Raw genomic sequence first — 115,343 nt, 5'->3', positions numbered from 1 at the left:
GACCCCCACCTCCCCCACCCCCTCCACGACATCATCTTCGGCACCAACAACACCGACCCCGAACTCATCAACCAAACCCAATACGCCCAACCCGCCCTCTTCGCCCTCCACACCGCCCTCTACCGACTCTGGGAATCCTGGGGCATCCACCCCACCACCCTCACCGGCCACTCCATCGGCGAAATCAGCGCCGCACACATCGCCGGCATCCTCACCCTCAACGACGCCGCCACCCTCATCACCACCCGCGCACGCCTCATGCAAACCCTCCCCCCCAACGGCACCATGGCATCCATCAACCTCCCCGAAACCGACGTCCTACCCCTCCTCGAGGACTACACCGGCCAGATCGCCATCGCCGCCATCAACAGCCCCACCAGCCTCGTCATCTCCGGCGACAAAACAGCCGTCAACACCATCACCGAACAAGCCCGCCAAACAGGCCACCACACCAAACAACTCCACGTCTCCCACGCCTTCCACTCCCCCCTCATGGAACCCATCCTCAACGAATTCCGCACCACCCTCGAACAACTCACCTACCACCCACCCACCATCCCCCTCATCTCCACCCTCACCGGCCAACCCATCACCCCCACCACCATGGCCACCCCCGACTACTGGATCCAACACGCCCGCAACACCGTCCGCTTCGCCGACGCCATCACCACCCTCACCAACCAAAACCACACCACCTACCTCGAAATCGGCCCCAACACCACACTCACCCCCCACCTCCCCACCAACACCCACCCCACCCTCCACCACAAACACCCCGAAACCCACACCATCACCACCACCCTCGCCCACCTCACCACCCAAGGCACCAACCCCAACTGGACCACCTACTACAACCACACCCACCCCCACACCACACCCCTCCCCACCTACCCCTTCCAACACCACCACTACTGGCTCGAGCAGACCTCGTCCGAAGCCGTAGACACCGCCACGACCGGGTCCGATTCCCAGTTCTGGGAGGCCGTCGAGCGCGAGGACTTCGCGGTACTGGCCGAGGCGCTGCGGATACCGGACCAAGCGCTCACGGCGACCCTCCCCGCACTCGCCCAGTGGCGTCGCCGCCAGCGTGAACAGTCCGTCGTGGACTCGTGGCAGTACCGTGTCTCCTGGACTCCGCTTGCCTCCAACACGCCCCGGCCGCCTGCGGGATCGTGGCTCGCAGTGGTGCCGGCCAGCCATCGTGACGATCCTGTCGTGGAGGCAGTGCTCGCCGCCCTGCGCGACGGGGGTGCCGAACTCCGGGTCGTCCACGGCACCGAGGTGGGCGACTGCGCCGACCTCACCGGTGTGCTCTCGTTCCTCGCCTTCGACGACGAACCCGATGAGGTGCACCCGGTCCTGTCGCGCGGACTCGCCGCCACGGTCGCCCTGGTCAAGACGCTTCAGGCTGTCGGGTTCTCCGCTCCGCTGTGGTGCCTGACCCGCGGCGCGGTGGCGACCGGACGCTCTGAGAGGCTGGGCTCCGCGGCACAGGCCCAGGTATGGGGTCTCGGCCGCGCGGTCGCCCTCGAGTGGCCCCAGGGCTGGGGCGGCCTCATCGACCTGCCCGCGTCGCTCGACCGGCGCGCGCTCATGCGCCTGCTCACCCTGCTCGCCGATCGGTCCGCCGAGGACCAACTCGCCCTGCGTGCCTCTGGAGTGTTCGCCCGTCGGCTGACCCCGGCTCCGCATGGCGGCGATGGCGCCGAGTGGACCCCACGCGGCACCGTCCTGATCACGGGCGGGACCGGAGCACTTGGCACCCACGTGGCCCGTTGGTTGGCGGGAAAGGGAGCCGAGCACCTGCTGCTGGTGAGCCGCCGTGGCGCGGACGCTCCGGGCGTCGCGGAACTGGAGGCGGAACTGACCGCCCTGGGCGCGGCCGTGACCATAGCCGCGTGTGACGTCACCGACCGCGTTGCGCTCGCGAACCTGCTTGCGACGATTCCCGAGGACCGGCCGCTGACCGGCGTCGTCCACACGGCCGGTGTCGGCCAGCTGACCTCCCTGGAGGAAACCGGAATCGGCGAGTTCGCCCGGATTGTGGGAGCGAAGGCCGCCGGTGCCGCGCACCTCGACGAGCTCACCACCGACCGGAAGCTCGACGCCTTCATCCTGTTCTCGTCCGTCTCGGGTGTCTGGGGCACCGGCGGGCAGGCAGCTTACGGAGCCGCCAACGCCTACCTCGATTCGCTCGCGCAGCGGCGCCGGGACCGGGGCCTGGTCGCGACCTCCGTCTCCTGGGGGCCATGGGCCGAAGGCGGGATGGCCGTGGGGGAGGCCGGGGAGTTCGCGCGTCGACGCGGACTGCCGGCAATGTCACCGGAGCTGGCGGTCTCGGCGCTGGAACACGTCCTCCACAAGGGGGAGACGTGTGTCACCGTCGCCGACGTACGGTGGGATGTCTTCCTTCCCACGTTCACCTCCACCCGCCCCAGCCCCTTACTGTCCGATTTCGCGCCCGTTGAGGACGAGCAAGCGGAAATCGGGCCGCGTCATCGGTTGTCCGCGCTCGCCCCGGACGAGCGGCGAGCTTGGCTGCTGACCACGGTCGTCACCGAAGCGGCGGCGGTACTCGGGCACGCCACCTCCGGCGATGTCGAGACCGACCGCGCGTTCCGCGACATGGGCTTCGACTCGCTCACCGCCGTGGAACTGCGCGGCAGGCTCAGCAGCATGCTCGGGGTCACGTTGCCCGCAACCCTCGTCTTCGACCACCCGACACCACAGCAACTCGTGTCCCACCTGGCGTCCCACTTCGGCGACGAGCAGCACGTTGTGGCACCCGCGCACACACCTGCTGCCGAAACCGACGAGCTCCTGGCGATCGTCGGCATGAGCTGCCGCTACCCGGGAGGCGTGCGCACTCCCGAGGACCTGTGGAACCTCGTACGCGAGGGCAGCGACGCCATATCACCGTTCCCCACCGACCGCGGCTGGGACCTGAGCGCTCTGTTCGACACGGCGCCGGACACGTCGGGCAGCAGCGTCACCACCTCTGGCGGCTTCCTCTACGACGCGGCGGAGTTCGACGCCGAGTTCTTCGGCATCTCCCCCCGCGAAGCCCTGGCAATGGACCCGCAGCAGCGGCTGTTGCTGGAATCCGCCTGGGAGCTGTTCGAACGATCCGGGATCAACCCGCGCACGCTGAGTGGGAGCCGGACCGGTGTGTTCATCGGCGGCAACGGCCAGGACTACGTCTCGCTGTTGGGTGATGGTGTCCAGGGCACCCAGGGATATCTCCTCACCGGCAACACGACGAGCGTCATCTCCGGTCGAGTGGCGTACGCCCTTGGGCTGGAGGGGCCGGCGGTCACCGTGGACACCGCCTGCTCCTCGTCCCTCGTCGCCCTCCACCTCGCAGCCCAAGCACTACGCAACGGCGAATGCACCATGGCCCTCGCCGGCGGCGTCACCATCATGTCCACCCCCACCACCTTCATCGAATTCAGCCGCCAACGCGGACTTTCGGCGGACGGACGGTGCAAGGCCTTCTCCGACTCCGCCGACGGCACCGGCTGGGGCGAAGGCATAGGACTCCTCCTCCTCGAGCGGCTGTCCGACGCCCGCCGAAACGGCCACCCCGTCCTCGCCGTAATGCGGGGATCCGCCGTGAACCAGGACGGCGCCTCCAACGGACTCACCGCACCCAACGGCCCCTCCCAGCAACGCGTCATCCAGCAGGCACTCGCCAACGCCGGCCTCACCCCGGCGGACATCGACGCCGTCGAAGCCCACGGAACCGGCACCCGCCTCGGCGACCCCATCGAAGCCCAAGCACTCCTCGCCACCTACGGCCAAAACCGCGAAACACCCCTCTGGCTCGGATCGGTGAAATCGAACATCGGCCACACCCAAGCCGCCGCCGGCGCCGCCGGCATCATCAAAATGGTCCAGGCCATGCACCACGGCGTCCTCCCCCGCACCCTCCACGTCGACCAGCCCACCACCGAAGTCGACTGGACCACCGGCGCCGTCGAACTCCTCACCGAAAACCAGCCCTGGCCCGACACCAACCACCCCCGCCGGGCAGGCATCTCCTCCTTCGGCGTCAGCGGCACCAACGCCCACATCATCATCGAACAACCCCCCACCGACGACACCGAAGAAGCTGACACCAGCACCCCCACCACACCGACCACCCTGCCCGTGGTGCCCTGGGTGCTGTCCGCGAAGACCCCTCAAGCACTCACCGAACAAGCCCAACGCCTCACCAACCACCTCACCGACGACAGCAACCCCCTCGACATCGCCTACGCCCTGGCCACCACCCGCACCACCTTCGAACACCGCGCCGTCATCACCGGCAGCACCCTCAACACCCTGCGCACCGGACTCACCGCACTCGCCAACAACGAGCCCGCCCCCACCGTCATCACCGGCCGCGCCACCGACAACAACCGCCTCGCCATGATCTTCTCCGGCCAAGGCACCCAACGCCACGCCATGGGCCAACAGCTCTACAACACCTACCCCGCCTACGCCGACGCCTTCGACACCGCCTGCGCCGCCATCGACCCCCACCTCCCCCACCCCCTCCACGACATCATCTTCGGCACCAACAACACCGACCCCGAACTCATCAACCAAACCCAATACGCCCAACCCGCCCTCTTCGCCCTCCACACCGCCCTCTACCGACTCTGGGAATCCTGGGGCATCCACCCCACCACCCTCACCGGCCACTCCATCGGCGAAATCAGCGCCGCACACATCGCCGGCATCCTCACCCTCAACGACGCCGCCACCCTCATCACCACCCGCGCACGCCTCATGCAAACCCTCCCCCCCAACGGCACCATGGCATCCATCAACCTCCCCGAAACCGACGTCCTACCCCTCCTCGAGGACTACACCGGCCAGATCGCCATCGCCGCCATCAACAGCCCCACCAGCCTCGTCATCTCCGGCACCACCACCGCCGTCAACACCATCACCGAACAAGCCCGCCAAACAGGCCACCACACCAAACAACTCCACGTCTCCCACGCCTTCCACTCCCCCCTCATGGAACCCATCCTCAACGAATTCCGCACCACCCTCGAACAACTCACCTACCACCCACCCACCATCCCCCTCATCTCCACCCTCACCGGCCAACCCATCACCCCCACCACCATGGCCACCCCCGACTACTGGATCCAACACGCCCGCAACACCGTCCGCTTCGCCGACGCCATCACCACCCTCACCAACCAAAACCACACCACCTACCTCGAAATCGGCCCCAACACCACACTCACCCCCCACCTCCCCACCAACACCCACCCCACCCTCCACCACAAACACCCCGAAACCCACACCATCACCACCACCCTCGCCCACCTCACCACCCAAGGCACCAACCCCAACTGGACCACCTACTACAACCACACCCACCCCCACACCACACCCCTCCCCACCTACCCCTTCCAACACCACCACTACTGGCCACGCGATACGGCAGCACGGAGCCGCGGCGATTTCTCCGGGCACCCTCTGCTGACCTCGGTAGTGCAACTCGCGGACAGGGACGGGTTCGTCCTGGGGAGCAGGCTCTCGCTGGCGTCGCAGCCGTGGCTCGGAGACCACACGGTCATGGGCAAGGTCCTGTTCCCGGCCACGGGTTTCGTCGAACTTCTTCTGCATGCCGCTCAGCTGACCGGGCTGCAAGGCTTCGACGAGCTCACGCTGGAGCGCCCGCTGGTGCTGCCGGAGACCGGTGCGGTGCAGATTCAGCTCGCCGTGGCGCCACCGGATGACGCAGGCCGCCGAGTGGTGACCGTCCACTCGCGGCTCGACGGGAACGACTCCGAGTGGCACCAGAACGCGACGGCCGTACTCGGTACAGGTCACGTCACCGGGCGGGGTTTGACGGTTTGGCCGCCGTCGGATGCCGTAGAGATCGCGTTGGACGACATCTACGCGGAGTTCGCAGCGGCGGGGCTCGACTACGGCCCGTTCTTCCAGGGGCTGCGGTCGGCGTGGAAGACGGGCGAGGACGTCTTCGTAGAGGTGGGGCTACCGGACGGTGCGCTCATGCACGCCGATGGTTTCAGCATGCACCCCGGTCTGCTGGACTCCGTGCTGCACGGCGTCGGTGTGGGCCGGCTGTTCGGTGAAGACGGTCGTGCGCGGCTCCCGTTCTCCTGGCACGGCGTCACACTCCACGCGACCGGTTCCCCGGTGCTGCGTGCCCAGCTTTCACCCGCCGGTACGGATGCGGTCAGCTTGCACATCGCCGATGCGGCGGGGAGCCCGGTCGCAACGATCGAGCGTCTGGTGATGCGCGAGGTCCCGCGTGACCAGATCGCCGGTGCTGCGCCGCGTTCGCTGTACGAGCTGGCCTGGCTTCCGCTCGGGACCACTGCGAAGCCGGACGGTCCGGTCCTGGCGGACCACGGTGCCGCCGACCAGGGGAGCGCCACGCACGTCGTCCTCCGGGCCGAGCAGGGTCAGGACCCGGACGCCGCCGCCGCGCTCACCGCTTCCGCGGCGGTGCTAGAACACATACGGGCCTGGTCTTCGGAGCAGACCCTGGTGGTCGTCACGACGAACGCGGTCGCGTGCGGTGGCAGCGTCCCGGCACCCTCGGGTGCGGCGATCTGGGGTCTGGTCCGTGCGGCGCAGGCCGAACTTCCCGGGCGCCTGGTGATAGTGGACGTCGACGGCGACGACAGGTCCTGGAGCGCCTTGCCCGACGCACTGGCCAGTGGTGAAGCACAGATGGCACTGCGCCGCGGAGAAGCCCACGTCCCGCGCCTCGTACCGGTGACCGGCACCCACGAGAGCCCCAGCTGGGCGAACGCCACGGTTCTCCTCACCGGAGCCTCCGGCGCACTTGGAACGATCATCGCCCGCCACCTCGCACACGAGCACGGTGTACGTGATCTGCGTCTGCTCAGCCGGAACGGCGACGCCGTGGATCCGACAGGCGGGGACGGGCTCGTCACCCAGGTGGCGTGCGACCTGACCGACCCTGACCAGATCGCCGAGGCCGTCGCCACGATTCCGACCGATGTTCCGCTCGTCGTCGTCCACTGCGCGGGCACCCTCGACGACGCGACGCTCAGTGGCCAGACCCGTGAGCGACTGGAACGGACGTTCACTCCCAAGGCCACCGCCGCCTGGCTCTTGCACTCCCTCACCGCACACCACAACGTCACGGCCTTCGTCATGTTCTCCTCCGCAGCCGCCACCCTCGGCTCGCCCGGCCAGGCCAACTACGCCGCCGCCAACGCCTATCTCGACGCGCTGACGCACCACCGTACGGCCTCGGGGCGTCCCGGTATCAGCCTCGCTTGGGGCATGTGGGACACCGGCATGGCCGGCGCGCGCGGCAAGACGGACAGGGACAGGCTGGCCGGCACTGGCATCGAGTTGATCGACGAGGCCGACGGCACCGCCCTGTTCGACGCTGCGCTGACGGCGGGCGGCCCGTTCGTCGCGCCCCTGCCGCTGAACAAGGCGGCTCTGCAGCGCCGTGCGGCCGAGCAGATGCTCCCGCCGGTCATGCGGAACCTGGTCCGTTCACGGGCACGGGCGAGTGCCACCGCGAGCGTGTCACTCGCCGACGTGCTGCGGGGACTCCCCCCGCAGGAGCGGCGCGACCGGCTCACGGACGTCATCCGCAGCCGCATGGCCGCGGTGATGGGGCACGGCTCCGCTGAGGCGATCTCCATGGACAAGCCTTTCACCGATCTCGGCTTCGACTCGCTGATGGCCGTCGAGTTCCGAGGAGCGCTCGACACCGCCACAGGACTTCGGCTACCCGCGACGCTGGTCTTCGACCACCCCACGCCCGCCGCACTGTACGACCACCTGAGCTCCCGGCTGCTGCCTGGAGACGAGCCATCCACTCCTGATGCCGTCTTCACCGAGCTCGATCGGCTGGAGTCCGCGCTCGGGGCCATCGAGCCGACAGACGCTCAGGGCACTCAGATCAAGAACCGCCTACGCACGCTGCTCAGCAGGTGGGAGAGCGCCGGAACCACCGATCGCACCGGCGACGAACTCGCCGAGGCGAATCTCGAAGACATGTTCGGAATCATCGACGAAGAGTTCGGCTTCTCGGACGGGGACGACGCACGGTGAACGACGAAAAGACGCTCCAATACCTCAAGCGGTTGACCAACGAGCTGCGTGAGGCGCGGCAACAGCTGCGGTCAGCCGAGGAGCGGAGCCACGAGCCGATCGCGATCGTCGGCATGGCCTGCCGCTATCCCGGAGGCGTCGGCACCCCGGAGGAGCTGTGGCGGGTGGCCTCGGAGGGCGTGGACGCCATCGGCGGATTCCCGCTCAACCGCGGCTGGGACCTGGACGCACTGAGCACGGGCAAGGCTGGCAGCAGCGACACCCACCAGGGCGGATTCCTTTACGAAGCAGCGGAGTTCGACGCAGGCTTCTTCGGCATCTCGCCCCGCGAAGCCCTGGCGATGGACCCCCAGCAGCGCCTGCTCCTGGAAACGACCTGGGAGGCCGTCGAACGCTCCGGCATCTCTTCGGACGCGTTGCGGGGCAGCCGAACCGGTGTGTTCGTCGGCGTGATGTACCACGACTACGCCTCCCGCCTGCCCAAGATCCCCGATGTCGTCGAGGGCTACCTCGGCACCGGCAACTCGGGCAGCATCGCGTCCGGACGGCTCGCCTACACGCTGGGACTCGAAGGTCCGGCGGTCACCATCGACACCGCCTGTTCCTCCTCCCTCGTCGCGCTCCACCTCGCGGTACAGACGCTACGCCGCTCCGAGTGTTCGCTGGCGCTGGTCGGCGGTGTGACCGTCATGGCGAGTCCTGCGCCGTTCATCGACTTCAGTCGGCAGCAGGGACTCTCCTCCGACGGACGGTGCAAGGCCTTCTCCGACTCCGCCGACGGCACCGGCTGGGCCGAAGGCGCCGGCATCCTGCTGGTCGAGCGGTTGTCGGATGCGCGCCGTAACGGCCACCCCGTCCTCGCCGTCATACGCGGTACGGCCGTGAACCAGGACGGCGCCTCCAACGGACTGACGGCACCCAACGGCCCCTCACAGCAACGGGTCATCCGTGATGCGCTCATCGACGCCGGCCTTCGCTCCAACCAGATCGACGTCGTCGAGGCCCACGGAACCGGCACCCGCCTCGGCGACCCCATCGAAGCCCAGGCCCTCCTCGCCACCTACGGCCAAAACCGCGAAACACCCCTCTGGCTCGGATCGCTGAAGTCGAACATCGGCCACACCCAGGCCGCCGCCGGCGTCGCCGGCATCATCAAAATGGTCCAGGCCATGCACCACGGCGTCCTCCCCCGCACCCTCCACGTCGACCAGCCCACCACCGAAGTCGACTGGACCACCGGCGCCATTGAACTGCTCACCGAAAACCAGCCTTGGCAACCACAGGACGAGCGCCGTCGTGCGGGCGTCTCCTCGTTCGGGTTCAGCGGCACCAACGCCCACGTCATCCTCGAAGAACCCCCCGTAGACGACAGCAACGACAACGAGGCCGAGCAGCCCGCCGCTCCGACCACCCTGCCGGTCATCCCCTGGCTACTCTCCGCGAAGACCCCTCAAGCACTCACCGAACAAGCCCAACGCCTCACCAACCACCTCACCGACGACAGCAACCCCCTCGACATCGCCTACGCCCTGGCCACCACCCGCACCACCTTCGAACACCGCGCCGTCATCACCGGCAGCACCCTCAACACCCTGCGCACCGGACTCACCGCACTCGCCAACAACGAGCCCGCCCCCACCGTCATCACCGGCCGCGCCACCGACAACAACCGCCTCGCCATGATCTTCTCCGGCCAAGGCACCCAACGCCACGCCATGGGCCAACAGCTCTACAACACCTACCCCGCCTACGCCGACGCCTTCGACACCGCCTGCGCCGCCATCGACCCCCACCTCCCCCACCCCCTCCACGACATCATCTTCGGCACCAACAACACCGACCCCGAACTCATCAACCAAACCCAATACGCCCAACCCGCCCTCTTCGCCCTCCACACCGCCCTCTACCGACTCTGGGAATCCTGGGGCATCCACCCCACCACCCTCACCGGCCACTCCATCGGCGAAATCAGCGCCGCACACATCGCCGGCATCCTCACCCTCAACGACGCCGCCACCCTCATCACCACCCGCGCACGCCTCATGCAAACCCTCCCCCCCAACGGCACCATGGCATCCATCAACCTCCCCGAAGACCAAATACAACCCCTACTCGAAAACCACACCCACAACGTCGCCATCGCCGCCATCAACAGCCCCACCAGCCTCGTCATCTCCGGCGACAAAACAGCCGTCAACACCATCACCGAACAAACCCGCCAAACAGGCCACCACACCAAACAACTCCACGTCTCCCACGCCTTCCACTCCCCCCTCATGGAACCCATCCTCAACGAATTCCGCACCACCCTCGAACAACTCACCTACCACCCACCCACCATCCCCCTCATCTCCACCCTCACCGGCCAACCCATCACCCCCACCACCATGGCCACCCCCGACTACTGGATCCAACACGCCCGCAACACCGTCCGCTTCGCCGACGCCATCACCACCCTCACCAACCAAAACCACACCACCTACCTCGAAATCGGCCCCAACACCACACTCACCCCCCACCTCCCCACCAACACCCACCCCACCCTCCACCACAAACACCCCGAAACCCACACCATCACCACCACCCTCGCCCACCTCACCACCCAAGGCACCAACCCCAACTGGACCACCTACTACAACCACACCCACCCCCACACCACACCCCTCCCCACCTACCCCTTCCAACACCACCACTACTGGCTCAACTCCACCGAAACACCCAGCCCGTCCGGGGCGGATCACCCGCTGTTGGCGGAAGTGATCACTCTCGCGGACGACGACCGGATGGTGCTGACCGGTACGATCTCGGTGGCGTCGCACCCCTGGCTCGCCGACCACTCCGTGCACGGCGCGGTCCTGTTCCCCGGTGCCGGTTTCGTCGAGCTCGCGCTGCACGCCGGACAGCAGACCGGACACCCTCACATCGCCGAACTCACCCTCAACGCCCTGCTGTTGCTGCCTGACGACGGCACGGTGCACCTGCAGATGCTGCTCAGTGAGCCCGATGCCGACGGTCGACAGCTGACCGTGTACTCCCGTAGGACGCCCGACGACGTCTGGACGAAGCACGCCGAGGGACGGCTGACATCCGCCGCTGTCTCGCCGGCCGACGACCTCGTCGCGTGGCCGCCTGCCCATGCCGTCCCGCTGGACATCGGCGGCTTCTACGAACAGCTCGGAGCGCTGCGGTACGGGCCCTTCTTCCAAGGACTCCGATCAGCCTGGGAACGTGACGGAGTGATGTTCGCCGAGGTCGCACTCGACGACAGCCAGCAGGCGGACACCGACCGGTTCGGCGTCCACCCGGCGCTCCTCGACTCCGCGCTGCACGCCATCGGACTCGGGGCGTTCCTGGAGGATCCGGCCTCCTCCGTGCCGTTCGCGTGGACCGGCGTGTCCCTCCACGCGGTCAGTGCACGGCACTTGCGGGTCCGGCTGTCCCCGGCCGGTTCGGATGCAGTGTCGCTGCTACTCGCAGACTCAGCCGGGCATCCCGTCCTCACCGTCGATCGCCTGCGCCTGCGTCCGCTGCTGCAAGAGGGTGCAGCCCCGTCCCGTGACGACTCGCTCTTCCGTACTCACTGGACCCCTGTGCCGCAGCGCCGCTCTCCCCACCAGTGTGTATTGGTCTCCGCGCTGGACGAACTCGACGGCCTGGAGGGACCGGCCCCTGATGCCGTACTGATGCCGTTCCGCTCATCGTCTCCCGAGGGCGCGGCCGTCGAAGCGCTCGCTTTGACCCAACGGTGGTTGAGGGACGAGCGGTTCACCTCCACCAGTCTGGTCCTGGTCACCAGCGGCTCCCTCCTGCTCGACACGGACATGTCGGACGACTCGGCCCGAGCACTCGCCAACGCTGCGGTATGGGGTCTACTGCGGTCCGCGCAGTCCGAGCACCCGGACCGTTTCGCGCTCGTCGACGCGGAGGAGTTCGGACCGTCGTTGGTGGACGCGTGGCGTTCCGACGAACCCCAGATCGCGCTGCGGAACGGACAGGCCTACGTACCGCGCCTGGTGCGAGCCTCTTCGGAGAAATGCGCCGCCCCCCGCTGGGCCGACGGCACCGTCTTGATCACGGGGGCGACCGGCGCATTGGGTACCATCATCGCCCGCCACCTCGTGCACACCCACGGCGCCCGCGATCTGCTCCTGCTGAGCCGCGGTGCCCTCCCCGACGACCTACGTGCCGAACTCAGCAGTGCAGGCGCCCACGTCGAGCACATCGCCTGTGACGTCAGCGACCCGGTCCAGCTCGCCCAAGCTCTGGAAGGCCGACCGCTCAACGCGGTCGTGCACTGCGCGGGCGTCCTCCACGATGCCGTCCTCACGAGCCAGACCCCTGAGCACATTCACGAGGTGTTCGCTCCGAAGGCCACGGCCGCCCGGCATCTGGACGATCTCACTCGGCACCTCAACCTGTCGGCCTTCGTCCTCTTCTCCTCGGCAGCGGCTACCCTCGGCTCGCCCGGCCAGGCCAACTACGCCGCCGCCAACGCCTGCCTGGACGCATTGGCACAGCATCGCTCGAGCCTTGGGCACCGCACCGTCAGCCTCGCCTGGGGTATGTGGGACACCGGCATGGCCGCGTCACACGTGCGGAGGGCGGGGATGCCGCCCCTGCGTGAGGAGGAGGGGCTGCGCCTGTTCGACGCCGCCGTTATGTCCGATAGCAGCGTCCTGGTTCCCGTGCACCTCGACGCCCGCGCCTTCGCCGGCTCTGGCGGAACCGTTCCGGCGCTGCTGCACAGCCTCGTTCCGGCACCCCGTCGCCGCGCGGCGCACGGATCGGCCGAGGCGACGCTCACCGACCGGTTGCAGCGATTGTCGCGCGAGGAACAGGACTCGACGCTGCTCACGCTGGTACGCGCCCAGGCAGCCTCGGTGCTCGGGCACGTCAGTCCGGAGGCGATCGAGGCGGACTTGGCGTTCCGCGACATCGGCTTCGACTCGCTCACGGCCGTCGAGTTCCGCAATCGTCTCAACACCACGACCGGTCTCAGCCTCCCCGCGACGCTCGTCTTCGACCACCCGACACCTCTCGCCCTCGTCAACCATCTAAGGGCCAGCCTCTTCGTCAGCGACGCCAAGGACCTTGTGTCGGCCACCGTCCGCGCCACCGAAGACGACCCGATCGTCATCGTGGGCATGGCGTGCCGCTACCCCGGCGGGGTGACGGCACCGGAGGAGTTGTGGAGGCTCGTCCACTCCGGCAAAGACGCCATCTCGGCATTTCCGGTCAACCGTGGCTGGGACACGGCAGCGATCTACAGCCCTGACGTGGACTCGTCCGGTACCACCTATTGTCGTGAGGGCGGGTTCCTGCACGACGCAGCGGAGTTCGACGCCGGCCTTTTCGGCATCTCCCCCCGCGAGGCACTGGCGATGGACCCCCAGCAGCGGCTGTTGCTGGAAACCTCCTGGGAAACCTTCGAACGTGCCGGCATCAACCCACGCTCACTACGCGGCAGCCGCACCGGCGTCTTCACCGGCATCATGTACAACGACTACGCCGCCCGCTTCACCCACGCCCCCGAAGAAGCAGCCGGACACCTCGGCAACGGCAGCGCAGCCAGCATCGCCTCCGGCCGAATCTCCTACACCTTCGGCCTCGAAGGCCCCGCCGTCAGCATCGACACCGCCTGCTCCTCGTCCCTCGTCGCCCTCCACCTCGCAGCCCAAGCACTACGCAACGGCGAATGCACCATGGCCCTCGCCGGCGGCGTCACCATCATGTCCACCCCCACCACCTTCATCGAATTCAGCCGCCAACGCGGACTTTCGGCGGACGGACGGTGCAAGGCCTTCTCCGACTCCGCCGACGGCACCGGCTGGGGCGAAGGCATAGGACTCCTCCTCCTCGAGCGGCTGTCCGACGCCCGCCGAAACGGCCACCCCGTCCTCGCCGTAATGCGGGGATCCGCCGTGAACCAGGACGGCGCCTCCAACGGACTCACCGCACCCAACGGCCCCTCCCAGCAACGCGTCATCCAGCAGGCACTCGCCAACGCCGGCCTCACCCCGGCGGACATCGACGCCGTCGAAGCCCACGGAACCGGCACCCGCCTCGGCGACCCCATCGAAGCCCAAGCACTCCTCGCCACCTACGGCCAAAACCGCGAAACACCCCTCTGGCTCGGATCGGTGAAATCGAACATCGGCCACACCCAAGCCGCCGCCGGCGCCGCCGGCATCATCAAAATGGTCCAGGCCATGCACCACGGCGTCCTCCCCCGCACCCTCCACGTCGACCAGCCCACCACCGAAGTCGACTGGACCACCGGCGCCGTCGAACTCCTCACCGAAAACCAGCCCTGGCCCGACACCAACCACCCCCGCCGGGCAGGCATCTCCTCCTTCGGCGTCAGCGGCACCAACGCCCACATCATCATCGAACAACCCCCCACCGACGACACCGAAGAAGCTGACACCAGCACCCCCACCACACCGACCACCCTGCCCGTGGTGCCCTGGGTGCTGTCCGCGAAGACCCCTCAAGCACTCACCGAACAAGCCCAACGCCTCACCAACCACCTCACCGACGACAGCAACCCCCTCGACATCGCCTACGCCCTGGCCACCACCCGCACCACCTTCGAACACCGCGCCGTCATCACCGGCAGCACCCTCAACACCCTGCGCACCGGACTCACCGCACTCGCCAACAACGAGCCCGCCCCCACCGTCATCACCGGCCGCGCCACCGACAACAACCGCCTCGCCATGATCTTCTCCGGCCAAGGCACCCAACGCCACGCCATGGGCCAACAGCTCTACAACACCTACCCCGCCTACGCCGACGCCTTCGACACCGCCTGCGCCGCCATCGACCCCCACCTCCCCCACCCCCTCCACGACATCATCTTCGGCACCAACAACACCGACCCCGAACTCATCAACCAAACCCAATACGCCCAACCCGCCCTCTTCGCCCTCCACACCGCCCTCTACCGACTCTGGGAATCCTGGGGCATCCACCCCACCACCCTCACCGGCCACTCCATCGGCGAAATCAGCGCCGCACACATCGCCGGCATCCTCACCCTCAACGACGCCGCCACCCTCATCACCACCCGCGCACGCCTCATGCAAACCCTCCCCCCCAACGGCACCATGGCATCCATCAACCTCCCCGAAACCGACGTCCTACCCCTCCTCGAGGACTACACCGGCCAGATCGCCATCGCCGCCATCAACAGCCCCACCAGCCTCGTCATCTCCGGCACCACCACCGCCGTCAACACCATCACCGAACAAGCCCGCCAAACAGGCCACCACACCAAACAACTCCACGTCTCCCACGCCTTCCACTCCCCCCTCATGGAACCCATCCTCAACGAATTCCGCACCACCCTCGAACAACTCACCTACCACCCACCCACCATCCCCCTCATCTCCACCCTCACCGGCCAACCCATCACCCCCACCACCATGGCCACCCCCGACTACTGGATCCAACACGCCCGCAACACCGTCCGCTTCGCCGACGCCATCACCACCCTCACCAACCAAAACCACACCACCTACCTCGAAATCGGCCCCAACACCACACTCACCCCCCACCTCCCCACCAACACCCACCCCACCCTCCACCACAAACACCCCGAAACCCACACCATCACCACCACCCTCGCCCACCTCACCACCCAAGGCACCAACCCCAACTGGACCACCTACTACAACCACACCCACCCCCACACCACACCCCTCCCCACCTACCCCTTCCAACACCACCACTACTGGCTCAACTCCACCGAAACACCCAGCCACCCCACCACCGGACTCGACACCACACACCACCCACTGCTCTCCGCTGTGATCTCCGACGCGGACGTGCTCGTGTTCTCGGGCCAGCTCTCGCTCGCCACCCATGCGTGGTTGGCCGACCACGCGGTCGGCGACAACGTCCTGCTGCCCGGCACTGCGTTCGTCGATCTCGCACTGCACGCCGGTGAGGAGTCTGGCTGCCAGATACTCGACGAGCTCACGCTGGAGACGCCGCTGGTGATTCCCGAGCATGCCGCCGTCGACCTGCGGCTCGCCGTCGGGGTGTCGGACACCGACGGCCGGCGCCCCGTGCGGATCCACTCTCGCCCGTCGGGATCGGTGGAGCCGTGGACCCGTCACGCGACTGGTGTCCTGACGGTCTCTGCCGAGGCAACCGAGGAGCAGGAGCACACCGAGCCGTGGCCGCCGCGGAACGCCGTGCCGGTAGACCTGGATTCCGTGTACGAGCGGTTGGAGGAGAAGGGACTGCGTTACGGCACCGCCTTCCGCGGACTGCGCGCCGCGTGGCGGTCCGGAGAAGAGGTGTACGCCGAGGTGTCGCTCCCCGAGCAGGCACGGGCCGGGGCGGAACAGTACGTCGTGCATCCCGCTCTGCTCGACTCCGCGCTGCACGCGGTGGGTCTCGGAGACTTCGTCGACTCCACGGCGGCCCGGGCGAGCCTGCCGTTCGCCTGGAGCGGGGTGCGGATGACGGCTCCGGGTGCGGAGACGCTGCGAGTGCGGATATCGGCTGCGGGCAAAGATGCCGTGGCCCTCCACATGAGCGAGGTGGACGGACGGCGGGCCGGCACGATCGGGCGGCTGACCCTTCGGCCACTGCCCGACCTGGCGGAGACCGGGTCGAGCCGATCGCTGTACGAAGTGAGCTGGGGTCGGCTCCCCGCATCGCAGGGCGCCACCGGCATCGTGCGTTGGGCGGTGCTCGGCGAGGAAGCGTCCTGGCTGACCGGTGCTGGTGGCCACGTGACGTCGGTGGAGTCGTACGCCGACCTCGCTGCGCTGCGTACGGCCGCGGACGGGTCGGGAGAGGTACCGGACGTGGTCTTCCTCCCGGTCGTGCCCGACACCGACGGCGCCGTGCCGGCCGCTGCCGCCGACCTGACGAAGCGCATCCTGGGATTCCTTCAGTCCTGGCTGGCGGACGAACGGTTCGCGGCCAGCCACCTCGTGCTGACGACGTGGGGCGCAACCGGCGCGGCAGTCACGACCATCACCGCGGCGCCGGTCTGGGGCCTCGTGCGCGCAGCACAGGCCGAGTACCCCGGACGACTCACGCTGGTCGACTCGGACGCTCCGACAGTGGACGCACGCGCCCTGGCCGCGGTGCTGGCCTCGGGCGAACCGCAGGCGGCGATCCGCGGGGGTCTCGTGGAGGTGCCCCGTCTGACACCGGTCACGGGACCGGCGGCCGCGACGGCGGCGCCGTTCTCCAACGGGACGGTGCTCGTCACCGGGGCGTCCGGCGCGCTCGGCCGGGCCGTCGCCCGGCATCTCGTCGCGGTGCACGGCGCTCGGGACCTGCTCTTGCTCAGCCGCCGCGGGAAAGCCGCTCCGGGTATGCCGGAGCTTCTCGAAGAGCTGGCAGAGGCAGGGGCCGAGGTGGTCGCACATGCCTGCGACGTGGCCGATCGGACGGCACTCGCAGCCGTGTTGGCCGGCCGCCGGCTCGGTGCGGTCGTGCATGTCGCAGGTGTCCTCGATGACGGTGTGCTGGCGTCGCTCACTCCGGAACGACTCACCGGCGTGCTTCGGTCCAAGGTCGACGCCGCCTGGAACTTGCATGAGTTGGCGCAGGACCACGACCTTGACGCCTTCGTGCTGTTCTCCTCGGCTGCGGGCGTCCTCGGCTCTGCCGGGCAGGCCAACTACGCCGCGGGCAACACCTTCCTCGACGCACTCGCCGCCCACCGCGCCGCGGCAGGTCTTCCCGGCACATCGCTGGCCTGGGGCCCGTGGGACGACGGCATGGTCGCCGACCGCCGTCGGCTGGAACGGGGAGGGGTGGTCCCGTTCTCGATGCAGGAGGGGCTGGCGATGTTCGACGCCGCGCTGCATCGGCCGGACCCACTGCTCGTACCGATGCGCCTCGACACCGCGGCACTGCGCGCCGCAGGCGACCTGCCACCCATCTGGCACGGGCTGGTGCGGCCGAAGCGGGACCGACGCGTATCGCAGACCGACGGCGGGGATCTGCCCACGCGGCTGGCCGGCCTTTCCGTCGAGGAACGGGAGAAGGTCCTGGCCGAGCTGCTCCGTGGCGAGGTGGCCACGGTGCTCGGGTACGTCTCGGTCGAGGAGGACCGGTCGTTCACGGAGTTGGGCTTCGACTCGCTCACCGCAGTGGATCTACGGAACCGGCTGGAGCGGTTGACAGGGCTGCGGTTGTCGACAACAGTCGTGTTCGACCACCCGACGCCTCCCGCGCTCACGAGCTTCCTGCTCAACGAGCTGTCCGACACGGGAACCGGTAGCAACGACGCTCCCGCTCCCAGTACGACGGACACCCTCGGCGCCCTCTTCCGGCAGGCCTGCGCGGCGGACCGGATCGACGAGGGCATGGAGCTGGTCCGCCTGGCGGCGCACTTCCGTACCGTCTTCGAAACCAGCGAAGACCTCACACAACGGCCTCACCCAGTACCACTGACGCGCGGCCCGCGCACCACCTTGATCTGCTTCCCCGCCGTGGTCGCCATGTCCGGAGCCCACCAGTACGCGCGCTTCGCGGGCGCGCTGCGTGGAGTCCGGGACACTGTCGTCCTGCCGGAGCCGGGATTCGTCGCTGGGGAGCTCCTTCCGGCCGATGTGGACGTCCTGGTCGAGATGCAGGCTCAAGCGGTCCTTGAGCAGGCGGGCGGGGAGCCGTTCGCGCTACTCGGATACTCATCCGGCGGCTGGATCGCCCATGCCGTCGGCGAGCGTCTGGAAAAGGCGGGCCACCCGGCGGCGGCGGTAGTACTCGTCGATACGTACCTGCCGCGCGAGATGAACCCGCGGCTCCAACAGGCCTTCACCGGGGGCCTGTTCTCGCGGCGTGAGCAGTTCGTGTCGATGGACCACGTGTCGTTGACCGCGATGGGCGGATATTTCGAGGCGTTCGGCGATTGGGAGCCGCTCCCGGTCGCAACCCCCACGCTCTTCGTCCGCGCGGCGGACGCCCTGCCGGACGTGACGGGCGTTCCGTTGGCCGACGACGAATGGGGGCCGGGCTGGTCGCTCCACGATGCGGCCGTCCCCGCCCCCGGTGACCATTTCACGATCATGGAGGAGCACGCGGACTCCACCGCTGGCGTGGTCAACGAATGGCTCACCACTCTTGAAGAAACCACAGACGACCGGGATACCCGGCGCAACGAACAGGAGAACTGAGATGGTTGAGATCACCCCCGAACTGGTCGCCGCCGCGTACCAGGCGGTGAGCTCCGGTGACCGTGAGAAGACCGCGCTGTACTGGTCGGAGAACCTGCGCTTCCTGGCTCCGGGTAACCACGCACACGCCGGCTGGCGTCTCGGCATCGACGACTTCATGGCGTACGTGCAGGCGATGCTGGAGGCGTCCGGCGGGTCGTGGGCCATGCAGCCCATCACGCTGCTGATCAACAACGAGGACGGCTACTCGATCGACGCCAATAAGATCCACGCGGTGCGTGCCGGGGCTCCGGAGGGCGCCACGTCGCCGTTCGACGTGCTCGACATCTCCGGGGTGCAGATGCTCAAGTGGGAGAACGGCAAGGTCGTCGAGGGGTACGGCGGCATCTTCGGCGACGGCGGGACGAACTACAGCCAGTGGTGGTCGCCGATCAGCGGTGATGGCGAGCGCCGTTACTGATCACGGAGGTAGACTGCGATCGCCACGCCCATCTCCGGTGCGGCGATCGCGGTCGAGTGGTCGCCCGGCACCACGGTGTGGCTGCCGGCGGGCAGCGCGGCGGCGAGCGCCTCGGTGGACCGGACACGGTCGTCGTCGGCACCCGCCACCACGAGCGTCGGTATCTGAATTCGTGTCACCGTCTCGGTGGGAGTGGCGATGACCGTGTCCAGGACCCGCAGGAGTGCGACCGGGTCACCCCCGATGGATCTGAGCCACTGCTCCACCTTCCATTCGGCGGTGCCGGGTTCGAAGGTGCCCAGGCCCGTGCACACGCGCCGGACCAGCACGCTGACGCTGCCGCCGCCCTCAGCAGTGATCTGTTCCATGCCCTGGCCGGCGACGACGGCACGCCCGGGTGTGGCGCCGCGGGCCAGCATGCGGACCACGGTCCGCCCGCCCAGCGAGTATCCCGCGAGGTCGTAATCGGCGAGTCCGAGGTGCTCGACGAGCGCGAAGGCGTCGTCGGCCAGCACGTCACGCGGGTAGCTCCCGGGATCGTGCGGTCTGGCACTGTCGCCGTGTCCCCGCAGGTCCGGCATGATCACCCGGTGGCCGAGTGCGGCGAGCGCCGCGGCGTGGCCGGGGCGGACCCACTGGTGGGTCGCGAGCGAGAAGAATCCGTGCAACAGCACCAGAGGTCGCCCCTCACCCACCTCCCGGAAAGCCAGTCGCGCGTCGTCATGACCGGGGAAATAACGCACAGGGAGAAGCACATGCCACACGCTACTGCCTCAAGAGGTACGCGGTGATCGAACTTGCGCGCTCATGGCTGTACGTTCCCGCGCACCGGATCGAGTTGCTCGCCAAGGCCATGGCGGGAAGCGCCGACGCGGTCGTCCTCGACCTGGAGGACGCCGTGCCCGGCCGCGCCAAGGACGAGGCGCGGCGCAACGCCGTGGCCGCGGTGTCGGCGGAACAGCCGAAGCCGCTCTGGGTACGTGTCAACTCGCTTGACACCCCGTGGGGTGGGGCCGATCTCAGCGCCCTCGCGGGTTCGGCGGCCGCCGGGCTGCGGCTGCCGAAGGCGGAGGAGCCGGACGCCGTCCGCGCCGTCATGGAGCGGGTGGGACTGCCGGTGCAGCCCATCGTCGAGTCCGCGCTCGGTGTGGAGAATGCGTTCCGCCTCGCCACGGCGCACCCGCTGGTCGCCGCGCTCTCCCTCGGCGAGGCCGACCTGATGGCCGATCTACGGCTGCGCGACCGCTCGGCCCTGACCTGGGCGCGACAGCGCCTGGTCAATGCGAGCAGGGCCGCGGGGCTGCCCAGCCCGCCCCTCGCCGTGTGGACGAACGTCGCAGACCTCGACGGCCTGGCCGAGGACACCGTGACGGGCAAGGGAGCCGGCTTCTTCGGCCGGTCGGTGGTGCATCCCCGTCAGGTGGACGTGGTGAACCGCCTGTTCACTCCGGATCCGGAGGAGGTCTCCGACGCCCGCACGTGGCTGGAGGGGCAGCGGGCTCACGATGAGGCGGCCTGGCTGGACGAGCTGGGGCGGTTCGTCGACCCCGCTCTGATCGCAAATGCGCGCTGGCTGGTCACGCTGGCCGACTCACTTGAGAAGAGGGGGACGACCCGATGACCCGAACGCCTGCCCAGCAGCTCGCGGCCTTGGCCGCGAGGGTGGCCCGCACGGGCCTGCCCGACGAGTTGCGGGTCGACATGGCCGGCCGGGTGGTCGACCTGATCGGCAACAGCCTCGCCGCGGTGAGTGAGGAACCGGCACGCATAGTCTCCACGGTTGCCGGAACCTGGGCAGGCGCTCCGGTCGCCACCGCCATCGGCATGCGGACTCGGGTACCCGCGCCGTCGGCCGCGCTGGTGAACGGCACGCTGGCGCACAGCCTCGACTTCGACGACACCCACCTGCCGTCGGTGCTCCACCCGTCGGCGGCGGTGATTCCCGCCGCACTCGCCGTAGCCGAGGAGGTAGGAGCCTCCGGCTCCGCGCTGCTCGACGCCGCCACTGTGGGCGTGGAGGTGACCTGCCGACTGGGCATGGCCGGCTACGACCCGGTGGCCAGGAACTCGGTCTTCTTCGACCGGGGCCAGCATGCCACCTCGATTTGCGGTGCCGTTGGTGCGGCCGTGGCAGCGGGCATGCTGCGCGGGCTCGACGAGGCGGAGCTGACGTCCGCGATCGGCATCGCCTGCAGCATGGGTTCCGGTGTGATCGAGGCCAACCGCACGGGTGGCACCGTCAAGCGTGTCCACTGCGGTTGGGCGGCTCACTCGGGTGTCATTGCGGCCGAGCTCGCGCGACACGGACTGACCGGACCGCCGACCGTGCTGGAGGGCCGGTTCGGCTTCCTGCAGGCGTTCTGCGGCGACCGGGTGGATGTGGGCCGGATCACCGACGACCTGGGCAAGCGCTGGGAGACACCGGGGGTCTTCTTCAAGCCCTATCCCTGCAACCACTTCACCCATGCGGGCATCGATGCGGCCCGTCGCCTCCGGGCGGCAGGGGTGGAACCGCAGTCGATCGTGGCGCTGACGCTCGGTGTGCCGGCTCCGGTGGTGCACACGATCGGCGAGCCGCACGCGGAGAAGGCTCAGCCGGAGTCCGGATATCACAGTGCGTTCAGCGGCCCGTTCACGGTCGCCTCGGCACTGCTCGGCGGTGGTGGACTCGGTGTGTTCCACGAGGACTTCACCGACAAGGCAGCGCTGGAGCCCGAGCGTCTCACACTGGCCGCGAAGGTTCGGGTGGTGTCTGATCCACGGTGCACCGCACTCTTCCCGCTGCGCTTCCCCGCGATACTGACGGCCGAGCTGACCGACGGAACTTGCCGCACCGTGGAGGTTCTGACCAACCGCGGTGGCCCCGACAACCCGCTCTCGCCCGATGAGCTGACGACCAAGTTCATGCTCAACTCGACGATCAACACCACCCGCGAGAAGGCAGAGAGGATAGTCGAGTCGGCATGGGCACTGCGCACCGCTCCTCGAGTCGACACGCTCGTCGATTCACTGGTCGACGCTCTCCGCTGAACCTTCATTTCACCAGTCTGATTCCTGAGTGACCTGGACCATTTCGGCCAGCAACCGTGCGATACCGAGAAAGGCTCACTGTGTTCGCGATCCAGACCGCCTCCGGGCCCGTCCGCGGATTCCTCCATCGCGGCTTGCCGAATTGGCGTGGAATAGCATACGGACGTGTCCCGGGCCGATTTCGCCCTGCCTCGGACACCACGGACCCGGGACCGCCGCCCCTGGTGGCGAGCTCGGAGGTTCCGCGATGAGTTCCGGCATGCACAGGGTCAAGTTGGCGGGCGCGTTGAACGTCCGCGATCTGGGCGGACTGACCACCACGGGCGACGCCGTCACCCAGTTCGGACGGCTCATCCGGTCGGGCGGCCTTCAGGACCTCACCCCGGCGGACGTCGAACATCTCACGCGGACGCTCGGCGTACGCGAGGTCATCGATCTGCGCAGCAGCACCGAGGTACGCCGCGAAGGTCCTGGGCCGCTGGCCCGGGTTCCCGGTGTCACGATCCACAACCTGTCGCTGCTCGCCGACTCTCCGCCGGGCGCGGACCGGGTGGACACCGACCGGGCGATGCCTTGGCACCGGACGGCCGCGGACGGGCGGCCCCGGCCCGCAGGATCAACCGGGCACTATCTCCGGTACTGCACCGAACGGCCCGACTCCGTGGTCGCGGCGCTGCGCATCATCGCGCACGGAACGGGACCGACGCTGGTGCATTGCGCGATGGGCAAGGACCGAACCGGGGTGGTGTGCGCGCTGACTCTCGACGCGATCGGGGTGAGCAGGGAAGCCATCGTCGTGGACTATGTGCGGTCCGGCGAGCAGATGGCCGAGATCGCGGAGCGGCTGCGCGGCAACCCCCTGTACGCCGCCGACATCAACGCCCGGCCGTTCGCGAGCCTGTTGCCGCGTCCGGCTTACATGCGCGATCTGCTCGACACCCTCGATGACCGGTTCGGCGGAATCCGCCGCTGGCTCGCCGACCACGGCTGGACAGCGGACGACCAGCGGGCGTTGTCCAGCCGTCTGATCGACTGAGTGGGCCTGACGGCCCCACCGCAGTGGCGGTCAGGCGGTCTCGTACCCGGTGTCAGCGGACGGCCATCACAGAATGAAGAGCTGACGCCGCAGTACCGGAACCCTCTTTCGGTTCTATCGGATTCATGTCCGCCGGATTCCCGCGGGGGCTCGCGTGTACGAAGGTCCACTTTTGGCCGATCCGCGGGATTGATTGAATTCTACCCGGTCCGCAGCGGTATCCAATTCTCGTAAGGAAGTGACGCCATGACGGTCGGCTCATCCGACATGAACAACGACGTCGCGAATTTCTACAACGGCAGCGGAAAAGTTCGCGTGGCAGGGAAGATACGGGACCGCTGGGGCGGCAACCTGCACAACGGGTACTGGCACGACGACGCCGACGACGCGCTTCCGCAAGTGGCGACGGAGCGGCTCACGGACCTGATGATCGATCTCCTGAAGCCACAGCCGGGACAGAACGTGCTCGACATCGGCTGCGGGATCGGCATGCCTGCCCTCCGGCTGCTCCGAGCCCATCCGGTGCGATTGGTCGGCATCACGATCAGCGAGTCCCAAGTGGAGCAGGCTCGGGTCGGTGCCACCGAAGCGGGCCTCTCGGACCGTGCGACCTTCGAGTACGCAGACGCGATGCGGATGCCGTTCCCGGACGACTCGTTCGACGCCGCCTGGGCACTGGAGTCACTGTTCCACGTCCCGGACCGCGAGCAGGTGCTTTCGGAAACGGCGCGTGTGCTGCGTCCGAACAGCCGGCTGGCGATCGCTGATTTCGTGCTGCGGACACCGATCAGCGAGGCCGGCATGAAGGCAGTCGACCGGATCTGCGAGACGTTCGGCGTGCACTCGTTCAGCTCCTTGGACGACTATCTCGCCCAACTGTCCTCGCATGGCTTCACCGATCTCGACGTGCTGGACATCAGCGACAACGTGGCGCGCACGGGGACTCTCCTCGCCGACGCCTGGGACGCCGTGCGAGAGCAACTGGTGGAGAACGGGAACGCGGCCGAGGTGGATGCCATGATCTCGGCGACGCGCGAGTTCACCAGCACGCCGGAGTTCGGTTACGTCCTCATCTCCGCGACACTCGGCTGACTCGACCCGCTCCTCGGACCGTTCGGATCCGCTGCACCGCACCGAAGATGCCGTATGGGCACTTGGCCGGCCTCGGGGAGCCCGGTGGATCACGTCGTTTTCCGACGCGATCCACCGGGCTCTTCTTTCGATCATCTGCCGCTGCCCTGCATTTTCTCCACTTTCGACTCCAATATTCAAAGCAACCCTTGACACCCGGACCGCAATGGATCAGGGGATTCTCGTACCAAGGTTCAATTGACATCTGCGTGGAATATCTCGTAGAACCAAGTGCGCATTGAGCCGGACATCGACACGTGTCAGGGGGATCTGCGCTGCCCATGATCGTGGGAGTGGAGAGAGAGCCGGCTAGCGGCCGGGGTGCGGAAAGAAGAAGAGCCGCCAGCATCCGGAAGGGATCGGTGCAATGTCAAAAAATCTGGAGCTAACGGGTGATAGACCAGGCTCCAATGTCGGGGAAAGCGTGGTCCGGGGCCCGCTGTGGTATGTCGCGGTAATATCCTGCGTTGCGCACTTCATGGTTCAATTTGACAATGCTGTCGTAAGCATTGCACTTCCGACCATTCAGCGCAGCCTTAGTCTGAATGTCAGCGGACTCCTGTGGATTGTCAATTCCTACAACCTCGGGATCGCCGGGTTCCTGCTGCTCAGCGGCCGCCTCAGCGATCTGTTCGGCCGACGAGAGGTGTTCCTGGCGGGTCTGTGGGTATTCACGTTCGGCAGTGTGCTGGGCGGATTCGCGCAGAACGAGTGGCAGCTGGTGGCGGCGCGAGCGTCTCACGGGGTCAGTGCCGCGATTCTCCTGCCGTCCTCGCTGAGCTTGATCATCGCCGCCTATCCCGACAGGAACCCGCGAAACCGCGCGATCTCGATCTGGGGCGCGGCCAGCATCATCGGCGGCGTCACCGGCGCGGTGGGCGGCGGTGTGCTCACCCAGCATTGGGGCTGGCGTTCCACGCTGTTCTTCTGCTTGCCGATCGGCTGCCTGCTGTTGGTTTTCGGCACTCGGACGTTGACCCGCCGGACGACGGCGCGCCCCAGGGTTCCATCCCTGGACCTGCCGGGAGCGCTCTGCGTCGTGAGTGCGGTGACCGCCGCTGTGTACGCCACCATCGGCCTCAGGAAGCACTCGTGGGGGTCCGCCTACACGATCGTTCCCTTCGCCCTCTCGATCCTTCTCCTGGTCGCTTTCGCACTGATTGAGTCACGCTCGAAACAGCCGATCGTGCCGCTGGGAATCTTTCGATCTCGGTCGGTTTCGATGGCGAATCTGGTGTCGCTCGTGGCCACCATCTCGATGAGCGCTCAGGTCATCCTCGTCCTTCTCTACATACAGAAGGTATTGGGCTACAACCCGCAGGATGCGGGATTGGCCGAACTTCCCGGTGGCCTCACCACTTTCGTTGTGGCCTTCCTGACCGCACGATTGGTGAAACGGATCGGTGCACGAACACTGCTCATAGTCGGGCTTCTGGTGTACGCCGCCGGCGTTGTATGGATTGCCCGCGTGCCTGTTCACGGCGATTACTTCAGCGCGATCTTCTTCCCGCTGGAATTGGTGTGCCTGGGGATGGGACTCACCCTTCCGTGCTTGACGATCACGTCCACCGCCGGCGCCCCCAAGGAGAGCGCTGGTCTCTATTCGGGAGTTGCCACGACGACGCGTCAGATCGGCAGCGCCTTCGGTACCGCCATCTTCGTGAGCTATGCCGCGGTGGTCAGCCAGACCGCCACCGGAACCCCTCAGGCCATGCTCGCCACCGGCTACCGTTCGGCACTGATCGCCACTGCCGCTGTTTCCGTCTTCGCCGCCTTGATGACGCTCGCGATCCCCAACGATCATCAGAAAGCGGTCCCGGCCCACGCCCAGTGATCAACTCGTAGGGCCTGGGGCCTGGTCCGGCCCCGGAGATTCACGAGACCTCGGCGCACGGTGGCCGGGTGTCACCGGAATGCACAGACGGTGCCCCTGCCTGCGACGATACGAGCTGTCTAGGAACGTATCGTCCTGAGGCGGGGGCACCGAATCCGCGCGAGCTCCTCGGGTGCGACGACGACATGGCCACCGGAAACCGGTCGGCTATCGAGGCAGCGTGGCGGATATCAGATAAGTGGCGAACGTCATGCGGAACGTGCCGCCGAAACGGTCGATGGTGCTGCCGATCTCGTCGAACAGGTTCTGCCGCACATCAGCCGGCAACGCCACGTGGTCGGTGTGCGTGTGGAGTTCGTCCAGCCATTGATCCCGTGTGTAGGTCGCGCTCCACGGAAACGCCTTGGTCGGCTCCTCCGCCATGTGCTGGAACGCGCGCGGAGATCCGGTCACCACGCTGAAATCGACTGGCAGGTCACTGGACCGGTTCACGGCGTAACCGATGGTCATTTTGGGAGAGCCTGGGGGGAGAGCTCTCTGATAGGCGGCCCCCAGGGCGTCCGCGAGCTCATCAGAGTGGAAACCTGCACTCCAGAACAGGCAGAGCCGGCCACCCGGCCGGATCATGGATGCGGCTTTCACCGCGCTGCTGAATGGATCCATCCAGTGCCATGCCTGCGCGCAGGTGACTCGATCGAACTTCCGCCCGGCCGGGTCCCATGTTTCAAATGGAGCGACTTCGGTTGAAATTCCGTGCCGTTCGGCAACGGCGCTCATCCCGATGCTCATATCGAGTCCCAGTACGTGGGCGCCGCGCTTCTTCATCTGTCGCGAGGCGATGCCGGTCCCGGACCCCACGTCGAGCACCGACAGTGCGTCCGCGGAATCTCCCAGGATCTCGTCGATCACATCATCGGGGTAACTCGGCCTGGATCGATCGTACTCTTCCGCCATCTTGTCGTACAGTTTGACTCGTTCCCGCCTGTCCATCTTTTCCTCGCGTCTGTCTCGACATTCTTCCCTAATTCACTCATATCAAATTGCATTCGAGCGTGTAAATTGAACCTTTGTCCACTGGCAAACCCATCGCGATACAGGCAAGATTTCATTGTGTGCGGAAATATCCCCGCATGAATCCGAAGAAAATTATGTCCATGTGTGAACCGGAGTCCTGCGTCTTGCCTCGAAGGACCAGCGACGTGGACCGAGAGGAGTAAGCGGTGGCGGAATCCAGCCGGATAGCACTAGGTTCTGAAAGCGAAGAGGACTACTCCGTGCCGACCGCGGTCCGCGAGTTCTGGCGGGAGGCTCCCGTGCGGGAGGTCAGCACCGAGGACGGCGGAAAAGCCTGGCTGGTCAGCGGTATGGCGGAGGTACGGACCGTGTTGTCCGACCCCCGGTTCAGCAGGGCCGAGGCCCACCGCCGTGGCACGGGAACCGGCCGCGCGGCAGTCTTCTCCCGGCCCGGGATGCACGATCTCGACCCGCCCGAGCACACACGATTGCGCCAGGCCGCGGCATCCGCGTTCAGCGTCCGGCGAATCCGTGCGCTGCGGCCTCGGGTCGAGCAGATCACTGGCGAACTGCTCGCCGGGGTGCACGACGCCGGGCCTCCGGCGGACCTCAACGCTGCCTTGTGCTTTCCGCTGCCGGTCGCGGTGATCTGCGAGATCCTGGGCGTGCCCTATGAGGACCGGCACCGCTTCCGCCCGTGGTCAGAACAAATCACATCGACCAACGCCTACCCACCGGAGCAGGCGATGGAAGCCCGGCGGGCTCTGGTCGCGTACATCGCCGAGCTGGCTGCCGACGCAGACCGTTGCCCGGAAGGCAGCCTGTTGCGGGATCTGGCCACCGCACGCGACGTGCAGGGCCGGCTGAACGAAGAGGAAGTCGTCCAGATCGTCTTCGGCGTGCTCGTTGCCGGGCACGAGACGACGGCGAACATGCTGGGGAAGGGCCTGGTCGCGCTGCTGGACCACCCGGACCAGTTCGCGGCGGTGCGTGCCGACCCCTCGCTGGTGCCGTCCGTCATTGACGAGGTACTGCGGTACGTGGTGCTGAGCGCGAGCACCGATCCGCACGAGGGCCTGCACCTGGTGACGACGTGTGAGGTCGAGTTGGGCGGCGTCACCATTCCTGCTCACAGCGTTGTCCTCGCCAGCCCCAGCGCCGCCAACCTGGACCCGAGGGCCTTCCCGGAGCCCGATCGGTTCGACCTCGGGCGGGCCAATGCCAGCGACCACGTAGCGTTCGGTCACGGTCTGCACCGTTGTCTGGGCGCTCAACTCGCCCGGCTGGAGCTGGAGGTGGCCTATACCGCGCTCCTGCGCGAGTTCCCGGGGCTGAGGCTGGAGGTACCGGTCAGTGAGCTCGCCTACACGAGCGGGATGGTACTCAAAGGACTGCGGGCGCTGCCCGTCACCTGGAGCAGGTGACACAGGGATTCACAGGTCCTTCGGAGCGGGACGGTCAGCTGCGGTGACCGTCCCGCTGTAGCGGACGGCGTATCACCGAAAACCGGTGATGCGCCCACAGCCGCGCCCTGGTGTCCTTGGAGGCGCGGGAGAGCACGTCCAGCCCAGTCCGTCCAGTCAGCCCAACCCAGCCCATTCGATCCGGAGTGCCCACGTGACCACGCGCAGCGAGAACAGGGATCTGTGGATCCGCCGTTACCACCCGGCCGACGACAGCGCGGTGCGGCTGCTCTGTCTGCCGCACGCGGGAGGCTCGGCGAGCTTCTACTTCCCGGTCTCCCAGGCCCTCTCACCGGGGATCGAGGTGCTCGCCGTGCAGTACCCGGGCCGTCAGGACCGGCGTCTGGAACCCTGCCCCGACAGCATCGCCGAACTGGCGGACAGTCTACTGCCGTTGCTCGTCGACGAGTGGGCCGACCGGCCACTGGCCCTGTTCGGACACAGCATGGGCGCGTCACTGGCGTTCGAACTGGCCGGTCTGCTGGAACAGCGGGCCGGGATCCTTCCGGTGATGCTGTTCGCTTCGGGGCGCAGGGCGCCGTCCCGCTTCAGGCCGGAGGACGACGTACACCTGCGGGGCGACGAGGCCCTGCTCCTCGAGATCAAGCAACTGGCCGGCACGGACAGCCGTGTCCTCGGCGATGACGAGGTGCTCCGCATGGTGCTCCCCGCGATCCGCAGCGACTACCGGGTCGCCGAGCTGTACCGCCCGGAGCGGGTGCACCAGGTGAGCTGCCCGGTGATGGCGCTCGTGGGTGACAACGACCCCAAGGCACAGCTGGACGATGTACGAGCGTGGCAGGAGCATACGAGCGGTGCGTTCACCATGGAGGTGTTCCCCGGTGGCCACTTCTATCTCACTGAGCAGGCGCCCCGGCTGATCACTCGGATCGGGGAGGTCCTCACCGCTGCGCCGGCGGACCGCTGATGTGGCGGTGTGGCAGAAGCCGCGGGCCGTCAGAGATCCGCACCCGCATTCGGGTGGGCTTCCCGAAACTCGACGGCGACCGACGCCTGTTCGACCTGCTCGGGGCCTGGGAGCCGGAGGCGTAGCACGTGACGATGCACCTTTGTGTGCTCAACGAGCGCAGCCCCGGTCCGCGTACAGGCGCCTGGGCTTTCTGCCGGGCCCTCGCCCTCCGCTGGTGTACGAGGTTCTGAGGCGTCGTCGAGGACCGGATGGTGCACGGGGCCGTGCGCGAGCCAATGGCGAGGGCCGGCCCGTGCGGCCCCCTGTTGCGCCGGGACGTGCGAGCCGTCCACGGCCTGGTCATCCAGTTCCGGCAGACCGGCGCCGCGCAATTCGCGGTAACGGCGCCCGGGAGCAGGCGGCAACAGCGAAGCCACCCGCTCCCACAGGCCCTCCGGAACGAGATCAGCGCTCAGGCAGACAACCTGCCGACCAAGGTCGCAGAGCATGAGACCCGCAGCTCAAATCATGCTGAAACGCCCGGTACAAGCGGCGATGCGCTGGCTCAGGACATCTGTTCCTGGGCCTCTCGGTCCCGCCTGTCGAAGAACGTCGTGGCGAACGGCGGCTTCGTCCCGAGGCGGGGACCCTCGATCGCCTCCGACTCGCGGCCGTCCGGGCCTACCGGCACCTCTCCGACCAGTGTGACCCGGTGCAGTACCCGCTCGACGTCGAGGTGGTCGAGGTCGCGCGGAGGGATGTGGCAGGTGGCCCGGTTGTCCCAGAAGATGACGCTTCCCGGGGCCCAGCGGAACCGCACCGTGTACTCGGGCCTGGCGATCTCGTCGAAGAGGTAGCCCAGGATGAGACGGCTCTCGATGGGCGACATACCGACGATGTGGTCGGTGTAGATCGGGTTCACGAACAGGGCCTTTTCCCCGGTCCGCGGGTGCACCCGGACGATCGGGTGGTGGGATACGAGGGCGTTCTCATCGGCGCGCTTCTGGAATCCGGCCACGCTGGGCTGCGGCATCCCGGACCAGTTCGCGCCGTATCGGTGCTCCGCGCGCAGCGTGTCCACGATCTCCTTGAACGGCTCCGAGAGGCCTTCGTAGGCGGCCACAAGGTTCGTGTACTGAGTATCGCCACCGTAGTTCGGCAGTACCTCGGAACGGAGGATCGCCCCGGCCGGCGGGTTGACGAACGGGGTGAGGTCGGAGTGCCAGCCGTTGTTGCCGGCATAGGCGTACCTACGCTGATTCCGTGTGGCGTCGCCGCCGAGAAGCTTCTCGAAGCGGCGGTGTTGAATCGTGTAGATCTCCGGTGCGCCCTTAGGCGGCTCGTGGTGGGGGTGCCCGAAGGTCAGCTCACCGAACTGGCGGCCGAACGCGGTCTGCGTCACGTGGTCAAGCTGCTGGTTCCGGAAGATTATGACCTTCCATGCGTCAAGCGCCTGCTGGATGCTGCGGATCTGGTCCGAGTCGAGCGGGCGGGAGATGTCCACGCCCTCGATCTCTGCGCCGATGCGCCCGGCGGCAGGCTTGACGGTGATGCCAGTCATTCTGCGATACCTCCTGGAGGGTGGCAGCGAGACGGGTCTCCGCTGCGCGTTGTAGAGCGAGACGACACTGTCGTCCGGACAGCCGCCCGCACCGGCCTTCGTCTGGGAGACCGCGCTGGTACCCAGGCAGGTTCTGTGCAGACTGCGACGTGTCGGCGCGCAAGTGAACTCCGATCGCCCTGACCGCCCGGCCGGCACGGCACCGGCGTTTGCCTGGCGCGTCCGAACCCGGGGCGGTTGGTGTCGGTGGCGGGCCCCAGCGACAGCGAGCTCGGCGCGGCCGGGGTTGCCTACCTGACATCTCTGCCCCCCGACAAGCCCGCTCTTCCCGAATCGCTGATGCCCCACGGCATCCCGTTGCGCGCCGTCACCCACGGATTCACTGCAGAAATAGATGAATCAAAATTCGATGCCGGGAAGAAATTCGCCTCGTCTTTTTGGGCCGAATTCCCCTGCAAACTGGTAATCGTTCTGTGTACACCAAAAATCGACAGCCAACGCGCCCGCCCGCATGGATCGATGATCTCTCTATTCCCATCCCATGAAATTCTCCGTACAAAAAAACACCCTACGACGTGCCGGAGGCGGCGTGAATGGGACCTTCGTGCATGCGATGTGTGGCAACTCTGCCCGAAAGGCATCTGCGCGACCCTCCGCGGGCCGTGGTCGTGGGCGTGATGGCGGTCGGCCGGCTTGACCCCTGCTTGGCCCACAGGGATAGACGCCATTGTGTCCGCGGAGTACGAGGTCTACAGGCGGCGGCAAAAATTCCCCAGCATACCAGGCGTGCGGTGCAACCGAGTCGGGGATAGGTCTCGCTCAGCCGGCTCACCAGCCGGATGGGTGCTCTTCCAAGCTGCGTTGCGCGCCTCGGCGTTCGGCATGAGGCCGAACTCCCCTTGTATTCGCCGGCGATCACCGCCGGGTCACCGATCCTGACCGGCGGGCCTGCCCGGATCGCCACGCAGTCCCGTGGTGGCATGCCGGCAGCGTCCCCATGGAGACATTCCGACGCATCGGACCGCTGGGCCCGGATGCCCGAAACTGTCGCTTCGAAGAAGCCCGTTTCAGACAAAGCGTCATGGGCCGTGACCTCTGCTGAACCGAGGAACCGTCCAGGCGGTGTCTGTGTGGCTGCGCTCACCGCCCTCGCGGGCCCGCATGACTTTCTGCCCGCACCGGATCTGCTCCCACGGGTGGGCCGTGCGGGACGCCAGGGCAAACCGGTGGCGGACCGTCGTCCACACCCTGCACCATACGACGCACCGCGGGCTGCCCAACAAGACCGGGCCCGTCATCTGCACGCCCGCTGCCCGAGACCCCTCGCCGCCCCCCGACCATCAAACTTCGCGGCTTCGACTCATTGCGAGACGCCCCGTCTCACTTGAGCCCGGCTCAACGTACCAACAACAGCTTTCGCCTGAACGAACCATTCCGGCCACCGTGCCGACTACGCTGCTACGCACCGAACTTCGGCTGAATCCCGGCGGTGCAGGCGGAAAGCACTCTCGGCTTCCGCCTCGTCTCGGACGCCCCTGATCCCGCGAGGCAGGTCCAACCCTTCTTCGTTCCAACGCTTGGAGAGCATCGTCATGCTGAGCACCACTCTGCTAGGCCGGAAGGCCGTCGCTGTCCTGCTAGCCGCAGCGAGCGTCACCGCTGTAGCCGGCTTCGCTCCCGCCTCCGCCGCCTCCGCGCCGTTAGCCGGTGGTCTGACCACCGTTGACGTCCAGCAGACGAGCCTCGGCGCCCAGGAACGCAACAAGGCCACCGCCGTCCACGTCCTCACCCAGCTCTTCGAGAGAGCTGACGTCAAGGTCGCGGACCAGCACATCCGTGCCGACTACATTCAGCACAGCCCCACCATCCCCGACGGCCGCGACGCGTTCAAGAACTACGTCCGTGACCTGCACACCCGCTACCCGAACCTCAAGTACAACGTCAAGCGGGTGCTCGCCCAGGGCGACCTGGTCCTGGTACACGCCAACCCCATCTACGAGCCCGGCACCCGCGGTGTGGCCGTGATGGACATCTTCCGTTTCGACGAGAAGGGCAGGATCGCCGAGCACTGGGACACCGTCCAGGACGTACCGCCGACCACGGCCAATGGCAACGACATGTTCGGCACGGTCAGCAACCCGGACACGAACCAGCCGAGCGGACCTTTCTGGCAGACGCCCCTCAGCCAGAAGGTCGTAGTCGATTACTTCAACACCCTCCTCGTCAACAAGAACCCCGACGCCGTCAGGTACCTCGACCCGAAGCTCTACCAGCACAACCCTGCCGTTCCCAACGGGACGACCGACATGCGCGAGCATCTCGCCGTGTTCTTCCAGCAGTTCCCGAACGTGACCGCGGACCTGAAGCGGGTCGTCGCTGACAAGGACTATGTCGCCGTGCACTTCCGCTACCGTCTCCGCCCCGAGGACACGGGCCAGGCCATCATGGGCATCTTCCGCGTACAGAAGGACGCGAACGGGGAGCTGAAGATAATCGAGCACTGGGACGTCATACAGAACATCCCAGCCACCTCCGCCAACAACAACACCATGTTCTGAACCCTCCCGGATCCCGCCGAGGGTCCCGCTCGTGGCTCGTCACCAACACCCGGTGGCGGGCCGCGAGTTCCCTCACCCCACGAGCGCAGTCCGCAGGCTGTTGCCGGCCAGCCCGAGCAGATGCGGCTGCGCTGTCGTGGCTCTCGGCGGTCGAGCCACGGCACAGCCTCGGCCGGCCTGTCGCATCACGGACTCACACAGCCTTCCGGGCATACTCGCTGTCCTGCTCGGGTGCCACTGTTGAAGCACCCGGTTCCCGCGGCAGCAGCAGTGGGCTCGCGAGGATGGCGAGTCCGGCGACCGCGAGCGCGGTACGTGGGCTGGTGACCTCGGCGAGCAGCCCTGCCAGTGCGGTGCAGATCGCGATCCCGGCTTGCTGGCCGATCAACCACGCCGAGAGAGTACGGGCGACGCGGTGCTTGGGGGTGTGTTCGAGCCGATAGGTGGCGACTACCGGCGTGTAGAGACTCATACCGATGATGATCGCCAGCTCGACAGCGATCACGGTCAAGAGTCCGACGATTCCGGGGCGGACGAATACGAGGCCGATCAACCAAATCACCCGAAGGGTACCCACCACTCGCAGGACACGCTGCTGGCCGTAACGGGCCACGGCACGAGGCGCCATCCGGGATCCGATGAGCCCGCCGATGCAAGGGATGGCGAAGGCGAGGCCGTACTGCCACGCGGGGAAGCCGAGCTCACGCAGCAGGAGCACGGCCAGCAGCGGCTCGGTGGCCATGACGAGCCCGGAGACGAGCATGTTGTTGAGGAAGAGGGCCCGCAGACCGGAATGGGCCATGATGTGCCGCCAGCCGTCCAGCAGGTCACCGGCCTGAAGCCGCTTCCCGCCGGATCTGCTCGGGGTTTCTTCCCGACCGCGGATCGCGGTGATACCGAGCGCGGAGAGCAAGTAGCTGAACGCGTCCAGCATGATGGTGATGAAAGGTCCGAAGAGACCGATCGCCGCGCCGCCCAGCGGGGGCCCGATCGCGATGGAGCTCCAGTTCGTGGATTCGAATCGCGCGTTCGCGACGAGCAGGTCGTCCGGGCGGACGAGGGTCTGGAGGTAGGCGCCGCTGGCCGCGTGAAAGGCGATCTTCGTGGCGGCGACGACGGCTGAGGTGACGAGCAGCTGGATGAAGCTCAGCCAGCCGAGGACGTAGAACACCGGGACACTCGCCATGACCCCGAACCGGATCAGGTCCATTGCGATCATGACCGACCGTTTGCGCCGATACTCCACCCAAGGCGCGAGCGGCAGCGCGATCAGCGCGCCCACGGTCGGCGCCACCGCGGACAGCGCGGATACCTCCGCGGTACTGGCGTGCAGTGCCAGCACGGCGATCAGCGAGAACGCGCCGAAGCCCAATCCGGACCCGTAGGCGCTCACCGCATAGGCCGCCCACAGCCAGGTGAACTGCCGTCCCAGGGATCGTCTTGCCATGGAGTAGTGGACCTTCCCTTCCCATGGCGGCTCTCACCATGGGGTCTCCGCGCATCAAAGCAAGGCTGCGGAGGAGAGTACAAACAACCGATCTTCAAAGAACTACAACCAGGCGTTGGACCTCTAGGGGCGCGTGAGCCGGCAGCTGCAGGGACCAGCAACGAGGTGCGCACAACGGGTGGTGGGCTCCCGGGGCCGCCCTGGTTCACCTCTCGCTCAACATGCCGGGATCCGTCAGCGAGTTCGGCGGTGCGCGCATGGCTGAAATGGTGTACCAAAGTTCACTCTGCGCAGATCCTTTCGTGCGGTAGGACTTAAGGTGTGGCGTCGAGCGGATCGGCGAGCGGGTACGCAAAATGCGTAAAATTGCGAATAGGATGGCTCATGAGTAATTCGAGCGAGGGACAGCAGCGGGGGACGTCGTTCGGGTCGAATGCGGCTGCGTACGCCGAGCATCGGCCGGACTACCCGGGAGAGGCCATCGGATGGGCGCTCGCTCCGGTAGCGGACCGGGAGCAGCTGAAGGTCCTCGATCTGGGGGCGGGGACCGGGCAGTTGACCAGGGGGCTACTGGCCCTGGGGGCGACAGTGTTCGCTGTGGAACCCGATGAGCGCATGCGGGCCGAGTTGCTCCGCAGTCACCCCGAGGTCGGGGCCTTTCCCGGAACGGCGGAGGACATCCCGCTGCCTGACGCGTCGGTCGATGCGGTCCTGGCCGGCAACGCCTTCCACTGGTTCAACCAGGAGCGGGCCTTTCCGGAGATCGCGAGGGTGCTACGACCGGGCGGGGTAGTCGCCGCGCTGTGGAACGACGATGATGCGCGCGTTGACTGGATCGCCGGCTTGGCTCAGATCTTCGGCTGGGAGAACACGACGTCGCCGTTCGACCGCGTGCGGCCGCACGCGCTGTTCACCGACCTGGAGCACGCCGATTTCCGGCACGGCCAGCGCAGCACCACCGAATCACTGGTCGCGCGCATGGGAACCCTGTCTCCTGTCCTGGCGTTGCCGGAACAGGAACGCGTCGAACTGCTGGGTCGGATTCGCCAGCACTTGAACGACCACCCGGATACCGAGAAGGGTGAATTCGATCTGCCGATCGTCACCTCGGTGACCCGGGCGGAGCTGCGCGGAGCGCGCGAGTAGCGAGTAGCGGGCAGCCGAGAACCCCCTGCCTCGATCTTTCACCACAGCAGCCGGTTGTTCGTGTGCCCCCGTTGCTGCTTTGCCCTGCCCGGTGGGCTACGCCGGGCAGGGCAGCGCGTCGACCGTCGGGCCGGTGAATCCAGTTTCCACCGAACCCTTGGACTGCGGAACGCCCTCCTTCTCGTAGGTCCCGGCCGATGCCCTCCTTCTCCGAAGCGCGGGCCATCGGGGTGGCATCGGAGTCGATCCCCATCCAAACCATCGGCGCCGCACCCTCACCCACGATCCACGGGAACCCCTGCGGCCTCCTCTCCGGCCAAGACCCCGCCTGTCGACGCACCGGCACCCCGCCCCGCGCGCGGGCGGTCCCGCGCGACTACATCTCACCGCCCTCTCCCCCGGACCCGCCATACCGTGGGGGGTGAGGCCTCCGCCTGGGCGCCCACCACCTCGCTCGCGTGCTGCAGCACCGCGATGTAGCGGATCGACAGCACCCCCAGCGCCATCGCGCAGGCCAGGTCCACCAGCACCCGGCCGCACGCGTACATCGGCCGCCAACCGAGGCCTTGTGGCCACGGCGACCGGAGCCAGTCGATGGACGCCGCCGGTAAAGGAGGGAGCGGTGTTTCTCGCGTCCTCCATGGGGGGAGTAGGTTCTGTTTTGTGGATCTCAATGCCGTTCGTACCTTCGTCGCCGTTGCCGACACCGGCCAGTACCAAGCCGCTGCCGACGATCTGAGGATCACCCAGCAGGGGGCCTCGAAACGAGTGGCGAGCCTGGAAAAGGAACTCGGCGTACGGCTCTTCACACGAATCGCCAGAGGTGTCCAGCTCACCGTCGACGGGCAGGCACTGCTACCCCGCGCCCGTGAACTGCTCCGTGCCGCCGAGCGCTTCACAGCAGCCGTAGCCCCGGGTCGCAGGCCACTGCGGATCGATGTCGTCGGCCGCAGGATCGCGCCCTCCACCATCCTTCGGGACTTCTACCAGCAGCACCCCGACATCGAGCTCGATGTCGTCACCCTGGCCAACGCCGACGCCACGTCGGCGCTGGCCGAGATCAGTTCCGGAACCTTGGACGCCACGTTCAGATCTCTACGGGATTCCAGCGGCGCCGTCCCTCAGGGACTCCGGTCATCGCGTGTCATCGACGACCGTCACGAACTCCTGGTCGGCCCACGGCATCCGTTGGCGAACGCCAAGTCCGTGACCCTGGCCGAGCTCACCCGTCACCCCATCTGGATGCCCGGCATGGCTGATGCCGAGCCGATGGGCTACTACGAAGATCTCGCGAACGCGTTCGGACTCACCATCGACACGATAGGGCCGAGCTTCGGCGTCGAAGCGCTCCTCACCGAGATCGCCCATTCAACCCAGCTCGCCACCTTCGTCGGCGAAGGCTCACGGTACCTCTGGCCGGAAAGCTACAAGCTCTGCCGGATCCCCGTCGTCAACCCCACCCCCGTCTACCCTCTCTCGGTGATCTGGCGAACGAGCAATCCCCACCCCGTCCTCGCCAACTTCCTCGAATACCTCCATGCCAGGTACCGGGCGACAGCCCGCGATGACGTGTGGACCCCGGACTGGGCGCGCTGAGGAGCCGCACCGGGGAGCGGGAGAGTTTCGAGCTGTGCCAAGGCGTCGGCGGAGAAGGCATGGCCACATGCGGCGGCGCTCCCACCTACGGGTTTCGCCGGTCAGAACGAGCAAGGTCGAGTCCACGCCGACCGTGCTCCAGACGGTTCGCCAACAGGATCGTCGCTCACCCAGACGGTACGCAGGATCCGGTCCCGCGTACCGTCCGCCGTGCAGTGCCTAGCAGGAGCGGCGCCAGATCCCGCTACGTGTCCCACCACCGGACTGGTAGTCGCTGATCACCGCGCCGTCATCGGTGATACCCAGCATGTTCAAGCCTGTGGGGACGGGGCCGGTCAGGTCTTCGGTACCGCCGTCGCGCCACACACTCTTACTTCCTCCGGTCCGTGTGCCGACGATGATCCCGGAGGAATTCACCTCGGATGGAACACCACCGGGTAGCTGCCGGACGATCTTGCCGTCCAGGCCCCACTCAACGATGGTGTAAGGGCTGGAGGAGCCGGCGTAGCCCACGATCCGGCCTCCCCGGTAGTCCAGTGGCTGTCCGCCCTGGAGACGCATGACTTCACGCCCCTCGCCGTCGACCATCGCGCCGGTGGACAGGACGACCCGGCGTGAGTTGTCGATGCCCTCGCTGTATCCCTCTCCGAAGTCGACCAGGGTGTCGGGGTGATCGGTGCGCCACATGACCGCGTACGTCTTGGCTCCTCCCATGAAGTACCGGCTGAATCCGGCAATGTCACCGTTGTCGTTGATGGCGGTGGGCACCGAGGTCTGGGTGCCGATGCCGGGCAGGAACTGGTACCGGCCGTTCTGGTAGCGCCATGCGCTGGTCGTGCCGTCGTTGCCGACCCAGTATCCGGCGATCACTCCGGAAGTGTTGATCGCGCGGGGGTAGTTCGAGCCGGGTGTGCTCCGCGGCTGCGGCAAGACGGTGGGTATCCCGTCACTCCACAGGACCCCTTCGCGGTGGTCGGCCTTCCACGCGGTGCCGACCACCTTGCCGGTGCCCGCATGTCCCCGTGCCTCGGCAGTGCTGTAACCGGATGGGACCGTCAGGACGGACATCTTCCAGGCACAGGCGCTCGTGTCCGAGAGTCCAGAGCGGCCGCTGTCCGCCCCTGCGGGTGCGCTTGCTGCGACAGGGGCCATGAGAGATCCGGAAACCGTCACCGCGATGGCGACGGTGGTTAAGTGGCTGATCCTCAAGAGATTTCTCCCGTTTCTGACCTGAAGTACCGTCAATGCCGTGTCAGTCTATTTGGGTGGCGGGCCTCATGGTGATCGAGTTGACCTCGATCTTTCATGGCGGCCCGTCGTTTCTCCGGCAGGCCGTTTTCGGTTGTTCGGGCTCGTGGCGGCAAGGCTGATGGCCCAGCTGTCGTGTCGGATGGGCATCGGGTTAAACGGCTCCGGTCATGTGATGCTGCTAGGAGGAGAACGCGCTGGTCAACCAGAGTTGGGGAGAGTTGCGATCCGCGCCAGGGCATCGCTGATCACAGCGTTCCTACGCCAACGGCGTGCGCATCTCATGTGCCGGATGCGGGCGTCGGCAACCAGCTGGGCAGCCTCGGAGAACAGCCGCGGCCGCATTGCGGCGGGGTTCGGCCGGTAGCACGTACATTACGGATGCGGTATTCGGCGCCTTGACCACTGGTGCGACCCAGTTCGCATGCTGCGATCGGGACGCCGGTGCCGTTCGTGGACAAACGTGGTGAGCAGCACTCCGTGCGCGTCGGTCAAGATCAACTGCGCGCCAGTCCAAGGGCGTTCCTTGGCGCACGATCAGCCGCATCCCCCGGCCGGCCGAGGTCACCGTTCGCGGCCTGCTTCAAGTCAGAGAACTGATTGTCCGTCATTTGAAGGGCCGTCGAACAGGCTGAACCAACACCGTCTGCAACGATCCGCTACCGAGGAGAGCGCACTGTATCTTCGTTCATTTCAGTTCGCTCAGCCTTGGGGAAGCGGTAGAGTTTCGTGCGCCACCAGGTGAGGGCCGGCAGGGCGGATCCGGTGGCGAACTGGTCGATCAACTCGTCAGGAGCCAGTCGGCCGCAGTCGGAAACATCCCCAACTCCGTCACGAACAACGTGCGCATCACCTTGGACATCACCGATCCGGATCCCATCGCTGTACAGCCGTCGGCCGTTCCACGTGCGCCGGCTCGTTCAATCCACAGTGGGCGACGCAACGTTCAGTGACGCGATCATCAAACCGAAAGGGCGCAACGTGCCGGTCACCACGCTCGACGCGGGAACTGCTCTCGTACTCATCGACCTGCAGAATGCCACGGTCGGTGCCCCCTGTGTACCACACAGTGGCCCCGATGTCGTGGCTCGTACGGCCTTACTCGCGGGCGCATTCCGCGACCACGGTGCCACGGTCGTCCTGGTCCGCGTCACCCGGGCCGAGGACCACGCGGACGGTACGCCCGGCCGCAAGGACACACCGAACTACACGGGCCCCATGCCGACCGGGTGGGATGAGATCGTCGAGGACCTTCGCGGTCACTCCGGCGACATCCTGGTCACGAAGCGCAACTGGGGTGCGTTCTACGGCACCGATCTCGACCTGCAACTGCGCCGCCGTGGTATCACCCAGGTCGTGCTTGCCGGCATTGCCACGAGCATCGGTGTGGAGTCCACCGCGCGCAACGCGCACGAACTCGGCTACCACGTCACGCTCGCCACCGACGCGATGGCGGACATGGATCCGGAGGCGCATCGCAACAGCATCGAGCGGATCTTCCCGATGCTCGGAGAGTGTGGCACTTCCGATGAGATCATCGAACTGCTGGCCAAGAGCGCTGATGCGCCCTAGGTCTATTGATCACGAGCATTGTTGACACGCGATCAGTCGTGAACACGACGAAGACCTCTGTGCGGTGGGAGCTGTCTACGAACTCACCACACGGAGGTCTTCGTGTCCCCGGTAGTGCCGACTGCCCGCCTCAGTAGACGGCGGCTGGTCAATCCTTTCGGTTTACCCGTCTGTCACGCATGTCACGGCCGAGAGCAAGAGATCCCTGGCCACCGCCCTCGGGCGGGTCCGCCGGTCGCGGATCCCGGGCGAGGCGGGCCTGCACGACCACTCCAGTCGGCAGTTGCGCTCCTCGGGCGCCCCAGAAGGACGAGCGCCGCACTTCGTCTGGCGGGCCGTCGGGCAACGGCCCGCTTGCCCACTGCGTGGCCGCAGGTCACACACCGAGGCATGCCCGTTCGTCAGAAGCGCCACTCTTCGCGGCAGTCGACGTGGTCGACATAAACCGATACAAGCAGGTGGACAGCGGTGCGCGCAGTCCGTTCTGGTTGGCCGTCAGCGGCGTCATCCCCTGTCGGCATTCGTGGGCGTCCACGATTCCCCGCTTGACTGTGGCCTCGGCGAGGACTCGCGCCGGACCGAAGCGTGCGATGTGATCTGCAGGGCCGAGGAAGAGAAGCAAACTCAGCGCCGATGTCCAGGACAGTGACTGTCTGTTCGGCCGACCGCAGCCCGCGGGCGTTCCGCAAGCTGATCACCATGCTGCGTAGCGAAGGTGCCGACGAGGGAGCCCGGAACGGCCATGGTCACTGCCGCTGGAGAGCCGGCTGCCTATGCTGATAGAACTGTGCTGGCACGCCGGAGCGCTTCTCAGCCTGCGGACAAACTCGAATAGGTGACCTAATCAAGCCATGGCGCGAAACTTATTTCCTGCTGATCTAGTACTTGCCCAGACCCGGGTGATCCACGCCTACACGGCTCTCGCCCGGCACCCCCGCGGCAGCAGCACTCCTCTGCGGCGCACCTTGGTCTGCGAGCTGCGCAACCTGCATGCCCACCCGTACTGGTCCATGCCTGGCAGCTCGTACGCCGACCTCGTGGAGCTGCGCTGCCGGGCCCGCGAGTAGCCCTGGGGGCGGCCGGATCAACGGGATCACCAACCGACAGCAGCAGCCCCTCCGAGTGTTGCGCGAGTACATCGCCGAGCACGGCAACGACCAGACTTCCGGAGTTCAGCGCGCTTGCAGAGTTGTCGTTCCCGTCTTGCATTCATCGCTCAGTTCCTGGCAGGTTGTTAGTGAGCTCCACCTCTCCTCGGTTGCACAACTAGGCGCAGGTCGCATGTGCCACTAAGGGGCCCTGCCCACGCCTCACCGGCGGAATCCATGAGCCTCCGTCCATCTGGAGGCGAGCGATCGTCAAGGTGAAGCGGACGGCCTTCGAGCTGAATCCCCACCGCCGATCACACTGCGTACCCCGACGCGACGTTGGGCAAACCGTCCGCCCTCAATCCAGGGCAACGGCAGGTTCGGTGCCCCTTGGAGGACGACGACCCGACGTGTCGCGTCCGGCCCCCGCCACGGCAGGCCACGAGGCCGCATCGCTCCCGTACATCCCGGCACCCCGCTGGCCGCAGTCCGACCCGGGAACGGCGCCCACGGCGATGGTGGCACTCCCGGTCGTGTGCCGGGCAAGTGCGGGGCTGGGGTGAGTCCATACGGAGCACCCGCCCGCTCCTACGCGGCCGAATGTCTCTGCTATGACCACCGACCGTAGGCGGGCAAGAGCAGGAGCGGACGCTGCCACCAGCCTCGCACACACGCGGCCCCACGAGCCTAGGTGCAACGGCGGATCACCCAGAGAGGCGGCCCTCAAGCACTTCACCTGCGGAACGCAGCGTGCACCCCGCCCGCCGGCTGCCCTCGCACCCGCTGGCGCCAGGGCAGCCGCCCGGCGGGGGCACAGCCTTCGTCGCTGCGCTTCCTACTCGACGGCCAGTGACCTTCCCCTCGTAGCGTAGAGGCCGTGACTGCAGGGGAAGTTGGGAGTCATGGCGGAGAAGAGGCGGAAGTTAGACGCGGAGTTCCGTGAGGGGGCTGTGCGAATCGTGACCGAGACGGGCAAGCCGCTCGCGCAGGTCGCGAGGGAGCTGGGGATCAACGAGACCACGTTGGCCAGCTGGGTCTCCCGCGCCCGGCGGAACGGTGCGGCTGCTGGCGGGCGGGGCGAGAGCGTCCAGGAGGAACTGGAGCGACTGCGCAGGCGCAGCACCGAGCTGACCAAAGAGAACAAGGAACTGGCCATGGAGCGTGATGTCCTCAAACGCTGCATGGTCCTGTGGGTGAAGTAGCTGTGGCGGACCCGGCGGCTCTCGTCGGGGTGATCAGCGACCAGAGGACCGGGCACGGCATCCCGCACACTGTCTCCTGCCGCGCGCTCGGCGTATCCGAGGCGTGGTTCTACAAGTGGCGACGCCGCCCGGCCGAGCCGACGAAACGCGAGGTCAGACGGGCGATGCTGGAGGAGAGGATCACGTACTTCTTCCGCCGCTCGGGCGAGACCTACGGGTCACCGAGGATCACGCTGGACCTGTGGGCCGAGGGCTGGCAGGTCTCGGTGAACACGGTCGCCGAGATCATGGCCGAGCTCGGGCTCCAGGGCCGTAAACCGCCCCGCAGGCGCCGCTCGCTGACCCGGCAGGGCAAGCGCAAAGCGGCCCCTGACCTGGTGCACCGTCACTTCGACGCGGTCTCCCCAAACGTCCTATGGGTGGGCGATATGACCGAAATCGAGACCGGGGAGGGAAAGTTGTACCTGGCCACGGTCATCGACCTGTTCTCGCGCCGACTGCTCGGCTATGCGATGGGTGCGCATCACGACGCTGCCCTGGTCGCCGCGTCGCTGAAGATGGCCGCCACCACGCGCGGTGGCGATGTGGACGGCGTGATCTTCCACTCCGACCGCGGCAGCGAATACACCAGTCAGGCGTACAACGAGCTGTGTGACCGGCTGGGCGTGGTGCAGTCCATGGGGCGGGTCGGGTCGGCGCTGGACAACGCCGCCGCGGAGTCGTTCAACTCGCTGATCAAGGTCGAGTACATCCACCGGCACCGGTTCGCCACCCGGACCGAGGCCCGGCTGAAGATCGCCACCTGGACACCGGCTTCTACAACATGCGCCGCAGACACTCCGCGGCCGGCGGGCTACCGCCGGTGGAGTTCGAACAGATCATCAGCGAAGCACGCGCCAGCCACCATCAGGAGGACCTGGCCGCATAAGGAAGGTCTCTACGCTTCCAGGGGATTGACAACAAGAAGGTCACCCCGCACTGGGGGCAGGCATGCAAGCCGGCATGCGACCACGCGGCATGGCTGCTGTGCTCCCTGCTTGAACCGTCGAACCGCAAAATCTGGGAGCTCTCGACAGGCGACCCTCACCAGCTGGTGAAGCAGGCTGTCCTCGCACGGATGGAGTAGCCGGGACGCTGGCGAATAGACCTGCCCCGCGGCGTCCAAGAACCAGCTCCTGCCTCCAGCAAGAGGGCATGGGCACCCCGCCGAGGACTCCCACGAGCTGGGCGGCGGCCGTGCGCGAGGTGGTGACCGCCTTCTTGATCTGCCAGTCCACCAGGCCGTCGGGCAGGACCGCCAGCTCGGCGGCGGTGTGCCCGCGCTGACGGTATTGCTGCTCGATGCTCTCGCGCATCGGGCTGGTGCCGGCCCGGTACCAGCGGACGAGTTCCGCTAGAAGCCTCCACGGGGGCAGGGCAAGTTCATCGCCCTGCCCCCCAAGCTCACCTCGCCGAGACTGCAAGACGCCGCTGCGACGACCGCTGCAGGGGTTGTCAGCTTCCTACAAGCGGTAGCACCCGGGCGATCAGACTCTCGGTCCGAGCCTAGCGAAGCGCAGCGGGCACCCCGACCGGCACGTAGCCGGGAACAACTTCCAGACAAGCGCAGATCGCCGACGAAGCCGCTTCGACGTCTGTACCTGCACGAAGTCTCACCTGACGCAGCGTCAGAAAAGTCAGCATTGGGTCAGCATTCGTAGACACACACCCACCCACGGACGCCCACAGAGGGGGAAGGCCCCGCACCATCGAAGGGCAAGCGCGGGGCGCGATCGGAAGTGCCGAGGCTTCAGTAACCGGAAGGCGCCTGACCCGCGCCCCGCGGGGCCGCCTCACTTCAGATACCGCAGGTCAGCGCACTCGGCCGCGTGGTTTGAGATGGGCCGGTGGCAGGTCAGGAGCCGGAAGCGGAGGGCCGTCATACCCCTTCACCTCGCCGAATCTGGTCCCATTCATCCACTCCTCGCGGGCCTGTGCGATATCCTCATGGGAGCGGCCAATCCAGTTCCAGAACATCACGATCTCCTCCTCGAACGGCTCGCCGCCCAGGAGCATCAGGCCCGCGTCCGACGAGGCGCGCAGGGGGAGTTCCGTGCGGCCGCAGCCCAGGTAGAGCATCGAGCCCGGGAGGAGCGGGACGCCGTCGACGTGGGCTTCGCCCGACATCGACAGGACCGCGTACTCGAAGTCCGGGTCGAGCGGGAGGCGGGTCTCGGTGCCCGCCGTGAGGGTCAGGTCCGCGCCCACGATCGGGGTGTACGCCGTGCCGGGCGAGGTCGCCGTGTCCAGGGTGCCCAGGATGACCGTCGCCGTCAGTCCCGGGGCCGTGACGTGCGGGAGTTCCGCGTGGTGCTGGAAGTGCGGCTCCACGTTCCGGTGGGCGTCCGGCAGGGCCACCCACAGCTGGGCGCCGTGGAGGAAGCGGGCGTGCGGGCGCGGGCTCTCCTCGGAGTGGCTGATGCCGCGGCCGGAGGTCATCAGGCCCAGCTCGCGCGGGCGGATCGTCTCGAGGCTGCCCTCGCTGTCGCGGTGGAGCACCTCTCCCTCGTGGAGCCAGCTCACGGTCTGCAGGCCCGAGTGGGGATGGGGCGCGACCTGCATGCCGGGCTCGTCGGCGATGTCGTCCGGGCCGTAGTGGTCCACGAAGCACCAGGCACCCACCATGCGGCGGCCCAGGTTCGGCAGGAGTCGGCGGACCTCGGTGGACTCTCCGAGCTTGACCGTGCGCGGGCTGAGGAGCTCGCGCACCGGCTCGGCCACGACGAAGCCGCGGCCGCCGCAGGCGGAGAGAGCGGGCTGGCGATCGAGATTGCTCATGCGGACAACCTAGCCCCGCGGCGGTGGCTCCGGCGGGTGGAATGTTCCACCGCCCGGGCGTGTTGGAGGCCCCGGACGGACCACCTGAACGGCGGAAGGGACGCGATGAACGCGCCGGCGACGTACTTCGAGCACGGAACGGCAGCCGAGCGCTGGGCGCGCGCCCGGCTCTTCTTCGATGCGAAGGAGTACGCGACGGCCGCCCGCATCCTGGACGGGCTGGCGGGCGAGGTGCCCGAGCAGCTGGCGCCCCGGCTGCTGCTGGCCCGCGCCTACTACCACTCCGCCCAGCTCTCCCGCGCCGAGCAAGAGCTCCGCGCCATCCTGGAGCGCTGGCCGGTGGAGGACTATGCGCAGCTGATGCTCGGTCGCACGCTGGAGCGCCTGGGCCGGGCCGCCGAGGCCCGCCCGTACCTGCGGGTGGCCGCGGCGATGGCGGGCGACTTCCCGGAGTAGCGGGCGGTCCCGGGCCCGCGCCGCGCGCCGCCTCCGCGCGCCGCCTCCGAACGGCCGCCCGCACGCACACGCCGGCCCGGCCCGAACCGGCGTGTGCGGACGCCCGACCGCGCGCGGCTGCCCGGACGGGCATGTGCCGCAGCCCGCCTCGCGCATGAGGCGGCCAGGCCCGGTCCGTGCGGACGCCCCGACCCGCGCATGAGGCTGCTCCGGACCGGCACATGCGGCCGGGGCCGCCCGGCCGCGCGCGTACGGGCGGCCGGGCTCTGCGTGTGCGAACGCCGAACGCCCGGCCGCGGATCGCGCGATCCGAACCCGGCGCATGCGGACGTCCCGCCCGCGTGCGCCCTCGTACGCGGGCCCCCGCGGGCCGCCGGCATCCGCGCGTCCGGCAGCCTCGCCGCGCGAACGGGGGCGGTCGGGCACGGTGCCGTTCGGGTGTTCCGCCCCGTGCATGCGGGGTCCGGCGGTCGGCTCGGATAGCCTGGGGGCCATATGAACCGCCTGACCACACCCTTCGGCTCCTACGAGCTCACCCGCTTCCCCGAGGACCCGCGCGACCGGCTCCGTGCCTGGGACGCGGCCGACGAGTACCTGCTGCGCCACCTCGACTCCGGTACCGGGGAGCGCGGGCCGGTGGATCTGGCCTCCGCCGGCCAGATCACGGTGCTCGGGGACCGCTGGGGGACGCTGACGACGGCGCTCGCCGCGTACCGCCCGACGCAGATCACCGACTCCGCCCTCACCCGCTCCGCCACCGCGGCCAACCTGGACCGCAACGGGATCGGGACGGCGAAGGCGACGGTGACCCTGCTGACCACGCAGGACCCGCCGCCCGGGAAGATCGACGTCCTGCTGGTGCGCGTGCCCAAGAGCCTGGCGCTGCTGGAGGACCAGCTGTACCGGCTGGCCCCGCACGTGCACGCGGGCACCGTCGTGGTCGGCGCCGGCATGGTCAAGGAGATCCACACCTCCACGCTGCGCCTCTTCGAGAAGATCCTCGGCCCCACGAAGACCTCGCTCGCCGAGAAGAAGGCCCGGCTGATCTTCTGCACGCCGGGCACTCCCGGGGCGACCCGCCCCACGACTCCCGGGCCGTGGCCGCTGACGTACACCGTGGACGAGGACGCGGGGTCGGGCTCCGGCCTGACCGTCGTCAACCACGCCGGGATCTTCTGCGCCGACCGGCTCGACGTCGGCACCCGCTTCTTCCTGCAGAACCTGCCGACCAACACCGACGGGGCCCGGGTCGTGGACCTCGGCTGCGGCAACGGCGTCGTCGGCACGGCGGTCCAGGTCCACGACCCGGACGCCGAGGTCGTCTTCACCGACGAGTCGTACCAGGCGGTCGCCTCGGCGCAGGCCACGTACCGGGCGAACGTCCGCGAGGGGCGGCGGACCGCGGAGTTCCTCGTCGGCGACGGGGTGGCCATGCTGCCGCCCGCGTCCGTGGACCTGGTGCTGAGCAATCCGCCCTTCCACTCCCACCAGGCCACCACGGACGCCACGGCGCTGCGCATGTTCGCGCAGTCGCGCAAGGTGCTGCGGCCCGGCGGCGAGCTGTGGATCGTCGCGAACCGGCACATGGGCTACCACACCCACCTGCGCCGGCTCTTCGGCAACAGCGAAGTCGTCGCGAGCGAGCCGAAGTTCGTGGTCCTGCGGGCGGTCAAGCAGGATCGTCCGCGGCCCATGTGACCTGCCGGTAGCTCCTACACTCTGGCCCGTGAGCAGCCAGGTGGAGGACGGGAGCGGTGGCGGGCGCTACCGCCGGGAGGACGTGGCCCGGGCGGCCGGCGTCAAGGTGCGCAACCTGCGCTACTACCAGGAGCGCGGACTGCTGCCGCCGCCGCGCCGGGAGGGCCGGATCGCCTGGTACTCCGACGACCACCTGACCCGGCTGCGCCTGATCAGCGACCTGCTGGGGCGCGGCTACACGGTCAACGGGATCGGGGAGCTGCTGCAGGCGTGGGAAGAGGGCGGCGGCCTGTCCCGACTGCTGGGCCTGGAACGGGAGATGACCCGGGACTGGGTGCAGGAGGAGCCGGTGACGATGAGCCTGGCCGAGCTGCGGGAGCTGTTCGGCCCGACGGCGACCGCGGCGGACACCCGGCGGGCGGCGGAGCTGGGCTACGTGAGGGTCGACGGGGACCGGGTCACGCACCCGAGCCGCCGGCTGCTGGACGCGACGCTGACGCTGGTGCGCCTGGGGGTGCCGCTGGCGGAGATCCTGGACGTCGGGGAGTTCGTACAGACGCAGGCGGCGACGGTCGCGGACCGGTTCGTCGGGCTGTTCCGGCGGCATGTGATCGGTGCGGAGGGGGCGGAGGGGCTGGAGCGGCTTTCGGCCACGCAGCTCCAGCACATCACCGCGGCGGTGGCGGCGCTGCGGCCGGTGGCCGGGGAGGTCGTGGCCACGGAGTTCGCCCGGGCGATGGCGCGGCGGGTGGACGCGGAGGTCGCCGAACTGCTGCGTACGGAGCAGTAGGAGTCGGCTCAAAGGGTGCGCTCGCACAACCTTGCCAACCTTCATTGGCACTCTTACATTCAACTCGTCGGTAACAACGGTGCACAGCCGAAATAAGGGACGATCTCATGACCGGTTCCCCCCATTTATCCGACTCATCCGACGAGCGCAGTGGCTCCGGCCGCGTTCGCTGGCGGCGGTTCGCCGCCTTGACCGTCCCCGCCGTCGCCGTGACCGCCGGCCTGGGCATCGCCCTCGCGCAGGGCGTGCTGGCCGCCTCTTTCGCCGTGTCGGGCCAGCAGTTCAAGGTCTCGGCGAGCAGCCTGGAGGGCGAGGGCTTCGCCCAGTACGGCAGCGTCGACGTCAACGCCCGCGAGGAACTGATCCCGGTGGCCGTCACCGCCATCCGGGAGGCCAGGCTCCACAACCTCTGCCAGTCCGTGGTCACCACGCTCCCGGTGGTAGGCGACATCTCGCTCAACCTCACCGCCGGCCGCAAGGCCCCGGTGGAGGCGAGCAACCTGTTCGTCGACGCGACCCAGCTCGCCGGCGACGCCGTCTTCAGCAACATCGAGATCGGGCGGGACGCCTCCACCCTCGACAAGGGGCCGGCCGACGCGCAGGGAATGCAGGACCTCTTCGCCCAGCAGGCCGACACGGTCCGCATCACCGATCTGCAGCAGACGGCGTGGGCGACCAACGCCGGCACCTTCAAGCTCTCCGGGCTCAGCATGAACGTCAGCAAGGGCAAGAAGGAATGCTTCTGAGCCGTGGGCGGCGGTGGCAACGGTGGCGGCGCAGCAGACCCTTCTGGGGCGGGCTGCTCGCGATCCTTGCCGGGACGTGGATCTGCGTCCTGCCGCTGGCGCCGCTGAAGATCATGCTCCAGCAGGGGGTGGCGGGGATCCCGTCCGTCCTGATGGGCATCGTGATGATCGTGCTCGGCCTCACCACCTGGTTCTCTCCCGCTCAGCGCACGCTCGCGGGCGTCCTCACCACCCTGATCGCCACGGCCGCGCTGGTCCTGTCGAATCTGGGCGGTTTCCTGATCGGCACCCTGCTCGGCATTCTCGGCGGCGGCCTGATGTTCGCGTGGCAGCCGTACGCCGCCCCGCGCGCGGCCCCGCGCACCGGGGAACCGAAGTCCGCGGCGGAGTCCGTGTCAGGCACCGGGAACGCGGAGTCCGCCGTGGGCGCCGCGGCGACCGCCGCGCCCCCTCCCCCCACCTCGCACCACGATCCCCAAGGAGCACAGCCATGAGCCGTTCGCGCACCGCGCTCGCCCTCGGGGCGGCCGCCGCCGGAGCCCTCGCGCTCGGTGCGGTCACCGCCCCGGTCACCGCCGCTCCCTTACCCGCGGCCGGGTCGACCACCGTCACCCCGGCCGGACACGCCTTCCAGGCCGCCCTCAGCGGGAAGGCCACGCTCAAAGCCGGTTCCGTGACGGTGACGTGCACGGTCTCCGTCGCCACCGGCACGGTGCCGGCCGCCCCCGGCAACAGCAACCCGGCCGGGCCGGTGTCCTCGCCGATCTCCGCGCCGACGTACAGCTCCTGCACCTCCAGCATGCCCGGCGTGACTCCCACGGTCACGACCTCCGGCGCCTGGACCGTGTCGATGCAGGACGGCTCCCCGATCACCGCCACCATGGGTCTGCCGGTCGGCGGCCTGGTGGTCAAGACGACCGGGCTCGCCTCCTGTACGGTCACCGCAGCCCCCACGGCCCCGGCGAGCGTCGGCGGCACCTGGTCCAACGGCGCCCCCTCCAGCCTGACCTTCACCAACGCGTCCGTACCGGTCAAGGTCACCGGCGGGTTCGGCTGCCCCACCAGCGCGACCTCGTCCACCTTCAACGCGGTCTACCGGGTCGCCGACACCACCGATCCGGCACAGCAGATCACCGTCGGCCCCTGACCCCGCCCCGCCCTCCGCTCACGCCCGAGCCCGTCCGGTCCGGTGACCTCCGGTGTCGGTCGGGCCGGTTGCGTTCAGGCTGCCGAGCAGCGAGAGCGCGTGGGAGCTGGGGCTTCCCGGTTCCGCGTGGTAGATCACCACCTGCTGGCCGGGTGCTCCCCGTACGTCGAAGGACTGGTAGGTGAGGGACAGGGCTCCCACCTCCGGGTGCACGAGCGCCTTGGCGTCGAGGGTCTTCCCGTAGACCGTGTGCGCGGACCAGAGCGCGGTGCACGTCGTACCGGTCGGCTGGAACGGCTGGTCGAGGAGATCACCCGGGAGGGCGGCACCGCCGCCTTCCGGACGCTGGACGTCACCGACGCGGCGGACATGCGCGCGTTCGTCGATGCGGCGTGCCGCGAGTACGGCCGGATCGACGCCCTCGTGAACAACGCGGGGGTGATGCCCCTCTCCCCGCTGACAGCGCTCCGTACCGACGAGTGGGACCGCATGATCGACGTGAACGTGCGGGGCGTCCTGCACGGGATCGCCGCCGCCCTGCCGGTGATGCGCGCACAGGGCGGCGGGCACATCGTGAACATCGCCTCCGTCGGCGCCTACGAGGTCTCCCCCACCGCCGCCGTCTACTGCGCCACCAAGTTCGCCGTCCGCGCGATCTCCGAGGTCCTGCGGCAGGAGTCCGGCGGGGACGTCCGGGTCACCCTCGTCTCCCCCGGCGTGACCGAGTCCGAACTCGCGGACGGCATCTCCGATCCGGAAGCCCGGGAGGCGATGAAGGCCTACCGCGCCGTGGCACTGCCGGCCTCGGCCGTCGCGGAGGCGATCGCCTACGCCGTTTCCCAGCCGCCGGAGGTCGACGTGAACGAGATCGTCGTCCGGCCGGCCGCGAGCGCCCGGTGACCCCCGTCGGGAGGGACGGCGCCGAGGTGGCGCCCAAGGCCGCCGCGTACGACGGCCCGGTCCGGAGACTGCGGAACCTGGAGGACAAGGAGGCTCTGCGCACCCTCCTGATCCGCGGCTGGCGGGCACTGGACCGCAAGGACTGGCAGACCTGGATCGACTGCTGGGCCGAGGACGCGGTGCTGGAGTTCGGTCCGTGGGGCGAGACCCGCGGGAAGGAGGCGATCCGGGCGACGGTGGAAGAGGCGGAATCGCCCTACCCGGGCATGCAGCACCACCTCCTCAACATGCACTTCGAGGTGGAGGGCGACCGGGCGAGCGGCATCGGCCACATGTGGTTCGTCGCGGTCACCTCGTCCGTGACGACCTCCGCCGCCTACGCCATGGGCGGCCCGTACGCATGGGAGTTCCGCCGCGGGCCGGACGGCTGGCTCCTGGTCCGCCAACGGCTCGGCGTCCTGTGGACCGGCGGGGAGGACGCGCTCAGGGCCTTCGAGCCGGAAATTCCGTTGCCCGGCGGGGAGCCGAGGGGTCAAGCTCGCCCTCATGTCTGAGAGCACCGATCATCCCCGTCCGTCCACCCCGCGCAGAGAGCGACGGGACGTCGGCGACCTCTTCTCGGGCGGGCGGCTCGTCGCCGTCCCGCGCAAGGCCGCCCGGCGCGGGCAGCTGCTCGTCCACCTCGCGGAGACCCTCTTCACGGTGGACCGGGAGTACACGGAGCCCGAGGTGAACGACGCGCTGCGCACCGTGCACGAGGACTGCTCGGCGCTGCGGCGGTATCTGATCACCTCGGGCCTGCTGACGCGGACCCGTGACGGACGCAGCTACCGGCGGTCCACGACCACCCGGTAGTGGGTCGTCAGCCGCCCGTCGTCGCCGAGCAAGTGGAAGGCGACGGCGGGCGGTTCGTCGAGGTGGACGTGCTCGGAGCCGGCCGAGGGGTGCTCCCACGGGAGCCGCAGGGAGGACACCACGCCCGGCGCCACCAGCACGGGCCGCCCCGCGAAGGTGGTGGCGGCCGCGGTGTGGGCGTGCCCGCACAGGAACGCGGTGAGGTGCGGGTGCCGTCCGGCCAGCGCCGCGAGCCGCTCCTCGCCGAACTGGCGGATCTCGTCGACGTACGGGGTGTGCAGCGGGACGGGCGGGTGGTGGAAGGCCACCAGGACCGGGGTCTCCCGCGGAGTGTCGGTCAGTACGCCGTCCAGCCAGGCCAGCGTGGACTCCTCCAGCAGGCCGTGGTCCGCGCCGGGAACGGAGGAGTCGCACACCGCGAGCACGAAGCCGGAGCCGCGCAGCACCTGGTCGACCGGCGCCGCGGACGGGGCCTCCTCCCCCAGCAGGCCCTGCCGGAAGGCGGTCCGTTCGTCGTGGTTGCCGGGGCAGACCACCAGCGGGTGCCGCGAGCGCAGCAGTTTGGCGGCCTCCTCGTACTCGGCGGCGGCGGCGTGGTCGGCTATGTCCCCGCTCACCAGCACGGCGTCCAGGTCGTACGGCAGACCGTCGAGGTACTCCATGACGGCGCGGGTGCGGTCGGCTGCGCGCGGGTCCCCGTCGAGATGGATGTCACTGAGGTGGGCGATCACGATCACGAGCGGTGTCTCCTTCGTCTCTGGTCAAGAGATGCGTTCGACGCCCATTCAACAGGGCGACCCGCGGCGGAGCTCAGACGGATTCGGGCAGATTCAGGCGCAGTTGACCCGGAGCCGAGCCGGGGCCGAGCCGGGGCTCAGGCGGTTTTCCGCGGGCGCGTGCGGCGTACCAGCACCCAGCCGCCCGCCGTGAGGACGACCGCACCCGCGGCGAGGGAGGCGACGGTGGCTCCGGTCGATGCGAGCGCGCCGCCGGCGGTGGTGACGCCCGTACCGCCGACCGCACCGCCGGCCGAGCCGCCGTCGGCGCTTCCGCCGGCACCGCCCGCAGCACCGCCCGAACCATCGGCCGGACCACCCGAGCCTCCGGTCGAGCTCCCGTTCGTGCTCCCGGACGTGCCGGAGCCGCCGCCGGTCCCTCCGGTGGACGCGCCGCCGCCGGTCGTCGTGTCCGCGCCGGTGACGGTGAGCGTGGCCGCACCGGTGCGGGCGGTCCCGACGTCGTTGGTGAACTCCGCCCGGTACCGGCTGCCGTTGCCGGCGGCCGCGGCCGTGAAGGTGTGGGTCGGTGAGGTCGCGCCCGGCACGGCCCGCCAGGTCCGGCCGGCGTCCGTACTCACCTGCCAGGCGACGGTGGGCCGCGGGGTCCCCTCGGCCTGCACGGTCAGCGAGACCTCGGCGCCGACCGTGACCGACCGGTCCGCCGGGCTCCGGGTGACCTTCGGGGAGGTGGACCGCTCCAGCCGGGTGATCCTCGCCCCCGCCGGGTCCGAGACGAAGACGGCCGCGCCGCCGGGCTCGACGGCCACGGCCGCACTGCCCGACTGCCCGTGGTTTCCCGGGAGTGCAACGGGCTTCGCGGCCTCCTGGAGGTCGCCGGTGCGGTGGACGGTGAGCGTACCGTTGTTGTCGCTGCCCGGCTGCGAGGTGTCCCCCGCGTCCTGCCACACCACGAACGCCTCGTGCGTGGCGACGTCGAACCTCGCCGCGCGGGGCATGTCGACGCCCTCGATGGTGTCGAGCCGCTTGCCCGCCGCGTCGTGCACGACGACGGCGGTGTCCAGCCCGACCCACACCGCGCCGGTCTCCGGATCCACCTCCGTGAACCCTCCGAAACCCTCTCCCGCCGGGAGGTCCACGGTCTTGGCGACCTGGAAGTCGGCGGTGTCGATCCGGTACATCCGGCGGTTGGCGACGTCGGTGAACCAGACCGCGCCGCGCGCCGCGTCGACCGCGAACTCCTCGCCGCCCTCCAGGCTCACGGACCGCTTGACCGTCGCGGTCGCGATCTCGACCTCCGACAGTACGGAGCCCTGCGCGACCAGCACCGTCGAGGGGGTGAGCCCGGGGGCGGCGTCGGTGACGGCCGCACCCGGCACCCACGCGCCCGCCGCCGCGGCATCTCCGTCCTTGGCGGTGCCGATGCCGCGCAGCGGATAGACGAAGACCGCGCCCTCGCCGGGGAGCGGGGCGACGAGCTGCCGCACGGCCCGTCGGCCGAGCGCGCCGGTGGGGCCCGGGGCCTGCCCGACACTGCTGCGCAGCTTGCCGTCGGCGGGGTCCAGGACGTGCAGCCCGCCCTCGTTGGCCTCGGCGGTCTCGGGCAGGTCGTCCGAACCGACGTACAGCTTCTTCGAGTCGGGGTGCAGCAGCAGGTCGCGCGGTTTGCCGGCCGTGGTGAACTGCGCCACCGGCCGGTACGCGACGGTGCCCTGCGGTACTTCGCCCCCCTCGCCCCCGGCGGCCGAGGCGGGGCCGGTGGCGGCCGAGGCGAGCACGAGCACGAGCACGGCGGAGGCGGTGCCCGTGCGGCGGCCGGGGGTGAGGGGGTGTCGGGGTGTCATGACTTCCTCGTCGACGGGTCGGGCACGTACCTGGGCGCGAGTCCGAACCGGGCCCGGCCGGGGACTAGTTGAAGGTCACCGGGACGTGGACGTCGTACTTGCGGTTGGAGGAGTTGAAGTGGTCGGCGCGCGTGACGACGGCGCACTGGACGGTCTCGCCGCAGATCTGGCCGCCGCCCAGGTCGGCCTTGACGTGGATGGTGACGCTGAAGGTGCCGCCCGGACCGTACTTGGACGTGTTGGCCAGGGTTCCGCCGAAGGTGTTGTTGATCCAGTGCGAGGCGCCGGTGGTGCCGGACTGGTCGGAGCCGCCCAGGCAGGGGGTGGGCTTGTTCGCGCCCTGTGCGCCGTTGACCGCGCAGAGGCCGACGTATATGCCCTTGGCGGTGTTGAAGCCGCTGCCGGTGACCGTGACGTTCTGACCGGCCGCGGCAGCGGAGGAGGGCGCCGTGACACTGAGGTTGAAGGTGGCCGCGCCGTCGGTGACCGTGCGCGTCGAGGTGGCGGCCGAGGCGGAGCCGGCCGCGCCGACGGCGAGCGCGACGGCGGCGGAGGCTGCGACGGCCGCGCGGGCGGCGGTACGGGGCAGGGAGGCAGCACGCATCACTCGCCACCGCCGTCATGAGGGTCCGTCAACTTCCGCTTCGGCGACCGCCCGAGCACGCCGTGGCACCGATGGTGAGGCCGGCGGCGGGGCGGCGCGCCGACCGCCGCTCGCTCCGGTTCCGTGCAGGGTCGGCCGGCCGGCTCGACCGCCCTCGTGATGCGCGCAACCCCGTCCGTGGCAACACTGGGGCCATGACGAACAAGGCAGCCTTGGAGGGCGGCCCGGACGATCTCCCAGAGCGGATCGTCCCGATCGCCTCGCCCGGAGAAGACCTGAAGGTTCCGCACCGCGGCGGATACGAGCACTTCAAGCCCACCGCGCGGCAGCAGGACAGCCCGCAGGGGCGACTGCAGGTCTACGAGTGGTGGGAACGCACCGAGATCGCCGAATGACCGGCCGGGGGGCGAGCCGCGCCCTCCGGCGTCGCCCCGGCCTCACCCCCGGTAGGTCTCCAGCAGCCGCAGCCAGATCTCGCTGATGGTCGGGAAGGCCGGCACCGCGTGCCACAGCCGCGCGAGCGGAACCTCCCCCGCGACCGCGATGGTGGCCGCGTGGATCAGCTCGGCGGCGCCCGGGCCGACGAAGGTGGCCCCCAGGAGGACCTCGCGGTCGAGGTCGACGACCATCCGTGCGCGGCCGCGGTAGCCGTCGGCGTACAGCCCGGCGCCGGAGACCTTCGACAGGTCGTAGTCGACGGCGCGCACCCGGCGGCCGGCCCGCTCGGCCTCTGCCAGGGTCAGGCCGACCGCGGCGGCCTCCGGGTCGGTGAAGACGGCCTGCGGGAGGGCACGGGTGTCGGCGGTCGCCGTGTGCGCGCCCCAGGGGTCGGTGTCCAGCGGGTCGCCGGCCGCACGGGCGGCGATCGCGGCGCCCACGATCCGGGCCTGGTACTTGCCCTGGTGGGTGAGGAGCGCCCGGTGATTGACGTCCCCGACGGCGTACAGCCAGTCGTGGCCGGGCACCCGGCAGGTGTCGTCGACCTCGATCCACTTGCCCGCGGTCAGGCCCACGGTGTCCAGCCCGATGTCGTCGGTGCGCGGTGACCGGCCCGTCGCCATCAGCAGTTCGTCGCCCTCCAGGGTCTCGCCGCCCTCCAGCACCACCCGGACGGGGCCGGTCGAGCCGTCCCGTACGACCGCCTCGACGGCCACGCCCGTACGGACCACCGCCCCGGCCGCGCGCAGGGCCTCGGCGACCAGTTCTCCCGCGAAGGGCTCCATCCGCGGCAGCAGCCCGGAGCCGCGTACCAGCACGGTGACCTGCGATCCGAGGCCCTGCCAGGCGGTGGCCATCTCGGCGGCGACCACCGAGCCGCCCACGATCAGCAGCCGGCCCGGGACCCCCTGGGCGGAGGTCGCCTCGCGGCTGGTCCACGGGCGGGCTCCGGTGATGCCGGGCAGGTCCGGGATCACGGCCCGGGTGCCGGTGGCGACGACCACGGCATGCCGGGCCGCCAGTACGTGGTGCTCGCCCTCGGGGCTGGTGACGGCGACCTTGCGGACCCCGTGGAGCCGGCCGTGGCCGCGGTAGACGTGGGCCCCGGTGGAATCGAGCCAGTCGATCTGGCCCTGGTCCTTCCAGTCACCGGTCCAGTAGTCGCGGTGTGCCAGCACCGCCGCCGTGTCCAGGGGACCCTCGACGGCCCCGGCCAGCCCCGGCACCCGGCGGGCGTCGGCCCGGGCCAGCACCGGGCGCAGCAGCGCCTTGCTCGGCACGCACGCCCAGTACGAGCACTCGCCGCCCACCAGTTCGCTCTCCACGAGCGCCGTGCTCAGCCCGGCGGCGCGGGTCCGGTCGACGATGTTCTCGCCGGCCGGGCCCCCGCCGAGCACCACGACGTCGTACTCCACGGCTTCAGTCATACGGGCCAGTGTCACGCCGGTCCGCGGCCGCGTCACGCACTCAGGCCTCCGGCGTGCCGGGGTCCTGGGTGCCGGCGTCCTGCGCGCCGCCCTGCTGCGTGCCGGCGATCTTGGAGCGCACCTCGTCCATGTCGAGCGCGCGGGCCTGCCCGATGAGGTCGGTCAGCGCCGCCTCCGGCAGGGCGCCGGGCTGGGCGAAGATGGCCACCTGGTCCCGGACGATCATCAGGGTCGGGATCGAGGTGATCTGGAAGGCACCGGCCAGCTCCTGCTGCGCCTCGGTGTCCACCTTGGCGAAGAGCAGGTCGGGGTGGGCCTCGGAGGCCCTCTCGTAGACCGGCGCGAACTGCAGGCACGGCCGGCACCAGCCCGCCCAGAAGTCGATCAGCACGAACGGGTGCTCGCTGACCGTCTGGTCGAAGTTTTCCTTGGTGAGCTCGACTGTAGCCACGGTGTCCAGACCTCCTGATTGAACCGACTGCTCCTTGAACGAACGACCGGCCCCGGGCATTCCGCGGGCCGCGGTGCCCGCCGCCGCGGCGCAGCCTCCCGCCCGTCCGCGGCCGGGGCGGGGCGGGCCGGGGCGGGGCGGGGCGGTCCTAGAAGGGGTGGCCGGCCGGGGTGCTGCGGGCCGTGGTCCAGCGGAGTTCCGTGAAGGCGTCCAGGTTCGCCTCGCCACCGAAGCGGGCGCCGGTGCCGGAGGCGCCGACTCCGCCGAACGGGGCGACGGCCTCGTCGTTGACCGTCTGGTCGTTGACGTGCGCGATCCCGGTGGGGATCCGCTCGGCCAGGTCGAGCCCGCGCGCCGCGTCCCGGGTCACGATCCCGAGGGAGAGGCCGTAGGGGCCCGCCGAGGCCAGTGCCACCGCCTCGTCCTCCGTCGCGAAGGAGCGTACGGGTGCCACCGGGCCGAACACCTCCTCGGCGTAGGCGGGGGTGTCGTCGCCGACGCCCGCCAGGACGGTCGGCCGGTAGAAGAGGTCCCGGTGGGTGCCGCCCGCGACGAGCTTGGCCCCCGCTCCGGTACTGGCCTCCACGAGGGCATGTACACGTTCCACCTGGGCGCGGTCGATCAGCGGGCCCAGGTGGACCTGCTCGCGGTACGGGTCCCCACGGCCAGCTCCTCGGCGCGCGCGGCGAGCCGCTCGACGTACTCGTCGTAGAGCGAGGCGTGCACGAGGTGCCGCCCGGCGGTCATGCAGATCTGGCCCTGGTGGAAGAAGGTGCCCCAGGCGGCCTGGGCGACGGCGGCCTCGACGTCGGCGTCGCGGAGCACGACCAGGGCGGAGTTGCCGCCCAACTCCAGGTGTGCTCGCTTGAGGTGACGGCCCGCCAGTTCCCCGACGGTGCGGCCGGCAGCGGTGGATCCGGTGAAGGACACCACCCGGACCCCCGGGTCGGCGACCACTGCGGCGCCCGTCTCGGCGCCCCCGGGCAGGACGTGCACGAGCCCGGCGGGAAGGCCGGCGGCGGCGAACACGGCGGCGAGGGCGAGGCCGCCGCAGACGGCGGTCCGCCGGTCCGGCTTGAGCAGCACCGCGTTGCCGAGTGCCAGGGCCGGCGCGACCGAGCGGATCGCCAGGATCAGCGGGGCGTTGAAGGGGGCCACGACCCCGACCACTCCGACCGGGACCCGGCGGGTGAAGGACAGCCGCGGTGCCTCGCTCGGCAGTACCTGCCCGACCGGGCGCGAGGCCAGCGCGGCGGCCTCGTAGCACTCCTGCGCGGCGACGTGCAGTTCGAAGCCGGCCTTGCCGGGTATCGAGCCGGATTCGCGGACCAGCCACTCCCCCAGCTCATCGGCGTGGGCGGCGAACAGGTCCCCGGCGCGGCGCAGTACGGCTGCGCGCTCGAGGTGGGTGGCGCGCGCCCAGTCGTGCTGCGCGGCCCGGGCCCGTACGGCGGCCTCCGCCACGTCGCCGGGCGCGGCGAGGTCGAGGGTGGCGAGGGTGCGGCCGGTGGCGGGTTCGACGACCGGCGCGGCGCCGCCGGTGAGGGTGGGTCCGTCCTGCCAGAGCGTCGGGTCGAGGAGCGGCATGGCGCGGGGCCTCCGGGTGGGGATGGGCGGGGTGCCGGGCGAGGGGGGCGGCAGCACGCGTCATCGTGCCAGACCGGAGGCTCCACTTCTGTTCAGTTATTGGGCAGTTGACGGCGGGCTCTGACCGGAAATGGTCGACGCCCTGGTGGGGCGGGTGCCACCAGGGCGGTGCCCGAGCCGGGCTCAGCGTTCCAGGACCAGCGCGATGCCCTGCCCGACGCCGATGCACAGCGCCGCCATGCCCGTACCGGAGCCGGCCGCCGCCAGCTGGTGGGCGACCGAGCCGGCCAGCCGGGCGCCCGAGGCGCCGAGCGGGTGGCCGATCGCGATGGCGCCGCCGCGCGGGTTGACCACGGCCGGGTCCAGCTCCGGCCAGGCCGCCAGGCAGCCCAGCGCCTGAGCCGCGAAGGCCTCGTTGAGTTCGAGGACGGTGAGGTCGGACAGCCCGCGGCCGGCCTTGCCGAGGGCACGCTGCACCGCGTCCACCGGGCCCAGCCCGAAGAGCTGGGGCTCGATCCCCGTGACGGCGGAGGCGCTGATCCGGGCGAGCGGCTCCCGGCCGGTGGCGGCCAGGCCCGCCTCGTCGGTCAACAGCAGGGCGGCCGCGCCGTCGTTGAGGGGGGAGGCGTTGCCGGCCGTGACCGTGCCCCGGCCGTCCGTCCGGAAGGCCGGCTTCAGCCGGGCCAGGGCCTCGGGGGTGGAACCCTCCCGGATGCACTCGTCCCGTACCAGGTCCACGCCCTCGTACGGCACGACCTCGCCGTCGTACAGCCCGGCGGCCCAGGCGGCCGCGGCCTTGCGGTGGCTCTCCAGGGCGAAGGCGTCCTGCGCCTCGCGGGTGACGGCGTACTTGTCGGCGACGAGTTCGGCGCCCTCGCCGAGCGAGCCGGTCCACTCGGCGGGCATCCGCGGGTTGGTCATCCGCCAGCCGAGGGTGGTGGACCACATCTGCTGGTGTCCGGCGGGGAAGGCCCGTTCGGGCTTCTGGACCACCCAGGGGGCGCGGCTCATCGACTCGACGCCGCCCGCGATGGCCACGGAGGCGTCGCCCAGCGCGATGGCGCGGGCTGCCTGGATCACGGCTTCGAGGCCGGACCCGCACAGCCGGTTGACGGTCACCCCCGGGACGCTCACCGGGAGGCCGGCCAGCAGGACGGCCATCCGGGCCACGTCGCGGTTGTCCTCGCCCGCGCCGTTGGCGTCGCCGAAGACCACGTCGTCGATGCGGGCCGGATCGAGCCCGGGCGTACGGTCCACCAGCGCGCGCACCACGTGCGCGGCCAGGTCGTCCGGGCGCACGCCGGCGAGGGCGCCGCCGAACTTGCCGATCGGGGTGCGGACGGCGTCGACGACGTAGACGTCGCGGACGGTGCGGATGCTCATGGGGTCTCTCCTGGGCGGATCCGTACGGGCGGTGGCGCATCGGTGCCGTGTGGGCATCGATGCCGGTGTGGGCACGACGCCGGTGTGGGCATCGCGACACGCCGCCGGGCACGCCCGGTGGGGCGCGCCCGCAGTCTCCTTCCGCACGTCACCGCCTGTCAACGGCCCCCTGCGAGGCGCCCCGCCCCCGCCCCGCCCTGCGGACCCGCCCCGCCCCCGCCGGACGGGCCCGGCCCGGCGGGACGGGCTCCGTCAGGTCGACTCGCGGTGGACGGCCTCGGCCGCCATCAGGTCGTGCCGCTCGGTGACCTCCGACGGCTCGCGCACCGCGTGGTCCACCAGCGACGCCAGGTGGTCACCGGTCGGCATCTCGATCCGCACCGTACTCAGCCGGGGCCGCAGCAGCCGCCCGATGAGCAGGTCGTCGGCACCGATGACGGCGACGTCCTCGGGGATGCGCAGCCCCTCGTCCTGGAAGGCCCGCATCAGCAGCATCGCGTACTCGTCGTTGTACGCGAAGGCCGCGTCCAGCCCGAGGGCGCGCCAGCGGGCCGCGAGTGCCGCGGCCGATTCCTCGGAGTAGGCCATCGGGACGGGCTCGACGTGCGCACCCTCCGCATCCGCCGCGGAGCGTGCGCCCGCCAGCCGGGGCGCGGAGAACAGCTCCAGCCCCTCCTCCTCGGGCACGACCACACCGATCCGCCGCCGGCCCCGCTCGAGGAGATGGGCCGCGGCCCGGGCGCCGACCTCCTGCTGGTCCATGACCAGCGCGTGCGCCCCGGGCACGCCGACCGGGCCCATGGTGATGACCGCGCGGGCCCCGGCCCGCTTGAGGGTGGCGACGTTGTGCGCGGAGAGGGTGATCTCGCCGAGGGATATCACCGCCACCGGACGAAGTTCCGCCCACGCCCGCACGGCCTCGTCGCCGCTGAGGCCGAGGCTCCCGTACTGGACCACGGTGTAGTCGAGGCGGCGCAGCGCCCACTGCAGTTCGTTGAGGAAGGCGCTGTAGAGCGGGCCGATCGGCACGTTCGGGGTGGGCAGCAGCACGATCCGCGTGTGCCCGGCGCGCAGGCTGCGGGCGGCCGCGTGCGGGACGTAACCGAGTTCCTCGGCGGCCTCGCGGACCTTGCGGCGGGTCGGCTCGCTGATGCGTACGGCTTCCGCGTTGTTCAGCACGTACGAGACCGTCGCGCGCGACACACCCGCGAGGCGGGCCACGTCGGCGCTGGTCGGAACGGCGGGCGGCGGCGTGGTCGATCCGGAGGCCGCGGCCTCCGGCTTCGGCGATTTCGATGACTGAGACATTGCCGTGGCATCTTTCCAGACCGGTTGGGCCCGGGGGCTAGCGGATGGCCGGAAACGAATGCTACACAGTGATTACACGAGTCATTGACACGTGTAACTAAAGTGTCGCATCCTCGTCGACGGACGTGACGACGGATGTGTCACCGCACGTGCCCCGGCACGTGGTCCGCCGTGCCGCCGCCCTGTCGCGCTCCGTCGCACCCCCGCCGTCGCGACAGGGCGGCGCGCACCCTTCGGTCCTACGGTCCCCCGCCCTCCCCTCGCCCCCTCCGCTCTCGCCCGCCCCCGGCCCCCTCCTCCCGTCCGCCCGCAACTGCCCAGGAGGGCACCGTGGCCCTTTCCTCCCCCGGCACCGGTTCCACCGCCACCGCCGCCGACGCGTCCACCGGGCCCGGCCCCGCACGCCGCGGCCTGCTCCCCCTGCTGCTCGTCGGCAACAGCGCCATGTACGCGCTCTACGTCGGCGTCGCCGGCGTTCTGCTCGCGCTCCAGGTCGAGGACATCGACCCGGCGAACAAGGTGTCCGACTTCGGCCTGATAGCAGGGGTCTCGGCGATCTTCGCCACGGTCTTCAACCCCGTCGCCGGCGCCCTGTCCGACCGCAGCGGACGGCGCAACCCCTGGATCCTCGGCGGCGGGCCGGCCGCCGTCCCGGCGATGTTCCTGCTCGGCTTCGCCGACACGATCCTGCTGATCACGATCGCCTGGTGCCTCGGCCAGGCCGTCATGAACGTCTGCCAGGCGGCCATCACCTCCGTGGTGCCCGACCGGGTGCCCCTGAGCGCCCGCGGCAAGGCCTCGGCAGCCGTGGGTCTCGGCCTGCCCTTCGGCTCCACCCTCGGTGCGCTGCTCGGCGCGGCCTTCTCCGAGGACTACCGCACCGGGTACCTCGTGTTCGGCGCGCTCGTGGCGGGGGCCGCCGTCCTCTTCACCGTGTGCAGCCGCGAGGAGCGGCTCCCGGCCCGCGCCCCGACGCCCGTACGGGCGCAGCTCGGCGCCTTCGCGAGCGCGCTGCGCCACCACGACTTCCGGTGGGCCTTCATCGGGCGGGCGCTGCTCGTCCTCGGGTACTTCGCGGTGACCGGCTACCAGCTCTACATCCTGCAGGACCACACCGTGCTGCCCGACGGCATGAAGCCGGAGGCCGCGGTGGCGGTGATCATGCCGCTGACGAGCGTGGCGATGGTGATCTCCACGGTCCTCGGCGGGTACCTCTCCGACCGGTTCGACCGCCGCAAGCTCTTCGTCGGCGCCTCCGCACTGCTGTCGGCCGTCGCGCTCGTCATCCCGGCCGTTTCGACCAGCTGGACCGCGATGCTGGCCTTCTCCGTGGTCAACGGGCTGGCGTTCGGCTGCTACATGGCGGTGGACACCGCGCTCGTGACGATGGTGCTCCCCAAGGCCGAGGACGCGGCCCGCGACATGGGCGTGCTCAACATCGCCAACGCCGGGCCGCAGATCGTCGCGCCGTTCATCGCCTCGGTGATCGTCTCGCTCAGCGGCGGATACACCGCGCTGTTCGTCGTGGCGGCGGTGCTGGCGGTGGCGGGGGCGCTGGCGGTGAAGCCGATCCGCAGCGTGCGCTGACCTCGAACGCACCGTTGATCCACACCATTGATCCGCACCGTTGATCCGCGTCTCTGGTCCGTACCTCCGACCGGAATTCGCCGCTCCCGGACCACCGTTCACACCACCGAGAAAGGCACCGCCGTGCAGCTGCACACCCACACCTGGGGCGAGGGCGACCGCGTCGCCCTCCTGATCCACGGCATCATGGCCGACCACCGGACGTGGCGCCGGGTCGGCCCCGCCCTCGCCGACCACGGCTACCGCGTCATCGCCGTGGACCTGCGGGGCCACGGAGCCAGCGGCCGCGGCGCGTACAGCCCGGAGCTGTACGCGGACGACGTGGTCGAGACGCTGCCGGCCGGTGCCGAGCTCGCCATCGGCCACTCGCTCGGCGGCCTGACCCTGTCGCTCGCGGTGGACCGGCTGAAGCCGCGGCGGGCGGTGTACTCCGACCCCGGCTGGCACCTGGCCGCTCCCGAGGAGGGCTTCGGACCGGAGATGCTAGCCCGGTTCAAGACGGCTACCAGGGAGGAGATCCGGGTGATGAGTCCGCGCTGGGAGGACGTGGACGTCGACATCGAACTGGCGACCCTGGCGCTGTGGGACGAGCAGACGGCCCTGAGCCTCGCCCCGCTGCTCGGCGCCGACCTGATGCCGGCCGCACCGGTGGTCCCGTCGCTGGTGCAGCTCGCCGATCCCAGCCAGTTGATCTCACAGGAGCGGGCGCAGCTGCTCAAGAGCCGCGGTTTCCAGGTGCGTTCGGTCGCCGGGGCCGGACACACCATCCACCGGGACGACTTCGACGGGTTCATGGCCTCGTTGGAGGGGTGGATCTAGGACCGCCGGCACCGGGCGGTCTTCGCCGGTGGCGGGGACCGCCCTGTGTCAGAGGCGCTTGCGAGACTGGTGCGATGAACGATGACGCCGAACTCGACGGCCGGGTGGACCCGGGGACCCTACTGCTGCGGACGGACTGGAACGCGGTGGAGCACTGCTGCCCGGACGTGGCACCGGAGACGCCCGTGATCCTGCGGGAACTGCTGGACGACGACCCGCGCGTCCAGGGCTCCGCCTTCCGGGACCTGGCTGAAGCCCTCATCTGCGGGAACGTCTTCTACACCGCCACGGCTCCCGCGGCACGGTACGTCGCCGCAATCCTGGGTGACCCGCGGACCCTGGCGCAGGTCACCGACCGCAGCGTCCACGAGGTGTACGACCTGGGTCCGCAGACCCCGTTCCCGCTGCGCGCCGGCCTGATGGCCTGGCTGGGGGACTCGGTCGTCGACGCGATGGCCCAGCAGGGGCGGCCCTACGGCGACGAGGAGGACCTCGACGCGTTCCTCGACCTCGCGCCGGAGTTCTACGAGGCCGTGCGCCCTTTCCTCGCTTCCGGCTCCACCGACATACGCGAGGCGGCCCTCGGCGCGCTCCTGCCGCTGCTCCGCCTGCCCGTCCTGGCCGACCGGGGCCCCGCCCACCGTGACCAGGTCCTCGCCGCGGCCTTCGGCGACGGTCCGCACCGCTGGCGTGCCGTCGACACGCTCTCCTCCTGGGGGGAGGACGTCTCGTCGCTGCTCTGACCGGCCCCGTCACCAACGTCGGTGCCTTCACGGGTAGTCGCTCGCGGCAGGTCCCCCTTACCGTCTTCCTACCGAACGGTAATAGGGGGAGTGGTTCGCGATGTCGGATTCTTCAGCAGGCCTGGTCGAGATGGCCGCCGCACTCGCCGAAGGCAGCGTGTCCGCACGGCAGTTGACCGAGCAGGCGCTGCGCCGGATCGCGGCGGCGCAGCCGGAGCTGAACGCCTTCCGGACCGTACGCGCCGACGCCGCGCTCGCCGAGGCGGACGCGGCGGACCGGCGGCTGGCCGCGGGCGAGCGGCTGCCGCTGCTGGGCGTACCGCTCGCGGTCAAGGACGACATGGACGTGACCGGGGAGCCGACCGCCTTCGGCTGCGCCGGGGCCTTCGCGCCGAAGACCGCCGACAGCGAGGCGGTACGGAGGCTGCGCGCGGCCGGTGCGGTCATCGTCGGCAAGACCCAGACGCCGGAGCTCGGGCAGTGGCCCTTCACCGAGGGCGAGGCCTTCGGCGAGACCCGCAATCCGTGGAACCCGGCCTACTCGCCCGGCGGCTCCTCGGGCGGCTCAGCAGCGGCCGTGGCAGCGGGCCTGGTCCCGGCGGCGCTGGGCTCGGACGGAGCCGGTTCGGTCCGGATCCCCGCGGCCTGGACCCACCTGGTCGGCGTGAAACCACAGCGCGGGCGCATCTCCACCTGGCCGGAGCCGGAGTCCTTCCACGGACTCACGGTCAACGGCGTACTGGCCCGCACCGTCGCCGACGCGGCCCTCCTGCTGGACGCCGCGAGCGGCCCGCACCCCGAGGACCTGCACCGCCCAGCCCGCATCTCGGCGGTCGAGGCGGCCCGGCGCACCCCGCGCCGGCTGCGGATCGCCCTCTCCTTCGGGATGCCCTTCACGGCCACGCCCAAGTCCTTGGACCCGCAGGTGCGTTCCGCGGTGGAGCGGCTGGCCGGGCTGCTGGAGTCGCTGGGGCACGAGGTGGTCCCGGAGGACCCGCGCTACGGTCCGATCGGCCTGACCTTCGTACCCCGCGCGACCAGCGGCGTACGGGACTGGGCGGCGCGGGTGCCGGATCCGGCACTGCTGGACCCGCGCACGCACGAGGCGGTACGGACCGGCCGGATCCTGGGCGGGCTCGCCCTGCGGATCTCCCGCCGGGCGGAGGCGGCGCTGCGGCACAGGGTCGGCGAGATCTTCGGCCGTTTCGACGTGGTGCTGACCCCCACGACGGCCACACCGCCGCTGCGCATCGGAGCACTGGCGGGACTGGGGGCCATGGCCACGGACCGGGCGATGATAGCCGCCTGCCCGTACGCCTGGACGTGGAACGTCCTGGGGTGGCCGGGGGTGAACGTCCCGGCGGGGTTCACGGGCGAGGGGCTGCCGATGGGCGCCCAGTTGCTGGGTCCGGCGGACTCGGAGCCGCTGTTGCTGGCGCTGGCCGCGCAGGTGGAGGCGGCGCGGGGCTGGGCCGCGCGGCGGCCGGATCCGGTGCGGGCCGGCGTGTGAGGGCCGCGGGCCGGCGTGTGAGGGGGGCCGGGGGCCGGAGTGCCGACGGTGAGCCTCCGTGACACGCTGTACGGGGGGATCTCGCCGGTCCGGCCACTCGGCCGGCCCTGCACCCAAGGAGATCGAAATGGCCAGTGACGCCAGCAGGCCCCAGGCAGGCCACGGGCAACCGCGCCCCTGGCACGCACCCACGTCCGGTACCACCCTCCTGGCGGGAGTGCTGATGGTCTTCGGAGGGGCGATGGCGTTCCTCGAAGGGATCGCTGCCGTCGCCAGCGACGACCTGTTCGTCGTAACGCGCCACTACGTGTTCGAGTTCAGCCTGACCGGCTGGGGCTGGGTCCACCTCATTCTGGGCATCGCCCTCGTCGTCGCCGGATGCGCCGTCCTCGGCGGAGCCCTGTGGGGCCGCTACTTCGGCATCATGGTCGCCGGCCTGGGAGCGATCGCCAACTTCCTCTGGATCCCGTACTACCCCTGGTGGGCGCTGGTGCTGGTCGTCGTCAACCTCTTCATCGTCTGGGCGCTGTGCACGGGCGCGCACCGGGAATCGGACAGGACCTGAACCGCCGGACCCGGCTGCACCGGGTCGCGGTTGCCGACCCGGTAATCTCGGCGGGATGACGGCACTTTCGCATCACGGCAGCGGCTACACCGACCAGCCCGGCCGCGACGGGGACACGGCGACCACCGAGGCCGATCCCCGCGCCATCGGCCCCGTACGCACCGAGTACGCGCCCGACCCCGACGGGGACCCCGATCCCGGTGAGATCGTGTGGACCTGGGTCCCCTTCGAGGAGAACGACGGTCGTGGGAAGGACCGCCCGGTGCTGGTCGTCGCGCGGGAGGCGGGCGGGCGGACCCTGCTCGCCGTACGGCTGTCCAGCAAGCGGCACGACCACGACCGGGAGTGGGTGCCGATCGGGACCGGCCCGTGGGACGGCGCGGGCCGGGAGTCCTGGGTGGACGTCGACCGGGTGCTCCGGGTGCACGAGTCGGGAATGCGGCGCGAGGCCTGCGCGCTGGAGCACGGACGCTTCGGGCTGGTCGTCGACCGGCTGCGCGAGCGCTACGGCTGGACGTAGCCCGGGACTGACGGGCGCAGGGCGGACAGGCCCGGGACGGCCGGGCACGGGACGGACAGGCACGGGACGGCCTCGGTCACCCGGGCCCCGGCGTCCCGTCCTCAGGCCCCGAATCCGGCGAAGGCCCGCTCGAACGCCTCACGCGTCTCGGGCTTGCGGTCGAGCACCCCGAACACCACCCGCTCGAAGACCCCCGCGAACCGGCCCGCCAGCAGCCCCCGGAAGGCCTCGGCCACATCCGCCGGGTCGTTCTGGAACACCCCGCAGCCCCACGCCCCCAGCACCAGCCGCCGATAACCGTGCAGCGCCGCCACTTCCAGCACGAGCTCCGCCCGCCGGACCAGCGCCCCGGGGATCTCGGCCACCCGCTGCGGCTCCTGGCGCCGGATCGTGCCCGCGTTCGGGGCGGGAGAGGTGAGGAAGCCGACCCGGAACGGGGTCTCCAGCAGTTCGCCCCGGTCGTCGCGGAAGACGGGCACCCCGGGCGAGTGAATCACCCGGTCGGTGTAGAAGGTGCTGCGCTCCGCGCGGTGGACCTCGTAGTACTCCGGGGCCTCCAGCAGCGTCTCGTAGAGGGCCGAGGCGCGGCACAGCGCCTCCTCCTGGGCCTTGGCCCCGCGGACGTAACCGCCCCCGGGATTACGGGCCGAGGCGAAGTTCAGGGCCGCCACGGGGGCCTCGTCCGGGCCTGCCGCGGCCTCCGGTCCGCCCGTTGCGAGCCTGCGGGCCGCGACCGTGGTGCTCTCACCCGTGACCTCGACGGCCGTCGGCCCGCCTCCACGGACGATCTCTCCGTCTGGAACGACCTGGTTTGGTCCATATATCCTGGTTCCGGCCTTGGCGTCCGCCAGGGCGGCGGCGAGGGCGACCTGCCGTCCCGACCCCGTCCGGTAGCCACCGGCCGCCAGGATCTCCGCGTTCTCCCGCGCGATCTCGCGCAATCTGCTGCTCACGCCGCCATCCTCTGCCCCCCGGCCACCGGCGGCAAAGGAATTTGTGCCCCAGGGAGGGGTAGGCACGGGTGAAGTCACGGCCGACGACAGGAGACGAGGACCCGGTATGCCCCAGGACTCACCCACTCACCCACATCCGCCCGCCCCACCCCCCGCCACCTCCCTCACCGAAACCCAGGCGGAGGAACTGATCCACGGCATCTGTTTCAAGACCGGCCCGCCCCGCCTCATCGGCGCCGAGCTCGAATGGCTGGTCGTGGATGCCGAACGGCCCGAACGGCCCCTGTCCGCCGAGCGGCTGCGGGCCGCGCACGCCGCCGCCCGCACGCTGTCCCTGAACTCGCGGCTGACCGTCGAACCCGGTGGCCAGCTCGAACTCAGCTCGGCCCCCGCCGCCTCGCTCAGCGGATGCGTGGACGGCCTGCAGGCCGACCTCACCGCCGTGCGCGGCGCCCTGCTGGCCCGCGGACTGGTCCTGCGCGGCCTCGGCCGCGATCCCCGGCGCCCCTACCGCCGACTGCTGAACAGCCCGCGCTACGACGCGATGGAGGCCTACTTCGACCGCACCGGTCCGGCCGGGCGCGTCATGATGTGCGCCTCCGCCTCCGTACAGGTCTGCGTGGACGCCGGGTACGAGGAGCCGGGCGTGCTCGGCCACGGCCGGCGCTGGCGGCTCGCCCACCTGCTGGGCGCGGTCCTGGTGGCCGCCTTCGCCAACTCCCCCGCGCAGGAAGGACCGTACGCCGGCTGGCGCTGTGCCCGCCAGGGGGTCTGGAGCGACATCGACAGCCGGCGCGCGCTCGCCCCGCCACTGGACGTGGAGCCGCGGGCCGGGTGGACGCGGCAGGCGCTGGACACCGAGGTGATGTGCGTCCGGGCGTACGAGGGCGAAGGGTGGGAGCTCACGCGCGGCACGACCTTCCGCGACTGGCTGCGCACGGGCGGCGACCCCGAGCAGCCGGCGCACTCCGCTCCCGCGGGCCGCGCCGCACTGCGGCCGCCCACCGTCGAGGACCTGGAGTACCACCTCACCACGCTGTTCCCACCGGTGCGGCCGCGCGGCCACCTGGAGCTGCGCATGATCGACGCGCAGCCCGGCGACGACGGCTGGCTGGTCCCCGTGGCCGTCGTGCACGCGCTGTTCGACGATCCGGAGGCCGCCGAGACCGCGTACCGCGCGACCAAGGCACTGTCCGACGCGCACGGCCCGCGGCCCTCGCCCCGCAATCCGCTGTGGCGGTCCGCCGCCCGGCACGGCCTGGCCGATCCGGAGCTGCGGACGGCCGCGACGGCCTGTTTCCTGGCCGCCGCCGAGGCGCTGCCCCGGCTGGGCGCGAGCCGGCACGTGCAGGAGACGGTCGGTGCGTTCACCGAGCGCTACGTGCTGCGCGGCCGCTGTCCGGCCGACGACGCGTCCCCCCCTGCAGCCCGCCGGGAAGGAGGCCCGCCGGTGACCACCTCGCACCCGTCCCGGGAAGCCCTGCGGGAGCGGGCGGCCGCCGCCCTGACCGCCGCGCGCGTGCGTACGGCCGGGCTCACCGACGCCGTGAGCGACGCGGACCTGACCGCCCAGCACTCGCCGCTGATGTCCCCCCTCGTCTGGGACCTGGCGCACATCGGGAACCAGGAGGAGCTCTGGCTGCTGCGCAACGTCGCCGGGCGCGAGTCCATGCGCCCCGGGATCGATCCGCTCTACGACGCGTTCGAGCATCCCCGTGCCGAGCGGCCCAAGCTGCCCCTGCTCGGGCCCGAGGAGGCCCGCCGGTACACGGCCGAGGTGCGCGGCCGGGTCTTCGACCTGCTGGAGCGCACCCCACTGGAGGGCAGCGCGCTCCTCGACGACGGCTTCGCCTTCGGGATGATCGCCCAGCACGAACAGCAGCACGACGAAACCATGCTGATCACCCATCAGCTGCGGCGGGGCGCGCCCGTGCTGGCCGCGCCGGATCCGGACGCCCCGTACGATCCGCCGCTCGTCGCCGAAGTCCTCGTGCCGGCGGGCCCGTTCACCATGGGCACCTCCACCGAGCCGTGGTCGCTGGACAACGAGCGGCCCGCGCACGTCCGGGACACCGCGCCCTTCTGGATCGACACGGTGCCGGTGACCAACGCTGCGTACCTGGCCTTCATCGCGGACGGCGGTTACGGCGATCCCCGCTGGTGGGCAGCGCCGGGCTGGCAGCAGATCCGCGAACACTCCATCGAAGCCCCGCTGTTCTGGCACCGGGAGGCGGGCCAGTGGCTGCGCCGCCGCTTCGGGGTGACCGAACCGGTTCCGGAAGACGAGCCGGTGCTGCACGTCAGCTGGTACGAGGCGGACGCCTACGCCCGCTGGGCGGGGCGGCGGCTGCCCACGGAGGCCGAGTGGGAGAAGGCCGCCCGGTTCGACCCGGCGACCGGCCGCTCGGCCCGCTACCCGTGGGGCGACGCGGACCCGACCGCGGCCCTGGCCAATCTGGGGCAGCGTCACCTGCGCCCGGCCCGCGCGGGCAGCTACCCGGCCGGAGCCTCCCCGCTCGGGGTGCGCCAGCTGATCGGCGACGTGTGGGAGTGGACCGCGTCCGACTTCCTGCCGTACCCGGGGTTCCGGGCCTTCCCGTACCGGGAGTACTCGGAGGTGTTCTTCGGCCCGGAGCACAAGGTGCTGCGGGGCGGTTCCTTCGCGGTGGACCCGGTGGCCTGCCGGGGCACCTTCCGCAACTGGGACCTTCCGGTACGGCGGCAGATCTTCTCCGGCTTCCGGACCGCGAGGGACGTCTGATGTGCCGTCACCTTGCTTATCTGGGACCGGTGGTGGAGCTCCGGAAGCTGCTGAGCGAACCCGAGCACTCGCTGGTGCGCCAGTCCTGGGAGCCGCGCCGGCAGCGGTCCGGCACGGTCAACGCCGACGGCTTCGGCATCGGCTGGTACGCGGAGGGCGACCCGGTACCCGCCCGCTACCGGCGGTCCGGGCCGGTCTGGTCCGACCTGGCCTTCGCCGATCTCGCCCGGGTGGTGCGCAGCGGGGCCGTGCTGGCCGCCGTACGGGACGGCACGCTGCCCGGGGCCGACGGGGAGGCGGCGGCCGCCCCGTTCGCGGAGGGGCCGTGGCTGTTCAGCCACAACGGCGCGATACGGGGCTGGCCGGAGGCTGCGGCCCCGCTCGCTGCCGGGCTGCCGCCCGAGGAGCTGCTCCGGCTGGCCGCGCGCACGGACTCGGCGCTGGTCTGGGCGCTGGTCCTGCACCGGCTGCGGGCCGGGGACGACCTGGGCGCGGCGCTGGCCGAGCCGGTCCGGGACCTGGCCACGGCGGCTCCCGGCTCGCGGCTGAACCTGCTGGTGACGAACGGCGCGATGATCGCCGCCACGGCGTGGGGGGATTCGCTCTGGTACCTGGCCGATGCGGGCGCCCGTCGCACCGTGGTGGCCTCCGAGCCGTACGACGACGACCCCCGGTGGTGCGAAGTGCCCGACCGGACCCTGCTGACCGCCACCCGCACGCGGGTCGAACTGACCCCGCTCAAGGAGAACTCCCCGTGACCAACTTCCAGTTGACCCGGACCCTCGACGAGCACGCGGCGGAGACCGCGCTGCGCACGGACGTGCTGCACGGGCTCACGCGCCTCCCCAAGGTGCTGCCGCCCAAGTGGTTCTACGACGCGCGGGGCAGTGAGCTCTTCGAGGAGATCACCCGGCTGCCCGAGTACTACCCGACCCGCGCGGAGCGGGAGATCCTGCTGGAGCGGGCCCGGGAGATCGCCTCCGAGAGCGGCGCCCGCACCCTGGTGGAGCTGGGTTCCGGGTCCTCGGAGAAGACCCGGCACCTGATCGAGGCGATGCCCGCGCTGGACACCTACGTCCCGGTGGACGTGAGCGAGAGCGCCTTGCGGGGGGCGGCCGAAACCCTGTTGGCGGCTCATCCGGGGCTGCGGGTGCACGCCCTGCTGGCGGACTTCACGGCCGCGCTGCAACTGCCGGACTCCCCCGGGCCCCGGCTGGTGGTGTTCCTGGGCGGCACGATCGGGAACCTGCTGCCGCCGGAGCGTGCGGTGTTCCTGGCGTCCGTCCGGGCGATGCTGTCGCCCGGGGACGCGCTGCTGATGGGCACGGACCTGGTGAAGGACGAGGCCGTGCTGGTGTCGGCGTACGACGACGCGCGGGGCGTGACGGCCGAGTTCAACAAGAACGTGCTGGCGGTCGTCAACCGGGAACTGGGCGCGGACTTCCACACCGCCGACTTCGCGCACGTGGCGGTGTGGAACAAGGAGCAGGAGTGGATCGAGATGAGGCTGCGGGCCCGGTCGGAGCTGGTGGTGAAGATCCGGGCGCTGGATCTGGTGGTGCCGTTCGCGGCGGGTGAGGAGATCCTGACGGAGGTCTCGGCGAAGTTCCGTCAGGAGGGCGTGCGGAAGGAGTTGGCGGCGGCGGGACTGGAGCTGACCCAGTGGTGGACGGACGCGGCGGGCCGGTTCGCGCTGTCCTTGTCGGTCGCCGGCGGCGCGGTCGGCTGAGCCGCCAGGCCCGACGGACGCAGTCCCGGCAGCAGGGTCGGGGCTGAGGCTCCGAGCACGGCCTGCTGAGCGGCTGCCGCGAGGTCCCGCCGGTCCGCGTACCGGCCCGGCGGGATCCGCGGCAGCAGCCTGACCTCGGCCCGTACCCCGCGGGCCCGCGCGATCCGCCACAGGGAGGCGGTCAGCGGGTCGTCCCCGACGAAGGCGGGCGCCCCGGCCGGGGTCCCGTCGCACAGCAGGTACGCGAGCCGCACGGGCTGTACGGGAACCCGCGCGTCCAGCGCCGACTGGAAGGCGGCCCGGCGGAAGGTCCCCTGGGCGCGGCCGCACCACGTGGAGCCCTCAGGGAAGACGGTGACCCGGTCGCCGGCCAGCAGCGCGCCGGTGACGGTCTCGACGGTGGCGGGCAGGGCGCGGATCCGGTCGCGCTCGATGAACAGCGTCCCGGCCCTCCCGGCCAGGCGGCCGAGGACCGGCCAGGCGCGGATGTCGCTCTTGGCCAGCATCCGGCAGGGCATGACGGCGGCCACGAGCGGGATGTCCAGCCAGGAGATGTGGTTGGGGACGAGGAGGCGGCCGCCGCCCGGCCCCGGGCTGCCGTGCACGGTGATCCGTATGCCGAAGGCCCGTACCAGGGCGGCCGACCAGGCCCGTACGACCGTGCGCCGGGGGCCGTCCGGCAGCAGCCCGGCCGGCGGGGCGCCCAGGACCCCCAGCAGGATCAGGGCGACGGCGGCGGCGAGCCTGAGCACCGCCCGCGGGACGCTCGCGGTGCTCCCCTCGTGGCCGGCACAGGCCTCGGGGGTGCAGGGCGAGGTGGGCAGCCAGACGCTCATGCGCCCGGGACGAGCGAGCGGAAGTGCTTCAGGTAGCGCGGGTTGGTGCGGCGCAGCGAGAGCAGCACGTACAGGTCGGCGCAGCCGAACTCGGCGTCGAGGGCGGGCTCGCCGCAGACCCAGGCGCCGAGGCGCAGGTAGCCGCGCAGCAGCGGGGGCAGCTCCATGCGGTCGGGGAAGGTGATGCCCCCGGGGCTCCAGGGGAGGTGCGGAGTGACCCGGTACTCCTCGGGGGCGAGGCTGCGGGCGAGGGCGGCCTCGCGGGTGGCGGCGGCCAGGACCCCGCCGTCGGCGAGCGGTATCGAGCAGCAGCCGGCGAGCCAGTTGTGCCCGGTGCGGTCCATGTAGTGGGCGAGGCCGGCCCAGATGAGGGCGATGACGGCGCCGTTGCGGTGGTCGGGGTGGACGCAGGAGCGGCCGACCTCGACCAGGTCGGGGCGGATGGGGGCGAGGGCGGAGAGGTCGAATTCACCCTCGGAGTAGAGGCGGCCTGCGACGGCGGCGCGTTCCGGGGGCAGCAGCCGGTAGGTGCCGACGACCTGCTCGGTCTCCTCCTCGATGACGAGGAGGTGGTCGCAGTACGTGTCGAAGGCGTCGGAGTCGAGGCCGGGCTCGGGCCCGTCGAGGCGGGCGCCGAGCTCGCCGGCGAAGACCTGGTGGCGCAGGCGCTGTGCGGCGCGCACCTCGGACTCGTCGCGGGCGAGGCGTACGGCGTAGTGGGGGTCGGCGGCCGGCGCAGTGCCCCGGGGCGCGGTGGGGGTGAGGGGGGCGGGGGCGCCGGGGACGGTGAGCGGGGAGGGGGAGGAAAGGGGGGACGGGGACAGGGGTGCGATGGTCATGGCGGCTCCTGATCCGGGCACGGAGGGCCAGGCCGGCAGGTGCGTGGCCTGGCTCCTTTACTTCTTCCGTGACCGGCTGGATTCGACATGACCGCTCAGCGGCCCTTGGATGTGCGGACGCTGAACTCGGCGGTGAGGGTGGCGGTGGACTCTTCGATGAACGCGTGGGTGAACGCGTGGGGAACGCGGCGGCTGCCCGGCTCAGCGGTCGGAGCTGAGGACCTTGCCGATCTCCTCGGAGGCCGACCGGGCCGCCTGCTTGGGGTCCCGGCCGGTGAGCACGGCCGTCATGAAGGGCTTGATCGGGTTCTTCGCCTCCACCTCGGCCCAGCGGGCGGAGGTGGGGGTGGCCCGGCCCTGGGCGGCGCCGGGGGCCATGTTGGTGGCGCCCTCGTTGCCCTCGACGACGTGGGCGAGGGTGGTCTTGTTCGGTACGTAGCTCATCGTGCGGGCGAGTTCGGTCTGCCACTTCTCGCTGACCAGGGCCGTGATCACATCGACGGCGTGCTTCCGCTGTCCGGTACGCTCCGGGATGATCAGGTCGGAGCCGCCGGTGAAGACGGCGCCCGCCTTGTCGGAGGTCTTGCCCGGGATCGGGAAGAAGCCCAGCTTGCCCTTCAGGGCGGGATTGGCCGCCTCGATCTCGGCGGCCTGGCCGGGCGGGGCGATGATCTGCGCCGTCTGGCCGCGCGCGAAGACCTGCGACTGCGGGGGCGTCTCCTCGTCGGCGTCCTTGGGGCCGTCGCCGAGGGCCTGGAGCTGCTTGTAGAAGTCCATGCCGGCCAGGGCCTTCTCGTCGTCGAGGGTGCCGACCCACATGCCGCCGGTCTCGACGGCGAGTTCGCCGCCCTCGTCCCAGATGAAGCCGGCGAGGACGTACCAGTTCTGGCCCGCGAGGTAGATGCCCTGCTGGTCGCCCTTGTCGAGCTTCTGGGTGGCCTGGATCCACTCCTGGCGGTTCTTGGGCGGGGTCTTGATCCCGGCGTTCGCGAAGAGGTCCTTCTGGTAGATGACCACCCGGTTGGCGGCGTACCAGGGGACGCCGTACTGGGCGCCGTTGATGCTGCCCGGGTCGGCGAGGCCCTTGAGCCAGTCCTTGCTGCCCCATTCGCGCAGGCCTTCGAGGGTGAGTTCGGAGAGGCCGCCCTTCTCGATGTACTGGGCCACCTGGGTGTTGCCGACCTCGATGACGTCGGCGGTCTCCTTGCTCGTGCCGTCGAGCACGGCGTTCACCTTGTCGCCGATGCCCGTCCACTCCTGGATCTCGACGTCCAGGTCGACACCGGGGTGTTCGTGCTCGAACGACGCGGTGAACTTGTCGATGAAGGCCTCCGAGGCGCTGCCCTTCATCAGCCAGAGCGTCACCTTCTGCGGCCCTGCGGCCGAGTCGGCCAACTGGCTGCAGCCCGTGAGGGCGGTTGCGGCCGCGAGGGCGGTGCACAGGGCGGGGAAGCGCATCTTCAAGAGGGTCACCTTCTGGGGGCTCGATCTCAGATGGCTCGAAATTGGCATAGACCAATAGGCCGGTCAAGGGCCTTTCGCTCGGGATTGTTGGCGCATAGCTCGCGGAGTGGGACGTACTGGGGCACCGTAGAACCAGGCAAAAGCCACCCACTGTCGGGAGACCCCCATGTCCAATCACACGTACCGGGTGACCGAGATCGTCGGCACCTCCCACGAGGGCATCGATCAGGCCATCCGCAACGGGATCGCCAGGGCGGGCCAGACCGTGCGGAACCTGGACTGGTTCGAGGTGGTCCAGGTGCGCGGCCACATCGAGAACGGGGAGATCGCCCACTACCAGGTGGGCCTCAAGGTCGGCTTCCGCCTCGAGGGCGAGGACTGAAGCCCCCGCCCAGGGCTCGCCCCCCGGCCCCGGCCCGTCACGTCCGGCCCTCGACCTCCTGCGCGGATTCGAGCTCCGGCGCGTCCCCCGCCCAGTCGGCCGGTACCACCCGGAAGCCGGCGGCGCGCGCGGCCTGGCAGACGAGCTCGTCGTCGTCCACGAACATGCGCACCTCGCGGCTGCGGGCGATCCGCCCCAGCACCTCCAGCTTGGTCGTGCGGGCCGGCCGCCGGTCCTGGTTCCCCCGCATCCACAGCCGCCCTTCGGGCAGCCCGTGCCGGGTGAGCCAGTCGACGGTGTCGGCCCGGCACCGCTCGGGGCGCCCGGTCAGGTACACCACCTCGCAGTCGGCCGCGCTCTCCACCGCCAGCGCCACCCCGCGCGCGAGCGGCGGATCGGCCGGAGCCGCACCGAAGAAGCCGGTCCAGTCGCGGGGGCGGCGCTCCAGGAAGTGCAGGCGATGGCCGGTGTCCGCCAGGGTGTTGTCGATGTCGAAGACGGCCAGCGGCCGAGAGGTGCTCTTCTCGCTCATCCGGCCAGCCTAGGGCCGGGCACGGACACGGGCTCGGCCCGGCCGAGGGGATGGGGGAATCCTGGCGGCCCCCGGACGTTGACTCCCCTGTGATCCGAAAACTCTCGATACTCGACCGGTCCCGCACCCGCGAGGGCCACCCGGCCCCGCAGGCCCTGCGCGACACCGTGGAGCTGGCCCGGGCGGCCGAGGAGCTCGGCTACCACCGCTTCTGGGTGTCGGAGCACCACAGCGTGCCCGGGGTCGCGGGCTCGGCGCCGACCGTACTGGCCGCGGCCGTCGCCGGCGCGACCCGCCGGATCCGGGTCGGCACGGGCGGGGTGATGCTGCCCAACCACCAGCCGCTGGTGGTCGCGGAGCAGTTCGGGGTGCTGGAGTCGCTGTTCCCCGGCCGGATCGACATGGGACTCGGGCGCTCGGTCGGCTTCACCAACGGGATCCGGCGCGCCCTCGGCCGGGACACCGGGGACGCCGACCGCTTCGAGGAGCAGCTGGCCGAGCTGCTGGGCTGGCTCGACGGCACCCAGCGGGCGCACCCCGAGGTGCACGCCCGCCCCGCCGAAGGGCTGCGGATACCGGCGTACGTCCTGGCCACCGGTGAAGGAGCCGGAATCGCCGCACGGGCCGGACTGCCGCTGGTGGTGGGCGACCTGCGGGCCCGCGACCGGGTGAGTGGGATCGTGGAGGCGTACCGCAAGGAGTTCCGGCCCTCCGCCCGGGCCGCGGAGCCGTACGTGGTCGTCTCCGGAACGGTGGCGGTCGCCGCCACCATGGAGGAGGCGCACCGCATCCTCCTCCCGGAGGCCTGGTCCGTCGCCCGCTCCCGCACCCGGGGCAGCTTCCCGCCGCTGCGCCCGGCGGAGGAGATCGAGGCCCTGGAGATGAGCCCGAAGGAGCGGGACCTGTACGAGGGCGCCCTGGCCGGCCACGTCCACGGCACCGAGGACCAGGTGGCGGCGCAGCTCTCCGAGGTCGCCGCCCTGACGGGCGCGGACGAACTCCTGGTCACCACCTCCACGTACGACCGCACGGCACTCCTGGACTCGTACGCCCGGCTGGCCCGGATCGCGGGGCCGCCGGACCCTGCGGCGGGGAACTCGGGAATCGGGTAGCGCCGGCGGACCGTGCCGGTTCGCGGTGGTGACGCGGTGTCAACCGATCTGCGGTAGCCGGCGCGCACCGGCCCGCCGTGCCGACGCGGGCCTCCTTGCGGGAACGCCGTCTGCCCCGTTGGGCGCCGCGGGTGGGTCGGGCGTCGACGCGGCGCTCGGCGAGCCAGGAGACGACCTCGGGGTCGTGGTGGTCGAAGAACTGCGACGCTCCCGTGTCCAGGGTGGCGATGGCGGCCATCTGTTCGTCGGTGAGTTCGAAGTCGAAGATGTCGATGTTCTCCGCCATGCGCTCGGCGCGGACGGACTTGGGGATCGCGACGACGCCGCGCTGCGTCAGCCGGCGCAGGACGACCTGCGCGACGGACTTACGCGGAAAGGGCCAGGCGGGTTGCCATGCGGCAGCGCATCTCTGCGGCGGCATGGCGGACCTCCTCGGGCTGCGCGTCCTGTTCGAGCACCCCGAGGAGGACCATCAGGGCCCTCGCCTCGTCTGCGCTGATCAATTTCAGGCGCGGCTCGGTGACCCCGTCGAGGAGCACGTCCAGCATGTCATCCATGCCCGGAACAACGCCGGACCGCGTCGTGCGTCACCCCCATGACGATGGGTCACCGCCGCCCCGCCACCGGCTCGCAGCGGTCTGCGGGCTCCGAGAAGAATGTGCGGAGCCCGCAGACCAAGCGGCGAAGGAACCTGGCGCGAGGTCAGGAAGTGCGCTTCAGGGTCCAGGTGTTGGGGTTGAAGCTGGGGACGACCGAGTAGCGGCAGCCGCTCGAGTAGTAGGTGCTGGTGATGGTCCAGCCGGCGGGCGGCCACGTGGACGCGCAGGCGTTGACCTGGGTACCGACGGGATAGCCTCTGAGGTCCTTGATCTGCTTGGTGTTGGGCGTGAAGCCGGAGCCGCACCCGCCGCTGTTCCACCACTGGGCGTCCACCCAACCGTCAGGGGTGAGCGTGCTGGAGCAGGTCGTGAGAGTGTCGCCGGGTGCCGCTGAGGCGGGGCTCGCGGTGATCGCGAGGGCGGTGACGGCCATGGTGGCGAGAGCGGCGGCGTAACGGCTGCGGGTCACGAGACGTTCCTTCCTCGGCGCGCTGGGGTCACCCCCGCCGACCGTCGGCGGGCCGTGCCAGGCGCCACGTCATTGCTATCCGATGGATTCAGGTGACAGAAAGTCACCTTTGGGGCATACCTCTTCGGCGGTTTAGAGCCGTTCCTGACGCTCGGCGCGATTCCCACCGGCTCGGAGCGTGCGACGGGCGTCGCTCGGCCGACTGAGGGTCGGAGCGGGCGGGGCTGGCATGAAGGGTGAAGACGGCGTCCGCGCCGGTGATGGACAGCAGTCGCATGGCTTGTCCGGGCACGGCGGCCAGGGCGAGGCTGCCGCCGGCTGCGGCGGCGTAGCTGCTGGCCCCGCTGCTCATCGCGTGTTTCGGCGCGGCCGTGACCGCGGACCGGCTGCGGAGCGAACCCATCTACGACAGGCTGCGGCGCCGGATGGTGAAACACCCCTGAGGAGGCCGGCGGCCAGGACGAATCGCCTGCGGGACCGGCCGGCCCCTCGATGGCGACCGACGGTGCTTGTCCTTAGGGAGGTCAGCGGTGTGTGGATCGTCGGGGCCGGGCCGCACCTCCCCCGCGGATCAGGTGTGCAGGCGGCTGTTGGGGCCGTCCTGGTCGCCGGCGCTTTCGTCGTTGAACCAGTAGTCGCCCGCGGCCAGGTAGCGGAACGAGTGGACGCTCTCCATGGGCAGCGCGACCGTGACCGCGCGCTTGCCGTCCTTGCGGGCCTTGAGGATGTGGACTCCGGGCCGCCAGTCGTTGAAGTCACCGACCACGCTCACCGGACCCGGAGGGATGTCCGCGGGAAGGATGAAGGTGACCTCGGTGCGGTCCTTGTGCAGCGTGCGCTCCAGCATGGGGCGGGCTCCTGACGGCGTCAGCGGATGGGTACGCCGCCCATCGTCGGTGGCGGGCCCGCCGTCCGCATCCCGACCCGGCCGACCCCGCCCGGGCATCGCCCGCCCACCACACCCGGTGACGTAAATGATGCGATATGTCACTTTCTGTGTGAGCGTTGGCGGGAGGAATCCGCAGACCACGCGTCATAGAGGAGTCACCGTCATGGGCGGTACGCAGGACAAGCGCCAGGAGCCGGGCAAGGGCCGCGGGGAGCAGGAGCACATGCGCCGCCCGGGCCAGGACCCCGTCCACCCCGGTGCCGGCCAGGAGGGCGCCCGGGGCAAGAGCCCGGAGGAGCTCAAGCGGCGCCGCGAGGACGAGATGAGCCGCGAACGCCGCGAGGACGAGGTGCGCGACGAAGAACACTGACCGTTCACGTCGTCACACCCCACGCACGCAGGACCCGGCCGGGGCCCGTAGTCACACCCGGCCGGGTCCTGTCACGTGCCCCTCCGCTCGCGGAGCCCGCGGCCGGGCGGAGGTTGCAGGCGACCCGTGTGCGGGACGAGTATCGAAGGGACCACCCCGCTGTCGGGCGAGACGGGGCATCATGCGGAAAGACTTCGAGATCAGCATCAGACGCTACGGTGCGACCTTGCACGTCACCCCGGTCGGAGAGCTGGACGTCGACTCCGGCCGAGCCCTGAACGACGTGCGGGCAGCCCTCGGCAGAGGTGTCGCCGTGGTGGCGTGCGACATGCGCCGCCTGTCGTTCCTCGACGTGGCCGGCCTGCACCACCTGCTCGGCCTCGCCCGCGACACCCACTCCCGGGGCGTCGCCTTCTTCACCTACAACTGGCAGGCCCAGCCCCGGCAACTCCTGGACCGCACCGACGAGCTCGCCCGGCCCGACGGCCAGGGCCGCCACACCGCGCCTACCCGGCCGCTGCGCCGGACGCTGAGGCAGGCCGCGGAATCCGCACGCGCCGCAGGCACGGCCCGCGCCGCCGACCGCGAAGCCCTGGACCCCGGCCCCACACCGCGGACCGGGGGTTCCGCGCGCCGTCGGTGACGCCGTACACGGCCGACCGGGCGGGTCCGGCCGAGGTGCCCTTCCGCGGGTCCGACTGCACCGCCACCGCCAGTCCGGTCATCGGGAGGAGCGCATCCGCCCGCCGACTGCGGTCAGGAGGAGAGGGCTTCGAGCCCTGGGACTATCGTCCCCTTATGGGCGATATTCACCCCAGGTCCAGGTGAGCGACCGTGCGGCACACGGGCAGGACGGACTGGACGGCCGGCCATGGTCTGGACCGGCTGGACGGGCTCTTGGCCGACCTCGTGGAGGAGACGGGCGCCTCGGTGGGCCTGGTGTACCTGCTGGGGTTGGGCGAGCGGATCCTGCGGCTCGGGCTCGTGGCGGGGGCACCCCCGCCCATCGCCGCTCCGTGGGCGCGGATCTCCCTCGACGAGGCCATCCCCGTGTCCGACGCCGTCCGCGAGCGGCGGCTGGTCTGGCTGGGCGGCGGCCAGGAGGAAGTCGCCCGCCGGTACCCGCGGCTGGGACTGGTGCTCCCGTACGAGTTCCTCCTCGCCGCGGCCCCGCTCGCCGACGGCGACGACGAGGTGCGGGGCGGCATCGTCCTGCTGTGGCCGGTCTGGCACCCGCCAGAGCTCGGCGAGCAGGAGCAGGAGGCGATCGAGACCTTCGCCGGCCGGGCGGGTCAGCGTCTGCGGCAGGCTGCGACGAAGGGCGTGGAGGCCGGCGAGGAGTGGCCGCCCGAGGGTGCGCCGCGCTTCGTCCCCGCACCGGTCCGGCGGCAGGGGGACCCTGCGCGGGCGGCGGCCGCCCTCGACTTCACCGAACGGATGCCCCTGGGCTGCTGTGCACTGGACCTCGACGGCCAGGTCACGTTCATCAACGCGGCAGGCGCCGACCTGGTCGGCGCCGAAGCGTCGCAGCTCCTGGGCAGGCGCCCCTGGGAGGTGCTGCCATGGCTGCGCGATCCCCTCGTCGAGGACCGCTACCGGGCCGCCGTGGTGGCCCGCCGGCCGACGGGCTTCACCGCGGTGCGCCCACCCGACGTACGCCTGTTCTTCCAGCTCTATCCGGACGCGCGCGGCATCAGCCTGCACATCTCCCCCGCCGCAACGGTCGCCTCCGCGACGGCCGACCCCGCCGCTTTCGCCCCCCTCCCCGTCCACGGCGCTGTTTCCGCACGCGGCCCAGGAGCCGGTGGGGGCCCTGGGGCTTTACCACCCACTTGGCCGCCGCCCTTGCCGAGGCCGTCGGCGTCCGCGACGTGGTGGAGCGGCTGGCCGATCAGATCGTTCCGGCACTCGGCCCGCACGGCCTGGTCCTCATGGCGGTCGAGGAAGGGCGGCTGCGGATCGTCGGCCACCGCGGCTACCGGCCCGGGTTCATCACAGGGTTCGACGGCGCGCCGCTGACGTCGAGCGTCACCAACGCGCAGGTGCTGGCCACCGGTGCCCCGGTCTTCTTCTCCAGCTACGAGGAGTTCCGCAGCGCCCACCCCACCGCGCCCCGTCACGAGGGACGCAACGCCTGGGCGTTCCTGCCGCTGACCGTCTCCGGTCGCTCGGTGGGCTCGCTGATCCTCTCGTACGACCAGCCCCGCCCCTTCCCGCCCGCCGAACGGGCCCTGCTGACCTCACTGGCCGGGCTGATCGCCCAGGCACTGGACCGGGCCCGCCTCTACGACGCCAAGCACGCCCTGGCCCACACCCTGCAGACCGGACTCCTCCCCCACACCTTGCCGCCCGTCCCGGATCTGGAGGTCACCGCCCGCTACCGGCCGGCCGGGCACGGCATGGACATCGGCGGCGACTTCTACGATCTGATCCGGCCCAGCCCGTCGACGGTCGTCGCCGCCATCGGCGACGTCCAGGGCCAGGGCCGGCCTTCGTTGCCGAGGCCGGCACGGCCGACGGTCACCGACGCCGCCGCACAGCCGGTGAGGCCCTAAAATGGGGCGAATGCACCAGCCCACCGATCCTCACGCGTCCCGCGACCCCTTCGTACGGGTCCGGGGCGCCCGGGAGCACAACCTGCGCGGCGTCGACGTGGACATCCCGCGCGACGCGCTGACCGTGTTCACCGGGGTGTCCGGGTCCGGCAAGAGCTCGCTCGCCTTCGGCACGCTCTACGCCGAGGCCCAGCGCCGCTACTTCGAGTCGGTGGCCCCGTACGCCCGCCGGCTGATCCACCAGATCGGCGCCCCGAAGGTGGACTCCGTCACCGGGCTGCCGCCGGCCGTCTCGCTGGAGCAGCGCCGCTCCTCCCCCGGCTCGCGCTCCTCGGTCGGCACGGTGACCCTGCTGTCCAACTCCCTGCGGATGCCGTACTCCCGCGCCGGAACCTATCCGCCCGGTGCGGAGCGGCTGGACTCCGACGCCTTCTCGCCCAACACCGCCTCCGGCGCCTGCCCTTCGTGCCACGGGCTGGGCCGCATTCACCGCACCAGCGAGGAACTACTGCTTCCGGACCCGGGCCTGTCGATCCGTCAGGGGGCCATCGCCGCCTGGCCCGGTGCCTGGCAGGGCAAGAACCTGCGGGACGTCCTGGAAACGCTCGGCCACGACGTGGACCGGCCCTGGCGGGAGCTGCCCGCGGAGGACCGCGAGTGGATCCTGTTCACCGAGGAGCAGCCGGTGGTGACCGTGCACCCGGTGCGGGAGGCCGAGCGGATCCAACGGCCCTACCAGGGCACGTACATGAGCGCCCACCGCTACGTCATGCGGACCTTCGCCGACAGCAAGAGCGCCACACTGCGGGCGCGCGCCGAGAGGTTCCTCGCCGATTCGCCGTGCCCGGTGTGTGAAGGGCGGCGGCTGCGTCCGGAGGCACTGGCCGTGACCTTCGCGGGACACGGCATCGCCGACCTGGCCGCGATGCCCCTGACCGACCTGGACGCCGTACTGGACGGGGCGCCGCTGGACGGGGAGGCCGCCCGGGTGCTCGCCGAGGACCTGCGCTCCCGGATCGGGCCGGTCACGGAGCTGGGACTGGGCTACCTGAGCCTGGACCGGACCGCGCCGAGCCTCTCCGCGGGCGAGCTGCAGCGGCTGCGGCTGGCGACGCAGCTGCGGTCGGGCCTGTTCGGCGTGGTGTACGTGTTGGACGAGCCGTCGGCGGGGCTGCACCCGGCCGACACGGAGGCGCTGCTCGGCGTACTGGACCGGCTGAAGGAGGCCGGGAACACCGTCTTCGTCGTCGAACACCATCTGGACGTGGTGCGGCGCGCGGACTGGCTGGTGGACGTGGGGCCGCTGGCCGGGGAGCACGGCGGGCAGGTGCTCCACAGCGGGCCGCCGCAGGAGCTGGCCGGTGTGGAGGGGTCGGCGACGGCCCGGCACCTGTTCGCGGCGCGGGAGCCGGCCGCGGCGCCGCGGCCGGTGCGCACGGCGACCGGGGCGGTCCGCCTGACCGGGGTGCACCGGCACAACCTGCGGGACCTGGACGCGCGGTTCCCGCTCGGGGTGTTCACGGCCGTGACCGGGGTCTCGGGGTCGGGGAAGTCCACGCTGGTGGGGCAGGTACTGGCCCGCGAGGTCGGCGAGCGGCTCGCCGAGCAGGACTTTCCCGTACGGCGGCTCGTGCAGGTGGACCAGAAGCCGATCGGCCGGACCCCCCGGTCCAACCTGGCGACGTACACAGGCCTGTTCGACGTCGTACGGCGGCTCTTCACGGCGGCGCCGGAGGCGAAGGCCCGCGGCTGGAAGGCGGGCCGGTTCTCCTTCAACGTGGCGGGCGGCCGGTGCGAGACCTGCCAGGGCGAGGGCTTCGTGTCGGTGGAGCTGCTGTTCCTGCCGAGTACGTACGCCCCGTGCCCCGAGTGCGCCGGCGCTCGGTACAACTCCGAGACCCTGGAGGTCCGGTACGCGGGCCTGAACATCGCGGAGGTGCTCGGCCTGACGGTGGAGTCCGCGGCCGGCTTCTTCGCGGAGGTCCCGGCGGCGGCGCGCAGCCTGCGCGCGCTGGAGGACATCGGGCTGGGCTACCTGCGGCTGGGGCAGCCTGCCACCGAGCTCTCGGGTGGCGAGGCGCAGCGGATCAAGCTGGCCACGGAGCTGCAGCGGCTGCGGCGGGACCACACGCTGTACCTGCTGGACGAGCCGACGACCGGGCTGCATCCGGCCGATGTACGGGTGCTGCTGCGGCAGTTGCACGGGCTGGTGGACGCCGGGCACTCGGTGGTGGTCGTGGAGCACGACATGGATGTGGTGGCGGGCGCGGACTGGGTGATCGACCTGGGCCCGGGAGGCGGTACGGCGGGCGGCCGGGTGGTCGCGGAGGGCACCCCGGCGCAGGTGGCGGCGGCGGGCCGGGGCCGCACGGCGTCCTACCTGGCGCGGGCGCTCGGCGGGTAGGCGGCGGGCGGGCTCCGCCCCGGCCGGGACCGGACGGACGGGACCGGACCGGACCGGACGGGACGGACTGGACCGGACGGTCGAACGGAGGTCAGACCGTGACGCTCAGGCGGGCGGTCGGGCGTGGCGGTCAGGTGGCGGTGGCCGAGACGCGCAGCAGGTTGTGGTCCGAGACCTTCGTGTCGAGGGGAAGGGCGTCGGCGCTCGCGGCCCGGAAGTGCGGGGCGCTGAGGAAGAGGTAGTCGAGCTTCTTCGCGCCGAAGGTCGTCTCGCCCGACCGGCACGCGGAGGTGGAGGCGGGCGGGCAGACTGCGGGGTCGAAGAACTCCGGGTCGCCCTCGTCCGCCTCGATGAAGGATCCGTGGGCGCCGTCTCCTCGTTCCGGCAGGTAGAAGCGCGACAGCGTGGCGGTGCGCGGGGAGTGGTTGAAGTCCCCGCCGAGGACGACGGCGAATCCGTCGTCCAGCCACTTGCGGGCCTGCTCCGCCAGCCGGTTGGCCTCGGGTACGGCGAGGGTCCCGTCGTCCCAGTAGAGGTGGACCGAGCAGGACCAGGTGGGCCGGTCCGAGAGGGCGGCCAGGGCGCAGGGCACCGTGATCGGTTCGCGTTCGCCGCCCACCGTCAGGTCGAGGTCGGCCGTGTCCGAGACCGGGCCGCGGACGAGAACGGCGTTCCCGTACGCGTGCCCCTCGCAGATGGCCGGGTTCCCGGCCGGCAGGGTGGCGGAGTAGGACCCGTCGTAGCCGAGCGGCCCCAGGCGGTCGAGGAGCGCGTCGTACTGGTGCTCGCACACCTCCTGGAGGAAGAGCTGGTCGGCACCCCAGCCCCCGGGGTCGGCCTCGGCGGACACGGCCGCGATCCGGCGCTCCGCGTCGTAGGACGGACCGGAGCACATGTTGCCGCAGATGTTGTAGCTGGTCAGCCGGACCGCGCCGGCGGCAATGCCGGCTTCGGGGACGGCAGCGGGAACGGTGGCGAGGACGGTGGCGGGGGCCGCGGCAGCGGGCGGTCCGGGCGCGGCGAGAACGCAGAAGGCGGAGGTGACGGTGACGGCGAGGACGGCCAGGGCGGCAGGGGTTCGGCGCACACCCGTGATCCTTCCCGTGGGCGCCACCGCTACCCCAACACCGATTGCTCGTAAGACAGATGACCTCCACGGAGGCCCCCTGCGGGTCAACGGGGGCCGCAGGCCTACGCGTCCCCCGGCAGCAGGTGCTGCGGCAGTTCGCGGAAGCTCCACTGGCCCCGGCGCCGGGTGAACTCCCAGACGAGGTCGTAGCGGTCGGGCCAGGTCGCGGGGATGCCGGGGAGCTGGTGGGCGCCGAGGGCCCGGATCAGGCGGGGCACGCCACTGTGCTCCCAGCAGACGAGTACGGGCATGGGCGCAGCCAACACGGCCTGGACGAGGGCCGGTTCGTCACCGACGGCGAACTCTCCGCGGACGGGGGTGCGCAGTGCGGTGGCCAGCGCCGCCACGGTCTGCCTGCACCGCGCGGGGGCGCGGTCCTTGCCGCCGGCCGCGAAGACCGCGGCAGGGCGGGGCAGCGAGGAGCGCTTGGCCGGCGGGAAGAGGCGCGGGAGCTGCTCGGCCCGGCGCCAGCCGCGGCCGGCCAGCGAGCCGGGATCGTCCTCGCCCTCCTCGTCCCGGCCGGAGTCGCCGGCGTACGGCTTCTCCGCGTGCCGGATCACCATGATCAGGGCGTCCTTGGGCCCGCCCTCCGGGCCGGGTGCCGAAGTGCGGGGGGCCTCCCCGCCGGAGCATCCGGCCGCGGCCAGCGGGGCGAGGGCGGCGGCCAGTACGGCTCGGCGGCGCGGTCCGGACCCGGTGGGGGCTTGTGGCATGGGGCCACTGTCCCCCATGGTCCGGGCGCCGCCGGGGCGCGGCGCGAGCTGGGCTGTGCCGGTCAGCCGATCGGCGCAGGGCCGCCCGCCACGTGGCGGGCGCGCCCGCCGCCCTGCGGTGCAGGGCGCGGCGTACGGCCCGTACGGGCGCCCGGTCGGCGGATCGGGTCGGCCGGTCGGGCCGGGACGGGGACCCGGCCCGGTGGCGGCACCCGGCCGCGGGCGCCCGTACGGGGGCTGGTGAGGCGGCTGCGGGGCCCGGCCCTGTGCCGCAGGACGCTCAGCGGGGGCCCTTGCGCACCGCCCGCAGCCACTCCTTGTTCATCGCCGCGATCGACGGCAGCGGGATGCCCTTCGGGCAGGCCGTGGCGCACCCCCCGGTGAGGGTGCAGCCGCCGAAGCCCTCGTCGTCCATCCGGGCCACCATGTCCAGCACCCGGGTCTCCCGCTCCGGCGAGCCCTGCGGGAGGACGTTCAGGTGGTTGACCTTGGCGGAGGTGAAGAGCATCGCCGAGCCGTTGGGGCAGGCCGCCACGCACGCGCCGCAGCCGATGCACTCGGCGTGCTCGAAGGCGAAGTCGGCGTCGGCCTTGGGCACGGCGGTGGCGTGGGCCTCGGGGGCGGCGCCGGTCGGGGCGGTGATGTAGCCGCCCGCCTGGATGATCCGGTCGAAGGCGCCGCGGTCGACGACGAGGTCCTTGACGACCGGGAAGGCGGCGGCCCGCCAGGGTTCGACGTCGATCGTGTCGCCGTCGGTGAAGGACCGCATGTGCAGCTGACAGGTGGTGGTGCGCTCCGGGCCGTGGGCGTCGCCGTTGATGACCAGGCTGCAGGCGCCGCAGATGCCTTCGCGGCAGTCGTGGTCGAAGGCGACCGGGTCCTCACCGCGCAGGATGAGGTCCTCGTTGAGGGTGTCGAGCATCTCGAGGAAGGACATGTCCTCGGAGATCCCGTCGACCTCGTAGGAGGCCATGTGGCCGGGGGCGTCGGCGCCGCGCTGGCGCCAGACGCGCAGGGTGAGCTTCATGCGTAGCTCCGCTGGGTGGGGTGGACGTACTCGAAGACGAGGTCTTCCTTGTGCAGGACGGGGGCGGCGCCGGTGGCGGTGAACTCCCAGGCGGCGGCGTAGGAGAAGGCCTCGTCCAGGCGGGCCGCCTCGCCGTCCGGGGTCTGGGACTCCTCGCGGAAGTGGCCGCCGCAGGATTCGGCGCGGTGGAGCGCGTCGAGGCACATCAGCTCGGCGAGTTCGAGGTAGTCGACGATGCGGTTGGCCTTCTCCAGCGACTGGTTGAACTCTTCGCCGCTGCCCGGGACCTTGATGCGGCGCCAGAACTCCGCGCGGATCTCCGGGATGCGGTCGAGCGCCTTGCGCAGCCCGTCCTCACTGCGGGCCATCCCGCAGTACTCCCACATGAGTTCGCCGATCTCGCGGTGGAAGGAGTCGGGGGTGCGGTCGCCGTCGACGGAGAGGAGCCGCGCGAGCCGCTCGCGGGTCTCGCGTACGACGGCCACCGCCTCGGGGTGGTCGTCGTCCACCGTGTCCCGGTGCGGGTGCCGCGCCAGGTAGTCGTTGATCGTGGACGGCAGTACGAAGTAGCCGTCCGCGAGGCCCTGCATCAGGGCGGAGGCGCCGAGGCGGTTGGCGCCGTGGTCGGAGAAGTTGGCCTCGCCGATCGCGAACAGGCCGGGGACGGTGGTCTGGAGGTCGTAGTCGACCCACAGGCCGCCCATCGTGTAGTGCACGGCGGGGTAGATCCGCATGGGGACCTCGTACGGGTTCTCCGCGGTGATCCGCTCGTACATCTCGAACAGGTTGCCGTACTTCTCGGCGACCTTGTCCCGGCCCATGCGGCGGATGGCGTCGGCGAAGTCGAGGTAGACCCCCTGGCCGCCGGGGCCGACGCCGCGGCCCTCGTCGCAGACGTTCTTGGCGGCGCGGGAGGCGATGTCGCGGGGCACGAGGTTGCCGAAGGAGGGGTAGATCCGCTCCAGGTAGTAGTCGCGCTCCGCTTCGGGGATGTCGGCCGCGGGGCGGGTGTCGCCCTTCGCCTCGGGGACCCAGATCCGGCCGTCGTTGCGCAGGGACTCGCTCATCAGCGTGAGCTTGGACTGGTGGTCGCCGGTGCGCGGGATGCAGGTGGGGTGGATCTGGGTGAAGCAGGGGTTGGCGAAGTACGCGCCGCGCCGGTGCGCCCGCCAGACGGCGGTCGCGTTGGAGTTCATGGCGTTGGTGGACAGGTAGAAGACGTTGCCGTAGCCGCCGCTCGCCAGGACCACCGCGTCGGCGTAGTGGGTGGAGATCTCGCCGGTGATCAGGTCGCGGGCCACGATGCCGCGGGCCACGCCGTCGACGACGACCAGGTCGAGCATCTCGGTGCGGGCGTGCATCTCGACGTTGCCCGCGGCGATCTGCCGGGAGAGCGCCTGGTACGCGCCGAGGAGGAGCTGCTGGCCCGTCTGGCCGCGGGCGTAGAAGGTGCGGGAGACCTGGACGCCGCCGAAGGAGCGGGTGTCGAGGAGCCCTCCGTACTCGCGGGCGAAGGGGACGCCCTGGGCCACGCACTGGTCGATGATCTCGACGGAGATCTGGGCGAGGCGGTGCACGTTGGACTCGCGGGCGCGGAAGTCGCCGCCCTTGACGGTGTCGTAGAAGAGGCGGTGCACGGAGTCGCCGTCGTTGCGGTAGTTCTTGGCCGCGTTGATGCCGCCCTGGGCCGCGATGGAGTGGGCCCGGCGCGGGGAGTCGGAGAAGCAGAACTGGACCACGTGATAGCCCTGTTCGGCCAGGGTGGCGCCGGCCGCGCCGCCCGCGAGGCCCGTGCCGACGACGATGACGGTGTGCTTGCGGCGGTTGGCCGGGTTGACCAGCTTGGCCTCGAAGCGGCGACGGTCCCATCGGTCGGCGATCGGGCCTTCGGGAGCCTTGGCGTCGGCGATGGGCGCACCGGTGGTGTGGTTCGCGTAGCTGTTCACGGTCAGTTCACGACTCCGGTCATGACGGCGACGGGCACGGAGACGAAGCCCGCGAAGAGGACGAGGGCCAGGGCGTTGGCGAGGGACTTCAGCGTCCGGTCGCGTCGGGCGTTGCCCGCGCCGAGGGTCTGGGCGGCGCTCCAGAAGCCGTGCCGGACGTGCAGGCCGAGCGCGGCCATCGCCACGATGTAGATCGTGTTCCCGTACCAGGTGGAGAAGGTGGCGAGGACGTTCTCGTACGGGTGGCCGGCCCAGGCGCGCTCGTTGACGGTGAGCGTGGTGAGGTCGAGCAGGTGCCAGACGATGAAGAGGCCGAGGATGATGCCGCCCCAGCGCATGGTCCGAGTGGCGTAACTCGCGCGGCGGCGCTTGTGCGCGTACGTGACCGGGCGGGCCTTGATGTCGCGCCGGCTGAGCTGGTAGGCGGACACGGCGTGCGCGACGACCGCGGCGAGGAGCACCACGCGGACGATCCACAGGGCCCACTCGTGGTGGAGGAAGGGCGAGCCGAGGGTGCGCAGCCAGTGGGCGTAGCCGTTGAACTCGTCCGAGCCGAAGAAGATCTTGAGGTTGCCGAGCATGTGCACGACGAGGTAGCCGAGCATCACCAGACCGGAGACGGCCATCACGGACTTCTTGCCGACGGAGGAGTCCCAGAGTGTGCGCGTGGTGGACGGCCGTCGACCCGTCCGCGTTGCCAGAGCCATGTCTCGACGGTAGGGACCGAGGTCCCGAAAGGTCCAAGACATGAAGGAGCTCAAATCGATAGAGGTTGCCTATGGAGCGGTTTACGCTGGGCTGATGCAGTTCCAGCAGCTCCTGTACTTCGTGGCCGTCGCCGAGACCCGGCACTTCACCCGGGCCGCGGAGCGGGTGCACGTGGCCCAGCCCTCGCTCTCCCAGCAGATCAAGGCGCTCGAACGGGAACTGGGGGCCGAGCTCTTCAGCCGGGCGCGCGGCAACATCGCGCTCACCGACGCGGGCGAGACGCTGCTGCCGCTGGCCCGGCGGATCCTGGCGGACGCGGACACCGCGCGGCTGGAGGTGCAGGAACTGGCGCAGCTGCGGCGCGGGCGGGTCCGGCTGGGTGCCACCCCGAGCGTGTGCACGGGCCTGCTGCCGGACGTGCTGCGGACCTTCCACGCCGCGCATCCGGGGATCGAGCTGCTGATCGAGGAGAGCGGTTCGCTGGACCTCGTACGGGAACTCGCGCGCGGGGCCCTGGACCTCGCCCTGATCGCGCTGCCGCTGCCGCCCTCGGCTCCGGCCCTGACCACGGTGGAACTGCTGACGGAGGACCTGGTGGTGGTCTCGTCGGCGGAGCGGCCGGCGCCGGGCGGAGGCGGCGAGCTGACCATACGGGGCCTGCGCGACGAGCCGATGGTGATGTTCCGGCACGGCTACGACCTGCGGGAGCTGACCGTGGCGGCCTGCCGCGCGGAGGGCTTCGAGCCGGTCTTCACCGTGGAGGGCGGCGAGATGGACGCGGTCCTGGGCTTCGTCCGGGCGGGGCTGGGCATCGCGGTGGTCCCGGCGATGGTGGTGGACCGCGCCGGTCCCGGTCTGCGGGCGACCCCGCTGGCCGGGTCCCCGCTGCGGCGCACGGTGGCCTTGGCCCACCGCACCGACGTGGCTCCCCCGCGTGCGGCCCGCGAACTGAAGCGCATGCTGGTGGGCTGACCCCGCCGGGGGCGGGTCATCCAGGGGCGGCCAGTCGGGACAGGTCAGCCGGCGGCCGGCGGTGCCCCGGCGCGCCCCACGGCAAGCCTCGCCGGGGCACCGGGGGCAGCCGGGCCCGCCGGCCCCGACCCCCCGGTTCCCCCACCGCGGGTGGAGCGGGCATCACGCCGAAGGCGAGGCCGGAGCCGGGGTCGAGGTCGAGGTCGAGGTCGAGGTCGAGGTCGAAGCCGGGGCTATCGGCAGGGCCCTGTCGAGGCCGTCGGCCAGCATCCCGAAGGCCCGATCGGCGTCGACCACGGCGGCCGGGTGGGCCTGGTCGGCGCTCCGGCCGGCGTCGAGCCGCCGCCAGTTCTCCCGGCCGAGCTCGTCACGGACGGCCACCAGGTGGATCGCCGCCAGCCGGGCGGTGAGCGGCGGGACCGACTCCGCCTCGAGCACGGCGGCGAGCAGCTCCACCTCCCGGTCCGTGTAGTGGCCGAGCCGGGCCTGCAGGCTGGCGGTGCCGTAGAGCAGCCGCTGGAAGGCGAGCACCCCGGGGTGGTCGCACAGCCCTGTGATCGGGTCCCGTTCGGCGAGTGCCGCCAGGAAATGGGCATGCAGCGCACCCACCGGCGTCTGACCGGCGGGCCGCTCGCGCACGATGCGCGCCGCCTCGTCCTGATGGTCGGCGAACCGGTCGAGCAGCAGGTCCTCCTTGCTCGGGAAGTACCGGAAGAGGGTGGGCTTGGAGACCTCGGCCGCGGCGGCGACATCCGCCACCGACACGGCGTCGAAGCCCCGCTCCAGGAACAGCTCCAGCGCCGTCGCCGCCAGCTGGCGGCGCGTACGGAGCTTCTTGCTCTCGCGCAGACCTGTCGTGTTCTCCATGCCTCACAGCGTAGCACGAATTGATGACCAGGTTAATTTTTTAACCGGGTTGCTTTTTCTGGCGGGGTCCGCTTTCCTTGAGGCATCGACGAGGAGAGGACATCCGATGACCGACGTATTGATCGTGGGCTCCGGCCCTACAGGACTGACGCTGGCCTGCGATCTCGCGCTGCGCGGAGTCGCCGTGCGCGTCATCGATCAGCGGCCCGCCCCCCACCGCGAATCCCGCGGCAAGGGACTGCAGCCGAGCAGCCTCGAGGTCTTCCGGGAACTCGGCGCGGCCGAGCCCCTCATTTCCACCGGCAACAGCAAGGTGGTCCTGCGCAAGTACTTCGACGGAGCACACGTCAACGACACCCCCATCGACGCCGGTCTATTGATCGGGCAGTGGCAGATCGAGGAGGCGCTGCGCGACCGGCTCGCAGAGCTGGGTGTGCGGGTCGAGTGGGGGTCCTCGCTCGCCGGAATCACCCAGGACGCGGCCGGGGTCAGCGCCGAGCTCGGGGACTCCACCGTGATCGGGGCCCGCTATCTCGCCGGGTGCGACGGCGGGCACAGCGCCACGCGCAAGCTCCTCGGCATCCCCTTCGAGGGAAGTGCGGAAGCGGAGCCCGCGATGGTGCTCGGGGATGTCAAGGCACCCGGACTCAGCCGGGACGTCTGGCACCAGTGGTTCACCTCGGAAGGCGCCGGGATACTGCTCTGCCCCATGCCAGGGACGGACACCTTCCAGCTGCAGGCCTCGCCCGAACAGGACGAGCACGGCGAACTGCTGCCGCCCTCGCTGGAGAGCTTCCAGCGGCTCTTCGACCGGCACGCACGAATGCCCGGGATCCGGCTCGCGGATCCCACCTGGCTCTCCTCCTGGCGGGTCAACGTCCGCATGGCAACGCGGATGAGGGAGGGCCGGGTCTTCCTCGCCGGGGATGCCGCGCACGTGCACCCCATAGCCGGCGGGCTGGGCATGAACACCGGCATCCAGGACGCCGCCGCACTCGGCCGGACGCTGGCCGCCGCTCTCGGCGGGCCGGCCGGCGAGGAGGTGCTCGACGGCTATCAGGCCCAGCGGCTGCCCGTGGCTGCCGAGGTCCTGGCCGACACCGCCCGGCGGTACGAGCGGGTCCTGGAAGCCGTCCGGACACCCGGCCGCGGGACGGAGGCCGGCCTGGACTGACCGGCGGGGCGGGGCCTCCGGAGGCCCCGCGGGCCGCCTCCGGCTCGGGCTCGGGTGGTCCGTGGAGGTGACGTCAGGAAGGCGTGGGCACCGCGTCCGAGAGGGAGAGGGCATGGATGCGGTCCGGGGCTCCGGGGCGGGCGTAGTACCAGCCCTGGGCGGTGTCGCAGCCGAGGGCTCGCAGCTGGGCGGCCTGGGCGCCGGTCTCCACGCCCTCGACGGTGACGGCCAGTTCGAGGCTGTGGGCGAGGGCGACGATCCCCTCCACGATCTTGACGTCGACCGGGTTGGCGGGCTGCTGCTGCATCCCCTGGGTGAAGGAGCGGTCGAGCTTGAGCACGCTGACCGGCAGGCGGCGCAGATTGGCGAGGTTCGAGTAGCCGGTGCCGAAGTCGTCGAGCGCGATGTCCACGCCCAGGGCGGCGAGCCGGCGCAGCGGCTCCAGGAGTTCGTCGTCGGCCCCTATCAGGGCGGATTCGGTGACCTCCAGGCACAGGGCGCCCGGGGCGAGCCCGGACTTCTCCAGCACCGCGACGGTGTCGGCGACCAGGCCCGGGTGGTGCAGCTGGGTCGGCGAGAGGTTGACGTTGACCCGCAGGGCCGCGCCGCCGTTCTGGCACTGCCAGATCCGGGCCTGGCGGACGGACTCCTCCAGTACCCAGCGGCCGAGCGGCACGATCAGCCCGGTCCGTTCGGCGAGCGGGATGAAGCGGTCCGGGCCGAGCACCCCGTACTGCGGGTGCGACCAGCGCACCAGGGCCTCCGCCCCGTGCACGCTGCCGTCACGCATGTGGACCAGCGGCTGGTACTCGATGAAGAACTCGCCGCGCTCCAGCGCCGCCGGCAGGGCGTTGGTCAGCCCGTGGCGGGTGATCGCGCGGGCGTCGGCCTCGGCGTCGGCGAATTCGAAGCGGTTGCCGCCGGCCGCCTTGGCCCGGTACATGGTGATGTCGGCGCTGCGCAGCACCTCCGCCGGGGTGCGCTCCTTCGCCGGGCCCTCGACGATCCCGATGCTGCCCCTGACCGTCAGCTCACGGCCTTCCAGCCGGATCGGCGTGGACAGGGCGGAGAGGATGCGGACGGCGAGGTCGGTCACCTTCTCCTCGGTGTCGGGGCCGGTGGTCAGGGCGACGAACTCGTCGCCGCCGAGCCGGGCGACGACCTCGCCCGGGCCGGTCGCGCAGCTCTGCAGCCGGTCGGCGACCTCCACCAGCAGCCGGTCACCCGCCGAGTGCCCGAGGCTGTCGTTGACCGCCTTGAAGCCGTCGAGGTCGAGGTAGCACAGGCCATAGCGGCTGCCGCCGGCCCCGCCGAGGGCCTTTTCGAGCCTTTCGAAGAACAGCGTCCGGTTGGGCAGGCCGGTGAGGGCGTCGTGGGTGGCCTCGTAGCGCAGGCGCAGGTTCAGCAGCCGGCGTTCGGTGGTGTCCTCCATCAGCGCCAGCTGGTACTGCGGCTTGCCGTCGGCGTCGCGCAGCAGCGACACCGTGAGGTTGGTCCAGAGGACGGTTCCGTCGTGCCGGTAGTACGGCTTCTCCACGCGGTAGCTCTCGCGCTCGCCGCGCACCAGTTCCCCGTACATCCGCCAGACGTGCGGGGTGTCGTCCGGGTGGCCCCACTCGCTGACGTTGCGGCTGCGGACGTGGCCCTCCAGGCCGCCGAACATCTGCAGGAGCGTGTCGTTGACCTCCAGCACGTTCCCGTCGAGGTCGGCGATGCCGATACCGACGGCCGCGCCCTCGAAGACCGCCCGGAAGCGCTCCTCGCTCGCGTGCAGGGCCTGCTGGGCGTCGGTGCGGGCGGTCAGCGCGGAGCGGGCGATGGCCTCCTGCTCGCGGAGGGTGCGCTCGCGCAGGGCCCGGGCGTATCCCGCCGCGATGGCGTGCTGGAGCCGGGCGCAGCGCGCGTGGTACTCGGCGGTGCCCTCCACGCCGGAGCCTTCGAGTCCGTCCGGGCCGCAGTAGAGCACCAGGTAGGACTCGATCACGCCGAGGGTGCCGGCCAGGGCCTCGGGGTCGGTGCAGTGCACGGCGACGAGTTCCGCCCCCACCCGCTGGGCGACGGCGGCGTCGAAGGGCCGGGCGTGCAGGGCCTCGGTGAGCGTCCGGGTGAGCGGCAGCAGGTGCCGCTCGAACTCGGTGCGGGTCAGCGAGGTGGCCGTGACCGGGAAGATCGCCCGGCCCCAGATGGTCGCGAAGCGGGCGATCCGGTCCTCGATGCCGCCGTGGGGGGCCGCGGCGGCACCGGCGGCCGGCGCTGCGGCCGGTACCGCGGCCGGTGCGAGGACGGGCGCCACGGCAGCGTCCGGCGCGCCCGCGGTCTGTGCCGGAAGTCTCACGCCTTGCGTCCCACTCCGCCGAAGCCGGAAAAGGCGTACGGGTCCTCCGGCGTCTCGCCCTCCGCCTCGCTGCCGGGTCCGTCCGGCCGCCAGTCGGGCATGGAGACCAGTCCGGGCTCCAGCAGCTCGAAGCCGTCGAAGAAGTCGCCGATCTGCTCCCCGGTGCGCATGACGAGCGGGTTGCGGATGTCCCGGTAGACGTCGACGACGCCGCCCGCGACCTCCTCCGTGAGCGGGATCCCCTCGTACGAGGCGTGCGTGAGGATCAGCAGGCTGCCGGGGGCCAGGGCGTCGCGCAGTCCGGCGACGGCGGCGTACGGGTCGTCCGAGTCCTCCAGGAAGTGCAGGACGGCGACGAGCAGCAGGGCGACCGGGCGTTCGAGGTCGAGCAGCCGGCCGACCTCGGGGGCGGCCAGGATCTCCTTCGGCTTGCGCAGGTCGGCGGCGACGATGTCGGTGCGGTCGTCCCCGTCGAGGACGGCCCGGCTGTGCGCGACGGCCACCGGGTCGTGGTCGACGTAGACCACGCGCGCCTCGGGGCTGGCGGCCCGGGCGACCTCGTGGACGTTGCCGAAGGTGGGGATGCCGGAGCCGATGTCGAGGAACTGCGTGACGCCCTCGGCGACGGCGTGCCGGACGGCGCGGCGCATGAATGCCCGGTTGGCCTGCATGACCTTGGGCAGTCCCGGCATGAATTCCATGGCGCGGCGGGCCGCCTGGCGGTCGACCTCGAAATTGTGGGACCCGCCCAGGTAGTAATCGTAGATGCGGGACACGCTCGGCACCGATATGTCGATGCCTGGCGGGGCCCAGGCGGGGCGCTCCATCGGGGTCTCCAAGCGTTGTTCCTGCGGCGGTCCGTCCGAGGTCGGACTCCTGTCCGAGCCGAATGTACTGATCATTGCCCAACAGGGCGAGCAAAAGCGGAAATTGGCGATCCGTTCTTCGTCACACACCAAAGGCGCCCGGCACGCCCTGTGGGGCGAATGACCGATACCGACAAATCCCTTTTGGGAATTGACAGGTGGTGATCGGGCTCGCTGCGGGACCGGCCCGCGACTGGCTCAAACCTCTCGGGTCGTCGCTCCACCCGTTCAGGCGAACCGGGGCCGAGCCTCGCGTGCGCGGGCGCGCGTGGGCCCATGCTCCCCGGGTGAACAGAGCCTGTGCCAAGCGCCTGCTGGCGGTCCCGGTCCTGCTGTGGGCGGCCCTGTCCGCCACGCCGGCCGTGGCTGATAGCTGCGCCTACGCGACGACCTGCTCCGGCGACGCCGCGACCGCCACGGCAGTGGTCGCGGTGGCCGGCGGGGGCGGCCGCGGAGGCGGCTCGGGTGGCGGACATCACGGTGCCGACCGCGGCTCCGGCCACGCAAGGGACCACGGAAAGGACCACGGCGGGGGCCGTGGCGGGGACCATGGCGGGGGCCGTCACGGCGGTCCCCACTGCCCGCCGCCTCCGCCCCCGCCGTGTCCGCCCAAGCCGCCACCACCGCCCCCGCCCCCGCCCCCGCCGACGCCCGAGCCGCCGCCCCCTCCGCCACCGCCCAAGCCCACGCCCACCCCGCCTCCGAAGCCCACGCCACCGCCTCCGCCGCCCAAGCCGGCGCCCCAACCCGTACTCAAGCCCGTCCTGCCCCCACCACCTCCGCCGAAACCGGCGCCCCAGCCGCCCCGCGCGGCCAAGGCTCCCGCGCCGCCCCCACCCGCCCCCGTGGTGACGCCACCGCCGCCGAAGCCGGTGGCCCGCCCGGCGTACCACGCGCCGGCCCGCAAGCCGGTGGAGCACCACATCTCGCCGGTGACCTTCACCCTGCTGACCGCGGCTCCCGCGGTGCTCGCGATCGTCGCGCTGCGCCCGCGCTAGCCCGCCCCACCTGAAACCGATCGGGAGTCATCTTGTCGGAATGGCTCGTCCTGTCCCTCGCGATGGCCGCGGCCTGTGCCGTGGTGCTGTCCATCGCCTTCTTCAATCACCGCCGGATCGGCGAGGACGACGATCCGAACGAAACCCCGGACGTCATCGAATACATGACGATGATGATCGGCGTGATCTACGCGATCGTGCTCGGCCTGGCGATCGCCGGCGTCTGGGAGGGCCGCGGCGCCGCCCAGGAGTACGTGCGCCAGGAGGCGCAGGCCCTGCACGAGATCAGTGTCCGCTCCGAGGTCTACCCGGCCGAGGTGCGCAAGAAGATCCGGTCCGATGTCGACGCGTACGTGACGTACGTGGTGGACACCGAGTGGAAGGAGATGGCCGACCACGGCGACCTCACGGACCGCGGCGGCGAGCTGCTGGAACGTATCCGCCGGGACGTCACCGACTACGAGCCGCAGACCGACCACGAGGGGCAGGCGTACCAGCCGCTGGTCGACCAGGTCGCGGTGGCGGACGACGCCCGCAGTGCGCGCGGCCAGAGCGCCGGGGCCACCATGCCGGGGGTGGTGTGGTTCGGGCTGATCGCGGGCGCCCTGGTGACGGTGGGGCTGATCTTCACGCTACAGATCAGGCGGTCGTTCCGGGAGCTGCTGCTGGCCGGTCTGTTCAGCGCGCTCATCGCGTTCCTGCTGTTCCTGATCTGGGACTTCGACGCGCCCTTCGGGCGGGGCATCGCGGCCACCGCGGAACCCTTCCTCGCGCAGTTCCCGCACCTGGACCTCGGCGGTTGACAGCCGCCCGGCAGGCGGCCGACCGCCGCCCGGCAAACCGGGGACGGGCCTCCCGTCCCCGGTTCGGCCTACGGCCATGCCCCATTCGCCCGTTCCTGATCGCGGGTCACCGCACCCGCACCTAGCGTGGCGGACATCGAGGCGCACGACCCCCCACGTGCGGAAACCGTTCCGCGGCTGCTCCTCGGGGATCCGGAGACTCAACCATGGGTGCGATACGCAGCTCCGCCACCGTTCTGCTCAGCGCCGGCGCCACGGGCGCCGTACTCGCGCTCGGTGCCCTCGGCGCGTCCGCCGCGACCGCGGCCGAGGCCCGGCAGGTCACCTCGTTCGGCTTCACGATCACCCCCTCCACCGTGGCCCCGGGCGGGCAGACGGTGCTCGCGGTCAGCGGCTGCAACGCCGCCTACTCCACCGCTTCCTCCGGGGTCTTCGACACCGTGAGCATCGCGCGCGGGCAGACCGTGCGGGTCAACGTGGACCGGGATGCCCGGCGCGGGGCCGTCTACTCCGTCTCCTTCACCTGCAACGGGGAGACCGGGTCGGCCGACCTGACGATCGCGGGCGGCACGACCCGACCGACCACGAGTTCCACGCGGACCGCCACCGTCACCGCCACGCGGGCCGCCACTCCCACGAACGCCACCGTCGCCAATTCCGCCCGCGGTGTCCGCGGCGGCCTCGGCGGCAGTGTGGCCGGCATGGATCCGCTGGAGCTCGGCGCCGGCGCCGGCCTGTTCCTCGCCGCCGCGGGCGGCACCGCGTACGCCCTGCGCCGCAGGGGCTCCGGCCGCGGCCACTGAAGAACCCGCCCGTGTTCCCCGCTGCCGGGGATCACGGGCGGGGAACGCCTGACCGGGGAGGCCGCCCGGTCAGGCCCGGCTGCGGAGCGGACGGCGGCGGCGGCGCACCACGTGGGCCCCCGCGCCGAGCGCCGCGGTGCCGACGAGGCCCGCGCCGATGGCGGTCTCGGCGGTGGACGGGCCGAAGGACCCGCCGATGCCGCCCTGCGAGGGGTTGCCTTCGAGGATGGTGAAGCGGTGCGTGGCGACCAGGCTGCTGTCGTTGCACCGGACCGACAGCGTGTGGTGGCCGGGCGAGGCGTGGTTGAAGATCCGGACGTTCGCGAAGCCGATCGAACCGGCGGACAGGTTGGCCGGCGGAAAGTTTCCGTGCGAGGTGACGGTACCGCCGTGTCCGCAGCCCGCAGCGCTCACCTGCATCGTGGATCCCTGGTGCACGGAGTACGGGTTGACCGAGATGTTGCTGGGACCGCCGTTCCCGCCCTGACCACCGGGGTTCTGGTTCGCGGAGGCGAACGGGACACTGAGGCCGATCGCGGCGCAGGCTGCCGCCGTCACGGTAAGAGCGCGCAAGACACGCATGGTGGAACCTCCAGCGGGAAGCGCCCCGGAGCGTCGGCCCCGGATGATCGACGAGAACGCCTCCCACGTCGAACCCTCCGGTCGCCCCGCAAGCTCCGCATTTCCGGCTTTGGGCCGCCCGGTTGAGCGACACGCCGAAGCGCGGACGGCGGAGCTGACGGATCCGCAGGTCACGACCCGTCAGGCATTTATGTGACGATTACCTGGATGGACGCACCTCTTCCGGCCCCCTCCGGCGCCGTGGCCACCCGTTCGCGCCTTCCCCCTCGCCGTCCCGCCGACTCGCCCTTAGCGTGCGTGAGGTAGGGCGTACAGGGGCGGGACAGGAACGCGGGTCGGGACCCCCGCGTCGGGAAGGGAGAACGATGGGCGAGGACGAGACCGGGCAGTCGCGCAAACGCTCACCGTGGGGCGTACTCGCCCTGGTCATGCTCACCGGCCTCGCCATGGTGCGGAACGGGGTGGACGTCGGCGGCGGACCGCCCCAGCCCACCGCGGCCTCTGCCGTGGCGGTGACGGCCGACCAGCTGCCGGCGAATCCGCCGCTGCCGCCCGCGGGCATGGAGGTGCTGGAACACTCGTCGGTGCAGCGCATCCGGATTCCCACGATCAACGTGGACGCGCCGGTGATGACGGTCGGGCTGGACGCGCAGGGCTGGATCGACGCCCCGCCGCCGCAGGACCGCAATCTCGCCGGCTGGTACCTGAACGGCATCTCGCCGGGCCAGCGCGGCTCGGCGGTGATCGTGGGCCACGTGGACAACGCGCAGGGCCCGGCGGTCTTCTACGGCCTGGGCTCCGTCAAGCCGGGCAACCGCATCGAGGTGGCGCGGTACGACGGGCGCACGGCCGTGTTCGAGGTCTACGGCGTGGAGGTGTTCTCCAAGGAGGCCTTCCCCGGAGCCCGGGTGTACGGGGACACCGGGCACCCGGAACTCCGGGTGATCACGTGCGGCGGCGGCTACTCGAAGGCCCGGGGCTACGACGGCAACGTGGTCGTCTTCGCCCGCATGGTGGAGGCCCGCTGAGCCGGCACCGGCCCGAACGGGGCCCGCTCAGCGGGGCGGCAACACCGGAAGGGTCATCCGGTAGCCCCGCGCCAGCAGTTGGGGCAGGTACGAGGAGATCGCCTGGACACTCTGCGAGCGGTTGCCGCCCGCGTCGTGCGACAGGACGATCACGCCGGGTCCCGCGCCGCCGAGGACCCGGGAGATGATCGTGCCGGTCCCGGGTTCCTTCCAGTCCAGGGTGTCCACGGTCCAGGCGAGCGGCTCCATGCCCAGCTCGGCCCCGATCTCGAAGGCGGCCCGGTTCCAGGCCCCGTACGGCGCCCGGAACCACACCGGCGCCTCGCCGACGGTCTGCTGGACGACCTCGCTCGTGCGGCCGATCTCGGAGGCGAGGGCGGGCCGGCTGAGCTTGGGGATGAGCGGGTGGGTCCAGGTGTGGTTGCCGATGACGTGCCCTTCGGCGACCATCCGGCGCAGCAGGTTCGGGTTCTCCGCGGCCATCTCCCCGCAGACGAAGAACATCGCGCGTACGCCGTACCGGGCGAGGGTGTCGAGGATGCCCGGGGTGTAGCGGGGGTCGGGGCCGTCGTCGAAGGTGAGGACCATGGCGCTCGCCGTGGTCGCGTCGGCCGGGAGCTCCAGAATGGGCCGGGTCCGGACGGCCGGCTTGACGGCGCCCGGCCGGGCGGGGGTGTCGGAGGTCATGGGGCGCAGCCGGTAGGCCTTCTCGGGCAGCCCCTGGGGGAAGGCGGCCCCGGGCGCTCCCGCCGCGGGGTTCGGCCCCGGCCCGGCGGCGCCACCCGGCGCACCGCCCGCACCGGCCGCCCCTCCCGGCCGCGGCAGGCCGGGGGTACCTGGCGTACCGCCTTCGCCGCCCGAGGAGACCAGTCCGGCGGCGGCCGCGACCCCGAGGAAGACGGCGGTACGCAGGAGCGCGCGCCGCCCTACTGTCGGCTCGTCATTTTTCATTATTACTACGTATCAACGACATCGCCGCCGATGTCGAGAGGCGCGGACGCGCCCCGTCCCCGTCACCCGCCCGGACCAGCCGGGCGGGTGGTCAGCCGCGCCGCACCAGGGGGAACGGGAGGGTCTCGCGGATCGTCAGGCCCGTGAGGAACATGACCAGGCGGTCCACCCCGATGCCCAGGCCGCCCGTCGGCGGCATCGCGTACTCCAGCGCGTCCAGGAAGTCGTTGTCGAGCTCCATGGCCTCCGGGTCGCCGCCCGCCGCGAGCAGGGACTGGGCGGTGAGCCGGCGCCGCTGCTCGACGGGGTCGGTCAGCTCCGAGTACGCGGTGCCCAGTTCGGTGCCGAAGGCGACCAGGTCCCAGCGCTCGGCGAGCCGCGGGTCCTTGCGGTGCTGGCGGGTGAGCGGGGAGACGTCGGTGGGGAAGTCCTTGTAGAAGGTGGGCAGTTCGGTCTTCTCCTCCACCAGCCGTTCGTACATCTCCAGGACCACGTCGCCGCGGGTGTCCTCGGGGGCGTGCGGCACGGCGGCCCGGTCGCACAGCCTGCGCAGTGCGTGTTCCCCGGTGTCGGCGTCGACCTCCTCGCCGAGGGCCTCGCTGATGGCCCCGTACATGGTCTTGACCGGCCAGGGTCCGGAGATGTCGTGGACGACGAGCTTCCCGTCCGCACCCGCCTTGTGGGCGATCGGGGAGCCGAAGGCGGCGGTGGCGGCGCCCTGGATCAGTTCGCGCGTGAGGTCGAGCATCACGTCGTAGTCGGCGAAGGCCTGGTAGGCCTCCAGCATGGTGAATTCGGGGTTGTGCTTGTAGGAGACGCCTTCGTTGCGGAAGGTGCGGCCCATTTCGAAGACCTTCTCCATGCCGCCGACGCACAGCCGCTTGAGGTACAGCTCGGGTGCGATGCGCAGGTACAGGTCGAGGTCGTAGGCGTTGATGTGGGTGCGGAAGGGCCGGGCGTTGGCGCCGCCGTGGATCTGCTGGAGCATCGGCGTCTCGACCTCCAGGTAGCCGCGCTCCAGCAGCCCCTGGCGCAGGGCCTGGACGGCGCTGGACCGGGCCCGTACGACGTCCCGCGCCTCGGGGCTCGCGACGAGGTCGAGGTAGCGGCGCCGGACCCGGGCCTCGGGGTCGGCGAGTCCCTTGCGCTTGTCGGGCAGGGGGCGCAGGCACTTGCCGGTGAGCTGCCAGGACCGGACCACGAGGGAGGTCTCGCCGGCCTTGCTGGCACCGGCCTCGCCGCTCACGAGGACGTGGTCGCCGAAGTCGACCTGGGAGGTGAAGGAGTCCAGCACCTCGGTACCGGATTCGTCGCGGGTCAGCATCAGCTGTATGTCCCCGGACCAGTCGCGCAGGACGGCGAAGACCACGCCGCCGAGGTCGCGCACGACCATCACGCGTCCGGCGAGGGTGGCCTGTTCGCCGGACCGGGCGCCTGGCGGGAGGCCCGGGTGGGCGGCCTTCAGCTGGGCGACGGTGTGGGTGCGCGGGCGGATCCCCACCGGGTAGGGGTCGGTGCCGGCCGCCCGGATCCGTTCCAGTTTGGCGTGGCGGACGCGGACCTGCTCGGGCAGCCGCTCGGCCGCGGCGAGGCCCTCGCCCTCCTCTCCCACGGCGTCCAGCCCCAGGGATTCGATGGAGGGCAGCCCTTCGGTGGTGGCGGGGTTGGTGAGTCCCTTGGGATGGGCGTTGCCCCACAGGGTGCGCAGGCTGGGTACGGAGACGAAGCCTTCGGCGATGCCGGAGGCGAGGCTGACCCGGGCGAGCGAGCCGGCGTCCTGGTAGCAGAGGAACCGCGGGTACCACTCGGGGCCGTACTTGACGTTCGAGCGGTACAGCGCCTCCAGCTGCCACCAGCGGGAGAAGAACAGCAGCAGTTTGCGCCACAGCTTGAGGACGGGTCCGGCGCCGATCCGGCCGCCCTCCTCGAAGGCGGAGCGGAAGACGGCGAAGTTCAGGGAGATCCGCCGGACGCCCAGGCCGGGGGCCGCGGCGCACAGCTGGGCGACCATGAACTCCATGACCCCGTTCGGGGCGGCGCGGTCGCGGCGCATCAGGTCGAGGGAGATCCCGTCCTTGCCCCAGGGGACGAAGGAGAGCAGGGCGATCAGTTCGCCCTGCCCGTCGAAGGCCTCGACCAGCAGGCAGTCCCCGTCGGCGGGGTCGCCGAGCCGGTCCAGGGCCATGGAGAAGCCGCGTTCGGTCTCGGTGTCCCGCCAGTGGTCCGCCCGGTCGACGATGGTCTGCATCTCGTCCTCGGAGAGGGCCGAGTGACGGCGGATGAGGGTGGTGGCGCCGGCCCGCTTGACCCGGTTGACGGCCTGGCGGGTGACGCGCATGTCCCGGCCGTCGAGGTCGAAGTGGGCGACCTGCAGGATGGCCTCGTCGCCGAGCTGCAGGGCGCTGAGTCCGGATCGGGCGTAGGCGGTGGCGCCGTCCTCGGAGGCGCCCATGACGGCGGGCTGCCAGCCGTAGCGGCGGGCCACGGCCAGCCAGGCGTCGACGGCCGGGGTCCAGGCGGCGGGGTCGCCCACCGGGTCCCCGCTGGCGAGGCAGACGCCGGCTTCGACGCGGTAGGTGACGGCGGCCTTGCCGTTGGGGGCGAAGACCACGGCCTTGTCGCGCCGGGTGGCGAAGTAGCCGAGCGAGTCGCCCCGCCCGTAGGCGCCGAGGAGGGCGCGGATGCGGGGTTCCTCGTCCCCGTGCAGGGCGGCGGTCAGCCGCTGGGAGCGGAAGAGGGTGGCGGCCGCGTTCAGCAGGGCGAGGGCGCCGAAGAGGCCGAGCAGGAAGGACAGCGGGCGGGGCGGGCGGCCGTCGAACTGGCGGGCCGAGAAGAGGCCGCCAAAGACCTCCTTGGCTGCCCAGTCCAGCCACTGGCCCTTGGGCAGCGTGCCGGGGAAGAGGGCGACGAGGCCCCAGCCCACGAGGACGGCGGCGAGCAGGCCGAGGCCCAGCACGAACAGGGCGTGCCACAGGGCCCCGGGCCGGGAGGCGGCGTAGAACTCGTCGCGGGCGGCGATCAGCACGGCCATGGCGGCGACGGCGACGGCCATGGAGGGGACGCCGATCCAGTAGTCGCCGACGGCCATGTCCAGCACGTCGTCGAGGATCAGCAGCGCCAAATAGGTGATGACGATCCACCAGGCGACCTTCTTGCGGGTGCCGAGGGCGGCGGCGAGGAGGAAGAGGAACACGGCGTAGGCGAGGTTCGCGCTGACCGGGACGACGATCAGGTCGAGGAACCGCACGACGTGCCGCAGGAGCCGCCGCAGCGTCGGGGAGAGCGAGAGCAGTGCGCACAGCAGGCCGAGGGTGCCGAAGAACGCGCCGAACCCGTCCGGGACCCGGTTCAGGAAGCGGTTCCGGCTCCCGCGCGTCTCCTCCACGGTGGCACTCATGGTTCGCACTGTAGGGAGGGCCGCGCCGGTGCGCGCGCCGAGCGGAACGGGGCGTCGCCCAACCTCGGCAGGGTGACGGAGCACGTGGACACGGGATTCGAAGGCGGTGCCGACGGACCGAAGGTGATCCTGGCCGGGGTCGACGGGTCCGGGTCCTCACTGCGGGCGGCGGCCTGCGCGGCCGGGCCGGCCCGGCGGCAGAACGCGCTGCCGGCGCCGGTGTACGCCCAGCCGGTGATGCCGGCCGGGGCCGCCCCGGGCGCGCCCGTGCCGGCACCACCGGGGAGATCGCGGAGGGCCTGGTGGCCGAGATCCGCGCGCCGGCGGAGCGGCTCAGGGCATCTGCGAGGTGCGCCGGCAGTTCCACACCTTCCGCGGCGACCCTCCGCCGGCTACCGCTGGGAGGTGCCCCCGGCCGGGCTGGTGAGCGCGGCGGAGGAGCTGATGGCGGACGCGGTGGTGGTCGGCGCGTCGTGGGCTCGGTGGCGATCCGCCGGGTCGAGGCGGGCCACTGGCCGGTGACCGTCGTCCCTTGGAACCGTTCCTCGGAACCGTTCCTTCCTACTGGGCGAGGGTGAGGCCGTCCTTGGCGGCGCCGCGGCTGAGCACGGCCTCGATGATGTCCTCCCGGGCGCTCTCGTGGTCGTCCCGGTCGGAGGGCCGTGCGAGGTTGACGACCCGGCCGGCGGACAGGTCCATCATCTGCGGCACGAACTCGGCCTTGGTGACCTGCCAGCGCTGCCCGGCGGCAGCCGGCGGGGCGAAGGCGAAGCGGCCGATCGAGCCGTAGTTGCCCCGCATGTCGCGGGCGCCCGTGTAGTTGAACATCTCGCCCGCGACCTGGTCGCCCATGCCGTAGATGATCCAGGTCCCGTTGACCTTCTCGTAGGGCTGCGGGATGTGCGCGTGCGTGCCGAGGATCATGTCGATGTCCGGCCGGCCGCCGGTCTGCGAGGCGGTCAGCGCCTTGCCGAGCGAGAGCTGGGTCTCGTCCGGCTCGGTCTGCCACTCCGTGCCCCAGTGCACGCTCACCAGCACCACGTCCGCGCCCGCCTTCCGGGCGGCCCGCGCATCCGCGATGATCTTGTCCTGCTTCATCAGGTTGACCGCCCAGGGCTGGCCCTCGGGCAGCGGGTAGCCGTTGGTGTCGTAGGTGTACGCGAGGTGCGCCACCTTGGCGGAGCCCGCCGTGTACGTGGTCACCGTGGCCGCCTCGGCCGCCGTGCGGGCCGAACCGGCGTGCTTCAGACCGACCTTGTCGAAGCGGTCCAGCGTGCGCCGCAGCCCCGCGGCCCCGTCGTCGAGGGTGTGGTTCGAGGCCGTCGAGCAGCCGTCGTACCCGGCGTCCTTCAGCCCGTCGGCGACTTCCGGCGGGGACTTGAAGGCCGGGTAGCCGGAGAACGGCCCGCCCTCCTCCCCGTAGATGGTCTCCATGTGGCAGACGGCCAGGTCGGCCGCGGAGACCACGGGCCTGACGCCGGAGAACATCGGCCTGAAGTCGTAGCCGTCCCCGTCCGCGTCGTCCGACGCGCGCTGGATGACGGAGGTGTGCGGCAGTACGTCTCCGCTCGCGACCAGGGTGAAGCCCTTGCCGGCCGGGGATCCGGCGGCGCTGGAGGGGGCCGGTCCGTCGGTGTTGCCGAGACGGGCCGGTGCGGGGGTACCGGTGCCCGAGCATCCGGCGGCGGCCGCGGACAGGAGGAGGGCCGACAGGAGGGCGACCGCCTGGGGCCGGGTTCGCTTGGTCATCTACCCAGCTCTCATTAGTACGACTATCTGATATCTGATCCCCTGCAATCCATAGAAGTCGACGCCGCAAGTCAAGGACCGGATCCACACACGGGCACCGGCCCACCCCAACGGCGGACACCGGCTGCGCCTCCTGCCGTTCGCCGCGCCGTTCGACCGTTCACCGCCCGGCACGGCCGCCCGGCGGACGACCCGGCGCCTTGGGCGCATCGCCGGGGCGGGACGGTTCCCGGGGGGCTCGCCGCAGGTCAGGGTGGACGGGACGCCTCCCCTACGGACCCCGTACGGACCCCTGGCAGCCCCCACACACCTCGGAAGGAGCCCCTCGTGTCGCTCTCCCCCGCCCTCCCGCACACGGACCCCGAGGCGCTGGCCGAACTCCAGCGCGACCACGGGCGTGCCCTGTTCGGTTTCCTGCTCGGCCTCACCGCAGGGGACGCCCAGCGCGCGGAGGACCTCGTACAGGAGACCCTCGTACGGGTCTGGCAGCACCCGGAGGCCCTGGCCAGCGGGCACGACTCCATGCGGCCGTGGCTGTTCACGGTGGCCCGGCGGCTCGCCATCGACGCCCGTCGGGCCCGGCTGTCACGGCCGCTGGAGGTGGAGGCGGAGGGGCTGGAGCAGGCGCCCGCCCCCGAGGACGCGGTGTCCGGCTCGGTCACGGCGATCGACGTCCGGCGGGCCGTGGGGTCCCTGGGGCAGGAGCACCGCGAGGTGCTGATGCAGGTCTACTTCCGGGACCGGTCGGTGGCGGAGGCCGCCGCCGAGCTCGGCATCCCGGCCGGTACCGTCAAGTCCCGTACGCACTACGCCCTTCGCGCCCTGCGGAAGGGCCTGCAGGGGTACGGCTACGGCCTCGGCGCCTGAGCTTCCGGCGTGCGCAGGCATCGGGGCAACAGGTCCGGGAACGCCGTGAAGGGATGCGGACCGGACAAAAAACGCAGGGAATTGGGCATAAGTGCGTCCAAGTTGCGTAAACATCCCCCGCTGCGCGAGCCGCTCGGTGAAGGCTCGGGGCTGACGACGACGGGACGCTCGACGCGTGGGAGAAGGTGGAACGGTGCAGCCCGAGGGTATGAACGGCACCAGTGACGGCGGGCTCGCGGTGCCCATGGCCTGGCTCTACGCCGAGTACATCGCGGACGAACTGCTGCGTACGGGGCGGCTGATCCCGGTCAGCACCCTGGAGTTCCGGGCCGGACGCGACACGCTCGCGCTGACGATCTACCTCTCGGACGCCGCCGGCGAGCTCTCCGGGATCCGCGTGGTCTCGCAGCTCGACGAGTGGATGTCCCTGACGGCGTACGGACATCCCTGGCGCGACTGGGTGCACACGCGGTTCCTCGCGCTGGGCGAGGAGGCCAGGGAGCGCGGGCGCGGCGAGGAACCCGACCTGGAGCTGGCCCGGGCGGCGTGGCGCTGGCTGGATGGCACCGAGCTCTTCGCCACCAATCTCGACCCCGGCCGGCACGGCCACGCCGACACCCCGCCGGGACTGGACGAGAACGCGCGGGTGTGGACCCCGGCCTGGCAGCTCGGGCTGCCGCTGGGCCACTTGGCGATGCACCTGTTCTGAGGCCCCTACGAGGACCGCTCGACCGGATCCGTCACCAGGCCGGTGAAATCGGCCTCGTTGCGCTCCGCCCGGGTGACGTACCACCGGGCGATGAGCCACATCACCGGATACACCAGCAGGCCGAGCGCCACCCACACCAGCGGCCCCGACGCGGCCCGCGGCAGCACGAACACCAGCGGCAGCGTCCCGACCAGCGCCACGAGCGCGGCCAGCGCCCCCAGCCCGGCGCGCAGCTGGCTGCGCATCAGCGCCCGTACGTAGGTGGCCCCCAGGGTGGTCTGCTCGGAGATCTCCGAGCGGGCCGGGGCGTGTGCGGGCGGCCGGCGCCGGGCGCCCCGGGGCACCCCGGTGACGATCTCGCGCCGGGGCGGCGACTGCTGCTGCTCCTGCGCCATGGCGTGGGAGTCTACGCAGCCCCCCGCTATTTGAGGAGACGCGACAGCCGCCGGTCGGCCAGCGGCTTGCCGCCCGTCTGGCAGGTCGGGCAGTACTGGAGCGAGGAGTCGGCGAAGGAGACCGAGCGCACGGTGTCCCCGCACACCGGGCACGGCTCCCCGTCCCGGCCGTGCACGCGCAGCCCGCTCTTCTTCTCGGCCTTGAGCGCACCGGCGGCCACGCCGTGCGCCCGGGCCACGGCCTCGCCCAGGGTGGCGCGCACGGCCTCGTGGAGATGGGTCACCTGGTCGTCGTCGAACGAGGAGGCCAGCTTGAAGGGAGAGACCTTCGCCGCGTGCAGGATCTCGTCGCTGTACGCGTTGCCGATGCCCGCGATGACGCTCTGGTCGCGCAGCACGCCCTTGATCCGGCGCCGTTCCCCGTCGAGAAGTGCGGCGAAGGCGTCCCGGTCGAAGTCCTCGGCCAGCGGGTCGGGGCCGAGGCGGGCGATGCCGGGGACCTCCTGGGGGTCGTGGACCACGTAGACGGCGAGGCGCTTCTGGGTCCCGGCCTCGGTGAGGTCGAAGCCGCCGCCGCCCTCCAGTACGACGCGCAGCGCGAGCGGCCCCTTGCCGGGGCGCGGCGGCTGCGCGGGCAGGGCGTCCTGCCAGCGCAGCCAGCCGGCCCGGGCCAGGTGGGTGACGAGGTGGAGCCCGCCGATCCGCACGGCCAGGAACTTGCCGTACCGGGCGGTGGCGCCGGCCGGCTGCCCTTCGAGGGCGGACAGCGGCGGGTCGTACGTCTTGAGCACGCTGACGGCGAGCGGGAGGACGCGCTCGACCACCCGCCCGGTGAGGTGCTCGTCGAGGTACTCCCGCAGGGCCTCGACCTCGGGCAGCTCCGGCATGGGTCCAGCCTGCCGCCGCCTCAGGCGAAACGCGAGCTGGGCACGGGCCCCGGTGACGCGACCCGGTCGCGGGGCGCCGAGAGCCAGCCCGTGCGGACGCCCGTCACGAACGCCCGGAAGGCCTCGTCCGGGTCGGCCGGGGTGGCACCGTCGCCCTCGTCCGGGGAGGGGTCGGCCGCCGCGATCTCAGCGGCGATCTCCGCCTCGGGCCGGTCGTCGTCCTGCCACGGCGGGGCGACGTACTGGCAGAGCAGCGCGCTGAAGTCCGCGCTCACCGCGGGCGGATCGGTCCAGCAGGTGGCGTGCTCGTGGAGGATCTGACCGTCGGCGCGCTCCCGCAGCGTGCGGACGAGTTCCTGGTCGGCCGCGTTCAGGTCGTAGGCGACGACGAGGGTGTCCGCACGGTTCGGTTCGTACGGCACGGCGGGCAGCCCGAGCACCCGGGCGGCGGCGAGCCCGAGGTTCCGGTCGGACCGGCCGGGCAGCAGCGAGACCGTGGCGGGGCTGCGCCCGGCGGCCTCCAGCGCGAGCGCGAGCCGGGCCAGGCCGCGACGGCACTGTTCGGGGCTGTCGCCGAGGTAGGCGTACCGGCCCGTCATCCCGGCGTCCCAGCCGTACGGGGACAGGGTGCCGAGCAGGCCGCCGGTGAGCCCGTAGTGCCAGCCGCGCAGGTCGGCCGCGCCGAGCGGGGCGGGGTGCCCGGCCGCCGCCTGGGCCCGCCGGGACCGGCCGCTGCGCAGCACCTGGCGTGCCTGGCGCTCGCGCGCGCCCGACCACTGGGGGTCCTCGGGGGCGGGGAGGTCGGCCAGCAGCCCCTCCGCGGTGTCCAGGTCCCCGGCCAGCAGGGTGTGGTGGACCAGCAGGTACGTCTCGGGCCAGGCGGGCAGCCGGTCGCCGCGGCCGGAGAGCAGCGCGGCGGCCTCGGTGTGCCGGTGCTCGTCCTCCAGGGCGGAGGCCAGCTCGGCGAGGAGCGGCCGCGAGTCGGGGAGCAGCCGGAGCGCCTCGCGCAGGGGCGCGACGGCGAGGAAGGCGACGCCGCGCTCCACGCACGCGTAGCCGAAGTCGTAGAGGGCCTGCGGTTCTTCGGCCCGCTCGGCGGCGGCCCCGGCGGCGTCGGCCAGGTCGGTGAAGCCGGCGGTCTCGGCCAGGGCCCGTGTGGCGTTGGCGAGTTCGGCGACGGGGAGGGTCTCCGCGCGGGGGCGCAGCGAACGCACGGCTCCGGGCAGATCCCCTGCGTCGAGCAGCCGGCGGACGTCATCCATGGCGATAGTCATCGCCGTCGATCCTCACGGACCGGGCGGCGCCCCGCAACGGACTTTCCCTGTCTGGGCGCGAGTTGGCGCTGCACAGGCCGGATGTTCCAGCTTCCCGGCCCGCCGCCCGGTCGCCCCGCCAGGGGCATCACACCCGGGTCGTCTCTTTTGGATCTTGCCGGTCAGGCCAGATCCGAAAGGGACGGCCCAGATGCGTTGTCCCGTAAATGATCTCCGGATCGCCTGGGGCAGGGCCGGCCGCCGTACGGCCCGCTGACCTATCCGGCGAGGGCGGGGTTGTGCATCCGGGCGATGCCGAGCATGGCGTGGTGGACTCCGTCGCCTTTGAGGCGGCAGTCGCGGAGGATCTTCCAGGTCTTCATGCGTGCGAAGACGTCTTCGACGCGGGCTCGGACCTGCTTGTGGGACTTGTTGTGTTCCCCTTTCCAGTCCGGGAGTTCGGTCTGGCCGCGCTCGCGGCGGTGAGGGATGACGAGTCCGGTGCCCGGATAGTCTCCGTCGGCGATCGTCAGGGTCTTGCCGACGGCGGCCTTGGCGCCGGATTCCTCCCATGCCCTGCAGTCGTTGCGGTTCCCGGCGAGAAGCCGGCCGACCACGACGACCAGGCGGGTGTCGGCGTCGATGACGACCTGGTCGTTGGTGGAATACCTGTGGTTCTTCGACCTCTCGGCGGTGGTCTGTTCGGGCTCCGTGCCACTGGCCGGCCGGATGCAGGCGGCGTGGTCGGGTCTCGCCTTCGTTCACAAGGACTCCCACAGTCTCGACGAGGGCGACCGTGGTCAGTACCGGGGCGAGCACATGTCTGATCGCGGCGGCCTGGGGCGGCGGCAGCTTCTAGGATCTGCGGCATGGCAACAAGACTCGTGCAGATCAATATGAAGGCTCAGGACGACTCCGTGCTCGGCCGGTTCTGGGCGGAGGCACTTGGTTGGGGTGTCGACAGCGAGGGACCCGGCGTGACCAACCTCGAACCCGTGGGTTTCGCCTACCCCGACCCCGTGGCCGTCTGCATCGACATCGTCGCCCGCCCGGAAGCCAAAACGGTGAAGAACCGGGTGCACCTTGATCTGGCCACCACCTCGACCGCCCATCAGGCGGAGTTGGTCGCGCGCTTGAAGGATCTCGGCGCGACGCTCGCCGACGTGGGTCAGGGCGACGTCCCCTGGACGGTCATGGCCGACCCGGAGGGCAACGAGTTCTGCGTCCTGGAGCCCCGCCCGATCTACCAGGACACCGGGCCGATCGCCGCGGTGGTGGTCGACTGCACCGACCCACGAGGGATGGCCCGGTTCTGGGGCCAGGCGATGGACTGGACGCTGCACGAGGTCACCGACGACCACGCGACCATGCGATCCGCCAAAGGCGTCGGCCCCTACCTGGAGTTCCTCCGCACCCCCGACGCCAAGAGTGTGTGGAACCGCGTCCACCTCGACGTCTGCCCCTACCCCGGTGACGACCTGGAAGCAGAGGAAGCCCGACTGCGCGCCCTGGGCGCCACCGACCCTGGTATCGACCAGTCCGCAATCTCCTGGACGGTTCTGGCCGACCCGGAAGGCAACGAGTTCTGTCTCCTCACTCCTCGCTGACCTTGAGCGGCTCCGGCCGGTTTCGGGTCAGCGGCGAAGACCGCGTGGCGTCAGCGCATGCAGCCGGAGACAGGGATGGTGCCCCCGGTGATCCAGCGCATGTCATTGACGCCAGGAAGGCCACGAGCGTGCCGTAGCCGTCGGCGGTGCCCGTACGGCCTCGGCGCCTACGGCGGCGCTACGCGCTGGCTTTCGGCCACCAGGGACAGTCCACCCCGCCCCTGGAACTGACTGTCCATCGAGCGCCCTTGTGGCTCCCGGTCGCAGGTCGGGTGCCCCATGCCTGGGGATCCATCGAGCAGGTGTGGGGTAATCCGATCAGGGCGTGGCCGTTTCAATGAGCCTCATCAAGATGAGCGGGACAGCCCTTGGCCCATGACGAACTCGCACCACACGCACTTGCCGCCGCCCCGCGGTTCCACGCCCCACACGTCCGCCAGCCGGTCCACCAGCATCAGGCCGCGTCCCGAGACCCCCGCCTCCCCCGCCTCGCGCCGCCGCGGCAGTGCGCTGGAGCGGTCCTCGACCTCCACCCGCAGCCTGCGTTCGTGGCCCGCCAGGATGCGCAGGGTGACGATCGCCGGGCCGTCGGTGTGCATCAGGGCGTTCACGATCAGCTCGTCCGCGACCAGTTCGATCTCGTCGGACCGCTCCCGCGCGCCCCACGCGCGCACCGCCGCCCCGATCATGTGGCGGGCCGCCACCAAAGCCTCGGGGTCGCCGGGTGCCACATGCTGCTGCAGGCGGCTGCCGGCCTGGGGGGCGGCCGCCACCTCGCGGCGCAGCAGGAGCAGTGCCATGTCGTCGTTCCCGCCCCGGTCGTCGGCGAGCGCGCACAGCCGGTCCGCCAGGAACTGCAGGTCGGCCGGTCCGCTGCGGATCTGGGAGGTCAGCAGCTGGATGCCGTCGTCGAGGTCGGCGCCGGGCTGTTCCACCAGGCCGTCGGTGCACATGAGGAGCGTCTCCCCCGGGTCCAGTTCCACCGTGGTCACCGGGTATTCGAGCTGGCCGAACTCCGCCGAGAGGCCGAGCGGCATCCCGCCCCCCACCGGGAGCCGGTGGCAGTCCCCGTCGCGGGTGCGCAGCAGGGGGTCGATGTGGCCGGCCCGTACCAGCTGGAGCACGCCGGTGGAGAGGTCGGCCTCCACGTAGGTGCAGGTCGCGAAGCGGTCCGTGTCCAGTTCGTGCAGGAAGACGGAGGCGCGGGCCATGACGGTGCCGGGCGAGTGCCC

The 115,343-nt window shown here is 70.8% G+C and carries 90 protein-coding genes and 7 pseudogenes (2 of these 97 only partly in view); 54 read left to right on the top strand and 43 right to left on the bottom strand.

The genetic code is table 11. The features are described 5' to 3' along the window. The 3 genes and pseudogenes from OG332_RS41700 to OG332_RS41690 form a co-directional block, all read left to right on the top strand. Nucleotides 1-8,073 carry the 3' portion of a type I polyketide synthase gene (locus OG332_RS41700; protein ID WP_327418326.1) on the top strand. It extends 6,294 nt beyond the left edge of the window, so only the last 8,073 of its 14,367 coding nucleotides appear in the window; the start codon falls outside the window, past its left edge; the stop codon is at nucleotides 8,071-8,073. A 92-nt stretch (nucleotides 8,074-8,165) separates the two neighbouring features. Next, nucleotides 8,166-19,223, top strand: a pseudogene (locus OG332_RS41695) (SDR family NAD(P)-dependent oxidoreductase); the annotation flags it as partial. Between the two features lies 1 nt (nucleotide 19,224). After that, nucleotides 19,225-19,683: a nuclear transport factor 2 family protein gene (locus OG332_RS41690; protein WP_327418324.1), complete on the top strand. Its 459-nt coding sequence runs from the start codon at nucleotides 19,225-19,227 to the stop codon at nucleotides 19,681-19,683. Here OG332_RS41690 and OG332_RS41685 read toward each other — a convergent pair. Next, nucleotides 19,677-20,357, bottom strand: a complete 681-nt coding sequence (locus OG332_RS41685; RefSeq protein ID WP_327418323.1) for an alpha/beta fold hydrolase — start codon at nucleotides 20,355-20,357, stop codon at nucleotides 19,677-19,679. The genes OG332_RS41690 and OG332_RS41685 overlap by 7 nt on opposite strands. Nucleotides 20,358-20,470: 113 nt before the next feature. Here OG332_RS41685 and OG332_RS41680 point away from each other — a divergent pair, with 113 nt between their 5' ends. From OG332_RS41680 to OG332_RS41660, 5 genes are all read left to right on the top strand, one after another. Further along, nucleotides 20,471-21,304, top strand: a complete 834-nt coding sequence (locus OG332_RS41680) for an HpcH/HpaI aldolase/citrate lyase family protein (protein ID WP_327418322.1) — start codon at nucleotides 20,471-20,473, stop codon at nucleotides 21,302-21,304. Beyond that, entirely contained in the window at nucleotides 21,301-22,713 is a 1,413-nt protein-coding gene (locus OG332_RS41675; RefSeq protein ID WP_327418321.1) for an MmgE/PrpD family protein, read from the top strand. The genes OG332_RS41680 and OG332_RS41675 overlap by 4 nt, the downstream gene beginning before the upstream one ends. A gap of 259 nt (nucleotides 22,714-22,972) precedes the next feature. Beyond that, on the top strand, nucleotides 22,973-23,749 hold the full coding sequence (locus OG332_RS41670; protein WP_327418320.1) for a tyrosine-protein phosphatase: 777 nt from the start codon (nucleotides 22,973-22,975) through the stop codon (nucleotides 23,747-23,749). A 246-nt stretch (nucleotides 23,750-23,995) separates the two neighbouring features. Continuing rightward, on the top strand, nucleotides 23,996-24,841 hold the full coding sequence (locus OG332_RS41665) for a methyltransferase domain-containing protein (RefSeq protein ID WP_327418319.1): 846 nt from the start codon (nucleotides 23,996-23,998) through the stop codon (nucleotides 24,839-24,841). Nucleotides 24,842-25,247: 406 nt separating this feature from the next. After that, the gene (locus OG332_RS41660; RefSeq protein ID WP_327418318.1) at nucleotides 25,248-26,714 is read left to right on the top strand and encodes an MFS transporter; all 1,467 of its coding nucleotides are present in this window, start codon (nucleotides 25,248-25,250) and stop codon (nucleotides 26,712-26,714) included. Between the two features lie 207 nt (nucleotides 26,715-26,921). On the opposite strand, the gene OG332_RS41655 is transcribed toward OG332_RS41660, so the two are convergent. Then, nucleotides 26,922-27,668, bottom strand: coding sequence for a class I SAM-dependent methyltransferase (locus OG332_RS41655; protein ID WP_327418317.1), 747 nt, complete (start codon nucleotides 27,666-27,668; stop codon nucleotides 26,922-26,924). Nucleotides 27,669-27,934: 266 nt separating this feature from the next. Here OG332_RS41655 and OG332_RS41650 point away from each other — a divergent pair, with 266 nt between their 5' ends. Together OG332_RS41650 and OG332_RS41645 are read left to right on the top strand one after the other, a co-directional pair. After that, nucleotides 27,935-29,152, top strand: coding sequence for a cytochrome P450 (locus OG332_RS41650; protein ID WP_327418316.1), 1,218 nt, complete (start codon nucleotides 27,935-27,937; stop codon nucleotides 29,150-29,152). 193 nt (nucleotides 29,153-29,345) lie between these two features. Continuing rightward, nucleotides 29,346-30,119, top strand: coding sequence for a thioesterase II family protein (locus OG332_RS41645; protein ID WP_327418315.1), 774 nt, complete (start codon nucleotides 29,346-29,348; stop codon nucleotides 30,117-30,119). A 547-nt stretch (nucleotides 30,120-30,666) separates the two neighbouring features. Here OG332_RS41645 and OG332_RS41640 read toward each other — a convergent pair. Next, entirely contained in the window at nucleotides 30,667-31,662 is a 996-nt protein-coding gene (locus tag OG332_RS41640) for a TauD/TfdA dioxygenase family protein (RefSeq protein WP_327418314.1), read from the bottom strand. 1,592 nt (nucleotides 31,663-33,254) lie between these two features. Here OG332_RS41640 and OG332_RS41635 point away from each other — a divergent pair. Beyond that, the gene (locus OG332_RS41635) at nucleotides 33,255-34,220 is read left to right on the top strand and encodes a nuclear transport factor 2 family protein (RefSeq protein WP_327418313.1); all 966 of its coding nucleotides are present in this window, start codon (nucleotides 33,255-33,257) and stop codon (nucleotides 34,218-34,220) included. Between the two features lie 193 nt (nucleotides 34,221-34,413). Here the strand turns inward: OG332_RS41635 and OG332_RS41630 are convergent, their stop codons facing one another. Next, nucleotides 34,414-35,667 (bottom strand): MFS transporter, encoded by a 1,254-nt coding sequence (locus OG332_RS41630; protein ID WP_327418312.1) that lies wholly within the window; start codon nucleotides 35,665-35,667, stop codon nucleotides 34,414-34,416. A gap of 384 nt (nucleotides 35,668-36,051) precedes the next feature. On the opposite strand from OG332_RS41630, the gene OG332_RS41625 reads away from it, so the two are divergent. Further along, nucleotides 36,052-36,813, top strand: a complete 762-nt coding sequence (locus OG332_RS41625) for a class I SAM-dependent methyltransferase (RefSeq protein WP_327418311.1) — start codon at nucleotides 36,052-36,054, stop codon at nucleotides 36,811-36,813. A 383-nt stretch (nucleotides 36,814-37,196) separates the two neighbouring features. On the opposite strand, the gene OG332_RS41620 is transcribed toward OG332_RS41625, so the two are convergent. After that, the gene (locus OG332_RS41620; protein ID WP_327418310.1) at nucleotides 37,197-37,361 is read right to left on the bottom strand and encodes a hypothetical protein; all 165 of its coding nucleotides are present in this window, start codon (nucleotides 37,359-37,361) and stop codon (nucleotides 37,197-37,199) included. A gap of 46 nt (nucleotides 37,362-37,407) precedes the next feature. Here OG332_RS41620 and OG332_RS41615 point away from each other — a divergent pair, with 46 nt between their 5' ends. After that, nucleotides 37,408-38,409 (top strand): LysR family transcriptional regulator, encoded by a 1,002-nt coding sequence (locus OG332_RS41615; protein ID WP_327418309.1) that lies wholly within the window; start codon nucleotides 37,408-37,410, stop codon nucleotides 38,407-38,409. Between the two features lie 219 nt (nucleotides 38,410-38,628). Here the strand turns inward: OG332_RS41615 and OG332_RS41610 are convergent, their stop codons facing one another. Further along, nucleotides 38,629-39,477, bottom strand: a complete 849-nt coding sequence (locus tag OG332_RS41610; RefSeq protein WP_327418308.1) for a hypothetical protein — start codon at nucleotides 39,475-39,477, stop codon at nucleotides 38,629-38,631. Nucleotides 39,478-40,638: 1,161 nt separating this feature from the next. Between OG332_RS41610 and OG332_RS41605 the strand changes: the two genes are divergently transcribed. Further along, complete coding sequence (locus OG332_RS41605) at nucleotides 40,639-41,229, top strand: isochorismatase family protein (RefSeq protein ID WP_327419532.1); 591 nt, start codon at nucleotides 40,639-40,641, stop codon at nucleotides 41,227-41,229. Between the two features lie 376 nt (nucleotides 41,230-41,605). Here the strand turns inward: OG332_RS41605 and OG332_RS48020 are convergent, their stop codons facing one another. Continuing rightward, the gene (locus OG332_RS48020) at nucleotides 41,606-41,851 is read right to left on the bottom strand and encodes a DUF6221 family protein (protein WP_442816296.1); all 246 of its coding nucleotides are present in this window, start codon (nucleotides 41,849-41,851) and stop codon (nucleotides 41,606-41,608) included. A gap of 229 nt (nucleotides 41,852-42,080) precedes the next feature. Between OG332_RS48020 and OG332_RS41600 the strand changes: the two genes are divergently transcribed. From OG332_RS41600 to OG332_RS41590, 3 genes are all read left to right on the top strand, one after another. Then, nucleotides 42,081-42,296, top strand: a complete 216-nt coding sequence (locus OG332_RS41600) for a hypothetical protein (protein WP_327418307.1) — start codon at nucleotides 42,081-42,083, stop codon at nucleotides 42,294-42,296. 923 nt (nucleotides 42,297-43,219) lie between these two features. Continuing rightward, nucleotides 43,220-43,519, top strand: a complete 300-nt coding sequence (locus tag OG332_RS41595) for a transposase (protein ID WP_327418306.1) — start codon at nucleotides 43,220-43,222, stop codon at nucleotides 43,517-43,519. A gap of 29 nt (nucleotides 43,520-43,548) precedes the next feature. Further along, complete coding sequence (locus OG332_RS41590; RefSeq protein ID WP_327418305.1) at nucleotides 43,549-44,616, top strand: IS3 family transposase; 1,068 nt, start codon at nucleotides 43,549-43,551, stop codon at nucleotides 44,614-44,616. 754 nt (nucleotides 44,617-45,370) lie between these two features. Here the strand turns inward: OG332_RS41590 and OG332_RS41585 are convergent. Beyond that, nucleotides 45,371-46,336 carry a pirin family protein gene (locus tag OG332_RS41585; RefSeq protein WP_327418304.1) on the bottom strand — a complete coding sequence of 322 codons (966 nt, stop codon included), beginning with the start codon at nucleotides 46,334-46,336 and terminating at the stop codon, nucleotides 45,371-45,373. A gap of 105 nt (nucleotides 46,337-46,441) precedes the next feature. Between OG332_RS41585 and OG332_RS41580 the strand changes: the two genes are divergently transcribed. The 6 genes from OG332_RS41580 (at nucleotide 46,442) to OG332_RS41555 (ending at nucleotide 51,173) form a co-directional block, all read left to right on the top strand. Next, on the top strand, nucleotides 46,442-46,792 hold the full coding sequence (locus tag OG332_RS41580; protein ID WP_327418303.1) for a tetratricopeptide repeat protein: 351 nt from the start codon (nucleotides 46,442-46,444) through the stop codon (nucleotides 46,790-46,792). 504 nt (nucleotides 46,793-47,296) lie between these two features. Next, a complete protein-coding gene (locus tag OG332_RS41575) occupies nucleotides 47,297-48,490 on the top strand; it encodes a methyltransferase (RefSeq protein ID WP_327419531.1) in 1,194 nt (397 codons plus the stop codon). A gap of 28 nt (nucleotides 48,491-48,518) precedes the next feature. Continuing rightward, nucleotides 48,519-49,280, top strand: coding sequence for a MerR family transcriptional regulator (locus OG332_RS41570; RefSeq protein WP_327418302.1), 762 nt, complete (start codon nucleotides 48,519-48,521; stop codon nucleotides 49,278-49,280). A 107-nt stretch (nucleotides 49,281-49,387) separates the two neighbouring features. Further along, on the top strand, nucleotides 49,388-50,026 hold the full coding sequence (locus OG332_RS41565; protein WP_327418301.1) for a DUF6230 family protein: 639 nt from the start codon (nucleotides 49,388-49,390) through the stop codon (nucleotides 50,024-50,026). Next, nucleotides 50,017-50,520, top strand: coding sequence for a DUF6114 domain-containing protein (locus tag OG332_RS41560; protein WP_327418300.1), 504 nt, complete (start codon nucleotides 50,017-50,019; stop codon nucleotides 50,518-50,520). The genes OG332_RS41565 and OG332_RS41560 overlap by 10 nt, the downstream gene beginning before the upstream one ends. After that, on the top strand, nucleotides 50,517-51,173 hold the full coding sequence (locus tag OG332_RS41555) for a hypothetical protein (RefSeq protein WP_327418299.1): 657 nt from the start codon (nucleotides 50,517-50,519) through the stop codon (nucleotides 51,171-51,173). Before OG332_RS41560 ends, OG332_RS41555 begins: the two co-directional genes overlap by 4 nt. An 18-nt stretch (nucleotides 51,174-51,191) precedes the next feature. On the opposite strand, the pseudogene OG332_RS41550 reads toward OG332_RS41555, so the two are convergent. Further along, nucleotides 51,192-51,437 (bottom strand): annotated as a pseudogene (locus OG332_RS41550) (MmyB family transcriptional regulator); the annotation flags it as partial. Between OG332_RS41550 and OG332_RS41545 the strand changes: the two are divergent. The 3 genes from OG332_RS41545 to OG332_RS41535 are packed head-to-tail and all read left to right on the top strand — an operon-like array spanning nucleotide 51,381 to nucleotide 52,928. Then, nucleotides 51,381-52,073, top strand: a complete 693-nt coding sequence (locus tag OG332_RS41545) for an SDR family oxidoreductase (RefSeq protein WP_442816295.1) — start codon at nucleotides 51,381-51,383, stop codon at nucleotides 52,071-52,073. The pseudogene OG332_RS41550 and the gene OG332_RS41545 overlap by 57 nt on opposite strands. Continuing rightward, entirely contained in the window at nucleotides 52,070-52,627 is a 558-nt protein-coding gene (locus OG332_RS41540) for a nuclear transport factor 2 family protein (RefSeq protein WP_327418297.1), read from the top strand. The genes OG332_RS41545 and OG332_RS41540 overlap by 4 nt, the downstream gene beginning before the upstream one ends. After that, nucleotides 52,620-52,928, top strand: a complete 309-nt coding sequence (locus OG332_RS41535) for a DUF2087 domain-containing protein (protein WP_327418296.1) — start codon at nucleotides 52,620-52,622, stop codon at nucleotides 52,926-52,928. The genes OG332_RS41540 and OG332_RS41535 overlap by 8 nt, the downstream gene beginning before the upstream one ends. On the opposite strand, the gene OG332_RS41530 is transcribed toward OG332_RS41535, so the two are convergent. The 3 genes from OG332_RS41530 to OG332_RS41520 all read right to left on the bottom strand — a co-directional run bounded on the left by OG332_RS41530 (nucleotide 52,901) and on the right by OG332_RS41520 (nucleotide 56,113). After that, nucleotides 52,901-53,665: a metallophosphoesterase gene (locus tag OG332_RS41530; RefSeq protein ID WP_327418295.1), complete on the bottom strand. Its 765-nt coding sequence runs from the start codon at nucleotides 53,663-53,665 to the stop codon at nucleotides 52,901-52,903. The genes OG332_RS41535 and OG332_RS41530 overlap by 28 nt on opposite strands. Nucleotides 53,666-53,802: 137 nt before the next feature. Next, on the bottom strand, nucleotides 53,803-55,509 hold the full coding sequence (locus OG332_RS41525; RefSeq protein WP_327418294.1) for a hypothetical protein: 1,707 nt from the start codon (nucleotides 55,507-55,509) through the stop codon (nucleotides 53,803-53,805). Between the two features lie 64 nt (nucleotides 55,510-55,573). Then, nucleotides 55,574-56,113, bottom strand: a complete 540-nt coding sequence (locus tag OG332_RS41520) for a hypothetical protein (protein WP_327418293.1) — start codon at nucleotides 56,111-56,113, stop codon at nucleotides 55,574-55,576. A gap of 194 nt (nucleotides 56,114-56,307) precedes the next feature. Here OG332_RS41520 and OG332_RS41515 point away from each other — a divergent pair, with 194 nt between their 5' ends. Beyond that, nucleotides 56,308-56,508 (top strand): DUF5988 family protein, encoded by a 201-nt coding sequence (locus OG332_RS41515; RefSeq protein ID WP_327418292.1) that lies wholly within the window; start codon nucleotides 56,308-56,310, stop codon nucleotides 56,506-56,508. 42 nt (nucleotides 56,509-56,550) lie between these two features. On the opposite strand, the gene OG332_RS41510 is transcribed toward OG332_RS41515, so the two are convergent. From OG332_RS41510 to OG332_RS41490, 5 genes and pseudogenes are all read right to left on the bottom strand, one after another. Beyond that, nucleotides 56,551-57,978, bottom strand: coding sequence for a dihydrolipoyl dehydrogenase family protein (locus OG332_RS41510; RefSeq protein ID WP_327418291.1), 1,428 nt, complete (start codon nucleotides 57,976-57,978; stop codon nucleotides 56,551-56,553). A gap of 40 nt (nucleotides 57,979-58,018) precedes the next feature. Further along, on the bottom strand, nucleotides 58,019-58,429 hold the full coding sequence (locus OG332_RS41505; protein WP_327418290.1) for a thioredoxin family protein: 411 nt from the start codon (nucleotides 58,427-58,429) through the stop codon (nucleotides 58,019-58,021). Between the two features lie 148 nt (nucleotides 58,430-58,577). Beyond that, nucleotides 58,578-60,016: pseudogene (locus OG332_RS41500) on the bottom strand (aldehyde dehydrogenase family protein). Between the two features lie 183 nt (nucleotides 60,017-60,199). Continuing rightward, nucleotides 60,200-61,399, bottom strand: a complete 1,200-nt coding sequence (locus tag OG332_RS41495) for a thiolase family protein (RefSeq protein WP_327418289.1) — start codon at nucleotides 61,397-61,399, stop codon at nucleotides 60,200-60,202. A gap of 252 nt (nucleotides 61,400-61,651) precedes the next feature. Then, nucleotides 61,652-62,707 (bottom strand): LacI family DNA-binding transcriptional regulator, encoded by a 1,056-nt coding sequence (locus tag OG332_RS41490; protein WP_327418288.1) that lies wholly within the window; start codon nucleotides 62,705-62,707, stop codon nucleotides 61,652-61,654. Between the two features lie 330 nt (nucleotides 62,708-63,037). On the opposite strand from OG332_RS41490, the gene OG332_RS41485 reads away from it, so the two are divergent. The 6 genes from OG332_RS41485 (at nucleotide 63,038) to OG332_RS41460 (ending at nucleotide 68,451) form a co-directional block, all read left to right on the top strand. After that, nucleotides 63,038-64,294 carry an MFS transporter gene (locus OG332_RS41485; RefSeq protein WP_327418287.1) on the top strand — a complete coding sequence of 419 codons (1,257 nt, stop codon included), beginning with the start codon at nucleotides 63,038-63,040 and terminating at the stop codon, nucleotides 64,292-64,294. Nucleotides 64,295-64,417: 123 nt separating this feature from the next. Next, nucleotides 64,418-65,113 carry an alpha/beta fold hydrolase gene (locus OG332_RS41480; RefSeq protein WP_327418286.1) on the top strand — a complete coding sequence of 232 codons (696 nt, stop codon included), beginning with the start codon at nucleotides 64,418-64,420 and terminating at the stop codon, nucleotides 65,111-65,113. 74 nt (nucleotides 65,114-65,187) lie between these two features. After that, nucleotides 65,188-65,856 carry a hypothetical protein gene (locus tag OG332_RS41475; RefSeq protein WP_327418285.1) on the top strand — a complete coding sequence of 223 codons (669 nt, stop codon included), beginning with the start codon at nucleotides 65,188-65,190 and terminating at the stop codon, nucleotides 65,854-65,856. A gap of 100 nt (nucleotides 65,857-65,956) precedes the next feature. Beyond that, complete coding sequence (locus tag OG332_RS41470) at nucleotides 65,957-67,366, top strand: amidase (protein WP_327418284.1); 1,410 nt, start codon at nucleotides 65,957-65,959, stop codon at nucleotides 67,364-67,366. A 127-nt stretch (nucleotides 67,367-67,493) separates the two neighbouring features. Continuing rightward, a complete protein-coding gene (locus OG332_RS41465) occupies nucleotides 67,494-67,931 on the top strand; it encodes a DUF7144 family membrane protein (protein WP_327418283.1) in 438 nt (145 codons plus the stop codon). A gap of 55 nt (nucleotides 67,932-67,986) precedes the next feature. Then, nucleotides 67,987-68,451 carry a type II toxin-antitoxin system PemK/MazF family toxin gene (locus OG332_RS41460; protein ID WP_327418282.1) on the top strand — a complete coding sequence of 155 codons (465 nt, stop codon included), beginning with the start codon at nucleotides 67,987-67,989 and terminating at the stop codon, nucleotides 68,449-68,451. 101 nt (nucleotides 68,452-68,552) lie between these two features. Here the strand turns inward: OG332_RS41460 and OG332_RS41455 are convergent, their stop codons facing one another. After that, the gene (locus tag OG332_RS41455) at nucleotides 68,553-69,404 is read right to left on the bottom strand and encodes a TIGR02452 family protein (RefSeq protein WP_327418281.1); all 852 of its coding nucleotides are present in this window, start codon (nucleotides 69,402-69,404) and stop codon (nucleotides 68,553-68,555) included. Between the two features lie 106 nt (nucleotides 69,405-69,510). On the opposite strand from OG332_RS41455, the pseudogene egtA reads away from it, so the two are divergent. From egtA to egtD, 4 genes and pseudogenes are all read left to right on the top strand, one after another. Next, nucleotides 69,511-70,803 (top strand): annotated as a pseudogene (gene egtA / locus OG332_RS41450) (ergothioneine biosynthesis glutamate--cysteine ligase EgtA); the annotation flags it as partial. 51 nt (nucleotides 70,804-70,854) lie between these two features. Beyond that, entirely contained in the window at nucleotides 70,855-72,165 is a 1,311-nt protein-coding gene (gene egtB, locus OG332_RS41445; RefSeq protein WP_327419530.1) for an ergothioneine biosynthesis protein EgtB, read from the top strand. Then, nucleotides 72,165-72,923 (top strand): ergothioneine biosynthesis protein EgtC, encoded by a 759-nt coding sequence (gene egtC / locus OG332_RS41440; protein WP_327418280.1) that lies wholly within the window; start codon nucleotides 72,165-72,167, stop codon nucleotides 72,921-72,923. The genes egtB and egtC overlap by 1 nt, the downstream gene beginning before the upstream one ends. Then, nucleotides 72,920-73,894 (top strand): L-histidine N(alpha)-methyltransferase, encoded by a 975-nt coding sequence (gene egtD / locus OG332_RS41435; protein ID WP_327418279.1) that lies wholly within the window; start codon nucleotides 72,920-72,922, stop codon nucleotides 73,892-73,894. The genes egtC and egtD overlap by 4 nt, the downstream gene beginning before the upstream one ends. On the opposite strand, the gene OG332_RS41430 is transcribed toward egtD, so the two are convergent. The 3 genes from OG332_RS41430 to OG332_RS41420 form a co-directional block, all read right to left on the bottom strand. Beyond that, nucleotides 73,777-74,730, bottom strand: coding sequence for a lysophospholipid acyltransferase family protein (locus OG332_RS41430; protein ID WP_327418278.1), 954 nt, complete (start codon nucleotides 74,728-74,730; stop codon nucleotides 73,777-73,779). The genes egtD and OG332_RS41430 overlap by 118 nt on opposite strands. Beyond that, the gene (locus OG332_RS41425) at nucleotides 74,727-75,569 is read right to left on the bottom strand and encodes a GNAT family N-acetyltransferase (RefSeq protein ID WP_327418277.1); all 843 of its coding nucleotides are present in this window, start codon (nucleotides 75,567-75,569) and stop codon (nucleotides 74,727-74,729) included. The genes OG332_RS41430 and OG332_RS41425 overlap by 4 nt, the downstream gene beginning before the upstream one ends. 201 nt (nucleotides 75,570-75,770) lie before the next feature. Then, complete coding sequence (locus OG332_RS41420; protein ID WP_442816294.1) at nucleotides 75,771-77,033, bottom strand: extracellular solute-binding protein; 1,263 nt, start codon at nucleotides 77,031-77,033, stop codon at nucleotides 75,771-75,773. A gap of 166 nt (nucleotides 77,034-77,199) precedes the next feature. Here OG332_RS41420 and OG332_RS41415 point away from each other — a divergent pair, with 166 nt between their 5' ends. Then, the gene (locus OG332_RS41415; RefSeq protein WP_030663252.1) at nucleotides 77,200-77,415 is read left to right on the top strand and encodes a dodecin; all 216 of its coding nucleotides are present in this window, start codon (nucleotides 77,200-77,202) and stop codon (nucleotides 77,413-77,415) included. A gap of 37 nt (nucleotides 77,416-77,452) precedes the next feature. Here the strand turns inward: OG332_RS41415 and OG332_RS41410 are convergent, their stop codons facing one another. After that, nucleotides 77,453-77,947: a phosphatase domain-containing protein gene (locus OG332_RS41410; protein WP_327418276.1), complete on the bottom strand. Its 495-nt coding sequence runs from the start codon at nucleotides 77,945-77,947 to the stop codon at nucleotides 77,453-77,455. A 50-nt stretch (nucleotides 77,948-77,997) separates the two neighbouring features. Between OG332_RS41410 and OG332_RS41405 the strand changes: the two genes are divergently transcribed. Beyond that, complete coding sequence (locus OG332_RS41405) at nucleotides 77,998-79,059, top strand: LLM class flavin-dependent oxidoreductase (RefSeq protein WP_327418275.1); 1,062 nt, start codon at nucleotides 77,998-78,000, stop codon at nucleotides 79,057-79,059. A gap of 139 nt (nucleotides 79,060-79,198) precedes the next feature. On the opposite strand, the pseudogene OG332_RS41400 reads toward OG332_RS41405, so the two are convergent. From OG332_RS41400 to OG332_RS41385, 4 genes and pseudogenes are all read right to left on the bottom strand, one after another. Further along, nucleotides 79,199-79,426, bottom strand: a pseudogene (locus tag OG332_RS41400) (aldo/keto reductase); the annotation flags it as partial. Beyond that, a complete protein-coding gene (locus tag OG332_RS41395) occupies nucleotides 79,425-79,616 on the bottom strand; it encodes a hypothetical protein (protein WP_327418274.1) in 192 nt (63 codons plus the stop codon). The pseudogene OG332_RS41400 and the gene OG332_RS41395, both read right to left, overlap by 2 nt. 145 nt (nucleotides 79,617-79,761) lie before the next feature. Continuing rightward, nucleotides 79,762-80,127 (bottom strand): hypothetical protein, encoded by a 366-nt coding sequence (locus OG332_RS41390; RefSeq protein WP_327418273.1) that lies wholly within the window; start codon nucleotides 80,125-80,127, stop codon nucleotides 79,762-79,764. Nucleotides 80,128-80,698: 571 nt separating this feature from the next. After that, entirely contained in the window at nucleotides 80,699-80,974 is a 276-nt protein-coding gene (locus OG332_RS41385) for an isoamylase early set domain-containing protein (RefSeq protein ID WP_327418272.1), read from the bottom strand. 205 nt (nucleotides 80,975-81,179) lie between these two features. Between OG332_RS41385 and OG332_RS41380 the strand changes: the two genes are divergently transcribed. The 5 genes from OG332_RS41380 (at nucleotide 81,180) to OG332_RS41360 (ending at nucleotide 86,345) form a co-directional block, all read left to right on the top strand. Beyond that, nucleotides 81,180-81,386: a hypothetical protein gene (locus OG332_RS41380; RefSeq protein WP_327418271.1), complete on the top strand. Its 207-nt coding sequence runs from the start codon at nucleotides 81,180-81,182 to the stop codon at nucleotides 81,384-81,386. Between the two features lie 181 nt (nucleotides 81,387-81,567). Next, the gene (locus OG332_RS41375) at nucleotides 81,568-82,029 is read left to right on the top strand and encodes an STAS domain-containing protein (protein ID WP_327418270.1); all 462 of its coding nucleotides are present in this window, start codon (nucleotides 81,568-81,570) and stop codon (nucleotides 82,027-82,029) included. A 191-nt stretch (nucleotides 82,030-82,220) separates the two neighbouring features. Beyond that, nucleotides 82,221-83,405 (top strand): PAS domain-containing protein, encoded by a 1,185-nt coding sequence (locus tag OG332_RS41370; protein WP_327418269.1) that lies wholly within the window; start codon nucleotides 82,221-82,223, stop codon nucleotides 83,403-83,405. Beyond that, nucleotides 83,309-83,941: a GAF domain-containing SpoIIE family protein phosphatase gene (locus OG332_RS41365; protein ID WP_327419528.1), complete on the top strand. Its 633-nt coding sequence runs from the start codon at nucleotides 83,309-83,311 to the stop codon at nucleotides 83,939-83,941. Before OG332_RS41370 ends, OG332_RS41365 begins: the two co-directional genes overlap by 97 nt. Nucleotides 83,942-83,951: 10 nt before the next feature. Beyond that, nucleotides 83,952-86,345 carry an excinuclease ABC subunit UvrA gene (locus OG332_RS41360; protein ID WP_327418268.1) on the top strand — a complete coding sequence of 798 codons (2,394 nt, stop codon included), beginning with the start codon at nucleotides 83,952-83,954 and terminating at the stop codon, nucleotides 86,343-86,345. A 130-nt stretch (nucleotides 86,346-86,475) separates the two neighbouring features. Here the strand turns inward: OG332_RS41360 and OG332_RS41355 are convergent, their stop codons facing one another. From OG332_RS41355 to OG332_RS41335, 5 genes are all read right to left on the bottom strand, one after another. Continuing rightward, complete coding sequence (locus OG332_RS41355; RefSeq protein ID WP_327418267.1) at nucleotides 86,476-87,432, bottom strand: endonuclease/exonuclease/phosphatase family protein; 957 nt, start codon at nucleotides 87,430-87,432, stop codon at nucleotides 86,476-86,478. Between the two features lie 104 nt (nucleotides 87,433-87,536). After that, a complete protein-coding gene (locus OG332_RS41350; protein ID WP_327418266.1) occupies nucleotides 87,537-88,187 on the bottom strand; it encodes a hypothetical protein in 651 nt (216 codons plus the stop codon). Nucleotides 88,188-88,467: 280 nt separating this feature from the next. Next, the gene (locus OG332_RS41345) at nucleotides 88,468-89,214 is read right to left on the bottom strand and encodes a succinate dehydrogenase/fumarate reductase iron-sulfur subunit (RefSeq protein ID WP_327418265.1); all 747 of its coding nucleotides are present in this window, start codon (nucleotides 89,212-89,214) and stop codon (nucleotides 88,468-88,470) included. After that, nucleotides 89,211-91,160, bottom strand: a complete 1,950-nt coding sequence (locus OG332_RS41340; protein ID WP_327418264.1) for a fumarate reductase/succinate dehydrogenase flavoprotein subunit — start codon at nucleotides 91,158-91,160, stop codon at nucleotides 89,211-89,213. Before OG332_RS41340 ends, OG332_RS41345 begins: the two co-directional genes overlap by 4 nt. Before the next feature lie 2 nt (nucleotides 91,161-91,162). Then, nucleotides 91,163-91,867 (bottom strand): succinate dehydrogenase, encoded by a 705-nt coding sequence (locus OG332_RS41335; protein ID WP_327418263.1) that lies wholly within the window; start codon nucleotides 91,865-91,867, stop codon nucleotides 91,163-91,165. Between the two features lie 94 nt (nucleotides 91,868-91,961). On the opposite strand from OG332_RS41335, the gene OG332_RS41330 reads away from it, so the two are divergent. Continuing rightward, nucleotides 91,962-92,840: a LysR family transcriptional regulator gene (locus OG332_RS41330; RefSeq protein ID WP_327418262.1), complete on the top strand. Its 879-nt coding sequence runs from the start codon at nucleotides 91,962-91,964 to the stop codon at nucleotides 92,838-92,840. A 162-nt stretch (nucleotides 92,841-93,002) separates the two neighbouring features. On the opposite strand, the gene OG332_RS41325 is transcribed toward OG332_RS41330, so the two are convergent. Next, nucleotides 93,003-93,707 carry a TetR/AcrR family transcriptional regulator gene (locus tag OG332_RS41325; protein WP_327418261.1) on the bottom strand — a complete coding sequence of 235 codons (705 nt, stop codon included), beginning with the start codon at nucleotides 93,705-93,707 and terminating at the stop codon, nucleotides 93,003-93,005. Between the two features lie 106 nt (nucleotides 93,708-93,813). Between OG332_RS41325 and OG332_RS41320 the strand changes: the two genes are divergently transcribed. Next, nucleotides 93,814-94,881 carry an FAD-dependent monooxygenase gene (locus OG332_RS41320; RefSeq protein ID WP_327418260.1) on the top strand — a complete coding sequence of 356 codons (1,068 nt, stop codon included), beginning with the start codon at nucleotides 93,814-93,816 and terminating at the stop codon, nucleotides 94,879-94,881. Nucleotides 94,882-94,954: 73 nt separating this feature from the next. On the opposite strand, the gene OG332_RS41315 is transcribed toward OG332_RS41320, so the two are convergent. Together OG332_RS41315 and OG332_RS41310 are read right to left on the bottom strand one after the other, a co-directional pair. Then, nucleotides 94,955-97,096: a putative bifunctional diguanylate cyclase/phosphodiesterase gene (locus tag OG332_RS41315; protein WP_327419527.1), complete on the bottom strand. Its 2,142-nt coding sequence runs from the start codon at nucleotides 97,094-97,096 to the stop codon at nucleotides 94,955-94,957. 116 nt (nucleotides 97,097-97,212) lie between these two features. After that, nucleotides 97,213-98,043, bottom strand: coding sequence for an SAM-dependent methyltransferase (locus tag OG332_RS41310; RefSeq protein ID WP_327419526.1), 831 nt, complete (start codon nucleotides 98,041-98,043; stop codon nucleotides 97,213-97,215). Nucleotides 98,044-98,927: 884 nt separating this feature from the next. On the opposite strand from OG332_RS41310, the gene OG332_RS41305 reads away from it, so the two are divergent. From OG332_RS41305 to OG332_RS41295, 3 genes are all read left to right on the top strand, one after another. Further along, nucleotides 98,928-99,080, top strand: coding sequence for a hypothetical protein (locus OG332_RS41305; protein WP_327418259.1), 153 nt, complete (start codon nucleotides 98,928-98,930; stop codon nucleotides 99,078-99,080). 32 nt (nucleotides 99,081-99,112) lie between these two features. Continuing rightward, on the top strand, nucleotides 99,113-99,883 hold the full coding sequence (locus OG332_RS41300; RefSeq protein WP_327418258.1) for a bestrophin-like domain: 771 nt from the start codon (nucleotides 99,113-99,115) through the stop codon (nucleotides 99,881-99,883). A gap of 206 nt (nucleotides 99,884-100,089) precedes the next feature. Then, nucleotides 100,090-100,686: a hypothetical protein gene (locus OG332_RS41295; protein WP_327418257.1), complete on the top strand. Its 597-nt coding sequence runs from the start codon at nucleotides 100,090-100,092 to the stop codon at nucleotides 100,684-100,686. Between the two features lie 69 nt (nucleotides 100,687-100,755). Here OG332_RS41295 and OG332_RS41290 read toward each other — a convergent pair whose 3' ends face one another. Further along, nucleotides 100,756-101,268, bottom strand: a complete 513-nt coding sequence (locus tag OG332_RS41290; protein WP_327418256.1) for a hypothetical protein — start codon at nucleotides 101,266-101,268, stop codon at nucleotides 100,756-100,758. A 365-nt stretch (nucleotides 101,269-101,633) separates the two neighbouring features. On the opposite strand from OG332_RS41290, the gene OG332_RS41285 reads away from it, so the two are divergent. Further along, nucleotides 101,634-102,296 carry a class F sortase gene (locus tag OG332_RS41285; protein WP_327418255.1) on the top strand — a complete coding sequence of 221 codons (663 nt, stop codon included), beginning with the start codon at nucleotides 101,634-101,636 and terminating at the stop codon, nucleotides 102,294-102,296. Between the two features lie 27 nt (nucleotides 102,297-102,323). Here OG332_RS41285 and OG332_RS41280 read toward each other — a convergent pair whose 3' ends face one another. After that, a complete protein-coding gene (locus tag OG332_RS41280) occupies nucleotides 102,324-103,247 on the bottom strand; it encodes a polysaccharide deacetylase family protein (protein WP_327418254.1) in 924 nt (307 codons plus the stop codon). Between the two features lie 91 nt (nucleotides 103,248-103,338). Then, nucleotides 103,339-106,644: a bifunctional lysylphosphatidylglycerol synthetase/lysine--tRNA ligase LysX gene (gene lysX, locus OG332_RS41275; protein ID WP_327418253.1), complete on the bottom strand. Its 3,306-nt coding sequence runs from the start codon at nucleotides 106,642-106,644 to the stop codon at nucleotides 103,339-103,341. 72 nt (nucleotides 106,645-106,716) lie between these two features. On the opposite strand from lysX, the pseudogene OG332_RS41270 reads away from it, so the two are divergent. Next, nucleotides 106,717-107,222, top strand: a pseudogene (locus OG332_RS41270) (universal stress protein). Here OG332_RS41270 and OG332_RS41265 read toward each other — a convergent pair. Continuing rightward, entirely contained in the window at nucleotides 107,206-108,393 is a 1,188-nt protein-coding gene (locus OG332_RS41265) for a CapA family protein (protein WP_327418252.1), read from the bottom strand. The pseudogene OG332_RS41270 and the gene OG332_RS41265 sit on opposite strands and share 17 nt — an antisense overlap. Before the next feature lie 327 nt (nucleotides 108,394-108,720). Between OG332_RS41265 and OG332_RS41260 the strand changes: the two genes are divergently transcribed. Further along, nucleotides 108,721-109,260, top strand: coding sequence for a sigma-70 family RNA polymerase sigma factor (locus tag OG332_RS41260; RefSeq protein ID WP_327418251.1), 540 nt, complete (start codon nucleotides 108,721-108,723; stop codon nucleotides 109,258-109,260). A gap of 208 nt (nucleotides 109,261-109,468) precedes the next feature. Then, a complete protein-coding gene (locus OG332_RS41255; RefSeq protein WP_327418250.1) occupies nucleotides 109,469-109,969 on the top strand; it encodes a hypothetical protein in 501 nt (166 codons plus the stop codon). A gap of 5 nt (nucleotides 109,970-109,974) precedes the next feature. On the opposite strand, the gene OG332_RS41250 is transcribed toward OG332_RS41255, so the two are convergent. The 4 genes and pseudogenes from OG332_RS41250 to OG332_RS41235 all read right to left on the bottom strand — a co-directional run. Next, entirely contained in the window at nucleotides 109,975-110,364 is a 390-nt protein-coding gene (locus tag OG332_RS41250; RefSeq protein WP_327418249.1) for a hypothetical protein, read from the bottom strand. Nucleotides 110,365-110,390: 26 nt separating this feature from the next. Beyond that, complete coding sequence (locus OG332_RS41245) at nucleotides 110,391-111,251, bottom strand: Fpg/Nei family DNA glycosylase (RefSeq protein ID WP_327418248.1); 861 nt, start codon at nucleotides 111,249-111,251, stop codon at nucleotides 110,391-110,393. 20 nt (nucleotides 111,252-111,271) lie between these two features. After that, nucleotides 111,272-112,525, bottom strand: coding sequence for a hypothetical protein (locus OG332_RS41240; protein WP_327418247.1), 1,254 nt, complete (start codon nucleotides 112,523-112,525; stop codon nucleotides 111,272-111,274). A gap of 257 nt (nucleotides 112,526-112,782) precedes the next feature. Next, a pseudogene (locus OG332_RS41235) lies at nucleotides 112,783-113,208 on the bottom strand (transposase family protein); the annotation flags it as partial. A gap of 165 nt (nucleotides 113,209-113,373) precedes the next feature. Here OG332_RS41235 and OG332_RS41230 point away from each other — a divergent pair. Beyond that, on the top strand, nucleotides 113,374-114,111 hold the full coding sequence (locus OG332_RS41230) for a VOC family protein (protein ID WP_327418246.1): 738 nt from the start codon (nucleotides 113,374-113,376) through the stop codon (nucleotides 114,109-114,111). A 347-nt stretch (nucleotides 114,112-114,458) separates the two neighbouring features. Here OG332_RS41230 and OG332_RS41225 read toward each other — a convergent pair whose 3' ends face one another. After that, nucleotides 114,459-115,343: the 3' end of a SpoIIE family protein phosphatase gene (locus tag OG332_RS41225; RefSeq protein ID WP_327418245.1), read on the bottom strand. 1,200 nt of this gene lie beyond the right edge of the window; the window shows 885 of its 2,085 coding nt (coding positions 1,201-2,085); the start codon falls outside the window, past its right edge; its stop codon occupies nucleotides 114,459-114,461.

It is taken from the genome of Streptomyces sp. NBC_01233 (assembly GCF_035989305.1).
Taxonomy (GTDB): domain Bacteria; phylum Actinomycetota; class Actinomycetes; order Streptomycetales; family Streptomycetaceae; genus Streptomyces.
The sequence above is the reverse complement of the archived record's forward strand: the minus strand, read 5'-3'. Positions and strand labels throughout refer to the sequence as shown.

Bases quoted from the DNA above. Each gene is read 5' to 3' on its own strand.
- OG332_RS41690 (WP_327418324.1), top strand. From the start codon at position 19,225: ATGGTTGAGATCACCCCCGAACTGGTCGCCGCCGCGTACCAGGCGGTG.
- OG332_RS41675 (WP_327418321.1), top strand. From the start codon at position 21,301: ATGACCCGAACGCCTGCCCAGCAGCTCGCGGCCTTGGCCGCGAGGGTG.
- OG332_RS41670 (WP_327418320.1), top strand. From the start codon at position 22,973: ATGCACAGGGTCAAGTTGGCGGGCGCGTTGAACGTCCGCGATCTGGGC.
- OG332_RS41665 (WP_327418319.1), top strand. From the start codon at position 23,996: ATGACGGTCGGCTCATCCGACATGAACAACGACGTCGCGAATTTCTAC.
- OG332_RS41660 (WP_327418318.1), top strand. From the start codon at position 25,248: ATGTCAAAAAATCTGGAGCTAACGGGTGATAGACCAGGCTCCAATGTC.
- OG332_RS41655 (WP_327418317.1), bottom strand. From the start codon at position 27,668: ATGGCGGAAGAGTACGATCGATCCAGGCCGAGTTACCCCGATGATGTG.
- OG332_RS41640 (WP_327418314.1), bottom strand. From the start codon at position 31,662: ATGACTGGCATCACCGTCAAGCCTGCCGCCGGGCGCATCGGCGCAGAG.
- OG332_RS41635 (WP_327418313.1), top strand. From the start codon at position 33,255: ATGCTGAGCACCACTCTGCTAGGCCGGAAGGCCGTCGCTGTCCTGCTA.
- OG332_RS41630 (WP_327418312.1), bottom strand. From the start codon at position 35,667: ATGGCAAGACGATCCCTGGGACGGCAGTTCACCTGGCTGTGGGCGGCC.
- OG332_RS41625 (WP_327418311.1), top strand. From the start codon at position 36,052: ATGAGTAATTCGAGCGAGGGACAGCAGCGGGGGACGTCGTTCGGGTCG.
- OG332_RS41620 (WP_327418310.1), bottom strand. From the start codon at position 37,361: ATGTACGCGTGCGGCCGGGTGCTGGTGGACCTGGCCTGCGCGATGGCG.
- OG332_RS41615 (WP_327418309.1), top strand. From the start codon at position 37,408: ATGGACGCCGCCGGTAAAGGAGGGAGCGGTGTTTCTCGCGTCCTCCAT.
- OG332_RS41610 (WP_327418308.1), bottom strand. From the start codon at position 39,477: ATGTCCGTCCTGACGGTCCCATCCGGTTACAGCACTGCCGAGGCACGG.
- OG332_RS41600 (WP_327418307.1), top strand. From the start codon at position 42,081: ATGGCGCGAAACTTATTTCCTGCTGATCTAGTACTTGCCCAGACCCGG.
- OG332_RS41595 (WP_327418306.1), top strand. From the start codon at position 43,220: ATGGCGGAGAAGAGGCGGAAGTTAGACGCGGAGTTCCGTGAGGGGGCT.
- OG332_RS41585 (WP_327418304.1), bottom strand. From the start codon at position 46,336: ATGAGCAATCTCGATCGCCAGCCCGCTCTCTCCGCCTGCGGCGGCCGC.
- OG332_RS41580 (WP_327418303.1), top strand. From the start codon at position 46,442: ATGAACGCGCCGGCGACGTACTTCGAGCACGGAACGGCAGCCGAGCGC.
- OG332_RS41565 (WP_327418301.1), top strand. From the start codon at position 49,388: ATGACCGGTTCCCCCCATTTATCCGACTCATCCGACGAGCGCAGTGGC.
- OG332_RS41560 (WP_327418300.1), top strand. From the start codon at position 50,017: ATGCTTCTGAGCCGTGGGCGGCGGTGGCAACGGTGGCGGCGCAGCAGA.
- OG332_RS41555 (WP_327418299.1), top strand. From the start codon at position 50,517: ATGAGCCGTTCGCGCACCGCGCTCGCCCTCGGGGCGGCCGCCGCCGGA.
- OG332_RS41535 (WP_327418296.1), top strand. From the start codon at position 52,620: ATGTCTGAGAGCACCGATCATCCCCGTCCGTCCACCCCGCGCAGAGAG.
- OG332_RS41525 (WP_327418294.1), bottom strand. From the start codon at position 55,509: ATGACACCCCGACACCCCCTCACCCCCGGCCGCCGCACGGGCACCGCC.
- OG332_RS41520 (WP_327418293.1), bottom strand. From the start codon at position 56,113: ATGCGTGCTGCCTCCCTGCCCCGTACCGCCGCCCGCGCGGCCGTCGCA.
- OG332_RS41515 (WP_327418292.1), top strand. From the start codon at position 56,308: ATGACGAACAAGGCAGCCTTGGAGGGCGGCCCGGACGATCTCCCAGAG.
- OG332_RS41510 (WP_327418291.1), bottom strand. From the start codon at position 57,978: ATGACTGAAGCCGTGGAGTACGACGTCGTGGTGCTCGGCGGGGGCCCG.
- OG332_RS41495 (WP_327418289.1), bottom strand. From the start codon at position 61,399: ATGAGCATCCGCACCGTCCGCGACGTCTACGTCGTCGACGCCGTCCGC.
- OG332_RS41490 (WP_327418288.1), bottom strand. From the start codon at position 62,707: ATGTCTCAGTCATCGAAATCGCCGAAGCCGGAGGCCGCGGCCTCCGGA.
- OG332_RS41475 (WP_327418285.1), top strand. From the start codon at position 65,188: ATGAACGATGACGCCGAACTCGACGGCCGGGTGGACCCGGGGACCCTA.
- OG332_RS41470 (WP_327418284.1), top strand. From the start codon at position 65,957: ATGTCGGATTCTTCAGCAGGCCTGGTCGAGATGGCCGCCGCACTCGCC.
- OG332_RS41465 (WP_327418283.1), top strand. From the start codon at position 67,494: ATGGCCAGTGACGCCAGCAGGCCCCAGGCAGGCCACGGGCAACCGCGC.
- OG332_RS41460 (WP_327418282.1), top strand. From the start codon at position 67,987: ATGACGGCACTTTCGCATCACGGCAGCGGCTACACCGACCAGCCCGGC.
- egtC (WP_327418280.1), top strand. From the start codon at position 72,165: ATGTGCCGTCACCTTGCTTATCTGGGACCGGTGGTGGAGCTCCGGAAG.
- OG332_RS41430 (WP_327418278.1), bottom strand. From the start codon at position 74,730: ATGAGCGTCTGGCTGCCCACCTCGCCCTGCACCCCCGAGGCCTGTGCC.
- OG332_RS41425 (WP_327418277.1), bottom strand. From the start codon at position 75,569: ATGACCATCGCACCCCTGTCCCCGTCCCCCCTTTCCTCCCCCTCCCCG.
- OG332_RS41415 (WP_030663252.1), top strand. From the start codon at position 77,200: ATGTCCAATCACACGTACCGGGTGACCGAGATCGTCGGCACCTCCCAC.
- OG332_RS41410 (WP_327418276.1), bottom strand. From the start codon at position 77,947: ATGAGCGAGAAGAGCACCTCTCGGCCGCTGGCCGTCTTCGACATCGAC.
- OG332_RS41405 (WP_327418275.1), top strand. From the start codon at position 77,998: ATGGGGGAATCCTGGCGGCCCCCGGACGTTGACTCCCCTGTGATCCGA.
- OG332_RS41395 (WP_327418274.1), bottom strand. From the start codon at position 79,616: ATGGATGACATGCTGGACGTGCTCCTCGACGGGGTCACCGAGCCGCGC.
- OG332_RS41385 (WP_327418272.1), bottom strand. From the start codon at position 80,974: ATGCTGGAGCGCACGCTGCACAAGGACCGCACCGAGGTCACCTTCATC.
- OG332_RS41380 (WP_327418271.1), top strand. From the start codon at position 81,180: ATGGGCGGTACGCAGGACAAGCGCCAGGAGCCGGGCAAGGGCCGCGGG.
- OG332_RS41375 (WP_327418270.1), top strand. From the start codon at position 81,568: ATGCGGAAAGACTTCGAGATCAGCATCAGACGCTACGGTGCGACCTTG.
- OG332_RS41360 (WP_327418268.1), top strand. From the start codon at position 83,952: ATGCACCAGCCCACCGATCCTCACGCGTCCCGCGACCCCTTCGTACGG.
- OG332_RS41350 (WP_327418266.1), bottom strand. From the start codon at position 88,187: ATGCCACAAGCCCCCACCGGGTCCGGACCGCGCCGCCGAGCCGTACTG.
- OG332_RS41345 (WP_327418265.1), bottom strand. From the start codon at position 89,214: ATGAAGCTCACCCTGCGCGTCTGGCGCCAGCGCGGCGCCGACGCCCCC.
- OG332_RS41335 (WP_327418263.1), bottom strand. From the start codon at position 91,867: ATGGCTCTGGCAACGCGGACGGGTCGACGGCCGTCCACCACGCGCACA.
- OG332_RS41330 (WP_327418262.1), top strand. From the start codon at position 91,962: ATGCAGTTCCAGCAGCTCCTGTACTTCGTGGCCGTCGCCGAGACCCGG.
- OG332_RS41325 (WP_327418261.1), bottom strand. From the start codon at position 93,707: ATGGAGAACACGACAGGTCTGCGCGAGAGCAAGAAGCTCCGTACGCGC.
- OG332_RS41320 (WP_327418260.1), top strand. From the start codon at position 93,814: ATGACCGACGTATTGATCGTGGGCTCCGGCCCTACAGGACTGACGCTG.
- OG332_RS41310 (WP_327419526.1), bottom strand. From the start codon at position 98,043: ATGGAGCGCCCCGCCTGGGCCCCGCCAGGCATCGACATATCGGTGCCG.
- OG332_RS41295 (WP_327418257.1), top strand. From the start codon at position 100,090: ATGGGTGCGATACGCAGCTCCGCCACCGTTCTGCTCAGCGCCGGCGCC.
- OG332_RS41290 (WP_327418256.1), bottom strand. From the start codon at position 101,268: ATGCGTGTCTTGCGCGCTCTTACCGTGACGGCGGCAGCCTGCGCCGCG.
- OG332_RS41285 (WP_327418255.1), top strand. From the start codon at position 101,634: ATGGGCGAGGACGAGACCGGGCAGTCGCGCAAACGCTCACCGTGGGGC.
- OG332_RS41280 (WP_327418254.1), bottom strand. From the start codon at position 103,247: ATGAAAAATGACGAGCCGACAGTAGGGCGGCGCGCGCTCCTGCGTACC.
- lysX (WP_327418253.1), bottom strand. From the start codon at position 106,644: ATGAGTGCCACCGTGGAGGAGACGCGCGGGAGCCGGAACCGCTTCCTG.
- OG332_RS41265 (WP_327418252.1), bottom strand. From the start codon at position 108,393: ATGACCAAGCGAACCCGGCCCCAGGCGGTCGCCCTCCTGTCGGCCCTC.
- OG332_RS41255 (WP_327418250.1), top strand. From the start codon at position 109,469: ATGAACGGCACCAGTGACGGCGGGCTCGCGGTGCCCATGGCCTGGCTC.
- OG332_RS41250 (WP_327418249.1), bottom strand. From the start codon at position 110,364: ATGGCGCAGGAGCAGCAGCAGTCGCCGCCCCGGCGCGAGATCGTCACC.
- OG332_RS41245 (WP_327418248.1), bottom strand. From the start codon at position 111,251: ATGCCGGAGCTGCCCGAGGTCGAGGCCCTGCGGGAGTACCTCGACGAG.
- OG332_RS41240 (WP_327418247.1), bottom strand. From the start codon at position 112,525: ATGACTATCGCCATGGATGACGTCCGCCGGCTGCTCGACGCAGGGGAT.
- OG332_RS41230 (WP_327418246.1), top strand. From the start codon at position 113,374: ATGGCAACAAGACTCGTGCAGATCAATATGAAGGCTCAGGACGACTCC.